Origin of the sequence: Micromonospora reichwaldensis (assembly GCF_031845925.1) — a bacterium.
Classification (GTDB): Bacteria; Actinomycetota; Actinomycetes; order Mycobacteriales; family Micromonosporaceae; genus Micromonospora; species Micromonospora reichwaldensis.
Map to the genome: position 1 here is coordinate 1 of NZ_JAVRFL010000019.1, position 115343 is coordinate 115343.

Annotated in this window: 106 protein-coding genes and 1 pseudogene (1 of these 107 running past the window's edge); 51 read left to right on the top strand and 56 right to left on the bottom strand. The window is 74.0% G+C overall.

What is annotated here, in order from left to right; all coding sequences use genetic code 11:
• Positions 1-57: 57 nt before the first annotated feature.
• Genes RM555_RS17165 through RM555_RS17175 form a run of 3 tightly spaced genes read right to left on the bottom strand, consistent with a single transcriptional unit; the run spans position 58 to position 3721 of the window.
• Positions 58-1029, bottom strand: coding sequence for a carbohydrate ABC transporter permease (locus RM555_RS17165; protein ID WP_311412703.1), 972 nt, complete (start codon positions 1027-1029; stop codon positions 58-60).
• Positions 1026-2063, bottom strand: coding sequence for an ABC transporter permease (locus tag RM555_RS17170; RefSeq protein ID WP_311412704.1), 1038 nt, complete (start codon positions 2061-2063; stop codon positions 1026-1028). Before RM555_RS17170 ends, RM555_RS17165 begins: the two co-directional genes overlap by 4 nt.
• Complete coding sequence (locus RM555_RS17175) at positions 2060-3721, bottom strand: extracellular solute-binding protein (protein WP_311412705.1); 1662 nt, start codon at positions 3719-3721, stop codon at positions 2060-2062. The genes RM555_RS17170 and RM555_RS17175 overlap by 4 nt, the downstream gene beginning before the upstream one ends.
• Positions 3722-3913: 192 nt before the next feature.
• Here RM555_RS17175 and RM555_RS17180 point away from each other — a divergent pair, with 192 nt between their 5' ends.
• The 4 genes from RM555_RS17180 to RM555_RS17195 all read left to right on the top strand — a co-directional run bounded on the left by RM555_RS17180 (position 3914) and on the right by RM555_RS17195 (position 11091).
• Positions 3914-5134: an ROK family transcriptional regulator gene (locus tag RM555_RS17180; protein WP_311412706.1), complete on the top strand. Its 1221-nt coding sequence runs from the start codon at positions 3914-3916 to the stop codon at positions 5132-5134.
• 223 nt (positions 5135-5357) lie between these two features.
• Positions 5358-7814 carry a glycoside hydrolase family 3 C-terminal domain-containing protein gene (locus tag RM555_RS17185; protein ID WP_311412707.1) on the top strand — a complete coding sequence of 819 codons (2457 nt, stop codon included), beginning with the start codon at positions 5358-5360 and terminating at the stop codon, positions 7812-7814.
• On the top strand, positions 7811-8869 hold the full coding sequence (locus tag RM555_RS17190; protein ID WP_311412708.1) for a LacI family DNA-binding transcriptional regulator: 1059 nt from the start codon (positions 7811-7813) through the stop codon (positions 8867-8869). The genes RM555_RS17185 and RM555_RS17190 overlap by 4 nt, the downstream gene beginning before the upstream one ends.
• Positions 8866-11091 (top strand): glycosyl hydrolase family 95 catalytic domain-containing protein, encoded by a 2226-nt coding sequence (locus tag RM555_RS17195; RefSeq protein WP_311412709.1) that lies wholly within the window; start codon positions 8866-8868, stop codon positions 11089-11091. The genes RM555_RS17190 and RM555_RS17195 overlap by 4 nt, the downstream gene beginning before the upstream one ends.
• 21 nt (positions 11092-11112) lie before the next feature.
• Here the strand turns inward: RM555_RS17195 and RM555_RS17200 are convergent, their stop codons facing one another.
• From RM555_RS17200 to RM555_RS17210, 3 genes are all read right to left on the bottom strand, one after another.
• On the bottom strand, positions 11113-11958 hold the full coding sequence (locus tag RM555_RS17200; protein ID WP_311412710.1) for an SDR family NAD(P)-dependent oxidoreductase: 846 nt from the start codon (positions 11956-11958) through the stop codon (positions 11113-11115).
• Entirely contained in the window at positions 11955-13274 is a 1320-nt protein-coding gene (locus RM555_RS17205) for a flavin-containing monooxygenase (RefSeq protein ID WP_311412711.1), read from the bottom strand. Before RM555_RS17205 ends, RM555_RS17200 begins: the two co-directional genes overlap by 4 nt.
• Before the next feature lie 61 nt (positions 13275-13335).
• The gene (locus RM555_RS17210) at positions 13336-13986 is read right to left on the bottom strand and encodes a TetR/AcrR family transcriptional regulator (protein ID WP_311412712.1); all 651 of its coding nucleotides are present in this window, start codon (positions 13984-13986) and stop codon (positions 13336-13338) included.
• A 71-nt stretch (positions 13987-14057) separates the two neighbouring features.
• On the opposite strand from RM555_RS17210, the gene RM555_RS17215 reads away from it, so the two are divergent.
• Positions 14058-15407 (top strand): MFS transporter, encoded by a 1350-nt coding sequence (locus RM555_RS17215; RefSeq protein ID WP_311412713.1) that lies wholly within the window; start codon positions 14058-14060, stop codon positions 15405-15407.
• 67 nt (positions 15408-15474) lie between these two features.
• Positions 15475-16599 carry a coiled-coil domain-containing protein gene (locus tag RM555_RS17220; RefSeq protein WP_311412714.1) on the top strand — a complete coding sequence of 375 codons (1125 nt, stop codon included), beginning with the start codon at positions 15475-15477 and terminating at the stop codon, positions 16597-16599.
• A gap of 9 nt (positions 16600-16608) precedes the next feature.
• Here the strand turns inward: RM555_RS17220 and RM555_RS17225 are convergent, their stop codons facing one another.
• Positions 16609-17598 carry a helix-turn-helix transcriptional regulator gene (locus RM555_RS17225; RefSeq protein ID WP_311412715.1) on the bottom strand — a complete coding sequence of 330 codons (990 nt, stop codon included), beginning with the start codon at positions 17596-17598 and terminating at the stop codon, positions 16609-16611.
• 62 nt (positions 17599-17660) lie between these two features.
• Between RM555_RS17225 and RM555_RS17230 the strand changes: the two genes are divergently transcribed.
• From RM555_RS17230 to RM555_RS17245, 4 genes are all read left to right on the top strand, one after another.
• A complete protein-coding gene (locus RM555_RS17230; RefSeq protein WP_311412716.1) occupies positions 17661-18281 on the top strand; it encodes a DinB family protein in 621 nt (206 codons plus the stop codon).
• 77 nt (positions 18282-18358) lie between these two features.
• Positions 18359-19450, top strand: coding sequence for a winged helix DNA-binding domain-containing protein (locus tag RM555_RS17235; protein WP_311412717.1), 1092 nt, complete (start codon positions 18359-18361; stop codon positions 19448-19450).
• A 60-nt stretch (positions 19451-19510) separates the two neighbouring features.
• On the top strand, positions 19511-20101 hold the full coding sequence (locus RM555_RS17240; RefSeq protein WP_311412718.1) for a pyridoxamine 5'-phosphate oxidase family protein: 591 nt from the start codon (positions 19511-19513) through the stop codon (positions 20099-20101).
• Between the two features lie 235 nt (positions 20102-20336).
• Positions 20337-20678, top strand: a complete 342-nt coding sequence (locus tag RM555_RS17245; RefSeq protein WP_007460094.1) for an RNA polymerase-binding protein RbpA — start codon at positions 20337-20339, stop codon at positions 20676-20678.
• Between the two features lie 61 nt (positions 20679-20739).
• Here RM555_RS17245 and RM555_RS17250 read toward each other — a convergent pair whose 3' ends face one another.
• The 9 genes and pseudogenes from RM555_RS17250 to kdd all read right to left on the bottom strand — a co-directional run bounded on the left by RM555_RS17250 (position 20740) and on the right by kdd (position 31063).
• Entirely contained in the window at positions 20740-21252 is a 513-nt protein-coding gene (locus RM555_RS17250) for an FxsA family protein (protein WP_311412719.1), read from the bottom strand.
• 85 nt (positions 21253-21337) lie between these two features.
• Complete coding sequence (locus RM555_RS17255; protein WP_311412720.1) at positions 21338-22144, bottom strand: polyprenol monophosphomannose synthase; 807 nt, start codon at positions 22142-22144, stop codon at positions 21338-21340.
• 8 nt (positions 22145-22152) lie between these two features.
• Positions 22153-23684: pseudogene (lnt, locus tag RM555_RS17260) on the bottom strand (apolipoprotein N-acyltransferase); the annotation flags it as partial.
• Positions 23685-24289: 605 nt separating this feature from the next.
• On the bottom strand, positions 24290-25627 hold the full coding sequence (locus RM555_RS17265) for a glutamate mutase L (RefSeq protein WP_311412722.1): 1338 nt from the start codon (positions 25625-25627) through the stop codon (positions 24290-24292).
• A complete protein-coding gene (kal, locus tag RM555_RS17270; RefSeq protein WP_311412723.1) occupies positions 25624-26016 on the bottom strand; it encodes a 3-aminobutyryl-CoA ammonia lyase in 393 nt (130 codons plus the stop codon). Before kal ends, RM555_RS17265 begins: the two co-directional genes overlap by 4 nt.
• Positions 26013-26789 (bottom strand): lysine 5,6-aminomutase subunit beta, encoded by a 777-nt coding sequence (gene kamE / locus RM555_RS17275; RefSeq protein ID WP_132237542.1) that lies wholly within the window; start codon positions 26787-26789, stop codon positions 26013-26015. Before kamE ends, kal begins: the two co-directional genes overlap by 4 nt.
• On the bottom strand, positions 26786-28369 hold the full coding sequence (kamD, locus tag RM555_RS17280; protein ID WP_311412724.1) for a lysine 5,6-aminomutase subunit alpha: 1584 nt from the start codon (positions 28367-28369) through the stop codon (positions 26786-26788). Before kamD ends, kamE begins: the two co-directional genes overlap by 4 nt.
• Before the next feature lie 58 nt (positions 28370-28427).
• Positions 28428-29996: an amidohydrolase gene (locus tag RM555_RS17285; protein WP_311412725.1), complete on the bottom strand. Its 1569-nt coding sequence runs from the start codon at positions 29994-29996 to the stop codon at positions 28428-28430.
• 5 nt (positions 29997-30001) lie between these two features.
• Positions 30002-31063, bottom strand: coding sequence for an L-erythro-3,5-diaminohexanoate dehydrogenase (kdd, locus tag RM555_RS17290; RefSeq protein ID WP_449560146.1), 1062 nt, complete (start codon positions 31061-31063; stop codon positions 30002-30004).
• A 142-nt stretch (positions 31064-31205) separates the two neighbouring features.
• Here kdd and RM555_RS17295 point away from each other — a divergent pair, with 142 nt between their 5' ends.
• The 4 genes from RM555_RS17295 to RM555_RS17310 all read left to right on the top strand — a co-directional run bounded on the left by RM555_RS17295 (position 31206) and on the right by RM555_RS17310 (position 34151).
• Positions 31206-32612, top strand: coding sequence for a KamA family radical SAM protein (locus RM555_RS17295; RefSeq protein ID WP_311412726.1), 1407 nt, complete (start codon positions 31206-31208; stop codon positions 32610-32612).
• Positions 32613-32808: 196 nt separating this feature from the next.
• Entirely contained in the window at positions 32809-33138 is a 330-nt protein-coding gene (locus tag RM555_RS17300) for an ArsR/SmtB family transcription factor (protein WP_311412727.1), read from the top strand.
• Positions 33138-33857: a cation transporter gene (locus tag RM555_RS17305; RefSeq protein ID WP_311412728.1), complete on the top strand. Its 720-nt coding sequence runs from the start codon at positions 33138-33140 to the stop codon at positions 33855-33857. The genes RM555_RS17300 and RM555_RS17305 overlap by 1 nt, the downstream gene beginning before the upstream one ends.
• Before the next feature lie 39 nt (positions 33858-33896).
• Positions 33897-34151, top strand: coding sequence for a hypothetical protein (locus RM555_RS17310; protein ID WP_311412729.1), 255 nt, complete (start codon positions 33897-33899; stop codon positions 34149-34151).
• A gap of 170 nt (positions 34152-34321) precedes the next feature.
• On the opposite strand, the gene RM555_RS17315 is transcribed toward RM555_RS17310, so the two are convergent.
• On the bottom strand, positions 34322-34516 hold the full coding sequence (locus tag RM555_RS17315; protein WP_311412730.1) for a CsbD family protein: 195 nt from the start codon (positions 34514-34516) through the stop codon (positions 34322-34324).
• 167 nt (positions 34517-34683) lie between these two features.
• Here RM555_RS17315 and RM555_RS17320 point away from each other — a divergent pair, with 167 nt between their 5' ends.
• Entirely contained in the window at positions 34684-35295 is a 612-nt protein-coding gene (locus RM555_RS17320) for a histidine phosphatase family protein (RefSeq protein ID WP_311412731.1), read from the top strand.
• On the opposite strand, the gene RM555_RS17325 is transcribed toward RM555_RS17320, so the two are convergent.
• From RM555_RS17325 to RM555_RS17335, 3 genes are all read right to left on the bottom strand, one after another.
• Positions 35225-35731: an Lrp/AsnC family transcriptional regulator gene (locus tag RM555_RS17325; RefSeq protein ID WP_151456848.1), complete on the bottom strand. Its 507-nt coding sequence runs from the start codon at positions 35729-35731 to the stop codon at positions 35225-35227. The two genes, RM555_RS17320 and RM555_RS17325, sit on opposite strands and share 71 nt — an antisense overlap.
• 82 nt (positions 35732-35813) lie before the next feature.
• Entirely contained in the window at positions 35814-36956 is a 1143-nt protein-coding gene (locus tag RM555_RS17330; protein WP_311412732.1) for an acyl-CoA dehydrogenase family protein, read from the bottom strand.
• Entirely contained in the window at positions 36953-38068 is a 1116-nt protein-coding gene (locus RM555_RS17335; RefSeq protein WP_311412733.1) for a M24 family metallopeptidase, read from the bottom strand. Before RM555_RS17335 ends, RM555_RS17330 begins: the two co-directional genes overlap by 4 nt.
• A gap of 221 nt (positions 38069-38289) precedes the next feature.
• Between RM555_RS17335 and RM555_RS17340 the strand changes: the two genes are divergently transcribed.
• Positions 38290-39669 (top strand): glycosyl hydrolase family 18 protein, encoded by a 1380-nt coding sequence (locus RM555_RS17340; protein ID WP_311412734.1) that lies wholly within the window; start codon positions 38290-38292, stop codon positions 39667-39669.
• A 223-nt stretch (positions 39670-39892) separates the two neighbouring features.
• Here RM555_RS17340 and RM555_RS17345 read toward each other — a convergent pair whose 3' ends face one another.
• Positions 39893-40981 carry a DUF4037 domain-containing protein gene (locus RM555_RS17345; RefSeq protein ID WP_311412735.1) on the bottom strand — a complete coding sequence of 363 codons (1089 nt, stop codon included), beginning with the start codon at positions 40979-40981 and terminating at the stop codon, positions 39893-39895.
• Positions 40982-41095: 114 nt separating this feature from the next.
• Between RM555_RS17345 and RM555_RS17350 the strand changes: the two genes are divergently transcribed.
• Together RM555_RS17350 and RM555_RS17355 are read left to right on the top strand one after the other, a co-directional pair.
• A complete protein-coding gene (locus RM555_RS17350; protein ID WP_311412736.1) occupies positions 41096-41323 on the top strand; it encodes a hypothetical protein in 228 nt (75 codons plus the stop codon).
• A gap of 52 nt (positions 41324-41375) precedes the next feature.
• Positions 41376-42296, top strand: coding sequence for a 5'-3' exonuclease (locus RM555_RS17355; RefSeq protein ID WP_311412737.1), 921 nt, complete (start codon positions 41376-41378; stop codon positions 42294-42296).
• A gap of 155 nt (positions 42297-42451) precedes the next feature.
• Here RM555_RS17355 and RM555_RS17360 read toward each other — a convergent pair whose 3' ends face one another.
• Together RM555_RS17360 and RM555_RS17365 are read right to left on the bottom strand one after the other, a co-directional pair.
• A complete protein-coding gene (locus RM555_RS17360) occupies positions 42452-43330 on the bottom strand; it encodes an MHYT domain-containing protein (RefSeq protein ID WP_311412738.1) in 879 nt (292 codons plus the stop codon).
• 165 nt (positions 43331-43495) lie between these two features.
• Positions 43496-46303 (bottom strand): DEAD/DEAH box helicase, encoded by a 2808-nt coding sequence (locus tag RM555_RS17365; RefSeq protein ID WP_311412739.1) that lies wholly within the window; start codon positions 46301-46303, stop codon positions 43496-43498.
• 86 nt (positions 46304-46389) lie between these two features.
• On the opposite strand from RM555_RS17365, the gene RM555_RS17370 reads away from it, so the two are divergent.
• Both RM555_RS17370 and RM555_RS17375 read left to right on the top strand, forming a co-directional pair.
• Entirely contained in the window at positions 46390-47163 is a 774-nt protein-coding gene (locus RM555_RS17370; RefSeq protein WP_396888791.1) for an HAD family hydrolase, read from the top strand.
• 60 nt (positions 47164-47223) lie between these two features.
• A complete protein-coding gene (locus tag RM555_RS17375; protein WP_311412740.1) occupies positions 47224-47934 on the top strand; it encodes a TetR/AcrR family transcriptional regulator in 711 nt (236 codons plus the stop codon).
• Here the strand turns inward: RM555_RS17375 and RM555_RS17380 are convergent.
• Complete coding sequence (locus RM555_RS17380; RefSeq protein WP_311412741.1) at positions 47915-48097, bottom strand: hypothetical protein; 183 nt, start codon at positions 48095-48097, stop codon at positions 47915-47917. The genes RM555_RS17375 and RM555_RS17380 overlap by 20 nt on opposite strands.
• Before the next feature lie 100 nt (positions 48098-48197).
• Positions 48198-49133: a diacylglycerol kinase gene (locus tag RM555_RS17385; RefSeq protein WP_311412742.1), complete on the bottom strand. Its 936-nt coding sequence runs from the start codon at positions 49131-49133 to the stop codon at positions 48198-48200.
• 245 nt (positions 49134-49378) lie between these two features.
• Between RM555_RS17385 and lanKC the strand changes: the two genes are divergently transcribed.
• The 5 genes from lanKC (at position 49379) to RM555_RS17410 (ending at position 55934) form a co-directional block, all read left to right on the top strand.
• Positions 49379-51979, top strand: a complete 2601-nt coding sequence (lanKC, locus tag RM555_RS17390) for a class III lanthionine synthetase LanKC (protein ID WP_311412743.1) — start codon at positions 49379-49381, stop codon at positions 51977-51979.
• A 6-nt stretch (positions 51980-51985) separates the two neighbouring features.
• A complete protein-coding gene (locus RM555_RS17395; protein WP_013734295.1) occupies positions 51986-52105 on the top strand; it encodes a SapB/AmfS family lanthipeptide in 120 nt (39 codons plus the stop codon).
• A gap of 71 nt (positions 52106-52176) precedes the next feature.
• Positions 52177-52296 (top strand): SapB/AmfS family lanthipeptide, encoded by a 120-nt coding sequence (locus tag RM555_RS17400; RefSeq protein ID WP_089003486.1) that lies wholly within the window; start codon positions 52177-52179, stop codon positions 52294-52296.
• Positions 52297-52368: 72 nt separating this feature from the next.
• Entirely contained in the window at positions 52369-54099 is a 1731-nt protein-coding gene (locus tag RM555_RS17405; RefSeq protein ID WP_311412744.1) for an ABC transporter ATP-binding protein, read from the top strand.
• A complete protein-coding gene (locus RM555_RS17410) occupies positions 54096-55934 on the top strand; it encodes an ABC transporter ATP-binding protein (protein WP_311412745.1) in 1839 nt (612 codons plus the stop codon). The genes RM555_RS17405 and RM555_RS17410 overlap by 4 nt, the downstream gene beginning before the upstream one ends.
• Before the next feature lie 24 nt (positions 55935-55958).
• On the opposite strand, the gene RM555_RS17415 is transcribed toward RM555_RS17410, so the two are convergent.
• The 7 genes from RM555_RS17415 to RM555_RS17445 form a co-directional block, all read right to left on the bottom strand.
• Positions 55959-56537, bottom strand: coding sequence for a response regulator transcription factor (locus tag RM555_RS17415; RefSeq protein ID WP_311412746.1), 579 nt, complete (start codon positions 56535-56537; stop codon positions 55959-55961).
• A 190-nt stretch (positions 56538-56727) separates the two neighbouring features.
• Positions 56728-57333 (bottom strand): response regulator transcription factor, encoded by a 606-nt coding sequence (locus tag RM555_RS17420; protein ID WP_311412747.1) that lies wholly within the window; start codon positions 57331-57333, stop codon positions 56728-56730.
• Between the two features lie 670 nt (positions 57334-58003).
• Positions 58004-58954: a twin-arginine translocase subunit TatC gene (gene tatC, locus RM555_RS17425; protein ID WP_311412748.1), complete on the bottom strand. Its 951-nt coding sequence runs from the start codon at positions 58952-58954 to the stop codon at positions 58004-58006.
• An 18-nt stretch (positions 58955-58972) separates the two neighbouring features.
• On the bottom strand, positions 58973-59299 hold the full coding sequence (gene tatA, locus RM555_RS17430; RefSeq protein ID WP_311412749.1) for a Sec-independent protein translocase subunit TatA: 327 nt from the start codon (positions 59297-59299) through the stop codon (positions 58973-58975).
• A gap of 207 nt (positions 59300-59506) precedes the next feature.
• Positions 59507-59755, bottom strand: coding sequence for a hypothetical protein (locus RM555_RS17435; protein WP_132237479.1), 249 nt, complete (start codon positions 59753-59755; stop codon positions 59507-59509).
• A 10-nt stretch (positions 59756-59765) separates the two neighbouring features.
• Positions 59766-60830: a helix-turn-helix transcriptional regulator gene (locus RM555_RS17440; protein WP_311412750.1), complete on the bottom strand. Its 1065-nt coding sequence runs from the start codon at positions 60828-60830 to the stop codon at positions 59766-59768.
• On the bottom strand, positions 60827-61825 hold the full coding sequence (locus RM555_RS17445) for a helix-turn-helix transcriptional regulator (RefSeq protein WP_311412751.1): 999 nt from the start codon (positions 61823-61825) through the stop codon (positions 60827-60829). Before RM555_RS17445 ends, RM555_RS17440 begins: the two co-directional genes overlap by 4 nt.
• 126 nt (positions 61826-61951) lie before the next feature.
• Between RM555_RS17445 and RM555_RS17450 the strand changes: the two genes are divergently transcribed.
• From RM555_RS17450 to RM555_RS17460, 3 genes are all read left to right on the top strand, one after another.
• Positions 61952-62326 (top strand): cation diffusion facilitator family transporter, encoded by a 375-nt coding sequence (locus RM555_RS17450; protein ID WP_311412752.1) that lies wholly within the window; start codon positions 61952-61954, stop codon positions 62324-62326.
• On the top strand, positions 62302-62523 hold the full coding sequence (locus RM555_RS17455) for a cation diffusion facilitator family transporter (protein ID WP_311412753.1): 222 nt from the start codon (positions 62302-62304) through the stop codon (positions 62521-62523). Before RM555_RS17450 ends, RM555_RS17455 begins: the two co-directional genes overlap by 25 nt.
• 63 nt (positions 62524-62586) lie before the next feature.
• A complete protein-coding gene (locus tag RM555_RS17460; protein ID WP_311412754.1) occupies positions 62587-63672 on the top strand; it encodes a DUF3866 family protein in 1086 nt (361 codons plus the stop codon).
• An 87-nt stretch (positions 63673-63759) separates the two neighbouring features.
• On the opposite strand, the gene RM555_RS17465 is transcribed toward RM555_RS17460, so the two are convergent.
• From RM555_RS17465 to arc, 9 genes are all read right to left on the bottom strand, one after another.
• Positions 63760-64308 carry a carboxymuconolactone decarboxylase family protein gene (locus RM555_RS17465; RefSeq protein WP_311412755.1) on the bottom strand — a complete coding sequence of 183 codons (549 nt, stop codon included), beginning with the start codon at positions 64306-64308 and terminating at the stop codon, positions 63760-63762.
• Between the two features lie 177 nt (positions 64309-64485).
• Positions 64486-64671, bottom strand: a complete 186-nt coding sequence (locus RM555_RS17470) for a hypothetical protein (RefSeq protein WP_311412756.1) — start codon at positions 64669-64671, stop codon at positions 64486-64488.
• Positions 64672-64741: 70 nt separating this feature from the next.
• A complete protein-coding gene (pafA, locus tag RM555_RS17475; RefSeq protein ID WP_151455849.1) occupies positions 64742-66100 on the bottom strand; it encodes a Pup--protein ligase in 1359 nt (452 codons plus the stop codon).
• Between the two features lie 427 nt (positions 66101-66527).
• Complete coding sequence (gene prcA / locus RM555_RS17480) at positions 66528-67349, bottom strand: proteasome subunit alpha (protein ID WP_132237463.1); 822 nt, start codon at positions 67347-67349, stop codon at positions 66528-66530.
• A gap of 61 nt (positions 67350-67410) precedes the next feature.
• Positions 67411-68250 carry a proteasome subunit beta gene (prcB, locus tag RM555_RS17485; RefSeq protein ID WP_192581475.1) on the bottom strand — a complete coding sequence of 280 codons (840 nt, stop codon included), beginning with the start codon at positions 68248-68250 and terminating at the stop codon, positions 67411-67413.
• Positions 68169-68414 (bottom strand): endonuclease VII domain-containing protein, encoded by a 246-nt coding sequence (locus RM555_RS17490; RefSeq protein WP_311412757.1) that lies wholly within the window; start codon positions 68412-68414, stop codon positions 68169-68171. Before RM555_RS17490 ends, prcB begins: the two co-directional genes overlap by 82 nt.
• 253 nt (positions 68415-68667) lie before the next feature.
• Positions 68668-68883 carry a ubiquitin-like protein Pup gene (locus RM555_RS17495; protein ID WP_067366797.1) on the bottom strand — a complete coding sequence of 72 codons (216 nt, stop codon included), beginning with the start codon at positions 68881-68883 and terminating at the stop codon, positions 68668-68670.
• A gap of 104 nt (positions 68884-68987) precedes the next feature.
• Entirely contained in the window at positions 68988-70505 is a 1518-nt protein-coding gene (gene dop / locus RM555_RS17500) for a depupylase/deamidase Dop (protein ID WP_151455852.1), read from the bottom strand.
• Between the two features lie 166 nt (positions 70506-70671).
• A complete protein-coding gene (arc, locus tag RM555_RS17505; RefSeq protein WP_121398236.1) occupies positions 70672-72453 on the bottom strand; it encodes a proteasome ATPase in 1782 nt (593 codons plus the stop codon).
• Positions 72454-72630: 177 nt separating this feature from the next.
• On the opposite strand from arc, the gene RM555_RS17510 reads away from it, so the two are divergent.
• The gene (locus RM555_RS17510; RefSeq protein WP_132237457.1) at positions 72631-72927 is read left to right on the top strand and encodes a ferredoxin; all 297 of its coding nucleotides are present in this window, start codon (positions 72631-72633) and stop codon (positions 72925-72927) included.
• Between the two features lie 83 nt (positions 72928-73010).
• Here the strand turns inward: RM555_RS17510 and RM555_RS17515 are convergent, their stop codons facing one another.
• The 3 genes from RM555_RS17515 to RM555_RS17525 form a co-directional block, all read right to left on the bottom strand.
• Positions 73011-73583: a hypothetical protein gene (locus tag RM555_RS17515; protein WP_132237455.1), complete on the bottom strand. Its 573-nt coding sequence runs from the start codon at positions 73581-73583 to the stop codon at positions 73011-73013.
• An 81-nt stretch (positions 73584-73664) separates the two neighbouring features.
• Positions 73665-74672 (bottom strand): tRNA (adenine-N1)-methyltransferase, encoded by a 1008-nt coding sequence (locus RM555_RS17520; protein ID WP_396888792.1) that lies wholly within the window; start codon positions 74670-74672, stop codon positions 73665-73667.
• Positions 74669-75727, bottom strand: coding sequence for a site-2 protease family protein (locus RM555_RS17525; RefSeq protein ID WP_396888793.1), 1059 nt, complete (start codon positions 75725-75727; stop codon positions 74669-74671). Before RM555_RS17525 ends, RM555_RS17520 begins: the two co-directional genes overlap by 4 nt.
• A gap of 256 nt (positions 75728-75983) precedes the next feature.
• On the opposite strand from RM555_RS17525, the gene RM555_RS17530 reads away from it, so the two are divergent.
• From RM555_RS17530 to RM555_RS17550, 5 genes are all read left to right on the top strand, one after another.
• Entirely contained in the window at positions 75984-76892 is a 909-nt protein-coding gene (locus RM555_RS17530) for a RecB family exonuclease (protein WP_311412759.1), read from the top strand.
• Positions 76893-77102: 210 nt separating this feature from the next.
• The gene (locus RM555_RS17535) at positions 77103-78299 is read left to right on the top strand and encodes a sensor histidine kinase (RefSeq protein WP_311412760.1); all 1197 of its coding nucleotides are present in this window, start codon (positions 77103-77105) and stop codon (positions 78297-78299) included.
• A gap of 25 nt (positions 78300-78324) precedes the next feature.
• The gene (locus tag RM555_RS17540) at positions 78325-79011 is read left to right on the top strand and encodes a response regulator (protein WP_132237447.1); all 687 of its coding nucleotides are present in this window, start codon (positions 78325-78327) and stop codon (positions 79009-79011) included.
• Between the two features lie 339 nt (positions 79012-79350).
• Positions 79351-80118 (top strand): ABC transporter ATP-binding protein, encoded by a 768-nt coding sequence (locus RM555_RS17545; RefSeq protein WP_311412761.1) that lies wholly within the window; start codon positions 79351-79353, stop codon positions 80116-80118.
• Positions 80118-82667, top strand: a complete 2550-nt coding sequence (locus RM555_RS17550) for an ABC transporter permease (protein WP_311412762.1) — start codon at positions 80118-80120, stop codon at positions 82665-82667. The genes RM555_RS17545 and RM555_RS17550 overlap by 1 nt, the downstream gene beginning before the upstream one ends.
• Before the next feature lie 66 nt (positions 82668-82733).
• Here the strand turns inward: RM555_RS17550 and RM555_RS17555 are convergent, their stop codons facing one another.
• Positions 82734-83387 (bottom strand): HAD family hydrolase, encoded by a 654-nt coding sequence (locus RM555_RS17555; protein ID WP_311412763.1) that lies wholly within the window; start codon positions 83385-83387, stop codon positions 82734-82736.
• Positions 83388-83571: 184 nt separating this feature from the next.
• On the opposite strand from RM555_RS17555, the gene RM555_RS17560 reads away from it, so the two are divergent.
• Positions 83572-84126 carry a hypothetical protein gene (locus RM555_RS17560; protein ID WP_311412764.1) on the top strand — a complete coding sequence of 185 codons (555 nt, stop codon included), beginning with the start codon at positions 83572-83574 and terminating at the stop codon, positions 84124-84126.
• 9 nt (positions 84127-84135) lie between these two features.
• On the opposite strand, the gene RM555_RS17565 is transcribed toward RM555_RS17560, so the two are convergent.
• The 5 genes from RM555_RS17565 to RM555_RS17585 all read right to left on the bottom strand — a co-directional run bounded on the left by RM555_RS17565 (position 84136) and on the right by RM555_RS17585 (position 88045).
• Positions 84136-84885, bottom strand: coding sequence for a neutral zinc metallopeptidase (locus tag RM555_RS17565; protein ID WP_311412765.1), 750 nt, complete (start codon positions 84883-84885; stop codon positions 84136-84138).
• A 125-nt stretch (positions 84886-85010) separates the two neighbouring features.
• Complete coding sequence (locus tag RM555_RS17570; protein WP_311412766.1) at positions 85011-86111, bottom strand: calcium:proton antiporter; 1101 nt, start codon at positions 86109-86111, stop codon at positions 85011-85013.
• Between the two features lie 43 nt (positions 86112-86154).
• The gene (locus tag RM555_RS17575) at positions 86155-86898 is read right to left on the bottom strand and encodes a VOC family protein (RefSeq protein ID WP_311412767.1); all 744 of its coding nucleotides are present in this window, start codon (positions 86896-86898) and stop codon (positions 86155-86157) included.
• 141 nt (positions 86899-87039) lie between these two features.
• The gene (locus tag RM555_RS17580) at positions 87040-87537 is read right to left on the bottom strand and encodes a DMT family transporter (RefSeq protein ID WP_311412768.1); all 498 of its coding nucleotides are present in this window, start codon (positions 87535-87537) and stop codon (positions 87040-87042) included.
• Between the two features lie 37 nt (positions 87538-87574).
• Complete coding sequence (locus RM555_RS17585) at positions 87575-88045, bottom strand: hypothetical protein (protein WP_311412769.1); 471 nt, start codon at positions 88043-88045, stop codon at positions 87575-87577.
• A 355-nt stretch (positions 88046-88400) separates the two neighbouring features.
• Between RM555_RS17585 and RM555_RS17590 the strand changes: the two genes are divergently transcribed.
• The 5 genes from RM555_RS17590 to RM555_RS17610 all read left to right on the top strand — a co-directional run bounded on the left by RM555_RS17590 (position 88401) and on the right by RM555_RS17610 (position 94088).
• Positions 88401-89219: a DUF5994 family protein gene (locus RM555_RS17590; RefSeq protein WP_311412770.1), complete on the top strand. Its 819-nt coding sequence runs from the start codon at positions 88401-88403 to the stop codon at positions 89217-89219.
• Positions 89216-90229: a glycosyltransferase family 4 protein gene (locus RM555_RS17595; RefSeq protein WP_311412771.1), complete on the top strand. Its 1014-nt coding sequence runs from the start codon at positions 89216-89218 to the stop codon at positions 90227-90229. The genes RM555_RS17590 and RM555_RS17595 overlap by 4 nt, the downstream gene beginning before the upstream one ends.
• 195 nt (positions 90230-90424) lie before the next feature.
• Positions 90425-91564, top strand: a complete 1140-nt coding sequence (locus RM555_RS17600) for a glycosyltransferase (protein WP_311412772.1) — start codon at positions 90425-90427, stop codon at positions 91562-91564.
• 44 nt (positions 91565-91608) lie between these two features.
• Positions 91609-92613, top strand: coding sequence for a glycosyltransferase (locus RM555_RS17605; protein ID WP_311412801.1), 1005 nt, complete (start codon positions 91609-91611; stop codon positions 92611-92613).
• On the top strand, positions 92610-94088 hold the full coding sequence (locus RM555_RS17610) for a glycoside hydrolase family 130 protein (protein ID WP_311412773.1): 1479 nt from the start codon (positions 92610-92612) through the stop codon (positions 94086-94088). Before RM555_RS17605 ends, RM555_RS17610 begins: the two co-directional genes overlap by 4 nt.
• Before the next feature lie 151 nt (positions 94089-94239).
• Here RM555_RS17610 and RM555_RS17615 read toward each other — a convergent pair whose 3' ends face one another.
• Both RM555_RS17615 and RM555_RS17620 read right to left on the bottom strand, forming a co-directional pair.
• Positions 94240-95322, bottom strand: coding sequence for an ice-binding family protein (locus RM555_RS17615; RefSeq protein WP_311412774.1), 1083 nt, complete (start codon positions 95320-95322; stop codon positions 94240-94242).
• A 388-nt stretch (positions 95323-95710) separates the two neighbouring features.
• Positions 95711-96091: a LapA family protein gene (locus RM555_RS17620; RefSeq protein WP_311412775.1), complete on the bottom strand. Its 381-nt coding sequence runs from the start codon at positions 96089-96091 to the stop codon at positions 95711-95713.
• A gap of 447 nt (positions 96092-96538) precedes the next feature.
• Here RM555_RS17620 and RM555_RS17625 point away from each other — a divergent pair, with 447 nt between their 5' ends.
• The 7 genes from RM555_RS17625 (at position 96539) to RM555_RS17655 (ending at position 103455) form a co-directional block, all read left to right on the top strand.
• Complete coding sequence (locus RM555_RS17625; RefSeq protein WP_311412776.1) at positions 96539-97267, top strand: GAF and ANTAR domain-containing protein; 729 nt, start codon at positions 96539-96541, stop codon at positions 97265-97267.
• 162 nt (positions 97268-97429) lie between these two features.
• A complete protein-coding gene (locus RM555_RS17630; RefSeq protein ID WP_311412777.1) occupies positions 97430-98350 on the top strand; it encodes a SigB/SigF/SigG family RNA polymerase sigma factor in 921 nt (306 codons plus the stop codon).
• Between the two features lie 72 nt (positions 98351-98422).
• Positions 98423-98638 (top strand): hypothetical protein, encoded by a 216-nt coding sequence (locus RM555_RS17635; protein WP_311412778.1) that lies wholly within the window; start codon positions 98423-98425, stop codon positions 98636-98638.
• A 174-nt stretch (positions 98639-98812) separates the two neighbouring features.
• Positions 98813-99022 (top strand): phage holin family protein, encoded by a 210-nt coding sequence (locus RM555_RS17640; protein ID WP_311412779.1) that lies wholly within the window; start codon positions 98813-98815, stop codon positions 99020-99022.
• Positions 99023-99314: 292 nt separating this feature from the next.
• On the top strand, positions 99315-100358 hold the full coding sequence (locus RM555_RS17645; protein ID WP_311412780.1) for a fatty acid desaturase family protein: 1044 nt from the start codon (positions 99315-99317) through the stop codon (positions 100356-100358).
• A gap of 261 nt (positions 100359-100619) precedes the next feature.
• Positions 100620-102080: an SDR family NAD(P)-dependent oxidoreductase gene (locus RM555_RS17650; protein WP_311412781.1), complete on the top strand. Its 1461-nt coding sequence runs from the start codon at positions 100620-100622 to the stop codon at positions 102078-102080.
• A gap of 103 nt (positions 102081-102183) precedes the next feature.
• Positions 102184-103455 carry a glycoside hydrolase domain-containing protein gene (locus RM555_RS17655; protein WP_311412782.1) on the top strand — a complete coding sequence of 424 codons (1272 nt, stop codon included), beginning with the start codon at positions 102184-102186 and terminating at the stop codon, positions 103453-103455.
• A gap of 16 nt (positions 103456-103471) precedes the next feature.
• On the opposite strand, the gene RM555_RS17660 is transcribed toward RM555_RS17655, so the two are convergent.
• Together RM555_RS17660 and RM555_RS17665 are read right to left on the bottom strand one after the other, a co-directional pair.
• Positions 103472-103765, bottom strand: a complete 294-nt coding sequence (locus RM555_RS17660; RefSeq protein WP_311412783.1) for a hypothetical protein — start codon at positions 103763-103765, stop codon at positions 103472-103474.
• Between the two features lie 19 nt (positions 103766-103784).
• Positions 103785-104867, bottom strand: coding sequence for a LacI family DNA-binding transcriptional regulator (locus tag RM555_RS17665; protein WP_311412784.1), 1083 nt, complete (start codon positions 104865-104867; stop codon positions 103785-103787).
• A gap of 163 nt (positions 104868-105030) precedes the next feature.
• On the opposite strand from RM555_RS17665, the gene RM555_RS17670 reads away from it, so the two are divergent.
• The 4 genes from RM555_RS17670 to RM555_RS17685 all read left to right on the top strand — a co-directional run bounded on the left by RM555_RS17670 (position 105031) and on the right by RM555_RS17685 (position 112206).
• Positions 105031-106737, top strand: a complete 1707-nt coding sequence (locus tag RM555_RS17670; RefSeq protein WP_311412785.1) for a DUF4127 family protein — start codon at positions 105031-105033, stop codon at positions 106735-106737.
• On the top strand, positions 106734-108326 hold the full coding sequence (locus RM555_RS17675) for a hypothetical protein (RefSeq protein WP_311412786.1): 1593 nt from the start codon (positions 106734-106736) through the stop codon (positions 108324-108326). The genes RM555_RS17670 and RM555_RS17675 overlap by 4 nt, the downstream gene beginning before the upstream one ends.
• 53 nt (positions 108327-108379) lie before the next feature.
• Positions 108380-110842 (top strand): DUF4127 family protein, encoded by a 2463-nt coding sequence (locus tag RM555_RS17680; RefSeq protein WP_311412787.1) that lies wholly within the window; start codon positions 108380-108382, stop codon positions 110840-110842.
• A 317-nt stretch (positions 110843-111159) separates the two neighbouring features.
• Entirely contained in the window at positions 111160-112206 is a 1047-nt protein-coding gene (locus tag RM555_RS17685) for a LacI family DNA-binding transcriptional regulator (RefSeq protein ID WP_311412788.1), read from the top strand.
• A gap of 25 nt (positions 112207-112231) precedes the next feature.
• On the opposite strand, the gene RM555_RS17690 is transcribed toward RM555_RS17685, so the two are convergent.
• Complete coding sequence (locus tag RM555_RS17690; RefSeq protein ID WP_311412789.1) at positions 112232-113866, bottom strand: fucose isomerase; 1635 nt, start codon at positions 113864-113866, stop codon at positions 112232-112234.
• Positions 113863-115343, bottom strand: partial view of an FGGY-family carbohydrate kinase gene (locus RM555_RS17695; protein ID WP_311412790.1) — the 3' portion only. 52 nt of this gene lie beyond the right edge of the window; 1481 of the gene's 1533 nt are visible here — the last part of the coding sequence; its start codon lies off the right edge, out of view — the gene reads right to left on this strand; the stop codon is at positions 113863-113865. The genes RM555_RS17690 and RM555_RS17695 overlap by 4 nt, the downstream gene beginning before the upstream one ends.

Genomic DNA, 115343 nt, shown 5'->3' on the forward strand with positions numbered 1-115343 from the left:
CTGGCCGGGCGCCGCCGGCTGGTGGCCGGCGGGGGGGGGGGCGCCGCTCGGGGCCGGTCAGCCCTTCACCGCGCCGGTGATCACACCCTTGGTGAAGTGCCGCTGCACGAACGGGTAGACGATCACCGCCGGCACGACGGTCACCATCACCACCGCCATCTTCACCGCCAGGGTCGGCGGATACGCGCTGATGCCCGGCAGGCTCACCGCGGCCCCGGACACGTTCGGCGACTGCCCGGCGAGGATGTAGCTCTGCAACACCCGCTGGATCGGGAACTTGTCGTTGTCGTCGATGTAGAGCACCGCGTTGAAGTAGGCGTTCCAGTAGCCGACGGCGTAGAAGAGACCGACGACGGCGATCACCGCCCTGGACAGCGGCAGCACGATGCGCCACAGGATGCGGAACTCCCCCGCGCCGTCTATGCGGGCGCTGTCGAGCAGCTCACCGGGGACGTTCATGAAGAACGCCCGGATCACCACCAGATTGAACACGCTGATCGCGCTGGGCAGGATCAGCGACCAGATGCTGTCCTTGAGCCCCAGGCCGGTGACCACGAGGTAGCTGGGCACCAGGCCGGGAAAGATCAGGAAGGTCAGCAGGAAGAAGAAGAGCAACCCCCGGTGCCCCACCGACCCGGGCCGGGACAGCCCGTACGCGGCGAGGACGGTGAGCACCAGGCTCACGGTCGTGCCGAGGACGGTGACGAGGGTGCTGATCCACACGGCCTGGGTGATCTGCCCGCCGCTGAAGATGGTGATGTACGCCGACGGGTCGATCTCGCGGGGCACCATCACCATCCCGCCGGCCTCGTCGATCGTGCTGCGCGAGGCGAGGCTGGTCACCAGCACCGCCCACATGGGCACGAGCACGGCCGCGACGAGCGCCGTGAGCACCGCGCCCTTGGCCAGCGTGCCCAGCGGCGAGGGCGGTTCCTCCCAGGCGGGTCGCTGGGACCGCCGCCGCCTGGGCAGCGGATCGGGCGTCGGGCGCGCCGGCACGGGGCCGACGCCACTGAGCTGCGCGGTCATGGCTTCGCGTACACCCCCTGCTCGCCGAAGCGGTGCGCCACCTTGTTGGCGGTGAGGATGAGGATCAGCCCCACCACTGCCTTGAACAGGCCGGCGGCGGCGCCGAGACCCCACTGCTGGGTGCTGATGGCCTGGTAGTAGACGAACGTGTCCAGCACCTCGGCGGCCTCCCGACCGACCGCCTCGCGTTGCAGGATGAACTGCTCGAAGCCGACCGACAGCGCGTCGCCCAGCCGCATGATGAGCAGCAGCACGATCACCGGACGCAGGCCCGGCAGGGTGATGTGCCACAGCCGCCGCCACCGGCCGGCCCCGTCGGCGGCCGCCGCCTCGTACAGGTTGGGGTCGATCGCGGACAGCGCGGCCAGGAACACGATCGCGCCCCAGCCGACGTCCTTCCACACCGACTCGGCGGTGACCAGGACGATGAACGTGTCCGGGTTGGTCATGACGTTCCACGGTTGCAGCCCGGCCTCGCGCATCTCCTGGGCCAGCAGCCCAGCGCCGCCGAGCATCTGCACGAAGAACGTGACCACCAGCACCCAGCTGAAGAAGTGCGGCAGGTAGACGACGCTCTGCACGAAGCCCCGCACCCGCCCCGAGACCAGGCTGTGGAGCAGGATCGCCAACATGATCGGTAGCGGGAAGAAGAAGACGAGCTGGAACGCGGTGATGGTCAGGGTGTTGCGCACCGCGTCCCAGAACAGCGGGTCGCCGAAGAGCGCCTCGAAGTTGCCGAAGCCGATCCACTCGCTGTAGAGGAACGCCTCGAGGGGGTCGTCGCCGACGAACGGGTTGTAGTCCTGGAAGGCGATGACGTTGCCCAGCGTCGGCACGTAGTGGAAGACCAGCAACAGGCACGCGGCAGGCGCCGTCATGACCAGCAGCGGCCAGTCCCGGCGCAGCCGGTCCCGCAGGGTACGCCGGGGCCGGACGGGCGGCGTACGACCGGCGTCCCGGCCCCGACGGCCGGGCCGGGCGGGGCGGGGGTCCGCCGGCGCGTCGACCGTGCCGGCGGTGCCCGGGCCGCTCATCGGCCGTTGTCGGCGAGCGCCTTCTCGTGGAATGCGCGCCCCTCCTCACCGCCGGAGGCGAGGAACTCCTTCGTCACCTGGTCGAGGTCGCTGATCGGGCGACGACCACGCAGGATGTCGCGGATCTTGTCCTCCGTCGGCTGGAGGATCTTCGACCAGTTGGCCGGCAGTTCCAGCTTGATCCCGGCGAACAGGTCCTTCTCCAGCAGGCCGATGTTCTTCCTGTAGTAGTCCAGGTACTGCTGGACGTAGTTCGGGGTGTCGCTGCTCTTCACCTTCACCGGGACCCGGCAGAAGTTGTACTGGCCGCCCAGCTCCTTGCGGCCGAGGTCGCTGGGCAGCGGGCTGCCGTCGGGGCCCCGGGTGAAGTGCTTGCCCTCCACGCCGTACTCGCGCAGCTCGAACTCGCGGCTGCCGAACGGCGCGGCGCACCAGTTGAGCACCCGCAGCAGCTCGTCGACCCGCTCCGCGCCGGCGCCCTTCTTCACGAAGGTGAAGAAGATCGGCTTCTCGCTGCCCCAGATGACCGGCTGGGCGCCGGCCACGCCGAACACCGGCAGCGGCTGCATGTCGAAGCTCGGCAGGACCTTGGACTGCTCGCCCTGCAGGCCCTGCCACGCGCCGAGCCCGTCCTGGAACATCACGATCTTGCCGGCCTTGAAGAGCTGCTTCTCGTCGGCGCCCTTGCTGGCCACCGTGTCGGGGTGCACCAGCCCCTCGGCGAAGAGCTTCGCGGTGAACTCCAGGGCCGCGCGGAAGGCCGGGTTCTCGAACTTGTGCTCCAGGCCGCCGTCGGCCTTCTTACGCCAGTACTGCTGGCAGCCGAAAAGCTGCTGCACCGAGTCGAAGATGCTGCCGAACGCCCACACCCCCTTGCCCGGGTCGGTGAGCTTCCTGCCCAGCTCGTGCAGCTCCTCCGGCGAGGTGGGCGCGGTCAGGCCGGCCTTGTCGAACAGGTCCTTGCGGTGGAACAGCGCCCACGCGAACACCCCGTCGGTGGGGTACGGCACGGCGTAGAGCCGGCCGGCCCAGACCGAGTACTCCCACGCGCCGGTGGGCAGTGCGGAGAGGTACGGGTACTTCGCGGCGCTGTCGCCCTTGAGGTGGTCGGTGAGGTCCTCGAACAGCGCCTTGACGGCGTCGGAGAACCGGGCGACCTTGTCGACCTCCCAGTTGGGGACCATGAGCAGGTCGGGCACGTCGCGGGCGCCGAGCATCGCGTTGAGCTTGTCGGCGTATGTCGTGCCGTCCTGCAGGCTCGGGTCCAGGTCCACGCCCAGCTTGGCGTTGACCGCCGCCAGGTAGGAGTTGCGGCCCAGCGTCGGCGGGGTGGGCCCCCACCACGGGCTCATGCTGCGGATCGCCGGGCCGCCCCGGCCGGGCTGCTCGGTGACGGCGTCGACCAGGCTGCGGGGGTAGCTGAGGTAGCCGTCGGGGATCGGCCCCTCCCCGACGATGTCGGGCTTGAGCAGGTCGGCCGGCTTGTGGGTGGGCAGCACCGACCGGATCGCGTCGGCCTGCGTGGCGCTGCCCTTGCTCCCGGCCTCCTTGCTGCAACCGGCCAGGGTGGCGCCGCCCATCGTCGTGGCGGCGCCGAGGCCGAGCAGGCGCAGCAGGGACCGTCGGTCGGTGGATACGCCCGGCAGGGACGGCTTCACGGCGCACTCCCTTCGTCTTCGGTGGCGGTTTCGCGGACCGCGCGGATCCGGCTAGAATTAGTTGGGGTTCTAGCCGAACAAACTAATCGACGGTGATCCGTCCCACAAGACAGCGGCACCCGCCACGTACGCGATGATGGGACGCGCGGCACCACCGGGATCGCGCACCGTCGCCCAGGGAGCGGACAAATCGTGATCAGCAGCCACAGCGAACCGCGGCCGAGCGACCTCGGCGACGTCCGTACGGCCAACCGGGCCGTCGTGCTGCGGCACGTCCGCCGCCACGCCCCCTGCTCCCGGGCCGACATCGCGGCGCACACCGGCCTGAACAAGGCCACCGTGTCCAGCCTGGTCGGCGAGCTGATCGAACGGCGGCTGCTGCGCGAGACCGGCCTGACCGAGAACCGGGTCGGGCGCCCCGCGACCATGCTCGTCCTCGACGGCGCCCCGTACGCGGCCCTGGGCATGCAGATCGCCGCCGACGAACTGGTGGTGGTGGCCGTCGACCTGGCTGGCACCCGGCTGCTCACCTGGCGGCGTGCCTTCGCCGCGCCGACCTCCTCCCCCGCCGAGACGGTCCGCGCGCTGGCGGCCCTGGCCCGGCGGGCGATCACCCGGCTGACCGGGCAGGACCGCCGCGTGCTCGGCCTGACCGTGGGCGTGCCCGGCCTCGTCGACGCCGACGGCGCCGTTCCCCGGGCCACCGCGCTCGGCTGGCGGGAGGTGCCCCTCGCCGCCGACCTGCGCGCCGCACTGCGCGAGCCCGGTCTCACCGTCGACGTCGACACCGACGCCAATCTCGCCGTCCTCGCCGAGCACCGCCACGGCGCGTACGCCGGGACCGCCCACCTGGTCCACCTCACCGGCGGGGCCTCCGTCGGCGCGGGGATCGTCGCCGGCGGCCGGCTGCTGCGCGGCGGACGGGGATTCGCGGGCGAGATCGGGCACCTGACGCTCGACCCGGCCGGCCCCGCCTGCGGGTGCGGGCGGCGCGGCTGCCTGGTCGCGTACGCCGGACTGCCGGCGGTCGTCGGCCGCCTGCTGCCCGACACCCAGCAGGACGGGCCGGTCACCGACTTCCTGCCCGAGATCGAACGGATCCAGGCGCTGGCCCGCCAGGGCGACCCCGGCGTCCTGGCTGGACTGGCCGACGTCGGCTGCCGGCTCGGGCACGCCGCGTCCGTCCTGGCCAACCTGCTCAACCCGCAGGCCGTGGTGGTCGGCGGGCACTTCGCGACCCTGGCCCCGTGGCTGCTGCCGGCAGCCCGCACGGAGTTCGCCGCGCGGACCCACGCCCCGACGTCCGGCGGCTGCCTGCTCGACGCCTCCACCCTGGACTCGGCGGCCACCGCGCTCGGTGGCGCCACCGCCTCGCTCGCCGCCGTCGAGTCGGGTCGGCTCCCCGCGGCGTGACCCTTGGGGCCAGCGGGCCTTGACCGGACCGGCGCGGGGTGCCAACCTCGAACCGCCGCCCTGTGGCTCGGGCACCCGGGGCGGCATGTCTCGCGCAGTCGTCGAAGCGCTTCAACGCTTCCGGGCCGGCGGCCGCCACTCCCACCGCGACGCCGCTCACGCCACCGTTCGTCGAAGCGCTTCGACACGGTCATGACGCGGACCCACGGAAGGCGACCCGACCATGACCGACCACCCCGCCCCCTCCCCGCAAGCCCTCGTCGACGACCTGCTGGACCGGCTCACCCTGCCGGAGAAGCTCGGCCTGCTGCACCAGTGGCAGGCGCCCGTGCCCCGCCTCGGCCTACCCCCCTTCCGCACCGGCACCGAGGCGCTGCACGGGGTGGCCTGGCTCGGCAGGGCCACCGTCTTCCCGCAGGCGGTCGGGCTCGCCAGCAGCTGGAACCCCGAGCTGGTCCGGGCCGTCGGCGCCGCCGTCGGCGACGAGGTGCGCGCCAAGCACCACGCCGACCCCGAGCGTGTCGGCCTCAACGTCTGGGCGCCGGTGGTCAACCCGCTGCGCGACCCCCGCTGGGGACGCAACGAGGAGGGCTGGTCCGAGGACCCGTGGCTGACCGGCCGGCTCGCCACCGCGTACGCCCAGGGACTGCGCGGCGACCACCCGCAGCGGCTGCGTACGGCGCCGACGGTCAAGCACTTCCTCGCCTACAACAACGAGACCGACCGGGCCACCACCTCCAGCGACCTGTCCCCCCGGGTGCTGCACGAGTACGAGCTGCCCGCCTTCCGCGCCCCCCTCGCCGCCGGCGCGGCCGTCGCCGTGATGGCCTCCTACAACCTGGTCAACGGCGTGCCCGCGCACCTGAGCCCGCTCATCGAGAACGAACTGCGCCGCTGGACGCCCGAGGAACTGCTGATCGTCGGGGACGCCGGTGCGGTGACCAACATCGCCGGGGTGCAGGGCCACCTGCCCGACCACGTCAGCGGCTTCGCCGCCGCCCTGCGCGCCGGGATCGACAGCTTCACCGAGGACGACGCCGACAGCGCCCCGACCGTCGCGCGACTGACCGAGGCGCTGGACCGGGGGCTGATCACCGGGTCCGACGTGGACCGTGCCGTCCGGCGGATCCTCACCGTCCGGGTCCGCCTCGGCGACCTGGACCCGCCGCGCGACGACCCCTTCGCCGGCGTCGCGCCGGACGCCGTCGACCGCCCCGCGCACCGGGACCTGGCCCGCGAGGCCGCCCGCCAGTCGATCGTGCTGCTGCGCAACGACGGGCTGCTCCCGCTGACCGACGCGGGCCTGCGGGTGGCCGTGCTCGGCCCGCTGGCCGACGCCGTTCACGAGGACTGGTACAGCGGCACCCTGCCGTACGCGGTGACCGCGTACCAGGGCCTGGCCGAGCGACTGTCCACGGTCACCACCCACCCCGGCACCGACCGGATCGCGCTGCGCGTCGGCGGGCGCTACGTCGGCTGCCCCGACAGCCCCGACGGCGGCCCGCTCACCGTCGGCGCCGACGCCACCGGGTTCGACGTCGTCGACTGGGGACGCGACGTGGTGGCGCTGCGCGCCGCGGGCAACGGCCGGCACGTCGGAGCCGACGAGGCCGGCGCACTCGCCAACGACCGTCCGGGACCGGGCGGCTGGGTGGTACGCGAGACCTTCCGCTTCCACGACGGCCCCGACGGCACGGTGCTGCTGCACCACCTCGCCACCGACCGGTACGTCGCCGTCGACGCGGACGGGCGGCTGCGCGCCGACGCCCCGACCCCGGGCGACGCGACCCGCTTCACGGTCGAGCTGCTGGCCGACGGGGCCGCCGAGGCCGCCGCCCTGGCCGCCGAGGCCGACGTGGCGGTGGTGGCGCTGGGCAACCACCCGATGGTCAACGGCCGGGAGACCGAGGACCGCGTCGACCTGGCCCTGCCCACCGGCCAGGAGACGCTGCTGCGGGCGGTGCACGCCGCCAACCCGCGCAGCGTGCTGGTGGTGACCAGCAGCTACCCGTACGCCGTGGGCTGGGCCGGGACGCACCTGCCGGCGGTGCTCTGGTCGGCGCACGGCGGCCAGGAGCACGGCACCGCCCTGGGCGACGTGCTGCTGGGCGACGCCGAGCCCGGCGGCCGGCTCACCCAGACCTGGTACGCCGACGCCGCCGAACTGCCCGACCTGCTCGACTACGACGTGATCGGCTCCGACGCCACCTACCTGTACCACCGGGGCGACCCGCTGTACCCGTTCGGCCACGGGCTGAGCTACACCCGCTTCGAGTACGCCGGCCTGCGGTTGAGCGTCGACGAGGCCACCGCCGGCGAGGAGGTCGAGGTGAGCGTCGAGGTCACCAACGCCGGCGACCGCCCCGGCGAGGAGGTCGTGCAGCTCTACACGCGCCAGCGCCGCTCCCGCGTCAAGCAGCCGCTGCGCCAGCTGCGGGACTTCGCCCGGATCAGCCTCGCACCGGGGCAGCGGCAGGTGGTCCGGCTGCGGCTGCGTACCGCCGAGCTGAGCTGGTGGGACGAGACCCGGGGCCGGCGGGTGGTGGAGGACGCCACCCACACCGTCCTGGTCGGGCGCTCCGCGCGCGACGTGCGGCTGGTCGGCACCCTCGCCGTACGCGGCGACGAGGCGGCCCCCGACGGCCGGGCGGCCGTGCCGGCGTCGGGGCGGGCGCGGTGAGCGGGGCGCGGGGGCGCCCGACGCCCGGGCAGCCCACCATCACCGACGTCGCCCGGCACGCCGGGGTCGCGCTGAGCACCGTGTCGTACGTGCTCAGCGGCAAGCGCGCCATCTCCGAGGTCACCCGCAACCGGGTGCTGGCCAGCATCCGGTCGCTCGGCTACCACCCGCACGCCGGGGCACGGGCCCTGGCCAGCCGGCGGGCCAACGTGATCGCCCTGGTCCTGCCGCTGCGCGCGGGGATGCAGGTGCCCGTGGTGATGCAGTTCGCCATGGCCGTGGTCACCACCGCGCGCCGCTTCGACCACGACGTGCTGCTGGTCACCTCCGACGAGGGGCCCGCCGGCCTGCGGCGCGTCGCCGCCACCGCCCTGGTCGACGGCGTCCTGGTCATGGACGTGGAGCTGGACGACCCGCGGGTGCCGCTGCTGCGGGCGCTGGCCCGGCCCAGCGTGCTCATCGGCCTGCCCGCCGACGCCACCGGCCTGACCTGCGTTGACCTGGACTTCCACCGGGCCGGGTGGGCCTGCGTCGCGCACCTGGCCGGGCTGGGGCACCGGCGCGTGGCGCTGCTCGGCGCCCCCGCCGCCGTCTACGACCGGGGCACGGGCTTCGCGCACCGCACCCGCGCCGGCGTGGTCGAGGCCGCCGCCGGGCACGGCGTCGACGCGGTGGCGCTGCCCTGCGAGGAGGGCGCGGCGGCCGTCCGCCGCACCCTCGCCGACCTGCTGGAACGCCACCCCGACGTGTCGGGGCTGATCGTGCAGAACGAGGCCGCCGTGGACCCGGTGCTGGCCACGTTGCCCGCGCTGGGCCGGCGGGTGCCGCAGGACGTGTCGGTGGTCGCCGTCTGCCCCGACCGCTTCGCCGAGCAGGCCAGCCCGATGCTCACCGCCGTGCCCGTCCCCGCCGAGGAGATCGGCACGCAGGCCGTGTCGCTGCTCATGCGAAAGCTCGACGGCGAGGCGGTGCCGGAGGTCACCCTGCTGCCGCCCCGGCTGACGGTACGCGGCAGCACCGCCGCCCCCGCCCCGGCGGCGAGGGCCGGCCGGTGACGGCCGGGCCGTCCCCCGCCGCGCACCGCATCGTCGACACCGCCCCCGCCGGGCGCTGGGAGGACGCGTTCCTCTCCGGCAACGGCGAGGCCGGAATCATGGTGTACGGCCGGCCGCACGCCGAACGCATCATCGTCAACCACCACCGTTTCGTCCTGCCCAACGGCACCCGCGACGCCCGGCCCCCGCAACTGGCCGCCCTGCTGCCCCGCATCCGTGAGCTGATCCTCGCCGGCCGGCGCGCCGAGGCCAGCCGGCTGCTCGCCGGCGACGGCGTGCTGCGCTGGACGCAGTCGTTCCATCCCGGCTTCGCCCTCACCGTCGACGCCGTGGCACCCGGCCCCGTCGACGACTACCGGCGCCGCACCGAGTTCACCACCGGGGAGGTCGTCGTCGAGTGGGCGGGCGGGCGGCGGCGCTCGTTCGTCTCCCGGGCCGACGCGCTGGTGGTCACCCACGTCGACGCCGGCACCTGCGAGGTGGGCGTCACCGGGGACCTGCCGGGCCGGCCGGATCCGGTGCGCTACACCGTCGCCGCGTACCGCCGGGGGGATCTGGTCTTCCTGCGGGTGCGGGGCCGCTACCCCGACGCGGGTGGCGCGTACGGCTTCGAGGGGCTCACCCTGCTGCGCGGCGACGTGGCGGTCCTCGGCGACGACCGGGTGGCGGTACGCGGCCCGGCGCTGCTGACCACGGCGCTCGACCGCCCCGACACGCCGCCGTGGCGCACCGGCGAGCTGGAGGAGCGGCTGGCGGCCCACGCCGACGACGACTACGACACCCTGCTGGCCCGGCACGTCGTGCTGCACGGCCGCGCCTACGGGCGGGTGAGCCTGGACCTGCGGGTGCCGGACGCGCAGCGGCAACTGCCCGTGGGCGAGTTGCTCGCGGCGCAGGACGCCGACCCGGGCACGCTGCGGCCGGCCCTGCTGGAGCGGCTGTTCCACGCCGGCCGGTACCTGCTGCTCAGCTCCAGCGGTGTCCTGCCGCCCCGGCTGACCGGGCTGTGGCTCGGCTCGTGGGACGCCGCCTGGGCGGGCGACTTCACCACCGACGCCAACCTGAACCTGCAACTGGCCGGCGCGAACGTCGGCGCCCTGCCGGAGGTGACCGCGGCCCACGCCAACCTGGTACGCGGCCAGGTCGACGACTGGCGGCGCAACGCGCGGGCGATCTACGGGGCCCGGGGGCTGCTGGCGCCCAGCCGCACCGACGGCGAGCACGGCCACCTGTTCCACCTGCACGAGGACTGGCCCTTCGCCGCGTGGCTGCCCGGCGCGGACTGGCTGCTGCACCCGCTGCACGAGCAGCATGTGGTCACCGGTGCCCCCCTCGGGGAACTGGCCGGCTGGCTGGCGGAGGTGGCGGACTTCTTCGCGGACGTTCTCACCATCACCGACGAGGCGGGCACGGTGGTCGTGGTGCCGTCGTACTCGGCGGAGACCGGCCCGCACGACGAGCGGGGGCGGGCGGTGCACGTGGCGGTGAACGCCACGATGGACGTCGCCGCCGCCCGGCACGCCCTGCGTACCGCCGCCGAGGTGACCGGCTCGGACCGGTGGGCGGGGCTGCTGGGGCGGCTGCCCGCGTACCGGGTGGACGGGCGCGGGGCGCTGGCCGAGTGGGCATGGCCCGGCTACCACGGCGACGACGACCACCGCCACGTCAGCCACCTCTATCCGGTGTGGCCGCTCGACGAGATCAACCCGGACGACACCCCCGAGCTGGCCCGGGCCGCGCACCGGGCGCTGACGCTGCGCGGCGACGAGAACCTCTCCGCGCACGGCAGCCTGCACCGGGCGCTGGCCGCCGCCCGGCTGCACGACGGGGCCCTGACCGCCGCGAACCTGCTGAAGATCCTCGGCAACGACATGTTCTTCCGGTCCCTGATGAGCGCGCACAACCCGCACCTGGTGACGTACAACGCCGACGCCGCGCACGCCCTGCCGGCGGTGCTGATCGAGTCGCTGGTGCAGTCCCGCCCGGGGCTGCTGCGGCTGCTGCCGGCCGCGCTGCCGGGACTGGACGCGGGGGTGCTGCGCGGGGTGGCCTGCCGGGGCCGCGTCGGCGTCGAGGAGCTGTCCTGGTCGCCGGGGCGGGTGCGGGCCCGCCTGCTCTCCCCCGTCGCGCAGCGGATCAGCGTGCGCAGCCCGTACGGCGAACGGGACGTGGACCTGGCCACGGCGACGCCGGTCGAGGTGGCCTTCGACGCGCCGGACTGACAGCCGCGCCGGACTGCCGGGTCAGCCGGCGCGGTGGCGGCGCCGCATCCCGGCGGCCAGCGGCGCGGCGTCCAGGTCACCGGCGGCGAGCCGGGCTGAGACGGTACGGCGCACGAGCCGGTCGGCCAGCCTCGGCGCGTGCCGGGCGAGGGCCAGCTCGAGGCGTCCGCGCCTGGTGGTGGCCACGTCCCGGGGCGCCCGCCGGGCGGTGGCGGCGTGCAGGATCGCCGCGACCACCCCCGCCACCGGTTCCGGGCGGGACACCCCGTTCAGGGACAGGCCGGCGTCGGCGGTGCTGTCGTGGATCGGCGAGGCGACCATGCTCGGGTAGACGACGCTCACCCCGACGTGGCTGCCCACCTCGTGGCGCAGCGCGTCGGCGTAGGCGACCAGGGCCCGCTTGCTGACCCCGTACGCGGCGGCCAGCGGCAGCGGCAGCAGGGCCATCCGGCTGGCGACGAAGACCACCCGCCCCCGGGCGGCCTCCAGGGCGGGCAGCGCGGCGGCGGTGGTGCGCCAGGCGGCGAGCAGGTTCACCTCCAACTGCTGGCGCACCACCTCGTCGGGCGGCAGCTCGGCCGGGGCGGGCCCACCGACGCCGGCGTTGTTGACCAGCAGGTCCAGCCCGCCGAGGCGGTCCACGGCGGCGGCGACCGTGGGCGCCACGGCGGCCGGGTCGGTCAGGTCGCAGCCGAGCACCGGCACGCCCCCGCCGTCGCCCGGGTCGCGGTCGACGGCGACGGTGCCCGGCTGGCGGTCGATGCCGACGACCCGTGCCCCGGCGGCGGTGAACGCGGCGCACAGGTGCCGGCCGAAGGTGCCGCTGGCCCCGGTGACCAGCACCCGGCGACCCGCCAGCCCGCTCATGCCGAGGCTCCGTGGGCGCGGCGGGTGCCGGCGGCCAGTTCCCGCCGCAGCTCGGCCAGGTACGCGTCGAAGTCCACCCGCATGGCGGGCCGACGCTGCCCCCACCGGGCGGTGGCGGCGCGCAGCTCGGCGCGGCAGGCGGCGCGCTGCCGGTGCGGCTCGGGCAGCGCGTAGCGGCCGGACAGCTGCGCCGCGACCAGCTTGGCCTGCGCCTCTACCAGCGGGAACGCCGCACCGGTGGACTGCATCAGCCCGACGAACGCCAGCCCGGGCGCGTCGAGGTGGAACACGTGCCGGTACAGCGGCAGGGTGTCCGCCCCGTCGCCGAGCAGCGCCGGGTCGAGGAACGGGATCTCCACCCGGTAGCCGGTGCACCAGATCACCAGGTCGACCTCGTCGACGCGGCCGTCGGTGAAGGTGACCCGGTCGCCGTCGAAGCCGGCGATGCCGGGGCGGGGCTCGACCTCGCCGTGGGTCAGCCGGGACAGCAGCCCGTCCGACAGCGTCGGGTGGTCCTGGAGGAAGCCGTGCGCGGGGGCGGGCAGGCCGTAGCGGGTGGGCGCGCCGACGGTCGCGGCGAGCAGCCGCTGGGTGATGCGCTGGCGCAGCCGCCACGGCAACCGCCGGGCCAGGGCGCCGTTGAGGGTGTCCGACGGGCGGCCCAGGAGGTGTTTCGGCACCACCCAGACGCCCCGGCGCAGCGACAGCAGGGTGCGCCGGGCCGCGTACGACGCGTCCACGGCGATGTCCATGGCGGAGTTGCCGCCGCCGACGACCAGGACCCGCCGGCCGGCGAGCTGGTCGGGGCCCCGGTAGGCGTGGCTGTGCAGCTGCTCGGCGGTGCAGTCGCCCGGCTGGGCGGGGGTGGGCGGTTTCGGCACCCGGTTGTGGCCGTTGGCGACGACGACGGCGTCGACGGTGACCTCGACGCCGCCGTCGGGTCCGTCGGCGTGCACCGTCCACCGGCCGTCGCCGCCCCGCTCGACCCGGTCGACGGTGTGCCGCAGCCGCACCGCGTCGTGCAGCCCGAACCGGTCGGCGTAGTCGGTGAGCCAGCCGGCGACCCGGGCGTGGTCGGGGTAGTCCGGCCAGTGCGCCGGCATGGGGTGGTCGACGAACTGGGTGCGGGCCTTGCTCGTGTTCAGGTGCAGGGTCCGGTACGCGGGCGAGCCGGGCGCCCCGTACACCCAGAGGCCGCCGACCCGGTCGGCCGACTCGAAGCAGACGGCGGGCACGCCGACGTCGGCGAGCGCCTTGAGGGTGGCCAGTCCGGCCGCGCCCGCGCCGATGACCGCCACCCGGGGCTGCACACCCATCGCCGGCTCCTCCCCGTTAATCCAACGTGCGTTGGATAATGGCCCGGCACGGGCCGGCACGTCAAGGCGCGGCCGGCCCGTACAGTCCGTCGAGGAAGCGGTGCACGAAGGCGCGGAACTCCCGCCGCTCGCGCGCCTGCGACCCCCCGCCGGCGGCCAGGGCCACCACGTGCCCGTGCACCGCCCACACCAGGCTGCGCACCGTCACGTGCGGCGCCGGCTCGACCAGCGCCCCGGCCGCCGCGGCGGCGGTGAGCAGGTCGGCGACGAGCCGGTACAGCGGCGCCGCGTAGCGCTCGTCGAGCTCGGCGTGCCGCTGCGGCTCCAACCAGCGGCGCAGCCACAACGCGGTGGTCTCCGGCCGGTCCTCCAGGAAGTCCACGAACACGTCCACCAGGTCGTGCAGCGCCCGCCGGACCTCGCCCGGCCCGCTGTGCAGGGCCTGCCGGGCGCGCCCGGCCGCCGCCTCGAGCGCCTCCCGCTCGGCGGCGAAGACCCGCGCGAAGCAGGCGTCGTAGAGTTGCGCCTTCGTACCCGTGTGGTGCGAGACCGTGGCGACGTCGACGCCGGCGGCGGCCGCGACCTCCCGCAGCCCGACGGCGTCGAAGCCCCGCCGGGCGAACAGCGCGGTCGCGGCGGTGAGCACCACCTCCCGGGTCGGTCGGGTCTCCTCGCGGCGGGGCCGCCCGGGTCGACGGCGGGGCATGGTCATGGCCGCCATTCTGCCCCTACAATCCAGCATCCGTTGGATTGCGGGCGGGCGTGCCCGCCGAGGAGGCCGCCATGACCGGGCTCGACCAGCAGTCGGCCGGCACGGACACCACCACCGCCCTGCCCCGCGGGCCGTTGCTCGGCTTCGCCGCCGGCTCCCTCGGCATGGGCGTCTGGGTGACGGTGCCCGGCCTGCTGCTGCTCTACTTCCTCACCGACGTGCTGGCCGTCGCCCCCTGGCTGGCCGGCCTGGCACTGCTGCTGCCGAAGATCGCCGACGTGCTGCTGCACCCCTGGATCGGGCACCGCTGCGACGTCGAACAGGCCCGCCGGGGTGACCGGCGCCGGCTGCTGCTGCTCGGCTGCGCCCTCCCGCTGGCCTTCGCCACGCTCTTCGCCGTGCCCGGCGGGCTCACCGGCGCGCCGGCCGCCGCCTGGGTGGCGCTCGCCTTCGTCGCCGGCAACCTGCTCTTCGCCGCCTACCAGGTCCCCTACCTGGCCACCCCCGCCGACCTGCGGATCGGCTACCACGAGCGCACCCGGCTGATGGCCTTCCGGATGGTGGTGCTGACCCTCGGCATCCTCGTCTCCGGGCTGCTGGCACCCCTGCTGGCCGGCGGCGAGGACGCCACCCGGGCCGGCTACCAGCGGATGGGCGTGCTGCTGGCCGTCGGGATGCTGGCCGCCATGCTCGTCGGCGTGGCCGGCATCGCCCGGCTGCGCCGGGCCGCCGCCGCGACGTCCGCACCGCACGGCGGCGGCTGGCGGGCACTGGTCGTGGCGCTGCGCGACCGGCAGTTCCGTTGGCTGGTCGCCGCGTACCTGGCCATGTCCACCACCACCCACCTGGTCCTGGCCGCGGTGCCCTACTACGCCGAGTACGAGCTGGGCCGCCCCGCCCTGACCACCGTGCTGGTGGCCGCGTTCGTCGCCCCGGCGCTGCTGGTCACCCCGGCGTGGCTGGCGCTGGCCCGCCGGATCGGCAAGCAGCGGGCGCTGCTGGGCGCCCAGGGGGCCTTCGCGGCCGGCTCGCTGGTCCTCGCCGTCGGCCGTCCCGCCGGGCTGCCCGTGCTGGTGGCCGCCGTCGCGGTGCTCGGAGTCGCCTTCGCCGGCATGCAACTGCTGCCGTTCTCGATGGTGCCCGACGTGATCCGCGCCGGCGGCGGCGCCGCCGGCACCTACACCGGGGTCTGGACGGCCACCGAGGCCACCGGCGCGGCGCTGGGCCCGTGGGCGTACTCGCTGTGCCTGGCCGCGGGCGGGTTCGTCGCCTCCACCGCCGGCGAGGGCGTCACGCAGCCCGACGGCGCGCTGACCGCGATCCGCTGGGGCTTCGGGCTGCTGCCCGCGGCGGCGATGCTCGTCGCGCTGCTGCTGCAACGGCGCTACACCCTGGACCGCACGGCCCGCACCGCCGGCTGAGCAGCCCGGCCCGCCGGCACCGGCACCGCTTCGGTGCGGCCGGGCCCGGCAGTAGACTCCGCCCTCGATGGACGCCGAGCCCACCCCCGCCGAGACCCGCCCCTGCGCCCACTGCGGACGCCAGGTGCCGCAGCGCGTCGGCGCCGGCCGGCCGTTCCGCTACTGCCGCGACAACGACGGCGCCTGCCAGCGGGCCTCGCGCAACAGCCGGATGCGGCACCGCAACGCCCCCGGCCTGCCCGGTCAGGTGGCCCGCACCTGGGAGGCGGTCGACCGGCTGGAGCAGGTCGCGGAGACCCTCGCCGACGCCCTGCACGCCGAGCTGTCCCCGGTGGGAGTGGAACGCCAGCTCGCGCAGGCCCGCGCCGACGCGGCGACGCAGGTCGCGGCGGCCCAGACCGAACGCGACGACGCCCGCCGCGACGCCGAGGACGCCGCCGCGGCCGCCGTCCGGGCCCGCGAGGAGGCCCGGTCCGCCGCCGCCGAACGCGACGCCGCCCACGACGAGGCCCGGCGCGCCGCCGAGCGGGCCACGGCCGCCGTCGACCGCGCCGACCGGGCGGAGGCCGCCCGCGACGACGCCCGCCAGCAGGCCAGCGCCGCCGAGGCCCTGCGCACCCAGGCCGAACGCGACCGCGACACGGCCCGCCACGAGCTGCGTGCGCTACGCGTCGAGATCGACGCCGAACGCCGCCGCGGCACCGAACTCACCGGTGAACGCGACGCCGCCCGCGCCGACGCCGACCGGGCGACCCGCGCCGCCACCGAGGCCCTCGACCGTGCGCAGCGCCTGCACGCCGAGGCCGAGCAGGCCCGCGAGCGCGCCGGGCAGGCCCGCGCCGAGGCCGACGCCGCCCGCACGGCCGCCGCCGAGGCCGACGCGGCCCGGCAACGCGCCGAAGCCACGCACCGGGATGCCGAGGCCGCCCGGCGGCGCGCCGAGGCCACCGCCGAGCAGGCCCGCACGGAACTGGCCGCGCTCACCGGCCGGCACGACACGCTGCGCGCCGACCTGGCCGCCGCGCGCGAGGCCGCGAGCGCCGCCGAGGGCCGCGCCGCCGAGTTGGCCGTACGGCTGCGCGCCGCCGAGACCGACCGCGACGAGGCGCAGCGGCGGGCGGCCCAGCTCGCCGAGCAGGTCAGCCACCTCGCCGCCGCCCTGGCCCACCTGGGCCCCCGCGCGGCCGGCTGAACGGTCCGGTCATCCGCGCGCGGTGGCGGTGTAGCGGCGGGCCAGCCGCGCGAAGGCGTCCCTGAGCTCGGCCGGGCCGACGACCTCGATGTCGACGTCGAAGCGGCCGATGGTGGCGGCCAGGCCCACCCACGACCACGAACCCAGGACGAGCCGGCAGCGGTGCGGGCCGAGTTCCTCGACGAGCGCGTCGTGCAGGTACCCGGACACCACGGCGGCCGGCAGGTCGAGGATCACCTCGCCGCGGCAGGGCCAGCCGTCGGCGCCCCCGGAGCCCTGGAACCGGCTGGTCACGAAGGTCGCCACGTCACCCCCGGGCAGCTCACGCGGGGTGAACCGGGGCCCGGTGGGGGTACGCGGGCTGATCCGGTCGGCGCGGAAGGTCCGCCAGTCCCCGCGCTCGAGGTCCCACGCCACGAGGTACCAGCGTCCGCCCCACGTGACGAGGTGGTGCGGCTGCACCCGGCGCGGCGCGGGCAGCCCACCGTCGCCGTCGGCCTCCGGCGCGGTCACGGGGGTGTAGTCGAAGCGCAGCACCTCGCGGGCGTGCACGGCGGCGCCGAGCGCCATGAGCACGCCGCTGTCGACCTGCCGGGCCGCCCGCGTCGGGGACCGCTCGACGGCGGTGACCTGGAGGATGTCGATGCGGTGGCGCAGCCGGGCGGGCATGACCTGCCGGACCGTGTGCAGTGCGCGCGCCGCCGCCTCCTCGATGCCGGCGCCGGCGGTGGTGGCGCTCTGCAACGCGATGGCCAGGGCCACGGCCTGCTCGTCGTCGAACAGCAGCGGCGGCAGTTGCGCACCGGCGGCGAGGCGGTAGCCGCCGTCGGGTCCCTTGACGGCCGCGATGGGATAGCCGAGCTCGCGCAGCCGCTCGACGTCGCGCCGTACGGTGCGCGCGCTCACGTCCAGCCGCGCCGCCAGCAGCCCTCCCGGCCAGTCCCGGCGTGCCTGCAGCAGCGACAGCAACGCCAGCAGGCGCGCGGAAGTTTTCGGCATTCCCCCATGGTGCCCGCAGAAGCGGACACATCCTGTCCGCTTCGGCTGCGAACGTGGTCCCCGTGCCCACCGATGACGACACGAAGGACCAGAACGCCGTGACCGACACCGCCACCGCCACGCCCCCGTCGACCCTCGACCCCGAGCGGGCCGACCTGCTCGCCGCGCTCTCGACCGCCCGATCCGCCCTGACCGGCACCGTCCGCGGCCTCACCGACGAGCAGCTCGGCCAGCGCCCGACGGCCAGCACGCTGTGCCTGGGCGGGCTGGTCAAGCACGTCGCGGCCATGGAGCAGTCGTGGCTGCGCTTCGTGGTCGAAGGCCCCTCGGCCATGTCCTTCGCCCTGCCCGAGGGGGTCACCTGGGCCGACATCACGGCCGGCACGGCCCGCGAGGTGCCGCAGTGGCTCGTCGCGCACGAGGCCGGCTTCCGGATGCTGCCCGGCGACACCCTGGACGGGATCCTCGACCACTACGCGCAGGTCGCCGCCCGCACCGAGGAGACCGTCGCCGCCGTCGCCGACCTGTCGACGACGCACCCGCTGCCGCCGGCGCCGTGGCACGACGTGACGGCGGTGCTCAGCGTACGGGGGGTGCTGATGCACGTCATCGCCGAGACCGCCCAGCACGCCGGGCACGCCGACATCCTGCGCGAGAGCCTCGACGGGCAGCGGGCCACCTGAGCGCCCGGCGGGTCCCGGCCACCTGACCGGGACCCGCCTGACCCCGCCCCGCCGATCCGCAGGGAAGACGTGCACCCATGACCGTTCTCGACATCCGGGCGCTCAACCGCGCCACGCTGGCCCGGCAGTTGCTGCTCGACCGCGCCGACCTTCCGGTCCTCGACGCCGTCGCGCACCTGTGCGGCCTGCAGGCGCAGGAGCCACAGGAGCCGTTCGTCGGGCTCTGGTCCCGGGTACGCGGGTTCGACCCGGCGGCGCTGTCGGACCTGCTGACCGGCCGGCGCGTGGTGCGGATGCACCTCATGCGCCGCACCGTGCACCTCGTCACCGCCGACGACGCGCTGGCGTGGCGGGCCCGCCACGACGGCATGCTGCGCCAGCGCGTACTCGGGGTCTACCGCCGCGAACTCGCCGGCGTGGACCTCGACGAGCTCGCCACGGCGGGCCGGGCGGTGCTGGCCGACGGCGAGCCCCGCTCGATGACCGGGCTCGCGCGGGAGCTGGCCGACCGGTGGCCGGCACCGGGACCGAGGGCGCTGGGCGAGATGCTGCTCGCCCTCGTCGCGGTGGTGCAGCTGCCGCCGCGCGGGCTGTGGCGCACGACGGCGGGCGTACGCAACGTGCCGCTCTCCTCCTGGCTGGGCCGCGAGATCGACCCGCCGGCCCCGCCCGGGCGCGACCCGGTCGGCGAGGCGCTCATGCGGCGCTACCTGGCCGCCTTCGGTCCGGCCTCGACGGCCGACCTGCGCGCCTGGTCCGGCCTCGCCGGCCTGCCGGCGGCGGTGACCGCGATCCGCGACGAGCTGGTCGTCCTGCGCGACGAGCGCGGGCGGCGGCTGTGGGACCTGCCCGACGCGCCGCGCCCCGACGCCGACACGCCCGCGCCGGTGCGGTTCCTGCCGGCGTTCGACAACGCGCTGCTCGGCTACGACGACCGCAGCCGCATCGTCGACGACGCCCACCGCAACCTGTCGGTCGCCGGCGAGCGCGTCGTCCTGGTCGACGGCCGGGTCGCCGCCACCTGGAGCGTCGCAGCCGACACCGTGACCGTCGCCCCGCTGCGCCGCCTCTCCCGGGCAGAACGCGCCGCCGTGACCGAGGAGGGTGCGGCGTTGGCGTCGTTGCTCTGCGACAGCGACCGCGTACGCGTCGCCACGGACGCGCCCTGAGCACCACACCCGCGGACCCCGGGGCAGCGGGGCGGCCCGCCGCCGGGCCATGATGCCGGGGTGGGAAAGACATACGAGCGCATCGAGGGCCGGCTGCGCAGTTTCATCGAGGACCAGCCGCTGTTCTTCACCGCCACGGCACCGCTGTCGGGCGACGGCACCATCAACCTGTCCCCGAAGGGGCTGCGTGGCTCGTGGGCGGTCGTCGACGCGCACACCGTGGCCTACCTGGACTTCGCCGGCAGCAACGCCGAGACGATCGCGCACCTGCGGGAGAACGGGCGGATCACGCTCATGTGGTGCGCGTTCGACGGGCCGCCGAACATCGTGCGGGTGCACGGGCGCGGCGAGCCGGTGTTTCGTGACGATCCCCGCTGGGCGGAGCTGATGGGCCACTTCCCGGACATCGACACCAGCGTCCACGGCCTGCGGGCCATCATCGTCGTGCGCGCCGAACTGATCCGCGACACCTGCGGCTACGCGGTGCCATTCATGTCCTACGACGCCGACCGGGACCTGCACGGCCGGCGGTTCGCCCGGGAGGACGACGCGTCGCTGAGCGACTACTTCGCCGGCAAGGACCACGTGGCAAGCAGCATCGACGGGCTGCCGGGCCTGCCGCTGCCGCTGCCACCGACCCCGGCGACCTGAGCCGGCCGGCGCGTCACCGGCCGCCGCGACCTGCGCCGCTTCGGGGCGGCTACCATCGCCGGTGGCACAGCGGAAACCCTCCACCCGCCCGACCCGGCCCGGGGCGACCCCGCCGGGCGGCTGGCGTGGCCGGCTACCCTTGTGCAGGCTCGCCCGGTGTCCGGGCGGGAATGGCCCGGCGGGAACGGACCGTTACACCGAGAAGACCAGCACCACGAACGAGGGGAAGTCGATCATGGGCGAGCGTATGCTGCGTGGCAGCCGTCTGGGCGCGGTCAGCTACGAATCCGACCGCAACACGGAGCTCGCGCCGCGTCAGACCCGCGAGTACCTCTGCGCCAAGGGCCACCAGTTCGAGGTTCCGTTCGCCGTCGACGCCGAGGTCCCCACGACCTGGGAGTGCAAGTTCGACGGCAGCGTGGCCCGGCTGGTCGACGGCAACGAGCCGGAGCAGAAGAAGGCCAAGCCGCCGCGCACCCACTGGGACATGCTGCTGGAGCGGCGTTCCATCGCCGAGCTGGAGGACATCCTCGCCGAGCGGTTGCAGGAGGTCCGCACCCGCCGCGGCCGCGCCTGAGCCGCACGTCGACGACACGGCGCCCCGGGAGCATCGCTCCCGGGGCGCCGTCGTGTGCGCGTCAGCTCCGGCCGGGCTCGACGATCTCCCCCTCGATGGCGCGGCCTGCGTCGACGACGGTGGGCTCAGCAACCGGCTGCTGCGGCGCGCCCCGGCGCACCCGCACCCGGCGCGGCCCGAACAGGTCACCGGCGACCATCGACGACACCCGCCGCTCCGCGGCCCGCTGCACCCCGTTGCGGGCCAGCCGACGCACCGGCGGCACCAGCAACGACACCCCCACCAGGCCACTGAGCAGGCCCGGCATCGCCAGCAGCAACGCCCCGAGCAGCCCCACGAGACCGTCGGTGACCTGCCGGCCCGGCGGCTGACCCGCCTGCGCGGACGCCTTGAAGCCACGCCAGGCGCGCATCCCCTCCCGACGCAGCAGCACCAGCCCCAGCAGCGACACCGCGAACACCACCAGCAGCGCCGAGCCGAACCCGATCGCCCGCCCCACCACGACGAACACCGCCAGCTCCAGCAGCGTCGCCGCCAACAGGGCCAACGGCACAAACCTCAGTCCTCGGCGCATCTCACCCCATCCGCCATCAGCGGCGCCTGCGGCGGGGCCACCCCGCGCGGGCGCCAGCGCCCCATCCAGCATGACACGCCGCCGCTCAGGGCCACCGCACCTGACCGGTGGGGGTGCCGTGCAGGCCCCGCCGCACCGCCAGCCGCCGGTCCTGCACCCCCCACGCCGTGATCCGCCACAACGCCTCCGCCACGATCAGCGGGCTCATCTTGCTGCTGCCGCGCTCCCGCTCGGCGAACGTGATCGGCACCTCCACGATGCGCGCCCCGGACCGGTGCGCCAGCCGGGACAACTCCACCTGGAACGAGTACCCCTGCGAACAGACCGACGCCAGGTCGAATGCGTCCAGGGCCGCCAGCCGGTACACCCGGTAGCCGCCGGTGGCGTCGGACAGCGGCATGCCCAGCACCAGCCGCGCGTACAGGTTGCCGCAGCGCGACAACAGCAGCCGCCGCAGCGGCCAGTTCACCACCCGCGCCCCGGCGGTCCACCGGGAACCGATCACCACGTCGGCGTCGCGGGCGGCGGACAGCAACGCGGGCAGGTCCTCCGGGGCGTGCGAACCGTCGGCGTCCATCTCCACCACCGCGTCGAAGCCACGCTCGCGGGCCCACGCGAACCCCGCCAGGTAGGCCGCGCCGAGGCCCTGCTTGCCCTCGCGGTGCAGCACGTGCACCCGACGGTCGGCGCCGGCCAGGGCGTCGGCGAGCGCACCGGTGCCGTCGGGGCTGTCGTCGTCGGCGACCAGGATGTCCACCGCCGGCGCGGCGCGCCGCACCCGCGCCACGATCCGCGCCACGTTGTCGGCCTCGTTGTAGGTCGGGATCACCACGAGCACCCGACCCACCCCCGGATGACCGGTGTCCGTCCGGGTGCCGGTCGTCTCGCCCACCGTCGCTCCCCCTTCGCCGGCGTACCGGCTGGTGTCACCCGGCGCGCGGCCGGCGGCGCAGCACGCCCGCGCCGACCAGGGCCGCCACGGCCAGGGTGGCCAGCGCCACCTCCGGCCACAACCCGACCCGGGTGGCCAGGGTGCGCCCGTCGTCCAGCCGCAGCTGCCGCACCACGACCGCTCGGGTGTTGAACCCGGTGGCGTCGCTTACCCGCCCGTCCGGGGCAACGAACCCGGACACCCCGACCGTGGAGGCCATCAACGCCGGCCGGCCGTGCTCGACCGCCCGCAGCCGCACCATCGCCAACTGCTGGCGCGCCTCGGCCACGTCGAACGTGGCGTTGTTGGTCTGCACCACCAGCAGCTGCGCGCCGCCGACGACGGTGTCGCGCACCACCTCGTCGTAGGCGACCTCGAAGCAGATCACGTCGCCGAGCACCGCCGCCCCGGTGCGCAGCACCCCCGGCTCGCTGCCCGGCACGAAGTCGGCGCGGACCCGGTCGACCTGCTTGCTGACCATCCGGGCGAGATCACGCATCGGCACGTACTCGGCGAACGGCACCGGGTGCCGCTTCGTGTACAGCTGCTCCAGGTCCGGGCCGCTGCCGGGCCGCCACAGGATCCCCGCGTTGCGCACCTGCCCCTCCCCGGGGCCACGCAGCACCGCACCGACCAGGATCGGGGCGCCGACCGCGTCGGCGGCCTGCGAGATGCGCGCCCCGGCGTCGGTGTCGCGCAGCGGGTCGATGTCGCTGGAGTTCTCCGGCCACACCACCAGGTCGGGGCGGGGCCGCACGCCCGCGGACACCTGCCCGGCCAGCTCGATCGTGGCGTCGACGTGGTTGTTCAGCACCGCCTGCCGCTGGGCGTTGAAGTCCAGCCCGAGCCGCGGCACGTTGCCCTGCACGATCGCCACCGTGACCGCGGCGCCGCCCCCCACGCCCGACACCGGCACCAGCAGCCCCACGACGGGCACCGCGACCGACGCGGCGGCCAACCCGGCCACCGGCACCCACCAGCGCTGCGGGCCGCCCCACGGCCGCCACAGCGCCGCGACCAGCAGCCCGCCCGTCAACGCCACCGCGAACGTCACCAGCGGCGCGCCACCCCACGCGGCCAGCCGCAGCAGCGGCGAGTCGTCCTGGCTGAACGCCAGGCGCCCCCACGGGAACCCGCCGAACGGGGTGCGGTCACGCAGCGCCTCCTGCCCCACCCACAACACGCCGGTCACCAGCGGCCAACTCCACCGCACCCGCTCGACCAGCGGCGACACGTACGCGCCCGCCGCGCCCAGCAGCGCCAGGTAGCCGGCCTGCAACAGCGACAGCAACGCCCACGGCAGGTAGCCGGTGTGCAGGTTCGTCCAGCTCAGCAGAGGCGCGAACAACGCCACCCCGGTCAGGAGACCCAGCCCGGCGCCGGCGCGTACCCGACGCCCGTGCGTCGCCGCGGCCAGCAACGCCACGCCCAGCGGCGCGAGCGGCCACAGCCCGTACGGCGGGAACGCCGCCAGCAACGCCAACCCGGCGAGCACCGCCATCGGCACGGCCACCCGCAGCGGCAGCGCACGCCGCGCCACCCCGGACTTCCCCGCCCCCACGGCGCCCGGCTGGCTGCTGTCCCCGGCCGGCGCCGGCACGTTGCCCACGATCACGGGCCGAAGGCTACCCGCCCACGCGTTCCCGCCCCGCCCGGCGCCGCACCCGACACCCCGTCGCGGCGCGTACGGGCGATTCCTCCCCCGCAGGGGGCCGCCGACACAAATCGGGGCGCGGCTCACGCCGCGCCCCGATGCTCCCAGGCCCTTCCCGGCCGGTGGGGCGAGAATGAGCTGCGCCGACCTTCGGACCGACCCGACGCGGACTGGCTGCCCCCGCCTGGCCGTTGTCTACTGGCCGTGCACCTCACCCTGCCCGTACACCGGTAACCGCGGCCGGTTCGCGCCGCCCCGCCGACCCCCGCCCGCTGGACCTGGCCGCCGCGACGCACTGCTCACATGTCGCTCGGCCAGCGGACGAAGGGACGAAGCGAACAACAGCCGCTTCCCGTAGTAGGACTCAAAGACGGTACGGCGTGGACCCCCGCCGCTGTCAACCCACCCGGGCCTGTCGTGTGATGCACCACGGCGTGTCGCGTCGGCGAGTCTCAATCCGTCGCGAGGTGCCGGCGCAGCAACGCCCCCGCCGCCGCCGGATGCTCGTCGGCCAGCAGCCCACCGGCGGCCAGCACGTAGTCGACGTCGACGACCGGCCGCGCCGCACGCGGCAACGGCCACCCACCGGCATGATCGGCCAGCACCGCACCCAACACACCCGCCGCGTCCGCCGGCGCGGCATGCCGCAGCACCCCACCGGAACCCACCAGCAGCCGCACGTCACGCAGGTCCCGCCCGGCCCGCTCACCCGTGGCCGCCCCCCGGGCGTGCCGACGCAACGCCACCGTCGCCGCCAGGGCCGCGATCCGGGCGTCCACCGCACGCTCCGCGTCCCCCACCGGCAGGAACCCCGGATCAGCCGCGCGCACCGCCGCCCCCGCCGCCAGGTCGTCGCCCTGCGCGTCGGTCAGCAGCCGCTCCTCGACGGCCGCCCGCACCACCCCCGGCGCGCTCCACCGCATGCCCAGGTCCCCCTCGACGGTACGGGCCCGCCACAGCGACCCCGCCACCTCCCGCCCCGGCCCGGTGGCCCGCTCGTCCGGCGTGAGCACCGAATACACGTCCGTGGTGGCGCCACCCACGTCCACCACCACCAGATCACCACCCAGGGTGTCGGCCAGCACCTCCACGCCGGTCAGCACCGCGTCGGGGGTGGCCGCCCGCACCAGCCGCGCGAACCGCGACCCCCGCGACAGCCGCTTCCCGCCGATCACGTGCCGCAGGAACACCTCCCGGATCGCCGCGCGCGCCGACACCGGCGCCAGCACCCCGATGCGCGGCAGCACGTTGTCGGCCACCGTCACCGGCACCCCCGCCGACGCCAGCACGGCGTGCAGGTCGTCGCGGACGTCGACGTTGCCGGCCAACACCACCGGCACCCGCCAGCGGGCCCTCGCCAGCCGCGTCGCGTTGTGCGTCAACGTCTCGGCGTCACCACCGTCGGTGCCACCCACCAGCAGCACCACGTCCGGGCGGGCCGCCCGCAACCCCGCCAGGTCCGCCGCACCGAGCCGACCCGCCGCCACGTGCACCACGTTCGCGCCCGCCGACAGACCCACCCGCCGGCCCGCCTGCGCGGTCACCAGCCGCTCGTAGCCGATCACCGCCAACCGCAACCCACCACCGGCCGACGAACACACGTACCACGGCGCCTGACCCGCCGGCAGGCCGGCGGTGGCCGCCGCCACCGCCGCGTCCAGGCCGTGCAGCACGTCCGTGCCCACCGTCGTCGGCGCCGACGCCCCCGCCACCAACGCGCCCGCGTCCAGGTCCACCACCGCCACCTTCGTGTACGTGGACCCGACGTCGGCGCAGACCGCGTACCTCACGCCACCGGCGGCACGACCACCGTGCCGGTCGCCGTGACCGCCACGATCGGCTCGTCGAGCACCTCCGCCGCCGACTCACCCCGATCCGGGCGCCCCCGGCACACCACGCGTGCCTCGAAGTCGATGGTGCGGCTACGCGTACCCACCCGGGTCACCGTCGCCGTCACCTCCAACACGTCACCCGCCCGCATCGCCGCCCGGAACTGCACGTCCGAGTACGACGCGAACAACCCCTCGTCACCGTCGGTGCGGATACACACCTCCGTGGCCACGTCCCCGAACAACCCCAACGCGTACGCTCCGTCGACCAGGTTGCCGGCGTAGTGGGCGTGCGAATACGGCACGTACCGCCGGTGCACGACCGTCAGACCCACCCGGGAATCACTCATGCCTTCGCCTTCTTCTCCGTGACCAACGCGTGCACCAGGAAACTCGCCACCTCACCCGGGGTGGTACCCCGGCCGAAGATCCGGTCCACGCCCAACTCGCCGGCCATCGACTCGTCGAAACGCGGCCCACCCACGATCAGCAACGGCCGGCGCCCCGCCGGCATCGCCTCCCGGAACGCCGCCGACATCTCCCGTGTGTTGTGCAGATGCGCGTCGCGCTGCGTCACCACCTGCGACACCAGCACCGCGTCCGCGCGCTCCACCCGCGCCGCCTCCACCAACTCCGGCACGCTCACCTGCGCACCCAGGTTCGTGACCTTCAACTCCCGGTAGTACTCCAGGCCCTTCTCCCCCGCGATGCCCTTGACGTTGAGGATCGCGTCGATGCCGACCGTGTGCGCGTCCGTGCCGATGCACGCCCCCACCACCGACAACTTGCGCCGCAACCGCCGCTTCACCACCGCGTTGACCTCCTTGGCGCTCAGCAGCGGGAAGTCACGCTCCACCACCTGCACCGCCGACAGGTCCACCAGATGGTTCACCCGCCCGTACACCACGAAGAACGTGAACCCGTCACTCATCGGCTTGGCGTGCACCAGCATCGCCGGATCGATGCCCATCTTGTTCGCCAACTGCACCGCCGCGCCCTCGGCCCGCTTGTCGTGCGGCACCGGCAACGTGAACGACACCTGCACCATGCCGTCGCCCGTGGTGTCCCCGTACGGCCGGACGATCTTCTTCCCGGCGTCCCCGCCGGCCTCGACGGCGCTCACGCCCGTGCCACCTCTCCACCCGCCACCGGCGCCTCCAGGATCTCCGTGGCCGGATTGAAGTAGCCGGCCTCGTGCGCGGCCACCCCCGCCAGCCCCTTGCCCCGGTCCGCCGGCCGCTTCATGATCCCGAACGTGCCCTCGGCGATCGCCGTCAACAGCGACTGCTCACCGATACGCTCCAGCAGGTCGACCGCCTCACCCAGCACCCGGTTCGCCCGCTGCTGGATGAACCCGCCCGACGCCGGCACGAAGTCCTCGTGCAACCCACCGGCCGCACCCAGCACATACCGCACGTTCTGCAGGGCGATGTCCCGGTCCGACAACCACGGCGTCACCACCGCCTCCGTCATCATCCCCACCAGCAGGATCCCCTGACCGGTCATCGTGCCCACCAGGTTGAAGAACCCGTCCAGCAGATTGCCCCGGAACACGTCACCCGTCATGTGCTTCGTCGGCGGCATCCACTTCAACGGCGCATCCGGGAACAACTCCCGCGCCAGCAACGCGTGCGCCAACTCCAACCGCAACGACTCCGGCACGTCCGGGTTGATCTCGAACGCGTGCCCCAGGCCCAACTGCCAGTCCGCCAACCCCGCCTCGTGCGCGAAGAACTCGTTGAGCAGCTGCGACACCGTCACCGTGTGCGCCTCGTCCACCGCATCCGCCGTGGTCAGGTAGTTGTCCTCACCGGTGTTGATGATGATCCCCGCCCGCGCGTGCACCTGACGCGAGAACCGCTGGTCCACGAACGTGCGGATCGGATTGATGTCCCGGAACAGGATCCCGTACATCGAATCGTTCAACATCATGTCCAGCCGCTCCAGGCCCGCGAGCGTCGCCATCTCCGGCATGCACAGACCCGACGCGTAGTTCGTCAACCGCACGTAGCGGCCCAACTCCCGCGACGACTCGTCCAACGCCGCCCGCATCAACCGGAAGTTCTCCTGCGTCGCGTACGTGCCCGCGAAACCCTCCCGCGTCGCCCCCTCCGGCACGTAGTCCAGCAACGACTGCCCCGTCGACCGGATCACCGCGATCACGTCCGCACCCGCCCGCGCCGCCGCCTGCGCCTGCGGAATGTCCTCATAGATGTCGCCCGTCGCCACAATCAGATAGATCCACGGCCGCTGCGCCGGATCCCCGAACCGCTTCACCAGCCGGTCGCGCTCCGCGCGCCGCCGGTCGATCGCCCGGATCCCCGCACCCACCGCCCGCCGCGCCGCCTTCCGCGCCGCCGTGGCCGCCTTCCCCGTCGGCACCTCGAACCGCACCGACCCCGCCGCCGCCTTCTGCGCCAGCAACGTCACGTCACCGAGCTGCTCCCGGGCGAGCGCGTCGAACACCGGCAACGCCACCCCGTGCCCCAACCCCACGTCCGCGACCACCGCGTCCACGAGCCGGTTCACCCACGGAATACCGTCCGGATCCGCGCCGGCCACCCCGGCCAGCCGCAACACCGCACGCTCCACCGACACCGTCGTGTGGCTGCGCGCCAGATCCACCACCGGCTGCCCGGCCCGACGCGCCAACTCCCGCGCCCGCGCCACCAGCCGCGGATCCAGGTCAAGCTTGCCCGTCACACCGTCACCCGACCCTGCCCCGCGACGGCGCCACACGCCGTACCGATGGTTCGCTCGCTCACGAAGACCCTTCCTCGTAGATCACGTCACCGCGCAACACCGTGCGCCGACACACCGGCAGCGGCGTCGGGTCCTGCGGACCACGCGCCTCCGGGTCCGCGGCCAACAACACCGGCAACCCCCGGTCCACCCCCGCCGGCGTCGACCACACCGCGAACGTCGCCGGTGCCCCCAACGCCAGCACACCCTCGTTGTCCAGCCGCACCGCACGCCACCCGCCCCGGGTGTGCGCCGCGAACGCCGACCGCACACTCATCCGCTGTGTCGGACTGTGGTGCCACACCGCCGCCCGCACCGAACCCCACGGATCCAGCGGCGTCACCGGCGAATCCGACCCGAACGCCAACGCCACCCCGACACCGTGCATCGCACCCATCGGATTCGACTCCAACGACCGCTCCAGGCCCAGCCGCGACTCGTACATCCGACCCGCGCCACCCCACAACCGGTCGAACGCCGGCTGCATGCTCGCCACGATCCCGTACTCCACGAACCCGGCGATCAACCGCTTGTTCATGATCTCCGCGTGCTCGATGCGGTGCCGACCCGCCCGCACCCGGTCCGTGCCCAACTTCTCCGCCGCCCCCGCGAAGCCCTCCAGCACCGTCGAGATCGCCGCGTCACCGATCGCATGGAACCCACCCTGCACACCGTGCGCCGCGCAGTCCAACAGATGCTCGCGCACCTGCTCCGCGCTCAGGTAACCGTGCCCGCAACCCCCCTCACCGTCCAGGTAGTCACGCGACACGTGCGCCGTACGCGACCCCAACGCCCCGTCGGCGAACAGATCACCCCCCGCCCCCACCGCACCCAACTCCCGGGCCCGCGCCGCCCCCAGCAGCTCACCCCAGTACCCGTACACCTCCGCCACGCCGTCACCCGACAACGCCAACAGACCCGTGAAGTCCTCCTCGCCGGAGATCTCCGGCCCGCCGCACTCGTGCACCGCCGCGATACCCAGCGACGCCGCGTGCGCCAACGCCGCCCGCTGCGCCGCCACCCGCTGCACCCGCGTCACCGACGCGAACGCCGCCGCCCGCACCACGTGGTGCGCATCCCGCCGCAACCACCCCGACGCGTCGTACCCCGCCGCCGACACCACCTGCGGACACGCCGCCAGCAACGCCGCCGACACCAACGCCGAATGGATCGACGCCTGCGACAGGTACAACCGCCGCCCCCCGGCAGCCCGGTCCAACATCGCCGCGTCCGGCAACCGCGGCACCGGCCAACTCGACTCGTCCCAGCCGTGCCCCAGCACCACCGCGTCCGACGGCAACCCCGCCGCGAACCCCGCCACCGCGTCCAGCAACTCCCCCGCCGAACGCACCCCCGACAGATCCAGCCCCGACAACGCCAACCCCGTGTCCGTGGCGTGCACGTGCGCGTCCACGAACGCCGGCGTCACCAACGCCCCATCCAGATCCACCACCCGCTCGGCGACCGGCGCGTCCGCCTCCACCCCCAACCAGGAGATCCGGCCATCGGTGACCAGCAGAGCCGTCGCGCTCGGATCGGCCGGGCAGTGCAGCGTCCCGCCGCGGTACAGAGTCGAGGGGTTCGTCATGACCATCAGTCTGCCGCCAGACGCGCCTCGAACAACGCCCGCACCCCCGACTCCGAGCGCAACAGACCCAACGCGAACTCCGCGTGCCCCGGCACGTACCCGTTGCCGACCAGCATCGTCACGTCCGCCGCCAGGCCCTCCGCCCCCAACGCCGCCGCCGCGAAACTCGTCGCCATCGAGAAGAACACCACCGTGCCGCCGTCCTCCGTCGCCAGCACCGCCCCGTGCTCACACCCCGGCACGTCCACGCAGACCACCGTCACGTCCGCCGGCGCCCCCAACGCCGTCGTCACCGCCGACGACAACGCCACCGGGTCCCGGGCGTCGGCCAACGCCACCACGTCCGCCAGACCCACCGCCGCCAGCGCGTCACGCTCCGCCACGACCGGCACCACCCCGACCGTACGGGCGGCGCCCGCCCGCCGCGCCGCGGCCAGAGACAGCGAGCCGCTCTTGCCCGCGCCACCGATCACCGCCACCCGCACCGGCGTCGGATCCTCCGCCCGCTCCCGCTCCGCCACGTACCGCGACACCACCCGCGCCGTCAGCGCCGGCGCCCCGCACACGTCCAGCACCGCCAGGGACAGCTGCGGATCGAGATCCACCGGCAGCACCGCCGCGATCGACCGGGCGAACAGGATCGCGTACCCGTCGCACGGCACCTGCTCGCTGCGCCCGTCCCAGCGGGCCAGCCCGTCGAGGATCGTCAGCGGCGTCAGCGTCAGCGACACCAGGGTCGCCACCCGCTGCCCCGCCCGCAGCCCCAGCGGGGACCGCCGCCCCGCCTCCTCCACGGTGCCGATCAGCATCCCGCCCGAGCCCGTCACCGGGTTCTGCATCTTGCCGCGCGTCGACACGATCTGAAGCACCTCGGCGCGGACCGCGTCGCCGTCCCCGCCGTGCTTCTCCCACAGCTGCCGGAAGCTCGCCGCGTCCAGGTTCAACCGCTCCACCCGGATCCGCACCTCATTCGGCGCGATCTCCGGACTCGCGTCCAGCCGCCACGCGGCCTGCGGCAGCACCCCCGCCGGTTCGACAACGCGGTGCAGACCCACCGGTGACGTCACGCCGACCTCCCCTGTCACGCCGCTCGAAGCCCCGACCAGGACTCGCGTAGCGGGAAAACTTACGGCAGACTAATTTCTTCACCGAATATTTTCCAGTAGCCTTCGGGTTCGCTGATCAACCGCACCACATCGAGGAGGGGCCGTGACCCAGACCCAACCGGTAGAGACCCCGCCTGCGCCCCACCCCGCGCCGGTCGCGGTCCCCACCGCCGGACAGCCCTACGAATACCGCCGCGCGCCCCTCGTCGAACCCGACTGGACCCGCTTCCCCGGCTGGCGCCATGTCACCCGCGACCAGTGGGAGAACGCACAGTGGCAGCGCGTCAACTGCGTCAAGAACATCAAGCAGCTGCGCACCGTCCTCGGCGACACCGTCGACGAGACCTTCTACGCCGACCTCGAGGCCGACCAGAAGGCCCTGGCCACCATGTCCATGCTGGTGCCGCCGCAGATGGTCAACACCATGGTCCCGTTCGCGCCGATGACCACCGAGGCGTTCCTCGCCGACCCCATCCGGCGCTACATGATCCCCGTCGCCTCCGACCGGCGCACCGACTGGCCCTCCCACCCGTACGCCAGCCGCGACTCCCTGCACGAACACGACATGTGGGTCGCCGAGGGCCTCACCCACCGCTACCCCACCAAGGTCCTCGCCGAGCTGCTCTCCACCTGCCCCCAGTACTGCGGGCACTGCACCCGCATGGACCTCGTCGGCAACTCCACCCCCGCTGTCGACAAGCTCAAGCTCACCCTCAAGCCCGTCGACCGCTACGACGCCCACATCGGCTACCTCAAGGCCCACCCCGGCGTCCGTGACGTCGTCGTCTCCGGCGGCGACGTGGCCAACGTCCCGTGGAAGAACCTCGAGTCCTACCTGATGCGGCTGCTGGAGATCGAGACCATCCGCGACATCCGGCTCGCCACCAAGGCCCTCATGGGCCTGCCCCAGCACTGGCTCCAGCCCGACGTCGTCGAGGGCCTCGAACGGGTCGCCCGCACCGCCGCCCGCCGCGGCGTCAACCTCGCCATCCACACCCACGTCAACCACGCCCAGTCGCTCACCCCGCTGGTCGCCAGGGCCGCCCAGACCGCCCTCGACGTCGGCGTACGTGACGTCCGCAACCAGGGCGTGCTCATGCGCGGCGTCAACGCCACCGCCCCCGACCTGCTCGACCTCTGCTTCGCCCTCCAGGGCGAGGCGGGCATCCTGCCGTACTACTTCTACATGTGCGACATGATCCCCAACGCCGAGCACTGGCGGGTCCCGGTGTGGCACGCCCAGCAGCTCCAGCACGACATCATGGGCTACCTGCCCGGCTACGCCACCCCGCGCATCGTCTGCGACGTCCCCTTCGTCGGCAAGCGCTGGGTGCACATGCTCACCGAGTACGACCGCGACCGCGGCATCTCGTACTGGACGAAGAACTACCGCACCTCCATCGAGTCCGCCGACGCCGAAGCGCTCAACAAGCGCCACGCCTACTACGACCCGATCGACACCCTGCCCGAGTCCGGGCAGCAGTGGTGGGCCGAGCACCGCAACGACTGACCAGCCGCGACACCGTCACCCCCGGAGCCGACCACCGGCCCGGGGGTGACGCGTCTCCGGCCCACGACGGCGCCGCCGCTCCTAGGTCGAGCGACCGCGAGGACACAGCGCACGCTTTACCTTAGGAACGCCATGCTGCGTGGGTGAGGCTCACCCCACCCCCGCTTAGTACATCGCCGAATGTACTATCGCTGATGTGGAGACGTTGACACACGGGCAGGTGCTAGCCCGCTTCGGTCATGCCCTGTCCGACCCGACACGGGCGCGGCTGCTGCTGGCGCTACGCGACGGACCGGGATACCCGGCGGAGTTGGCCGAACTGCTGGGCACGACCCGGCAGAACCTGTCGAACCACCTGTCGTGTCTGCGCGGCTGCGGCCTGGTGGTTGCCGTACCCCAGGGCCGCCGCACCCGGTACGAGCTGGCCGACGCCCGGCTGGCGCACGCCCTCGCAGACCTGCTCGGCCTCGTGCTGACGGTCGACCCGGCCGCGTGTCCGGATTCCGGCGAAAAGGGCTGCTGCTGATGGCCCTCCCCCTCATCGACCTGACACCGGCGGAACCGTCGCCGGCGCGCCGCGCGGTGCTCGCCCGCCGGGTGCGGCTGCTGGTCGCCGCGACGATCACCTACAACGTCACCGAAGCGGTCGTCGCGATCACCGCCGGCACGATCGCATCGTCGACCGCCCTGATCGGCTTCGGCTTGGACTCGGTGATCGAGGTATCGTCGGCAGCCGCGGTGGCGTGGCAGTTCGCCGGTCGCGATCCGCAAGCTCGGGAGAAGGCGACGCTGCGGATCATCGCGGTCTCGTTCTTCGCTCTCGCCGCCTATGTGGCGGTGGAGTCGGTGCGGGCCCTGGTCGGCGGCGCCGACGCCGAGCACTCCACTATCGGTCTCGTGCTGGCGGCACTGTCGTTGGCGATCATGCCGGGCCTGTCGTACGCGCAGCGCCGCGCCGGCCGGGAACTCGGTTCGCGGTCGGCGGTCGCGGACTCCAAGCAGACCCTGCTGTGCACCTACCTGTCCGCCGTCCTCCTCGTGGGCCTGGGTCTGAACAGCCTGTTCGGCTGGTCCTGGGCCGACCCGGTCGCCGCGCTGGTCATCGCCGTGGTGGCGGTCAAGGAAGGTCGCGAAGCGTGGCGCGGTGACGCCTGCTGCACACCCGGGCTCCCCCCGGCCGGGCCGGCGCCAGGCAGCACGGACGGGTGCGTGGACAGTTGCTGCGCTGACGGGGGTTCGCCGTGACGGCCGGCCTTGCACTCGCCCTTTGATCTGCTGGGCCTGGTGCTGGCGTTCGGGTGTCGCACCCTGGCGCAGCGGCGGGTTACCGGCGACACCGGGCTGCGGCTGGATGCCGGCCCCGCCGGATCGACCGCGGTCTTCGTCGCGTCGGTACAGGTGCAGGTCGGCGCGGTCGAGGATCCCTACCTCATCCGCACCCACGGCGCCACCTACCTCGCATACGCCGCCCGGACCGGACGGTTCTGGCCCGGCCTCGGCCACCGCACGACCCCGGTCAACGGACCGGTCATGCGGTAAGCCCTCCAGCCGGGCCCGCCCCCGCCATCGGTAGCCACCAGGCGGGCCGTGGGCCGGGCACATAGATCGAAGCCCTGATTCTCGGCCGTTCCTGCCGCGCGAAGCCGCAGCCGGGCCAGAACGGCCGGCGGTCCCCGGCACACCCGCCGGGGACCGCCGCCGCACCCGGGTCACCTGGTGAACGCGTCCTTCACGTCCCGGCCGGCGTCCGTGAGGTGCTCGCCGGCCTGTCGGGCACGCGCGTCGCTCTGCTGCGTGGCCCCCTCGCCGCGCATCCGCTCGTTGTGCGTGGCGCCGCCGAGTCGCTTCCTGGCCGCACCCGCCACCTGTTGGACCTTGTTCTTCGCCTTGCCGGTGAAGCCCATGTCGCCTCCTCCGCACAGGCCGGGCCTCCCCCGGCCCTCGTCTGGTCGGGTGCCCTCATGGCGCCGTCAGAAACCCTGCGGTGTCGTCGTGGCGGGTGCCACACCCGCTAGGGCGTCCTAGGACACTAGGTGAACGGTGGAGAGGGGCCGTCTGGTTGACTGGGCTGATGGGAGAGCTTCTGCTGATCCGGCACGGCGAGACCACCTGGAGCGCCAGCCGCCGGCACACCTCGTACACCGACCTCCAGCTCACCCCCGACGGCGAGCGGCAGGCCCGCGCCGTCGGCCGCTTCCTCACCGGCCGCCGCTGCGCTGCGGTCCTGACCAGCCCCCGCGCCCGGGCGCGGCACACCGCGCGCCTCGCCGGCCTCACGGTCACCGGCACGCTCGACGACCTGGCCGAGTGGAACTACGGGGAGTACGAGGGGCGCACCACCGCCGACATCCGCGACGACCACCCGAACTGGTCCATCTGGGCCGACGGCTGCCCCGGCGGGGAGTCCCCGAACCAGGTCGGCGAACGCCTCGACCGGGTGCTCGCCCGGATCCATCCGCTGCTCGACCGGGGCACCGTCGCCCTCGTCGGGCACGCCCACAGCCTGCGCGTGCTCGGCGCCCGCTGGGTCGGCCTGCCCCCGTCGGCCGGCGGGCTGCTGCGCCTGGACACCGCCACGGTCAGCGTGCTCGGCCACGAGCACGGCCGGCGGGTCATCCTGCGCTGGAACCAGCCGGTTCCCCCGACCCCCGCGAGCGCACCCGAAGCTGGGGCTCGGCACTGATCTTCGGCGACCGGTTCTCGTACGGCGTCGACAGCACCACCGTCGTACGGGTGGTCACGTTCGCCGCCGTCCGGATCTCCTGGAGCAGCCGCTCCAGGTCGGCCGGGCTGGCCACCCGCACCAGCAGGAGGTAGAAGTCCTCCCCCGCCACCGAGTAGCACGAGTCGATCTCGGGCAGGTGGGCCAGCCGCTCCGGCGCGTCGTCGGGCTGCGACGGGTCGAAGGGCCGGATCGCCACGAACGCGGTCAGCGGCAGGTCCAGGGCCTCGAAGGAGACCCGGGCGGCGTACCCCTTGATCACGCCGCGCTGCTCCAGGCGGCGCACCCGCTGGTGCACGGCGGAGACCGACAGGCCCACCCGCTCCGCCAGATCGGTGTACGACAGCCGACCGTCAGCGGTCAGCGCGGCGATGATGGCGCGGTCGATCTCCTCCACGGCGTGCAACCTACCGGGTAAACCGCGTCGCGGCGACGAGGCGGCCCGCCGGCGCGACGCGGCGCCGGCGGGGCGACGCCCGTCAGCCCTTCGCCAGCGCCCGGGAGATGACCAGCCGCTGGATCTGGTTGGTGCCCTCGACGATCTGGAGCACCTTGGCCTCGCGCATGTAGCGCTCCACCGGGTGGTCGGCCACGTAGCCGGCCCCGCCGAGCACCTGCACCGCGTCGGTGGTCACCCGCATCGCCACGTCGGTGGCGAAGAGCTTCGCCTTCGCCGCCTCGATCGAGTACGGCCGGCCGGCGTCGCGCAGCCGGGCCGCGGCCAGCGTCAACGCCCGGGCCGCGGAGATCTGGGTGGCCAGGTCGGCGAGCGTGAACCCCAGCCCCTGGAAGTCGATGATCGCCTTGCCGAACTGCTGGCGCTCCCGGGCGTAGCCGACCGCGTAGTCCAGCGCCGCCTGGGCCAGCCCGACCGCGCAGGCGGCGATGCCGAGCCGACCCGAGTCGAGGGCGGACATGGCGATGGTGAAGCCCGCCCCCTCCCCGCCGATCAGCCGCTCCGCCGGCACCCGGGCCGAGTCGAAGGCGATCTGCGCCACCGGGGAGGCGCGCAGCCCCATCGTGCGCTCGGCCGCCTGCGGCGCGATGCCGGGCGTGGCGCGGTCGGCCAGCAGGCAGGAGATGCCCTTCGGGCCGGGCCCGCCGGTGCGGCAGAAGATGTTGTAGAAGTCCGCCACCTGCGCGTGCGTGATCCACGCCTTGGTGCCGTCGACCACGTAGTCGTCGCCGTCGCGCACGGCCTTCGTGGTCAGCGCGGCGGCGTCCGACCCGCCCTGCGGCTCCGACAGGCAGTACGCCCCGAGCAGTTCCCCGCCGATCATGTCGGGCAGCAGCTTGCGCTGCTCGTTCGTGCCGAACTGCGCCAGGGGGTAGCAGGACAGCGTGTGCACGCTGACCGCCTCGGCGACCGCCAGCCAGCGGCTGGCCAGGATCTCCAGCACCTGGAGGTAGACCTCGTAGGGCTGGGCGGCGCCGCCGTGCTCCTCGGCGTAGGGCAGGCCGAGCAGGCCGGCCCGCCCGAGGGTGCGCAGCACCTCGCGGGGGAACTCCGCGCGCTCCTCGAACCCGGCGGCCCGCGGCGCGAGCTCCCGGTCGGCGAGTTCGGTGGCGAGGTCGAGCAGGTCGTGGGCCTCGTCGGTGGGGAGGATCCGGTCGACAGTCATAGCGCGATGAGCTCCGTGGGGGTGGTGTTGAGCCGTTGCACGCCGTCCGTGGCGCAGACGACGATGTCCTCGATGCGGGCGCCGTGGCGGCCCGCCAGATAGATGCCCGGTTCGACGGAGAACGCCATCCCCGGTTCCAGGGGGCGGGCGTTGCCGGCCACCACGTAGGGCTCCTCGTGGCCGTCCAGGCCGATGCCGTGGCCGGTGCGGTGCAGGAACGCCGCGCCGAACCCGGCGGCCGCGATCGGCTCCCGGGCCGCCGCGTCGACGTCCCCGGCGGTGATCCCGGGGCGGACCGCGGCCACCGCGGCCCGCTGGGCGGCGTGCAGCACCGCGTAGTAGTCGACGAACTCGGCCGGCGCCGGGGCGCCCGCGACGTAGGTGCGGGTGCAGTCGGAGCGGTAGCCCGACGGCATCGTCCCGCCGATGTCCACGACGACCGGCTCGCCGGCGCCGATCGGGCGGTCGGAGGTGTCGTGGTGCGGGCTGGCGGCGTTCGGGCCGGCGGCGACGATCACGAAGTCCACGCTCACATGGCCGGTGGCCCGGATCGCCGCGGCGATGTCGGCGCCCACCTCCGCCTCGGTGCGCCCCGGCCGCAGCCACTCCCCCATGCGCGCGTGCACGGCGTCGATCGCCGCGCCCGCCTCGGCCAGCGCGGCGACCTCGGCCGGGGACTTGCGCAGGCGTATCTCGCGCAGCACCTCGGAGGCCAGCCGCTGGGTGGCGCCGGGCAGCGCCGCGCGCAGGGCCAGGACCTGCTCGGCCCACATCCGGTCGGCCAGGCCGACCGTCGCCACCGGTCCGCCGAGGGCGGCGACGAGCAGCGGGTACGGGTCGGTGCCGTCGGCGTGGTCGACGATGCGTACGCCGGTGGCCGGCGCGGGGGACGCCTCGGCGGCCGGCCGCTCCAGGGTGGGCACGATCAGCGTCGGCTCGCCCTGCGCGGGCAGCACCAGGCAGGTGAGCCGCTCCCCCTCGTGGGCGTCGTAGCCGGTCAGGTAGCGCAGGTCGGAGCCCGGGGTCAGCAGTAGCGCGTCCAGGCCCGCGGCGGCGGTGGCGCGCCGGGCATCGTCCAGCCGCCCTGGCGGATACAGCTCGTCGGATCCCACGCGCTCAGCTTAACGGTCGTTCGGGGCCGGGCCCCAGCCCACCCGAGGTCGGGCGGCGCCCGTATCCATCGAAGATTATCGTTGACGTGACAGTTAACAATCCTTAGGATTTGGCTGCCTCGAGGATGTCCACCCCGTCCCCCACCCGTACGCCCGCACCCGGCGCCCGCCGCCGACGCGGGCGGCACGGCCGCCACGACCCGCCCACGGGAAGGCCCCCGATGCCCTCATCGCTCTCCCGCCTCAGGTCGGCCCTCGCCGCCGGCCTGCTCACCCTGGCCACCGCCGCCACCACCCTCACCCTGGCCCCCGCCGCCGCGCAGGCCGCCGTGCTGCCCAACGGCTTCCGCAGCGTCGGCTACCTGCCGTCCTGGACCGGCGACGTCAACGCGGTGCAGTACGCCAAGCTGACCCACGTCAACTACGCGTTCGTGCTGCCCAACGGCGACGGCAGCCTCCGCCCGGTGGAGAACCCCGCCAAGCTCTCCCAGCTGGTGTCGCGCGGCCACGCCAGCAACGTCAAGGTGTCGATCGCGATCGGCGGCTGGAACAACGGCGACGACTCCGCCTTCGAGGCGCTCGCCGCCAACGCCGGCACCCGCACGACGTTCGTCAACAACGTCGTCAACTTCGTCAACCAGTACGACCTCGACGGCGTCGACATGGACTGGGAGTACCCGGACCCGGGCGCCTCGGCCACCAACTACACGGCGCTGATGCAGCAGCTGGCCGGCGCCCTGCACAGCCGGGGCAAGCTGCTCACCGCCGCCGTCGTCTCCGAGGGCTGGTACGCCGAGGGCGTGCAGCCGGCCGTGTTCGGCCACGTGGACTGGCTCAACATCATGGCGTACGACGGCGGCAGCCCGCACGCCAACTACGACTGGTCGATCAACGCCGTCAACTACTGGAAGTCCCGGGGCCTGCCCGCCCGCAAGGCGGTGCTCGGCGTGCCGTTCTACAGCCGGCCCGGCTACCACACGTACGCCGCACTGGTCGCCATGGACCCCGCCAACGCCAACCGCGACTGCACCACGGTCAACGGCACCCAGCAGTGCTACAACGGCATCCCGACGGTCAAGCGCAAGACCCAGTGGGCCATGGCGAACGCCGGCGGCATGATGAACTGGGAACTGAGCCAGGACACCACCGGGTCCACCTCCCTGGTCAGCGCCATCTACGACACCGCCACCGGCGGCACCACCCCGCCGCCCGTCGGGCGCACCGGCCCGATCACCGGCATCGGCGGCAAGTGCGTCGACGTGGCCGCCGCGAACACCGCCAACGGCACCGCCGTGCAGCTCTACGCCTGCAACGGCACCAACGCCCAGAACTGGACGGTGGGCACCGACGGCACCCTGCGCGCCCTCGGCAAGTGCGCCGACGTGACCAGCGCCTCCACCGCCAACGGCGCCAAGGTGCAGCTGTGGGACTGCAACGGCACCGGCGCGCAGGTCTGGCAGGCCCAGTCCAACGGCACGCTGCGCAACCCGGCGTCCAACAGGTGCCTCGACGCCACCGGCAACAGCTCCGCCGACGGCACCCGGCTGCAGATCTGGGACTGCTTCGGCGGCGCCAACCAGGTCTGGCGGCTGCCCGCCTGAGCCCTTCCGGGGCCCGCCGTCGGCGCGGGCCCCGGAGGGGTGCGGGCGCCAGGAAGGACGACGAGGGGCCTGACCGAGGCGAAACACCGTAAGCCTCCGGCCGCCGTAATGCGGCTTCCGCAGGCCCTGGGAGGAATTGCGGGCGCTTCGGCCGGTCCCGTGCGGGGTGCGGCTTTCACCTGGTGGGCCGGCCGTCACCCGGCACGACCAGAGCGCGACGATCTCAGTCCGGCCCGTCGGCCGCGACCGGCAGCGCGGCGGCGAGCCGGCGGACCCGGTGCGCGTGGGTCAGCACGTCGACGCTGTCGACGTACTGGTCCACCGCGCCGAGCGGCGCCCGCGCGCGCAGGGCCGGGTCGGTGATGGCGGCGCGCAGCGCGGCGGCGAGGCGACCCGCGTCCAGGACCAGGAACGGCCGGGCGTGAAACGGTCGGGGCCGGGCGCGCACCGGCGCCGCCAGGCCAGTGCCGTCGGTCCACGCGGCGACCGCCGCCAACGCCCGGACCAGCCCGTCCTCCCGCCCCCGCCAGTCGGCCGGGCCGAGCGCGTCGGCCAGGGCCGCGACGACGGGCGCCGCGTCCGGCAGCCGGGCGAACACCGTGCCCAGCCACTTGTCGTACGGGGGCCAGCGGCGGTGCAGCAGCAGGCCGAGGCGCATCAGGTCCCGGGCCAGCCCGGCGGCGACCACCCGGCTGCCCAGGTCGTCGCCGCTCTCCGCGCAGCGGCCGGGCAGGTGCTCGGCCTGCGCGACGCGGGTCCACGCGGCGGCGAGCACGTGCCGCCACACGTCGTCCGGGTACCACGCCAGCGCCGCCCGGGCCCCGGTCAGCGCGCCGTCGAGGCCGTCGTGGAACACCTCGCCGCCGGTCACCTCGGCCAGCCGCTGTGTCGGCGTGGCCAGCCAGTCGGCCGTGCCGACGCCGCCGGCCGGGTCGAAGCCCAGCCGGTCGTGCCACCAGCCGCCCAGTTCGTGGACCGTGACGCCGTGGCGGCTGCCCGCCGGGTCGGCAACCCCCAGCCTGCCGTGCCCGGTGAACCGGGTCGGCCAGCCGAGGAACTCCGCCGGCAGCGCCGCGTCCAGCGCCGCGCGCAGGGCCGGGATGCGCGCCGCGTCCGGCGCTGCGACGAAGAGCTGCCCCCGCGGGCCCCAGTCGTGGTCGGTGGAGCGCGGCGTGTCCAGGCCGAGCAGTTCCGAGCCGCCGTCGAGCAGCCCGGCCGCGTACGGCAGGTCGGGAAGGCGGCGACGCAGGATCGGCGCCAGCACCTCGTCGTGGAACCGGCGGCCCAGCGTCAGGCCGGCAACGAAGGTCACACCGGCAAGTCTGCGCCCGGGGACGGCGCTTCCGCAGCCCGGTTCCGCCGCCGCCGGCCGTACCCGCCGATAGGCTGGGCGCGGACGGGTCGCCGACGGGAAGGAGCGACCGCCGTGGCAGCGACGGACTCCGAGCGCGCCGCGACCCGACGCCGCCGGCTGCTCTGGGCGGGCCTCCTCGCGGTGGTGGGCCTGGTGCTGCTGGTCGTCGGGCTGACCGTCGCCGACGGCACGGCGGCCTGGCTCGAGGTGGCGGTCGCGATCGTGCTGCTGCTCGCCAGCTACGGCCTGCAGTACGTGGCCCGCCGCGAGACCCTGTACCGCGACCACGAACGTCCCTGACCCGCCGCGCCGCGCCCCCTGATCGTCGGTGGGGTGTGCCAGGCTGTCGGGCGTGGCACAGCGACCCCCGATCCTGCTCATCGACGCGCCCAGTCTCTACTTCCGGGCCTACTTCGGCATTCCCGAGTCGGCGGCCCGGGCCGCCGACGGCAGCCCCGTCAACGCGGTGCGCGGCTTCCTCGACATGCTGGCGAGCCTGATCCGCACCCGCCGGCCCGACCGGATGGTCTGCGCGATGGACCACGACTGGCGGCCCGACTGGCGGGTGGCGTTGCTGCCGTCCTACAAGGCGCACCGGGTGGCCCCCGAGGGCGGCGAGGTGGTGCCCGACACGCTCAGCCCGCAGGTCCCGCTGATCCTGGAGGTGCTCGACGCCGTCGGCATCGCCCACGTCGGCGCGACCGGCTACGAGGCCGACGACGTGCTCGGCACCCTCTCGGTGACCCAGCCGGCGCCGGTCGAGGTGGTCTCCGGCGACCGGGACCTGTTCCAGCTCGTCGACGACGCACGCCCCGTGCGGCTGCTCTACGTCGGGCGGGGCGTGGCCAAGCTCGACGACTGCGACGACGCCGCGGTGCGCGCCCGCTACGGGGTGCCGGCCGACCGCTACGCCGACTTCGCCGCCCTGCGGGGCGACCCCAGCGACGGGCTGCCCGGGGTGGCGGGCGTGGGCGAGAAAACGGCCGCCCGGCTCGTCGAGCGCTACGGCGACATCGCCGGCATCCTGGCCGCCCTGGACGAGCCCAACTCCGGCTTCGCCCCCGGGCTGCGCACCAAGCTCGCCGCCGCGCGGGACTACCTGGCCGTCGCGCCGCAGGTGGTCCGGGTCGCCCTCGACGTGCCGCTGCCCGAGCTGGCCACCGAGCTGCCGACCGCGCCGGCCGACCCCGACCGGCTGCTGGAGCTGGCCGCCGAGTGGAACCTCGCGGGCTCGGCACGCCGCCTGGTCGACGCCCTCGCGCAGCGGTCCTGACCTGCTCACGGGCACGGCCAGTCGCGCGCACGGCCCGGCCCGGCCGCGGGCATGGCCATGCGCGCGCACGGCCGACAGCGGGCCGGCACCGGGGCGGACGGGACCGCAGGTCCGTGCCGGCATCTTTCCGGCGGCCGTGTTGGCCCGCCGGCCGGTCAGCGCGGCGGGTTGTCCCGACGGGACGGGAACGGGGTGCCCGGCCGGCCGAGCGTGGACCGGGCCCGCAGCCCCACCGGGTCCGGCGGCGGCGAGGCCTCGGCCGGCTCCGGGCCTCGCAGGGTGTCGAAGTACGCGGCGGCGGCCCGGTCCTCGGCGGTGGGGGCGGCGAGCAGCGCGTAGACCAGCCCGACCACGCCGAACACCACGGCGAGGATGATCGGCACGAGCAGGGTGCTGACGCCGGCGCCCACCACCTCGCCCTGCCCGGAGTGCGGATGCACCGACATGGCGCTCATCCCGGTGAAGTGCATGCCGTTGACGGCGACACCCATCAGCAGCGCCGAGCCGACGATCGCCAGCCCCCGGCGGACGGTCATCGCGAGCCAGAGCGCCACCGTGGCCGCGACCACCGCGATCACGACCGACAGCACGACCCGGGTGGTGTCGTAGTCGATCCGGCCGTTGAGCCGCATGGCCGCCATGCCGGTGTAGTGCATCGCGGCGACCCCCGCGCCCGTGAACAGCCCGCCGGCGAGCAGCCGCACGGCGGAGAACCGCCCGGTGCCCACGATGGCCAGGCCGATGCCGACCGCGATCACCGCGATCATCGCGCTGGCCGCGGTGATCGGCACGTCGTACCGGATCCGGGTGCCCTCGACGGCGAAGCCGAGCATCGCCATGAAGTGCATGGTCCAGATGGCGGTGCCACCGATGGCCCAGGCCGCCAGGGTTCCCCACCAGGCCCGCTGGCCCGCGCTGCCCGCCGTGCGGATCCGGCCCGCGCAGATCAGCCCCAGGGCCGAGCCCAGCACCGACAGCGCGTAGCTGAGCGCGGGGGTGATCCACCCGTACTCGAAGTGATTGATCTCCGCCACGGCGGCCTTCTCCCAGATCGTTCCACCGACGCGCGATCCCGCGCCCGAGCAATGATCAGGGATGCCGTGACCAGGCACAACGGCACCCCCCGGACAATTCGGGGGGTGCCGTCGCGGTGACTAAGCGATGCGTCGATTTCGATATCCGGTGACAGAAAGTGACGGTCAGGCCGGGGCGTGGTAGGCCAGCACACCCCGGTTCACGGCACCGATCGCCTGCCGGGCGGTGGACCTGAGCTCCGCCGAGGCGCCGCCGGAGTCGGCGAGCTGGCCGAGCAGGTCGACCACCTGCCGCGCCCAGCGGACGAAGTCGCCGGCCGGCATCTCGCCGTCGATCTCGTGGCCGCTGCCGAGGACCTTCGCGAGCGCCTCGCCCCGCGCCCAGCGGTAGACCGGCCAGGCGAAGCCGAGGTCGGGCTCGCGGGTGACGGTGAGGCCCCGGGCCGCCTCGTCGGCCTCGATCTCGCTCCACAGCTTGAGCGTCTCGTCGACCGCCTCGGCCACGGGGCCACGCGGCAGCGACGCCCGCTCGTCGACGTCGCGGCGCGCCTCGAAGACCACCACGGAGACCGCCGCCGCCAGTTCGGCCGGGGAGAGCCCGTCCCACACCCCGCGCCGCAGGCACTCGGCGACCAGCAGGTCCGCCTCGGTCCAGATCCGGCCGAGCATCCGGCCGGCGTCGGTCACCGCGCCGTCGGGCGCCAGATAGCCCCGGGCGGTGAGCAGCGCCACGATCCGGTCGAACGTGCGGGCCAGCGAGCCGGTCCGGCCGGCCACCCGCTGCCGCAGTTCCTCGGTGTCGTTCTCCAGGCGGCGGCGCCGCTCCGCCCAGCGGGCGTGCTCCTCGCGGTCGGGGCAGGCGTGGCAGGGATGCCGGCGCAGCTCGGTGCGGAGCTGGCTGAGCCGGTGGTCCTCGCCGACGGCCTGCCGGGACCGGCCGCCGCGGCGGCCGCCGTGCCGGTCCAGCCCGGTGCCGCTGACCTCGGCGGCCAAATCGCGCCGGGCCGCCGGGGACCGGTGGTTGAAGTGCTTCGGCACCCGGATCCGCGCCAGCACCTCGGCCGGGGTGGTGAAGTCCCCCGGACTGACCCGGCCCGCCCAGCGGTCCTGGGTCAGCACCAGCGGCCGGGGCTCGCCGAAGCCGCCGGTGGCCGGGTCGAGCACGACGGCCAGGCCGGCCCGCCGGCCCGACGGCACCCGGATCACGTCGCCGATCCGCAGCCGCTCCAGCGAGGCCACTGCGGCGGCCTTGCGCTGGCTCTGCCCCTGCCGGGCGATGGCCCGCTCCCGCTCGCCGATCGCCACCCGCAGCGCGAAGTACTCGTCGAAGTCGCCGTGGTGGCAGGCCGCCTCCGCGCCGTACGCCTCGATGGTCTCGGTGTTGCGCTGCACCTGGCGGGCCAGGCCGACCACCGACCGGTCCGCCTGGAACTGGGCGAACGAGGACTCCAGCAGCGCGCGGGCTGGCTCGGCACCGACCGTGCCGACCAGGTTGACCGCCATGTTGTAGGACGGCCGGAAGCTGGACCGCAGCGGGTACGTGCGGGTGGAGGCGAGACCGGCCACGTGCCGGGGGTCGGTCTCCGGGGACCAGACGACGACGGCGTGCCCCTCGACGTCGATGCCCCGCCGGCCGGCACGGCCCGTGAGCTGGGTGTACTCCCCCGGCGTCAGGTCGACGTGCGCCTCGCCGTTGTATTTCACCAGGCGTTCCAGCACGACGCAGCGGGCCGGCATGTTGATGCCCAGGGCGAGCGTCTCGGTGGCGAAGACCGCCTTGACCAGGCCCCGGACGAAGAGCTCCTCGACGACCTCCTTGAACACCGGCAGCATGCCGGCGTGGTGGGCGGCCAGGCCGCGCTCGAGGCCGTCGAGCCACTCCCAGTAGCCGAGGACGGTCAGGTCCTCGCCGGGGATGGCGGTGACCCGCGACTCGACGACGCGGCGGATCTCGGCCCGCTCCTCGGGGGAGGTGAGCCGCAGGCCCGCCGCGAGGCACTGCTGCACTGCGGCGGCGCAGCCGGCGCGGCTGAAGATGAACAGGATCGCCGGCAGCAGCCCCTCCCGGTCGAGCCGGTCGACGATGTCGGGGCGCATCGGGCCGCGCCAGCGGGGCCCGCGCCAGCGGGGCCCGCGCCGGCCGCCGCCGGGACCGGCGCTACGCCCCTCGCCGAGCTCCAGCCGGCGCATGGTGTCGCGGGTGTAGCGCAGCAGCTCGGGGTGTACGTCGTGCTTGCGGGCGGCGTCAGCGTCGTGGAACAGGTCGAACATCCGCTTGCCGACCAGCATGTGCTGCCACAGCGGCACCGGGCGGTGCTCGCTGACCACCACGGCCGTCTCGCCGCGCACGGTGACCAGCCAGTCGGCGAACTCCTCGGCGTTGGACACGGTGGCCGACAGGGAGACCAGGGTGACCGAGGCGGGCAGGTGGATGATCACCTCTTCCCACACCCCGCCGCGGAACCGGTCGGCGAGGTAGTGCACCTCGTCCATCACCACGTACGCCAGGCCGTCGAGGGTGGCCGAGCCGGCGTAGAGCATGTTGCGCAGCACCTCGGTGGTCATCACCACCACCGGGGCGTCGCCGTTGATGGCGTTGTCGCCGGTGAGCAGCCCGACCTGCTCGGCGCCGTAGCGGTCGACCAGGTCGTGGTACTTCTGGTTCGACAGGGCCTTGATCGGGGTGGTGTAGAAGCACTTGCGCCGGCGGGGCGGGGCCCCGTCGCCGGCAGCGGGCGCCGGCGTGCCGCGCAGCGCCAGGTGTACGGCGAACTCGCCGACCACCGTCTTGCCGGCGCCGGTCGGGGCGCAGACCAGGACGCCGCTGCCCCGTTCCAGCGCCTGGCACGCCTCCCGCTGGAAGTCGTCGAGGTCGAACCCCAGATCGAGGGCGAACTCGTCAAGTGCCGGGAACTGTGAGGCCTGCGCGGCCCGGCGGCGCGCCGCGGCGTACCGCTCGGCGGGGCTCGACATGCCTCCAAGATTAATGCGTGCCGCCGACAGCCACCGGACAAGGCCAACCGGCAGGGGGGTCGGCGGCGGTCGGTAGGGTGCACGACGTGCCGGATCATGCCGAACCGCCCCACGCCTCGCGCGGCGCCGACGACGCCGTCCGCCCGGGTCCGTCCCGCCGGCCGGTGGAGGCGGTCCTGCTCGACTTCCACGGCACCCTCGCCCAGGTGGAGGAGCCCCGGGACTGGGTGCTCGCGGCCGCCGCCGCCTGCGGGGTGAGCCTGGAGCGGATGCGGGCCACCGCGCTGGCCGACCGGCTGCTGACCGCCGGCCGGGCGGGCGGGCCGCTGCCCACCCGGGTACCGCCCCGGCTGGCCGAGCTCTGGGCCGACCGGGACCTCTACCCGCACGCCCACCGGGGCGCCTACACCGGGCTGGCCGAGACCGTGGACGCGGGCATCGAGGGCTTCGCGGAGGCGCTCTACGAGCGGGTGCTGGTGCCCGAGGGCTGGGTGCCCTACCCGGACACCGCGGCGACCCTGGGGGCGCTGCGGGCCGGGGGCGTCCGGGTGGCCGTCGTCAGCAACATCGGCTTCGACATCCGGCCGCACTTCGAGGCCTGGGGGCTGGCCGGGCTGGTCGACGCGTTCGTGCTCTCGTACGAGGTGGGGCGCTGCAAGCCGGACCCGGGGATCTTCCTGCGTGCCTGCGGGATGCTCGGCGTCGATCCGGAGCGGACGCTGATGGTGGGCGACACCCCGGCCGACGCGGGGGCCGTCAAGGCCGGGTGCGCGGTGCTGGTGCTGCCGGCCGCCGAGGCGGGCCGGGCCAACGGGCTGGGCGCCGTCCTGGACCTGGCCGGCGTCGAGCAGCAGCGCTAACGGCACGCCGACAGCACCGTTAACATCTGGCGCTAACGCGAAGGCGTTATCGTCGCTGCCATGATCACCGAGACGTCGCCCCGGGACCGGATCGTCCGGGCCGCCGCCGCACTGCTCGCCGAGGGCGGCCGGGAGGCCGTCTCCACCCGCGCGGTCACCCGGGCGGCGGGGGTGCAGGCGCCCACCATCTACCGCCAGTTCGGCGACATGCGCGGCCTGCTGGACGCGGCGGCCAGCTACGGGTTCGCCGCGTACCTGCACGCCCAGGCGGCCGGGGACCTCGCCGACGACCCGGTCGACGACCTGCGCCGGGGCTGGGACCTGCACGTCGGCTTCGGCGTGGCCAACCCGGCGTTCCACGCCCTCATGTACGGCGACCCGCGCCCCGGCGAGACCCCGACCGCGGCCCGGGTCGCGGCCGACATCCTGCGCCAGCTCGTGCACCGGGTGGCCGAGGCGGGTCGACTGCGCACGAGCGTCGACCAGGCGACCGAGATGCTGCACGCCACCGCGTGCGGGGTCACCCTCACCCTGATCCGGACGCCGCCGCCGGGGCGCGACCCGGCCCTGTCGACCCGGACCCGGGAGGCGGTGCTCGCCGCCCTGGTCACCGACTCCCCCGCCGCCCGGGCGACCTCCCGGGCCGACCGTCCGGTCCGGCACGCGGTGGCGCTGCGCGCCGCCCTCGACACCCTCACCACGGATTTCACCCCCGCGGAACGCGCCCTGCTGACCGAATGGCTAGACCGCATCACCCGCACAACCCCCTGACGCACTCCCCCACTCCCTCGACGCCCTCGACGCCCTCGACGCCCTCGACGCCCTCGACGCCCTCGACGCCCTCGACGCCCTCGACGCCCTCGACGCCCTCGACGCCCTCGACGCCCTCGACGCCCTCGACGCCCTCGACGCCCTCGACGAGTCGATCATGCACTTCTGGTGCCGGTTTTGCGTGCATACGCGGCTTGCGCTGGACACCACGACTGCATGATCGGCGCGGGGCGGGCGGGGAGGAGCGGGCGGGGCGGGAGGGGTCAGCGGAGGAGGTGGAGGGCGGCGGGGGTGGCCGTGACGGTCAGGGGGAGGGCCAGGGCGCGCTCGCCGTCGGCGTACGTGGTGATGCCCTCGGCGCTCAGCTCGACCGTACGGGCGCGGTAGCTGCGCACCAGCGGGTGCGTCACGTGGGTGCCCCGGTAGATGCGCGGCTTGACCCGCATCAGGGTGCGCCGGTGGAACCGGCCGCCCACCACCACGTCGAGCAGTCCGTCGGTCGGGTCCGCGTCCGGGCAGATCCGCATGCCGCCGCCGTAGCTGGCGCAGTTGCCCACCGCCACCAGCACGGCGTCGACCTCGTGCGGCACCCCGTCGAGGCGCAGGGTGTAGCGGCGCGGGCGCAGCCGGGCCAGTTCGACCAGGATCGCCAGGTCGTAGCGGCGCGGGCCGCTCGGCCAGCGCATCCGGTTGGCGCGCTCGTTGACGATCGCGTCGAAACCGGCCGCGAGCACCGCGCCGTACCACCGGTCCGTACCGTCGGCCCCCGTCATCCGGGCCAGGTCCACCGGGCGGGTGCGGCCGTCGCGCAGCGCCGCCGCGATCACGTCGACGGCGGCGAGCGGGTCGGCCGGGAAGCCGGTGTCGGCGGCGAAGTCGTTGCCGGTCCCGGCCGGCACCGGGCCGAACGGGACCCCTGTCCCGGCGACCGCCTGCACCGCGCGGTGCACGGTCCCGTCGCCGCCGACCGCGACCAGGGCCGACGCCCCGTCGCGCACCGCCGCCCGGCAGGCCGCCTCGGCCTCGTCGGCGGTCTGCGCGTGCAGCGGGCGTACCGGCCGGCCGGCAGCCGCGAGCCGGTGCAGGACCTGCGGCAGCAGCCCTCGGTGCCGACCCCGGCCAGCGGTCGGGTTGGCCAGCACGGCGACGGGCCCGGCGCCGGCGACGGAGGGGTGATCGTCTGCGGTCACGGCGAGCACCGTACCGCCCCGGGACGGGCGGGGGCACCGTCCACCGTGCGGTCGGCGACCCGCCGGCGGAGCACCGCGCACCTCGGGCGCAACTGACTTTTGTCACGGCCGACCCGTGCGGCACGCATTCGTCGTCATGACTGAACGCACTGGAACCGCCATGGCCCGAACGGACAGACTCAGATCCGTCAGCAGGGCGATGGCATCGGCCGAACGACGCAGGCACCGACCGAACAGCGGAGGGAGTGGCCAGGGTGGACGAGCGCTACGACAGCTACTGCGCCGCCGACCGGCTCTTCTACGACTCCCTCGGCAGCGCGGTCGAGCAGCCCACCTTCGCGGCGGCGCAGCGGCCCGTCCCCGACGGCTGGCGCTCCGAGCCGCTCGACGACTGGCTTATCTACGCCCTCGAGGGCGGCACGCTGCCCCAGCAGGGCTGGAAGATCCACGTGTCGGCGACGCTGGACAACGCCGAGCGGGTGCTGGACGCCGTCTGGGACTACTGCGTCCCGCGCGGACTGTCCTTCAAGTTCCTGCGGGGCCCGCGCACCCTGCTGCTGCGCAACTCCAAGTACGCCTCCCGGGCGGCCAGCGGCAAGTTCGTCACCGTGTACCCCCGCGACGACGCGGAGCTGGAGCTGGTCTGCAAGGAGCTCGACGAGCTGCTCGCCGGCGAGGCCGGCCCGTACATCCTCAGCGACCTGCGTTACGGCGCCGGCCCGGTGCACGTACGCTACGGCGGCTTCGCCGCGCGGTACTGCCACTCCCCCGACGGCCAGGTGGTCCCGGCGATCGAGGACGACACGGGCACGCTGGTGCCCGACCGCCGCGACCCGGTGTTCCACGTGCCGTCCTGGGTGACGCTGCCCGACTTCCTCGGCCCGCACCTGGCCGCCCGCAACGCCACCAGCACCAACGAGGTGCCGTACCGGATCGAGAAGGTCATCCACTTCTCCAACGGCGGCGGCCTCTACGTCGGCCGGGACGTGCGGACCGACGACCAGCTGGTGCTGAAGGAGGCCCGGCCGCACGCCGGTCTCGACGCCGACGGCGCCGACGCGGTCGCCCGTCTGGCCCGGGAGGCCGACGCGCTGCGCCGGCTGGCCGACCTGCCGCAGGTGCCTCGGGTGCACGACGAGTTCGCCCTCGGCGAGCACCGGTTCCTCGCGCTGGAGTTCATCGAGGGCCGCCCGCTCAACAAGGTCCTGGTCGACCGGTACCCGCTGATCGACGCCGACGCCACGGACGCCGACCGCGCCGACTACACCCGCTGGGCGCTGGACGTGCACCGGCAGGTCGAGGAGGTCGTCACGGCGATCCACGACCGCGGCCTGGTCTACGGCGACCTGCACCTGTTCAACGTCATGGTCCGCCCGGACGACCGGATCGCGCTTGTCGACTTCGAGGTCGCCGCGCCGATCGACGGACACCGCCGGCCGGGACTGCGCAACCAGGGCTTCGCCGCGCCCCGGGACCGCACCGGTCCCGCCGTCGACCGGTACGCCCTGGCCTGCCTGCGGCTGGCGCTGTTCCTGCCGCTGACCCAGCTCGTCAGGCTCGGGCCGGACAAGGCCGCGCACCTCGCCGACGTGATCGCCGCGCACTTCCCGGTGCCAAGGGAACTCCTCGACGACGCCGTACGGGAGATCACCGGCGCCGCCCCGGCGGACGCCGGAGAGGCACCCGACCTCACCGTCGACGTCGGGCCGGCCCACCGGGACCGGCTCACCCGGGCGATCCTCGCCAGCGCGACACCCGACCGGGACGACCGGCTCTTCCCCGGCGACATCGAGCAGTTCCGCAGCGGCGGGCTCAACCTCGCCCACGGCGCCGCCGGCGTCCTGTACGCCCTGCACGTCAGCGGCGCCGGACGGTGGCCGGAACACGAGCAGTGGCTGGTCCGCCACGCCACGGCACCCGCCTCCGGCACCCGGTGCGGCTTCTACGACGGCCTGCACGGCGTCGCGTACGCCCTGGAGGCGCTCGGCCGCCGGCAGGACGCCCTCGACGTGCTCGACATCTGCCTGCGCCAGCCGCTGGACGGCCTGGACCACAGCCTCTCGGGCGGCCTCGCCGGCATCGCGCTCAACCTGGCCGAGCTGGCCGGACGCACCGGCGAGACGGCCCTGCGCGACGCGGCCTGGCGGGCTGCCGAGCGGGTGGTCGACCAGCTCGCCGACGACCCGGGGCCGGACATCAGCGGTGGGCGCAACCCGTACGCCGGGCTGCTGCGAGGCCGCACCGGACCGGCGCTGCTGCTGGTGCGGCTGCACGAGCTGACCGGCGACGAGGCCCTGCTGGACCACGCCGCCACGGCCCTGCGCCAGGACCTGCGCCGCTGCGTGGTGCGCCCCGACGGCGCGCTGGAGGTCAACGAGGGCTGGCGCACCATGCCCTACCTCGGGCAGGGCAGCGTCGGCATCGGGCTGGTGCTCGACGAGTACCTGCGGCACCGCGCCGACGAGCGGTTCGCCGAGGCCAGCGCCGGCGTACGCCGCGCCGCCCGGTCACCGTTCTACGCGCAGTCCGGCCTCTTCGCCGGACGAGCCGGCATCATCGCCTACCTGGCGGCGTACCCCGACGATCCGGGGCTCTGCCGCGAACGCGACGCCCAGGTGGCCCGGCTGGCCTGGCACGCCCTGCCCTACCGCGACGGCACCGCCTTCCCGGGCGAGCAGTTGCTGCGGCTGTCCATGGACCTTGGCACCGGCACCGCCGGCGTGCTGCTGGCGCTGGCCGCCGCACGGCCCGACGACCCGGTGCGCCTGCCGTTCCTCGCGCCCCTGGCGGGCGCCCCCGACTCCCTCGCCTCGGCGAGGGCGACCGATCCGTCCGACCAGCACGGAAGGAGGTGACACGACATGGCGCTTCTGGACCTCCAGGGCCTCGAGATGGCCCCCGCCGACCGCACCGGCGGTGGCAGCCGGGCGAGCCTGCTGCTCTGCGGCGACAGCTCGCTGTCCGTCACGACCTGCAACTGAGCCGGACGCCCTCACGGGCGACATCCAGCACAGGACCATCCGACCGAACAGCACAGAAGGAGATGATCGACATGGCGCTTCTCGACCTTCAGGGCATGGAGATGGCCCCCGCCGACCGCACCGGCGGTGGAAGCCGCGCGAGCCTGCTGCTCTGCGGCGACAGCTCGCTGTCCGTCACGACCTGCAACTGACCAGGTCATCACGCGAGGCCCTGGGCGGACGCCGTGTCCGCCCAGGGCCGCACGTCTTTCGCGGGAGAAGCCATGGGGACGCCGACCGGCTCCGACCGGCTGCTGCGGCGGGTGGTCCGCGACGGCGGCGGGTGGACGGTCCTGCTCGGCACGGTCTCGCTCACCGGCGCCGCCGCCGAACTCGCCCTGCCCGCCGCGCTCGGGCTCGCGGTCGACGCCGCCGTCGGCGGCGACCGCGGCGTCTGGTGGCCGGCCGCCGCCTGCGGCCTGATCGCCGTCCTCATGGTCACCGACGTCCTCGCCGACGTGGCCAGCGGGTACGGCGCGGCCCGGGCCACGGCGCGGCTGCGCCGGCGCCTGCTGCGGCACCTGTTCGCCTGCGACGTCCGCACCGTCCGCCGCCACCCCGTGGGCGACCTGGTCGGTCGGCTCGTCGGGCAGGCCGCCGAGGCCGGGCAGGCCGGCACCGCCGTGGTGTTCGGCGTCGTCGCGCTGCTCCCCCCGGTCGGCAGCGTCGTGGCGCTCACCCTGCTCGAACCGCTGCTCGGCGTCACCCTCCTCGGCGGGCTGGCCCTGCTCACGCTGCTCATGCGCGCCTTCGTCACCGACGCCTCCGCCGCCGTCGCCGGCTACCAGCGGGTGCTGGGGGACATCGCCGGGCGCCTGCTGGAGGCCCTCGGCGGCGCCCGCACCATCGCCGCCGCCGCGACCGTCGACCGGGAACGCGACCGGGTGCTCGCGGCCCTGCCGGAACTGCGCGGGTACGGGCTGCTCAGCTGGCGGCTGCTGGCCAGGGCGAGCGCCCGCACCGCCGCCGTGGGGCCGCTGCTTCAGGTGGCCGTCGTGGCCGTCGGCGGGTACGCGCTGACCGTCGGCTGGCTCTCCCCCGGCCAACTGGTCGCCGCCGTGCAGTACGCGGCCCTCGGCGCCGGACTGGGCGCGGTGCTGGCCACCTTGAACCGCCTCGTCCGCGCCCGCGCGGCGGCCGGCCGGATCGCCGAGCCGCTGGCCCACCCCGTACGCCCCGACGGCACCGAGCCGCTGCCGCCCGGCCGGGGGGAACTGCGGCTGCGCGGGGTGGGCGTACGCGCCGAGGACGGGCGGGCGGTCCTCGACGGGATCGACCTGACCGTCCCGGCGGGCGCCACGGTGGCCGTCGTCGGCCGCTCCGGCGCCGGCAAGTCGACCCTCGCCGCGGTTGCCGGCCGCCTGCACGACCCGGAGACCGGCGAGGTGCTGCTGGACGGGGTGCCGCTGCGCCGGCTCGACCCGTCCGCGCTGCGCCGGGCCGTCGGCCACGCCTTCGACCGGCCCGTGCTGGTCGGCGAGACGGTGCACGACGCGATCGGGCTCTCGCTGCCCGCCGGCTCGGCGCGACCGCCCGCCGGCACCGCCCCGGCCACCCCGGCGGTGCTGGCCGCGGCGCGGGCGGCGCAGGTCGCCGACGTCGTCGCCCGGCTGCCCGAGGGCTTCCGCACCCGGCTGGCGAACGCGCCGCTCTCCGGCGGTGAGGCGCAGCGCCTCGGGCTGGCCCGCGCGTTCCCCGCCGAACGGCTGCTCGTCCTCGACGACGCCACGTCCAGCCTGGACACCGCGACCGAACACCGGATCGCCCGGGCGGTGGCGGCCGGTGCCGGTGGGCGTACCCGACTCGTGGTGACCCACCGCGCGACGACGGCGGCGGCGGCCGACCTGGTGGCGTGGCTCGACGGCGGGCGGCTACGGGCCGTGGCGCCGCACCGGCAGCTCTGGGCCGACCCGGCCTACCGGGCGGTCTTCACGCCCGGCGGAGACGCCCGATGAGCGGCCCCGGCGTACGCCGCAGCACCTGGGCGGCACTGCGGGCCCGCCGGCGGGCCCTGGGCCGGTTGGCCGCCTGGTCGGCGGTGGAGGCCCTGCCGGCGCTGCTCGGCGGGGTGCTCGTGGCCCGCGCCGTCGACCGGGGTTTCCTGGCGGGTGAGTTCCGCACCGGCCTGGCCTGGCTGGCCGGGCTCGCCGCGGCCGTGCTGGTGGGCGCGGCGGCCACCGGGCAGGTGTACCGCAGCCTCGGGGCCGTGGTGGAACCGTTCCGCGACGAGTTGGCCGCCCGGGTGGTGCGGGGGGCCCTGCACGACGCCACCCGGGCCGGCGGCCGGGCGGACAGCGCCACCGTGGCCCGGCTGACCCACCAGGTCGAGGTGGTCCGGGACACCTTCGGCGGGCTGCTGCTGGTGGTCCGCGGGTTCCTGTTCACCGCCGGCGCGGCGCTGCTCGGCCTGCTCGCGCTGGCCCCGCCGCTGGCCGGTGCGGTGGCCGCCCCGCTGGTGGTGGGGCTGGCCGTGTTCGGGGCGTCGCTGCCGGCCATGGTGGCGCACCAGCGGGCCCAGGTGACCGCCGGCGAGCGGCTCGGCCGCTCGGCGGCGTCGGCGCTGGCCGGGCACCGCGACGTCGTCGCCTGCGGCGCGCAGGAGCGCGTGGTGTCCGACGTGGACCGGCGGGTCACGGCGCAGGCCGACGCGGAGCGGACGCTGGCCCGGATGGCGGCACTGCGCAGCCTCAGCCTCGGCGTCGGCGGCTGGCTGCCCGTGGCGGTGCTGGTGCTGGCCGCGCCGTGGCTGGTCCGGCAAGGTCTGAGCGCCGGCGCCGTGCTGGGCGCGCTGGTCTACGTCACCACCGGGCTGCAACCCGCCCTGCACGCGGTCGTGCAGGGCGTCGGCGGCGGCGGCCTGCGCTACGCCGTCACCCTGGGCCGCATCCTGCGCACCAGCCCGCCCCCGGGGCCCGCCCTTCCGCCGCCCAGCACGCCGCCGTCCCGCCCCGCCGCCGCCCCGCCGTCCCGCCCCGCCGCCGTCCCGGCCGGTCCTTCACCGGCCGCCGCCGGCCCGGCGCCGTGGGCCGCCGCCGTCGGCGACCCGCCGGCGGTCGCGCTGCGGGGGCTGACCTTCCGGTACGGCCCGCACGCCCGCCCCGTCCTGGCGGACCTCACCCTGACGGTGGCGGCCGGCGACCACCTGGCCGTGGTGGGGCCGAGCGGCGCCGGCAAGTCCACCCTGGCCGCGCTCGTCGCCGGGCTGGCGTCACCGGAGTCGGGCACGGTCCACCTGGCCGGCGTACCCGTCGACGGCACACCGCCGGAGGCGCTGGCCCGGCTGCGGGTGCTGGTGCCGCAGGAGGCGTACGTGCGTACCGGTTCCGTCGGCGACAACCTCCGCTACCTGCACGCCGACGCCGACGACGCGACGGTCCTGGCCGCCGTGCGCACCCTCGGCGCCGGTCCCCTGGTGGCCCGCCTCGGTGGCCTGGACGCCGAACTCGATCCCGCCGCCCTCTCCGCCGGGGAGCGTCAGCTCGTCGCCGCGGTCCGGGCCTACCTCGCCCCGGCGCCGCTGGTGATCCTCGACGAGGCGACGTGTCACCTGGACCCGACCCTGGAGGCGACCGTCGAGCACGCCTTCGCCCGCCGGGGCGGCACCCTGGTGGTGATCGCGCACCGGATCAGCTCGGCGACCCGGGCCCGGCGGGTGCTGGTGTTCGACGGCGACCGGCCGCTCGTCGGCAGCCACGACGACCTGCTGACCCGCTCGACCACCTACCGCGAGCTGGTCGGGCACTGGGAGGACGTGACGCCGCCGGACCGCGTGCCGCTCGGCCGGCCCTGACGGTCCCGGGGCCGGCGCCCGTCGTCAGATCCAGCCGGCCTCGCGGGCGACCCGCACCGCCTCCACCCTCGTGCGCGCGCCCGCCTTGCGGGCGATCCGGCCGAGGTGGTTGCGCACGGTCCCCGGGGCGAGCCCGAGCGCCCGGGCGACCTCCACGACCGGTGCCCCGGCCGCGGTCAGGTCGAGGATCTCCGTCTCCCGCGAGGTGAGCGGGCTGTCCCGGCCCAGTGCCGCCACCACCAGGTCGGCGTCGACCACCGACTCGCGGCGGGCGAGCCGCCGGATGCCGTCCAGCACCCGGTGCGGGGAGACGTCGGCGCCGAGGATCCCGACGGTGCGCCCCGGGACGAAGACCCGGTGCAGGCTGCGCGCCCGCCGACGGTCGGCCAGCACCAGCAACGGGCAGTGCCCCGCCACGCCCGCGTCGCCGATGAGGTCGAGGTCCACGACCGCCACGTCGGGACGCTGCGTCCGGACCGCCGGGGGCAGGGCCTCGCCCCGGTCCAGTTCCGCCACCACGCTGATGTCCGCCTCGGCGGCGAGCACGAGCGACAGGGCGCCACGGACCAGGGCGCCGTCGAGAGCGAGCAGGGTACGGATCACCGTTGGCCTTCCGGAGCGTCGTCAGACAGATCACGGACCGTCAGAATTCAAACACGTCCCGCCAGATTCCGCTCGGCGGGCGACCCGCCGCCGTCCAGGCCGTATCCGGCGGGCGACCCGCCGCCGTCCAGGCCGGACGAGGGGCGGGACGGCGTTGGCACGCCCCGGCCCGGGTGGGCGGGGCCGCCCGCTACATCCAGCCGTCGCGGCGGGCGCGCCACACCGCCTCCATCCGGTTGCGGGCACCGGTCTTGCGCATGATCGCCGACAGGTGGTTGCGTACGGTCCCGTGCGCCAGGTAGAGCCGGCGGGCGATCTCCTTGAGCGGCAGGCCCTCCGCGGCCACCCGCAGCACCTCCGCCTCCCGGCGCGTCAGCGGGCTCGACGCGGGACGCAGCGCCGTCACGGCGGCGGCGGCGTCGATGACCTTCCCGCCGGCGGCGAGTTCCCGGACGGCGTCGACGAGCGCCTCCAGGGACGCGTCCTTGCCCACCAGGCCCCTTACGCCGGCGGCCAGCAGGTCCCCGACGATCCGCTGGCTCCACCGGCGGCCCATGGCAAGCACGGCGGTGTCGGGCATCGCCCCGGTGATCTCGGCGACGACCTCGACCGGGTGCGGGGCGTCCGGCGCCAGGTCCACCAGCACCACGTCCGGCCGGTGCCGGCGCACCAGGGCGGGCAGCTCCGCCACCCCGGTCACCTCGGCGACGACCTCGATGTCCTCCTCGCTCGACAGTGCCGCGCACAGCGCGGTACGCAGCAGGCCCATCTCCTCGACAACGACGACGCGGATCAACGGGTGGCTCCGATCTGGGGGGTGCGGGGGCGGCGGGCGGTCCCGTTGACGGGACTACGCGGGCCGGCCGGACGGAACGACGGGATCATCAAGCGCGACAACGACGACCGACGGTCAGGGGCATCCGGGTGGCCCGGCGCGGCGCGGAACGGCCGGAGGGGCCGGACGAACGCGCGGGCGGGCCCGCCGGGATTCAGCCCGGGCGGGCACTCACCCCGGGAGACCGGTCGCCCGGGGCGGCCGGCGCGGGTGGCGGCCCGCCGTCGGCCGCCGTCGAAAGGGCCGCGTCGGCGCGGTGCCCGGCCGGTGCCGGGGCGCGGCCGTGCGTGGCGGCCGGGACGGCGCTCCGCCGCACGACGGGCCGGGCGACGGGCACCCTGGGCCGTGGCGGGGAGGCGGCCTCCGGCCCGGGGACGGGTGGACGACCAAACGTCGGGCGACGCACTGGACAGCGACCTCCCTCGTCGGATACGTCGACACATCGTAAAGATCTGCTTACCCGATTGCAGCTCGCGGATGTCTCGTGACGGATTGCCGACTGGGTGCTGACGGCTGACACGCCGTGCGTTAGGGGCCCGCCCGCGGTGCCGTACGCACCGGGCGGCAACGGAACAAGCCCCCCGGCGAGGGAGGGCTTGTGTCCGTTTGTGATCGGGGAACGACCGGCCGGTCAGGTCATGTCGTCGTAGCGGCGCTCGATCGGCGCCGGCGCGGCGACCGGCTCGGGGGCCGAGATCGGGGCGCTGGCGTCCACCCGCTGCCCGGCTTCCACCGGCTCGGGGTCGAACTCCAGCGGCGACACCTCGTCGTCGCCGACGCCCGCGTAGACCTCCTTGCCGCGTCCCCTGCGCTTGTCGTTGAGGAACGCCACCCCGACGGCGACGAAGTAGAGCAGCGACAGGCAGAGCGCCAGCAGGGTCATGCCGAACGGCCCGGGGTCGGGGGTGGCGATGGCCGCGAACGCGAAGCAGATGAAGACCACGGCCCGCCACCAGCTGAGCAGCCGGCGGGCGCTCACCACCCCGGTGAAGTTGAGCATCAGCAGGGTGAGTGGGAACTCGAACGCGACCCCGAAGAGCAGGATCATGTTGGTGACGAACGAGATGTACCGGGTCACCTCGAGCTGCGAGTCGGTGCCGGTGACGCCGGCCTCCAGCAGGAAGGCCAGGCCCTTGTCCACCACGAAGAAGGCCAGCACCGCGCCGGCGGCGAACAGGGGCGCCGCGATCGCCACGAAGACGTACGCCCACTTGCGCTCGTGCCGGTGCAGGCCCGGCGCGATGAACGCCCAGAGCTGGTAGAGCCAGACCGGCGCTCCGATGATCAACCCGATCCAGAGCGCCAGCTTCAGCTTGAGGACGAAGCCGTCGGTCGGTGCGAGTTGCAGGAAGTTCTGGCACTCACCGTCGACGATCATGCCGGGAAGCCGGCAGTACGGCTGCTTGAGCAGGTCGAACGCCGGCTGGGCGAGCAGGAAGCCGATGATCAGCCCGAACGCGATAGCCAGGGAGGCGCGGAACAACCGGGTACGCAGCTCGCGGATGTGCTCGATGAGCGTCATCGAGCCGTCGGCGGCCCGCTCGAAGTTGCTCGGGCCGCGCTTCTTGAGGGCGAAGGCCACGGGTCTCGGGCCCTTCGGTCAGTTGTCGCGGACGCGCTGCACCGGGTCGTTGACCGGGGGTGCGTACGGCTGCTGCTGCGGGGCGACGTGCGGCTGCTGCCCGGCGGGCGGCGGCGCGTACGGCTGACCCTGGACGGTCTGCGGCGGGAGCGGCTGGTAGCCGGACTGCGCGTCGGCCTTCTCGGCGAGGTCCCGGTCGTCGTCGTGCAGGCTCTTGGTCTCGGCCTTGATGATCCGCAGCGAACGGCCCAGCGAACGGGCCGCGTCCGGGAGCCGCTTCGCGCCGAAGAGCAGGATCAGCACGACCACGAGTATGGCGATGTGCCACGGCTTGAGGGCACCCATGGGAAGCTCCAGTCGCTCTGTGTCGTCGTGAGGGGTGTACCGCAGCCCATCGTACGTCCGTCGACGGCCGCTGCCACCCGCCGGGTGGTGGTGGTTCGTCCCGGCCGGTGAAGTCTTGACCAACGCGGGACGTCCCGTCAACCATCTGCCGCAGGATCGTTCCTGCGTGAACCGGAGCGGTTCGCGCAGCAACCGGGCACCGATCGATCAGTCGCCGCGTTTCGCCTTGATCACGGCCAGCCGCCGCTGGGTCGTGTCGAGCTGCCCCTGGAGAGCCTCCGCCCGCGCCTGGAGGGTCTCGGCGGTCTCCCGCAGCGCCTCCGCCTCGGTCGCCCGGCGTTGCAGGGCAACGGCGGCGCGACGCAGCCGGGGCAGCCGCGCCAGCACCGGCCGCAGGGCCAGGGCGAACACGACGAGCGCGAACAGCACCACCGCGAGCACGATCCACTTCACCACGGCGCTCAGCCTACTGCGTGCCGGCGGTGACCGCCGGGTCGGCCGGGGAGACCGCCCGCGCCGGGTCCGGCCCGCCGACGGGCACGGGTGGCGCGGCCGGCACCGGCGACGCGTACGCGTCGAGGGCGGCGACCGCAGCGGCCCGGACCTGCTCGGCCAGCTCGACCGGGGCGACCACCGCCACGTCCGGGCCCAGGCCCAGCACGAACCGGCGGGCCCAGCCCAGGTCGGTGACCCGCAGCGACACCAGCCACTGGTCGCCGCCGCCGGCCTCGACCCGCTCGCACGGGTAGTACTCGGTCAGCCACCGCTCGCCCCGACCGATCCGCAGGGTGATCAGCGGCAGGTCCGGCGACGGGCGGAACACGCCCTCGGTGAGGTCGTGCGGGCGGGCCTGCGGCGGCACCACCGCCCGCTCCTCCAACTCGGCGACGGCGTCGATGCGGTCGGCCCGGAACAGCCGCACCGCCTCCGCCCGGCGGCACCACGCCTCCACGTAGGCCCGCCCGCCGACCATCAGCATCCGCAGCGGGTCGACGACGCGGTCGGTGGTCTCGTCCCGCGCGGCCGTGTAGTAGGTGATGCGCAGCGCCCGGCCGCTCTCGACGGCCGTCCGCAGCTCCGCCACCCGCCGGGTGTCGGCGGGCAGCCGGACCTCGACCGGCGCCGCCACCAGGTCACCGGCAGCATTCTCGATCTTCGCGAGGGCCCGCTCGACGGCCTCCCGGTTGGTCACCCCGGGCGTCTCGGCGAGCATCCGCAGCGCCACCACCAACGCGAGGGCCTCGTCCGGGGTGAGCCGCAGCGGCCGGTCGATGCCGGCGTCGTAGGTGATCGTCACCCGGTCGCCGTCGAAGGCCATGTCGATCAGGTCACCGGGGCCGTAACCGGGCAACCCGCAGACCCACAGCAGTTCCAGGTCCTCGCGCAGCTGCCGCTCGGTGACGCCCAGGTCCCCGGCCGCCTCGGCGAGCTCGATGCCGGGCCGGGCCAGCAGGTAGGGCACCAGGTTCAGCAGCCGGGCCAGCCGGTCGGCCGACGCGCGGGAGCCGCCCCGGGCGGCCGGCCGGGTCACCGGACACCCCCGGCGACCGCGAGGTCGTCGTGCCGGGCGGCGATCTCCTTGAGCCGCTGGATCACCGCGTCGCGCACCTCCGGCGGATCGAGCACCCGCACGTCCGGGCCGTAGCCGACGAGCTGGCCCGCGAGGACGTCCGCGTCGGCGTAGGGCAGGACGAGCCGGTCGCCCTCCGGGCAGGCGGTGACGTCGACGGCCCAGCGGCGCAGCCCGGCGGCGCGTCCGTCGGCGACCAGCACGGTGGCCCGCCCGGTGCGTTCCGCCGGCCCCGACCAGCGGGCCACGTGGCTGATCAGGTCGACCCCGGCCGGGGGCTCGTAGCCTCCCGGAGCGCCGGTCGCCCGGACCGTGCCGACCACCCGGGACAGCCGGAAGCAGCGGGTCGCCTCGCGGTCGAGGTCGTGCCCGACCACGTACCAGCGGCCCCGCCAGCAGACCACGCCCCACGGCTGGAGGCGGCGGCGGGTCGAGTCGTCGCGGTCGGGCACCCGGTAGTCGAAGCTGACCTCGCGCCGGTCCCGGGCCGCGGCGGTGAGCGGCGCGAACGCCGGGTCCACCGTGACCATCGGCTCCAGGCCCAGCGTGGCCTGCGGGTCCACGTCGACGCCGGCGGCGCGCAGCTTCGCCAGCCCGGAGGAGGCGGCGGCGGCCAGGCCGGCGTGCTGCCACAGCCGGGCGGCGATGCCGACGGCGGCGGCCTCGTCCGGTTCGAGGGGGATGTCGGGCAGCGCGTACTCCCGGTGGGCGATCCGGTAGCCGGGCTCCGCGTCGAAGACGCTCGCCGTCCCGGTCTCCAGTGGCACGCCCAGCTCGCGCAGCTCGGCCTTATCCCGCTCGAACTTGCGCTGGAAGGCCTCGTGGTCACGCGCGTCGTCCGGATCGTGCTCGTAGCCGGGCACGGTCGCGGCGATCTGCGCGGCGGTCAGGAACCGCCGCGTGGACAGCAGGCAGATAACCAGGTTGACCAGGCGTTCGGTGCGGGTCCGCGACACGCGGTAGACGCTAGCAGCCCACCCGCCGCGCCCGTGCACCCACGCGGGCAGGACGTGCCCCGCGTCGCGCCCGGCCGGTTCACCGGTCGCCGGACGGCCCGCCACCGACGACCCTACAGTGACGTGGTGGCCCAGCCGGAGGTCAGGACCGGGAGCGTCGCCACCGTCGTGGTGGCGGGGGCCGCCAACCTCGCCATCGCGGTGGCCAAGCTCGTCGCCGGGGTGATCTCCGGGTCGGCGGCGATGCTCTCCGAGGCCGTGCACTCCGTCGCCGACACCACCACCGAGGTGCTGCTGTACCTCGCGTTGCGCCGCGGGGCGCGGCCCGCCGACGCCCGGCACCCGTTCGGGTACGGCAAGGAGAGCTACGTCTGGGCGTTCCTCGCGGCGCTGTTCACGTTCGTCGCCGGCGCCGGCTTCGCGATCACCCACGGCGTCACCACCAGATCACCGAGGAACTGGCCGTCCTGCCCGCCGTGCGGCGCATCGACACGCTGCTGACGATGCAGCTCGGCCCGAGCGACGTCCTGGTCGCCGCGAAGGTGGACTTCGACGACGACGCGAGCGGCGCGACCATCGAGGACGCCGCCGACCAGGCCGAGCGGCGGCTCACCGCCCGTTACCCACAGATCCGGTACGTCTTCCTCGACCCCACCCGCACCGGCGACGCCCCGGAACCCGGCGGCCCCGGCGACTGACCGCCGACCCGCCGCGCCGCCCCGGGCGCGCCCGCCGCGGACGGCGACGCTAGCGTGCCGGGCATGGTGCGATGGCGGTCGGGAACGGTGACGGCGCTGCGGCGGCAGTGGACCGGGGCGGTGGAACTGGACGTCGAGCTCCCCGACGGCGGCACCGTACGCGCCCTGGCCTACCCCGCGCTCGTCGGGCGGCCCGAGCCCGGCGACCGGGTGCTGCTCAACGCCGGCGCGCTGCTGATGGGCCTCGGCACCGGCGGATACGCCCTGGTCGTGGCGCTGCCCGACCGGCTGCCCCCGGACCCGCCGCAGGCCCTCGACAGCCGCGACGCCGGGCACCTCGTCAAGGCCCGCTACACCCCGCTGCAGCCGATCCTGCTCGGTGTCGACGAGGAGGCGTCCCCGCACCGGGAGGTCATGGAGGCCGCCGACGACCTGGCCGGCCTGCCCGTCGTCACCGCCGACCTGCACTCCGCGCTGCCGGCCGTCCTGGCGGGCATCCACGCCGACGCCCCCGCCGCCCGGGTCGCGTACCTGCTGACCGACGGCGGGGCGCTGCCGGCCTGGTTCTCCCGCACCCTCGCCGCGCTGGGCGACCACCTCGTCGGCACGGTCACCGTCGGCCAGGCGTTCGGTGGGGACCTGGAGGCGAGCACCGTGCACAGCGGGTTGCTGGCCGCCCGGCACGTGCTGCGCGCCGACGTGGCGATCGTCGCCCAGGGACCGGGCAACCTGGGCACCGGCACCCGGTGGGGATTCTCCGGGGTGGCCGTCGGGGAGGCCGTCAACGCCGTCGCCACGCTGGGCGGGCGCCCGATCGGATCGCTGCGGATCTCCGACGCCGACCCCCGGCCCCGCCACCGGGGCGTGTCGCACCACAGCCTCACCGCGTACGGCCGGGTGGCCCTCGCCCCCGCCGAGCTGGTCGTGCCCGACGGCCTGCCTTCGGCGCTGGCCGGCGAGGTGGAGGCGGCGCTGGCGCCCCTCACGGCGCGACACACCGTCGTCCGGGTCCCGACCGACGGGCTGGACGCCGCGCTGCGGGACACCCCGGTGACGCTGTCCACCATGGGTCGGGGCCTCGACGCCGACCACGCCTACTTCCTGGCCGCCGCCGCGGCCGGCCGGCACGCCGCGCGCCTGCTGTCCTGACCCGCGGCCACCACCGGGCCCTGGCACCCTGCGGGTGCGGCGGTCGCCTGCCCCGAACGGCAGGTGCCGGGACCCGGTGGTGGTCGGTCAGCTCGCCCCGTAGCCGTACCGCACGATGCGCTCGGCGGCCATCTCGTACACCGCCGGATCCTCCGGGGCCAGCGTGCCCAGCCCGTCCACGTACCGGTTGAACATGCAGAACGCCGCCGCGATCAGGACCGTGTCGTGAATCTCCAGATCCGTCGCGCCTGCGCCCCGGGCGACCTTGACCAGGTCCGCCGTCACCTCCCGGCCACTGCGCTGCACGGCACCGGCGATGTCCAGCAACGCCCGCAGCTTCTCGCTGACCTCGGCGGCCGCCGGATCGGCACGGACCTGGTCCACCAGCCGCATGCCCGAGGGCAGCTGCGCCGCCGCGAAGGCCGAGTGCGAGGCACAGCAGAAATTGCACTCGTTGAGCCCCGACACGTACGCCGCGATCAGCTCCCGCTCCCCCGCCGTCAGCGTCGGATGCGGGGCGCGCAACAGCGCCTCCGCCAGCTCGCCGAGCGGCTTGGCCGTCTCGGGACGGAACCGCAGCGGGCCGTTGATGCCCGGATGCTCCCGCTCGTCGAGGCCGAGGTCGATGTGTGCCATACGGTCACCCTCCCTGCCGCGACCACGCAGCGTGCGTGGCCCGTCACCGACAATGCCGAACGGGCACGACGGTTCCAGCTCAGCCGGGACCGGCACAACTTCCAGAATGCGGCGTCACCCCGGCCGGGGTGCCGGGTCGGACCGGTCCGTGGCGCCCGTCCGCGCTGCCGGCCGGGGTCAGACCAGGAAGATGAGGGCGAGCCAGGCGCCCACGATCAGCACCAGCGCGAGCGCCAGCACCCAGGTGGGCACCGTGTACTCGCCGCGCCGGTTGCGCTCGATCTCGGCGCGGATCTTCTCGCGGCGGCGCTCGGCCCAGTTCTGTCGCTGGTGGCCGCGCTCGGGGGGTTCGGAAGTCGTCATGGCGCGGTCAGCCTACCGGCCCGGCCGGCCCGGACGGTGATCGCCACCGCACCGGGCCGGCCGGCCGCCGTCACATGCTGGCGATCAACCGTTCCACCCGCTCGTCGTACGCCCGGAACGGATCCTTGCAGAGCACCGTGCGCTGCGCCTGGTCGTTGAGCTTGAGGTGCACCCAGTCGACGGTGAAGTCGCGCCGCTTCTCCTGGGCGTGCCGGATGAACTCCCCGCGCAGCCGGGCGCGGGTCGTCTGCGGCGGGGTCTCCTTGGCCTCGAAGATCTCCGGATCGGTCGCCACCCGGTCCACCTCGCCGCGCCGCTCCAGCAGCCCGTAGAGGCCCCGGCCCCGGCGCAGGTCGTGGTAGGCCAGATCCATCTGGGCCACCCGTGGGTGCGACAGCGGCAGGTCGTGCTTGCGCTGGTAGCGCTCGATGAGCCGCAGCTTGGTCACCCAGTCGATCTCCCGCGACACCGGTTCCAGGTCGCCGGTCTCCACCGCGCTGAGCACCCGGCCCCACAGCTCCACCACCCGCTTCGCGGTCTGGTCGCCGCCGCGCCGCTCCACGAACTCCGTCGCCTTGGCCAGGTATTCCTGCTGGATCTCCAGCGCGCTGACCTCCTTGCCGGAGGAGAGCCGCACCTTGCGGCGGCCGGTGATGTCGTGCGACACCTCGCGGATCGCCCGGATCGGGTTCTCCAGCGTCAGGTCGCGCATCACCACCCCGGCCTCGATCATCCGCAGCACGATGTCGGCGGTGCCGACCTTCAGCAGCGTGGTGACCTCGTTCATGTTGGAGTCGCCGACGATGACGTGCAGCCGCCGGTAGCGCTCCGCGTCCGCGTGCGGCTCGTCGCGGGTGTTGATGATGGGCCGGCTCCGGGTCGTCGCCGACGAGACGCCCTCCCAGATGTGCTCGGCCCGCTGCGAGAGGCAGTAGACCGCCCCGCGCGGCGTCTGCAGCACCTTGCCCGCCCCGCAGATCAATTGCCGGGTGACCAGGAACGGGATCAGCACGTCGGCCAGCCGGCCGAACTCCCCGTGCCGCGACACCAGGTAGTTCTCGTGGCAGCCGTACGAGTTGCCGGCCGAGTCGGTGTTGTTCTTGAACAGGTAGATCTCGCCCGCGATGCCCTCGTCGTGCAGCCGCTTCTCCGCGTCGACGAGCAGGCCCTCCAGGATCCGCTCGCCGGCCCGGTCGTGCGCGACCAGGTCCACCACCGAGTCGCACTCCGGGGTGGCGTACTCCGGGTGCGAGCCGACGTCCAGGTAGAGCCGGGCGCCGTTGCGCAGGAAAACGTTGCTCGACCGGCCCCACGACACCACACGGCGGAAGAGGTACCGGGCTACCTCGTCAGGGGACAGCCGCCGCTGCCCGCGGTAGGTGCAGGTGACGCCGTACTCGGTCTCGAGGCCGAAGATTCGCCGCTCCATGATGAGACATTAGCCGCCCGAGGCCCCAGATGGGCAGCGCACACCGTGCCGGTCTCACACGGGATCGGTGACGGTCGGTCCCGGGCACCGCAGCGCCGGTCCCGGCGGGCGCGCGGCGGCCACGGCCGCTCGTCCGTACGCCCGCCGGGTGCGGTGTGCCGCCGACGCCGCCCTTCCGCGCGGGGCGTCCCGGTTGGACGCTCCGCGCCAAGGATCCGCGACGGGCAGGCGGGTCCCGTACGGCGGCGTCGGAAGGCCTCTGAGAGGACCGGAAGCGGCGGGCGACCCTTGACACGCCCGGGAACGGCGGGCGGCGTGGGGTTGCACGACGGCGCGCGGGTCGCACTCGACCCGCGCGCCGTCGTCGCAGCCTGGGATGGGCGGCCGGGCGTGTCCACGCCCGACGGCCCACCCGGGACGTGCTCTGCTACGCCTCGGGGGTGTCCCGGCCCTCCAGGTCCGCCGAGCCGGCCGACGTGGTGGGCTTCTTCGCCTCCTCGGTCGGCGAGGTCGGCGTCTCCGGGCGGGCCGACACCGGCTCCTCGGCCTTGTCGCCGTCGAGCAGCGCGGTCAACGCGGCCCCGGTGATCCGGCGGAACGTCCGCCCCACCCGGCGGCGGTCCAGGACCGCCACCTCCAGCTGGTTGGCGGCGATGGTCCGGGCGGCGCCGCCCTCTCCCCCGACGCTGCTCAGGGCCTGCACGGCGACCTTCACCGCCTCGCCCAGCGACATGTCCGGACGGTGGTGGGACTTCAGCACGCCGGTGATGGCCTCGGCCTGCCCGCCCATCGCCATCCGGCCCGGCTCGTCGTTGACGGATCCGTCGTAGGTGAGCCGGTAGAGCTCGTCGTCCTCGGCGGTGGTGCCGACCTCGGCCACGCAGATCTCCACCTCGAACGGCTTCGACTGCTCGGTGAAGATGGCACCCAGGGTCTGCGCGAAGGCGTTCGCCAGGGCCCGGCCGGTGACGTCACGCCGGTCGTAGCTGAGGCCGTTCAGGTCGGCCATCCGCACGCCGGCGCGGCGCAGGTTCTCGAACTCGTTGTAGCGGCCGACGGCGGCGAAGCCGATCCGGTCGTAGATCTCACTGACCTTGTGCAGGGCGCTGGAGAGGTTCTCGGCGACGAAGAGCACCCCGCCCTCGTAGCTCAGGACCACCGCGCTGCGGCCCCGGGCGATGCCCTTGCGGGCCAGCTCGGAGCGGTCGCGCATGATCTGCTCGGGCGAGGCGTAGAACTGCATGGCCACGGCGGCGGTTCTCCTTAGGGCGCTGTGCTGACGGCTGCTGACTGGTACGGGCGGGAGCGGATCAACCGCCCGGGTTCTCCATCCGGCCGGAGACCACGCTCTCGGCGATCGCCGACATCTCCTCGTCGGTGAGCCGGTGGGTGCCCTCCGCCGTCGCCGTCATCACCACCGGGTAGATCCGCCGGATCAGGTCCGGGCCGCCGGTCGCGGTGTCGTCGTCGGCCGCGTCGTAGAGCGCCTCGACCGCGAGCCGGACCGCCTCGTCGATGGAGAGCCCCGGCTGGAAGCGCTTCTTCAGCGCCGACCGGGCGAAGAGCGAGCCGGAGCCGATCGCGTCGTAGCCGGTCTCCTCGTAGGGGCCGCCGGTGACGTCGAAGCTGAAGATGCGGCCGGCCCGCGCCGGGTCCTTCGCGGCCAGGTCGTAGCCGGCGAAGAGCGGGATCACCGCGAGACCCTGCATCGCGGCGCCCAGGTTGCCACGGATCATGGAGGCGAGCCGGTTGGCCTTGCCGTCGAGCGAGAGCATCGCGCCCTCGATCTTCTCGTAGTGTTCCAGCTCCACCTGGAACAGTCGCATCAGCTCGATGCCGATCCCCGCCGTGCCGGCGATGCCGACCAGGGAGTACGCGTCGGCCGGGTGGACCTTCTCGATGTCGCGCTGGGCGATCAGGTTGCCCATGGTGGCCCGCCGGTCGCCGGCCATCACGACACCGCCGGCGGCCGAGATGGCCACGATGGTGGTCGCGTGCGGCGCCATGTCGGCGGCCATACCCGGCGGCAGCGGCCGGCGGCCGGGCAACATCTCGGGGGCCACCTTGCTCAGGAACGAGGTGAAGGAGGACGTCCCCGCGTTGGTGAACACATCTGGTAGACGCCCGGATGGATCAAAACCCGCTGCCACGTGGTTCCTCTCAGATATGTGATCGCCCCGGCCAGCCGCGACCGATCGTCACGGAACTGGCCAAGGCCACCGTTGCAGTTGAAGCACAATATCCCGCGCACCCACCCGGTGCGATGATCGTGGTCGAGATGTTGGGGATCCGGCGTGCCACAGATCGCGCACACCCCGCCCTGCTCGGCCAGGAGCTCCTTCTCGCCGATGCCGTAGCGCCGCCGCAGGTGGCACTCGCGGGTACCGCGACAGAGCCGCTCAACCGTCGACGACAGCTCGCCATGGAACGGGCCGCCACGCAGGTTTTGCGGTGGTAGGCAAGCCCGTCAGCCCGCCGCCGATTGCGATGGAACTCGGCGACGGGCAGCAAGCGGCTGCGTTGGGGGCACACCTTGTCCGACGCCAGAAGCGAATCGGACATAAGTGCTATTGCCCCCCTTTCTGGACATATCCGCGCACGAACTCCTCGGCGTTCTCCTCGAGGACGGAGTCGATCTCGTCGAGCAGGTCGTCGACGTCCTCGGTGATCTCGGCGTGCCGCTCGGCGACCTCCGGGTTCGCCTCCGTGGTGACGTCCTCGATTTCCTCGCCCTGACGCGACTTGCCCGACTGCGACTGCCCGCCGCTGTCACGAGTGGCCATTGCTGCCTCCTCCACGATCGCCCTGCGATCAACTTACCTCGCGGAGGCGACGAAAAGCCCGCCGCGCGCCGCGTTCGGCACCCGACGGGCAATCGTCGACCCGGTCAGCCGCCGGTGAGGGTCTCCAGCAGGTCCTTGGCGCTCGCACAGCGGTCGAAGAGCGCCCCCACGTGCTTGCGGGTGCCGCGCTCCGGCTCCATCATCGGCACCCGCACCAGCGACTCCCGGCCGACGTCGAAGATGACCGAGTCCCAGCTGGCCGCGACGACCTCGGAGGCGTACTGGGCCAGGCAGCGGCCGCGGAAGTAGGCCCGGGTGTCCTCCGGCGGTTCGGTCATCGCCGTACGCGTCTGCTCGTCGTCGAGCAGCGTCTTCATCGCGCCCCGGGAGACCAGCCGGTGGTAGAGGCCCTTCTCCGGGCGGACGTCGGAGTACTGGAGGTCGACCAGTTGCAGCTTGTGCGAGCCCCAGCCGAGCTGCTCGCGCTCCCGGTAGCCCTCCAGCAGCCGCAGCTTGGCCACCCAGTCCAGCTCGTCGGCGCAGAGCATGACGTCACGGCCCAGCCTGTCCAGCACGCGCTCCCAGCGGGCGAGCACGTCGAGGGTCTGCTCGTCGGCGTCGGTGCCGTAGCGGTCGTCCACGAAGGACCGGACCCGCTCGTAGTAGGCCCACTGGAGGTCCAGGGCCGTCAGCCGTCGCCCGTCGCGCAGCCGCATCCGGTGCGTCAGGGACGGGTCGTGGCTGACGGCACGCAGCTCGCTGACCGGGTCGGCGATGCCGAGGTCGGGGCCGAGCGCCTTCTCCTCGATCATCGTGAGGATCAGCGCCGTGGTGCCGACCTTGAGGTACGTGGAGATCTCCGACAGGTTCGCGTCGCCGATGATGACGTGCAGCCGGCGGTACTTGTCGGCGTCGGCGTGCGGCTCGTCGCGGGTGTTGATGATCGGCCGCTTGAGGGTGGTCTCCAGGCCGACCTCGACCTCGAAGAAGTCCGCACGTTGGGAGATCTGGAAGCCGCTCTGGCCGCCGTCCTGGCCGATGCCGACCCGGCCGGCGCCGCAGACGATCTGCCGGGTCACGAAGAACGGCGTCAGGTACGCGACGATGTCGGCGAACGGCGTCTGCCGGCGCATCAGGTAGTTCTCGTGCGAGCCGTAGCTGGCGCCCTTGTTGTCGGTGTTGTTCTTGTAGAGGTGGATCGGCTGGGTGCCGGGGATGGTGGCGGCGCGCCGGGCCGCCTCGGCCATCACCCGCTCCCCCGCCTTGTCCCAGCGCACCACGTCCAGCGGGTTGGTCACCTCTGGTGTGGAGTATTCCGGGTGGGCGTGGTCGACGTAGAGGCGTGCGCCGTTGGTGAGTATCACGTTGGCCAGCCCGAGGTCCTCGTCGGCCAGCGCCTCGGCCGGGTCGTACGCGGCACCGGAGTAGGTGAAGCCCCGCGCGTCCCGCAGCGGCGACTCCTCCTCGTAGTCCCAGCGGGCGCGGCCGCCCCGGTTGAGTTCCGGGCGCGCCCCGTAGGCGTTGACCACCTGGGAGGAGGTGACCATGGGGTTGGCCCCGGCCTGGCCGGGAACGGAGATGCCGTACTCGACCTCGGTGCCCATGATCCGTCTTACGCTCATCGACCTACCCGCTTCGCTCGCCCGACCCGGTCCCCCGTCACGTCGAGCGTAGTCGGCCGCGCGGCGGATGGGGGCGTGGCGGACCGGGGCGGCGGGGGCGGAGAGGCGGGTACGGACGGGACGGGGCCCGTGGCGCGTCGCGCCACGGGCCCCGTGCGGGTGTCCGTCAGAGGTACTGGCCGGTGTTGCTGGCGGTCTCGATGGACCGGCCGGCCTCCGCGCCCTTGCCGCCGGAGACGAGCGTGCGGATGTAGACGATCCGCTCGCCCTTCTTGCCGGAGATCCGGGCCCAGTCGTCGGGGTTGGTGGTGTTCGGCAGGTCCTCGTTCTCCCGGAACTCGTCGACGCAGGCGTCGAGGAGGTGCTGCAGGCGCAGGCCCTTGCGTCCGGAGGTGAGGAACTCCTTGATGGCCATCTTCTTGCCCCGGTCGACGATGTTCTGGATCATCGCGCCGGAGTTGAAGTCCTTGAAGTAGAGGACTTCCTTGTCGCCGTTGGCGTAGGTGACCTCGAGGAAGCGGTTCTCCTCGGTCTCCGAGTACATCCGCAGCACGACCGCGTCGATCATCGCCGCGACGGTGGCCTGGGGGTCGCCGCCGTGCTCGGCCAGGTCGTCCGGGTGCAGCGGCAGCCCGGAGAGGATGTACTTGGAGAAGATGTCCTTGGCCGCCTCGGCGTCCGGCCGCTCAATCTTGATCTTGACGTCGAGTCGGCCCGGCCGGAGGATCGCCGGGTCGATCATGTCCTCCCGGTTGGAGGCGCCGATGACGATGACGTTCTCCAGCCCCTCCACGCCGTCGATCTCGCTGAGCAGCTGCGGGACGATGGTGTTCTCCACGTCGGAGGAGACGCCGGAGCCGCGGGTCCGGAAGATCGAGTCCATCTCGTCGAAGAACACGATCACCGGGGTGCCCTCGCCGGCCTTCTCGCGGGCCCGCTGGAAGATCAGCCGGATGTGCCGCTCGGTCTCGCCGACGTACTTGTTGAGCAGCTCCGGGCCCTTGATGTTGAGGAAGAAGCTGGTGTGCTTCTCCTTGCCCTCCCGCTCGGCGATCTTCTTCGCGAGCGAGTTGGCCACCGCCTTGGCAATCAGCGTCTTGCCGCAGCCGGGCGGGCCGTAGAGCAGGATGCCCTTCGGCGGGCGGAGCTGGTGCTCGCGGAACAGGTCGGCGTGCAGGAAGGGCAGTTCCACCGCGTCGCGGATCTGCTCGATCTGCGAGTGGAGGCCACCGATGTCGGTGTAGTCGACGTCGGGCACCTCCTCCAGGACCAGTTCCTCGACCTCGCTCTTCGGGATCCGCTCGTACGCGTACGCCGAGCGGGGCTCGATCATGAGCGAGTCGCCGGCCCGGATCGGCGAACCGATCAGGGTGTCGGCGAGGTGCACGATGCGCTCCTCGTCGGAGTGCGAGACCACCAGGGCCCGGTCGCCCGGGCTGCCGTCGGGACCCGCGAGGATCTCCTTGAGCATCGCCACCTCGCCGACCCGCTCGAAACCGAACGCGTCGACGATGTTGAGCGCGTCGTTGAGCAGGACCTCCTGGCCGCGCCGCAGCTCGGCGACGTCCAGCGAGGGCGAGACGGCGACCCGGAGCTTGCGTCCGCCGGTGAAGACGTCCACCGTGCCGTCGTCGTGCCGCGCAAGGAAGACGCCGTAACCACTCGGCGGTTGCGCGAGGCGGTCGATCTCCTCCTTGAGCGTCACGATCTGCGCGCGAGCCTCCTTGAGGGTGCTCACGAGCCGGTCGTTGTTCTCGGTCAGCCGCGCCAACTGTGCCTGGGTGGCCGCCAGCCGCTCTTCGAGCTGCCGGACGTGTCGGGGGCTTTCGGTCAACTTGCGCCGCACCAGAGCGAGTTCCTCTTGAAGGAACGCGACCTGCGTGGAGAGATCGTGGGCCTCCTTCTCCCACCGTGCGGCGCGCGAGTCCGCGTCGTCGCTGCGTGCCACGTCCCACCTCCCCGGGGGGCTTGAACGTTCTGCCCTAACACTAGCCGCTATGAGGCCGATTCGGTCCCACGCAACGCGCTCGTCACCGAACCTTGATCGCGAAGGGTGGCCCGGGGGGCCGGTACGGGCGTTCGGGTACCGTCGGGGCGTGGGACGGGAGAACATGGGGGGTGCGCCGTGGCGCAGGTCGTGACGGACGAGTTGCAGGTCTGGGTTGACCAGGATCTCTGCACGGGCGACGGGCTCTGCGTGCAGTACGCGCCCGAGGTCTTCGAGTTCGACGTCGACGGGCTGGCGTACGTCAAGGGCCCCGACGGCGAGCTGCGGATGGCGCCGGGCAGCCGGGTCGACGTGCCGGAGCACCTGCGCCTCGAGGTGATCGACTCGGCGAAGGAGTGCCCGGGCGAGTGCATCCACGTGGTGCGCGGCAGCGACGGCGTCGAGGTGGCCGGCCCGGAGGCCGAGGAGGACTGACGGCCCCGGCCCTCCCGCGCCGTGGCGCGGGAGGATCGAGACGTCCGGGAACGCCGCCTGCGCGGCCCACCCGGGCGTACGGCTCAGAGCATCGGTCGGCCGACCACCGAGGCGACCAGGCGGGCGAACTCCTCCAGGCGGGCGATCTGTCCGGCACCGCCGTCGTCGAGGGTCTTGCCGAAGCGCAGCGCGTCGTGCCGGGGCGCGCCCACCGCCTCGTCGCTGGGCGGCGCCTCGTCCAGCGAGGTGAGCAGCAGGTAGACGTCGATGCTGTCGACCCGGATCCCGCCGTCCTCGGCACGGGTGAGCCGGCGCCGGCAGCCGACCTCGGTCACCGTGGAGACCGGCACCACCCGCAACGACGAGGTCATCGAGCCCGGCGGCCCGTCCTCCGGCGGCACGTCCTCGCCGTGCCAGAGGACGAGGCGGCTGCCGTCGCAGACCACGACCTCCTGCCACACCCCGTTGACCTCGTTGACGAAGCGTTCCAGGGTGAAGCCGAGCACCGAAGCGCCGCGCAGCACCCCACCGAGCGCCTCGAGCGCGACGTCGGGGTCGCGCAGGTACGCCCGGGCCGCCGATTCGAGGTCCTGGTAGGGCGACCAGTCCGGGAACACCGCCGGCAGGTCACCCCCGCCGAAGCCGGGCCGGCTCATGCCACCTCCCCGTGCCCGGCCCGCCGGCACGCGCCGACGGGCGGGATCCGTCCGTTCACTCCTCGTCGCCCCGCTGCGCCGTCACGGCCGTTCCGTGTCCTCGGCCGCCTGCTGCGTCGAGGCAGCCGCCGCCTGCCTGGCGGCCTCGGCCTCGCGCAGCGCCTGGCGGCGTTCGGCGTACGCCTCGGCGCCCTTGCTGGGCTTGCGGCGCCGCGGCGGTGCGGTGACGCCGGGGGCGAGCTTACGCGCGGAGACGAGGAACGCGGTGTGCGCGATCATGCGGTGGTCCGGGCGCACGGCCAGACCCTCGGCGTGCCAGTCGCGCACCAGCGACTCCCAGGCCCGCGGCTCGGTCCAGCCGCCGCGCTCACGCAGCGCCTCGACCAGCTCGGACAGCTGCGGGGTGGTGGCGACGTAGCCGATGAACACGCCACCGGGCACCAGCGCCCGCTCGACCATGTCGAGGGTCTCCCACGGGGTGAGCATGTCGAGGATGATCCGGTCGAAGCCGGTCTCGGCGCACCCGGCGACGTCGCCCACGTGCAGGTGCCACGCCGGGTGCGGCCCGTTGAAGAACGCCTCGACGTTGCGCCGGGCGATCTGGGCGAAGTCGTCGCGCACCTCGAACGAGTGCAGCTCGCCCCCGGTGCCGACCGCGCGCAGCAGGGAGCAGGACAGCGCGCCGGAGCCGGCGCCGGCCTCCAGGACCTTGGCGCCGGGGAAGATGTCGCCCATGGCGACGATCTGGGCGGAGTCCTTCGGGTAGATCACCTGGGCGCCGCGCGGCATGGAGAGCACGTAGTCCGACAGCAGCGGTCGCAGGGCCAGGAACGCGGTGCCGCCGCCGGTGGTGGTGACCACGCTGCCGTCGGGCAGGCCGATCAGCGCGTCGTGCTCCAGGATGCCGCGGTGGGTGTGGAACGCCTTGCCCGGCTCCAGGGTGACCGTGTGCATCCGCCCCTTGGGATCGGTCAGCTGCACCCGGTCGCCGATCCGGAACGGGCCGCGGTGCACGGGGGGCAGCGCCGGGGTGTCGGCGGGCACCGGGGTGCCCGGGTCTGCCGGGGCGGCGGGGGGAGTTGCGGTCACGTGTTCATCTTCCGTTGAGGTTCGAGGAGCTGAGCCAGATCCGCGATGTGCAGAATGCCCACGACATCTTCGCCTGAGGTCACCACGTACTGCGCGCCCGGGTGGGTCTGCACGGTCTCCATCACGCGTTCCCCGTCGAGTCCCACCGGCATCGTGGGCAGGTCGGGCAGGGATCGGGCGACCGCGTCGACGGCCAGCCAGGGGCGGCGTTCCGCGGGCACGGCGTCCGCCGCCGCCGGGTCGACCAGGGCGACCGGCCGGCCGGCGGTGTCGGTGACCACGAGGGCGGCGCCCGGGGTGCTCCCGTCGGCGCGCCGGCGCTGCGCCTCGGCCAGCGGCGTGCCGGTGGGCACGGCGAGCACGGGCCGGGCCAGTCGGGCCAGGTCGATCAGCGGGAAGCGGCGGCTGATCCGGGCCATCCGGATCGACTGCCCGGCGCCGCGCCACAGGGTGAACGCGACGAGCAGCATCAGCGGCAGCGCCAGCGGCGCCAGGTCGCGGGTGAGGGTGAGCAGGGCGACCAGCGCGGCGGTGCCGACGGCCACGACGCGTCCCACCCAGCCGGCGACCTCGGTGCCGCGGTGCCGGTCGTGGGTCACCGCCCAGACCGCCGCCCGCAGCGCCCGGCCGCCGTCGAGCGGCAGGCCGGGCAACATGTTGAACAGCGCGACGATGACGTTGCTCACGGCAAGTTGGAAGGCGAGCTGGTTGGCCAGGGTGCGGTCGGGCAGGGCGAGGGTGGCGGCGACCGCGAGCACGCCGAGCACGGCGGAGACGGCCGGGCCGGCGAGCGACACCAGCAGGTCGATCCGGGGCGTCGGGGCGTCGCGGTCCATCTCGGTGTAGCCGCCGAGCAGCTCCAGGGTGATCCCGCGCACACCGATGCCGTAGCGGCGGGCGGTGAGGGCGTGCCCGAGCTCGTGCAGGAGCACCGAGCCGAGCAGGGAGACCACGAAGCCGAAGCCGATCAGGTAGCCGGCGAGCTGGGACAGGTCGAGCTGGCGGCGGGCGAACTCGGCGTACAGCACGGTCACCAGCAGGGTGAGCAGCACCATCGAGCCGTTGAGGTGCAGCGGCACCCCGAACACCCGGCCCACGGTCAGGCCGCCCCGCGCGTCGGGCCGGCGGCGCGGTCGCCTCGTCTGCTCCATCGGATCGATGCTACGCGGCGGAGATCATGCGCCGGCGTGACGACGGGACCGGACGCCGGCGCGGCGCGGCGCGGCGCAATCGTGCACCGTCCGGGCGACGCGATCATGCACCGGTGCGGCGACGGCGGTGGTGTCACACCGGTGCCCTAACCTTCCGGGCATGACGGCGGAACCGGTGACCACGCAGCATTCCCCGACCCCGGCCGATGTCCCGGCGACGGTGCGGGCCTCGCTGTCGCCGTCACGGGCGGCGGATTTCAAGACCTGCCCGTTGCTCTACCGGTTCCGCAGCATCGACCGGCTGCCCGAGCGGCCGACCGTCGAGCAGGCCCGGGGCACGCTCGTGCACGCGGTGCTGGAGCGGCTGTTCGACCTGCCGGCCGCCGGGCGCACCCCGACGGCCGCCGGCGACCTGGTGGCCCCGCAGTGGGACCGGCTCGTCACCGAGCAGCCGGAGCTGGCGGCGCTGTTCGCCGACGGCGACCCGGCGGCGGCCGAGTTCCTCCGCTCCGCCGCCGGGCTGCTGGAGGGCTACTTCGCGGTGGAGGACCCGCGCCGGCTGGAGCCGGCCGAGCGGGAGAGCCTGATCTCGGCGGTGGTCGACGAGGAGCTGCTGATCCGGGGCTACGTCGACCGGCTCGACGTGGCGCCCGACGGGGCGCTGCGGGTGGTCGACTACAAGACCGGCGGCGCGCCGCGCGAGGCGTTCGAGGCCCGGGCGTTGTTCCAGCTCAAGTTCTACGCGCTGGTGCTCTGGCGCACCCGGGGCGTGGTCCCCCGGGTGCTGCGGCTGCTCTACCTCAAGGACTCGGAGGTCTGCGACTACGCCCCGGACGCCGACGAGTTGCTGCGCTTCGAGCGCACCGTGGTGGCGTTGTGGCGGGCGATCGAGCAGGCGACCGCCCAGCAGGATTTCCGTCCCCGTCCGAGCCGGCTCTGCGACTGGTGCAGCCACCAGGCGCTCTGCCCGACCTTCGGGGGCACCCCGCCGCCGTTCCCGACGCAGGCGGCGCCGGATCCGCTGCGCGACGCCCGGTCCCGCCCGACACCTCCCGGCGCCGACGAGTGACCGGCTGACCGGCGCACCGCCATCCGGTCAGGTTCGCCGCCGCTCGGCGACGGGTTCCAGCCGCCGCACGGCCGGTCGTCTGGCGCCCCGGCGGCGGGTGACACCGCGTCGGCCGCCCCGACGGGGACGAGCTGCTCTCCTCCTGAGGGATGAGGCCGGGCTCACCGCCGGCGACGATCAATCGGCCGCCACGGCGGATAGCGTCGCGGTATGACTTCGGGCCCCCGGGAGTGGCTGCGCCGGCACCCCCTCGCCGCGGACGTGCTCCTCGCCGGCGGGCTCGTCGTGGCGGAGGTGGTGCTCATTGCGCTAACTCCCCGCGACTACTGGCCGGGGCGCCTGCTGCCGGCGCTGGGCTGGAGCGTGGTCTGCGCCGTGCCGGTGGCGTGGCGGCGGGTGGCGCCGTGGGCGGCGGTCGCGATGGCGGTGGCGACGCTGGCGGTGCCCCTCCTGCTCGGCCCCGCGCCGACCACGCAGGGCATGACCTTCATGGTGCTCACCTACACGGCGGCCGCCGCCGGGCCACCGCGTACGGCGGTCGTGGCGGCGCTGGTGCTGTGGATACCGGTCGCCGCCACCAGCGCCCTCGCGCCGCCGCCCGACGAGCTGCTGGCGAACGTCAGTCCCGCCTACCTCGTGCTCAACAACCTGCTGGTGGGCGTGGTGTCGTACTCGGTGGGACGCGCGGTGCACGCCCGTCGAGCCTCCACCCAGGCGCTGCGGGAGCGGGCCCGGGCGGCCGAGGAGAACCAGCGGTCGCTGGCCGAGCGGGCGGTCGCCGACGAACGCCGCCGCATCGCCCGCGAGCTGCACGACGTGGTCGCGCACCACGTCAGCGTGATGGGGGTGCTGGCCACGGGGGCCCGCCGCGTACTGCCGAAGGATCCGGGCGCGGCCGACGGGGCGATCGCCACCATCGAGGAGACCAGCCGGGCGACGCTGCGGGAGATGCGCCGGCTGCTCGACGTGCTGCGTACCGACGCCGAGCCGGCCGCCGAGCTGGCTCCGCAGCCGGGGCTCGCCGGCATCGAGGCGCTGGTGGAGCAGGTGCGCGACGCCGGCCTGCCGGTGACCCTGCGGGTCGAGGGCACCCCGGCGACACTGGAGGAGGGGGTGGCGTTGACCCTCTACCGGATCACCCAGGAGGCGCTGACCAACGCGCTCAAGCACGCCGGCGCGGCCACCGCCCAGGTGCTGCTGCGCTTCGACGGGGACACGGTCGACGTGGAGATCGCCGACACCGGGCGCGGCCCCGGGCCCGACGGCGACCGGATCGGGCACGGCCTCGTCGGGATGCGGGAGCGGGTCGCCCTCTACGGTGGTGTCCTGCGTACCGGGGCGCGCCCGGGCGGGGGCTTCCGGGTGTCGGCGAGGATCCCGGTGGAACCCCGGGACGCGGCGGCGTGACCGGGGATCGGAACGGGGGAATCAGGTGACCGACGCGACGGTGCCGGCACGGCCGGTACGCATCCTGCTCGCCGACGACCAGCCACTGCTGCGTACCGGCTTCCGGATGGTGCTGGGCACGGAGGACGACCTGGACATCGTCGCCGAGGCCGCCGACGGCCTGGAGGCGGTGGAGCTGTCCCGCCGGCTGCTGCCCGACGTGGTGCTGATGGACATCCGGATGCCGCGGATGGACGGGGTCGCCGCGACCCGGGCGATCGTCGACGCCCGGCTGCCGGTGCGGGTGCTGATCCTGACCACCTTCGACCTGGACGAGTACGTGGTGGGGGCGCTGCGGGCCGGGGCGAGCGGCTTCCTGGCCAAGGACGTGCCGGCCGACGACCTGGTGGCGGCGATCCGCACGGTGGCCGCCGGGGACGCGGTGGTCGCGCCGCGGATCCTGCGGCGCCTGCTGGACCGCTTCGCCGACGCACTGCCCGATCCCGCGGCCGCGCCGCCCCGCACGCTGAGCGCGCTGACCGAGCGGGAGCGGGAGGTGCTCGTGCACGTGGCCCGGGGGCTGTCCAACGCCGAGATCGCCCGGGCGTTGTCGGTCAGCGAGACCACCATCAAGACCCACGTCGGGCACGTACTGACGAAGCTGGGGCTGCGCGACCGGGTGCAGGCCGTGGTGCTGGCGTACGAGTCGGGCCTGGTCCGCCCGCGGGCGTAGCGCCTCGTCGCCGGCCGGCGCGGGCGGCGTACCCGGGGATGCGCCACGGCACGCGGCGCGGTTGCCGCCGTCACCTACCGTGACCGGAGACGACGCCGCGCGGTTGACCCTGACGCGGCGTCACTGTGCAGGATCGGTCCCGGCCGGCGGAACGCGTCCGACCGGCCGCCCACTCAGGGGCAACCCTGAGTCGGCATTGGGGGGCACCCGCAGCGCGAAATCCGCCACGGCTCCGACCGGAGTCGGACGGATCGGGGCCGGCGGGCACAGATGATGGGACTGCCGCGCCGGACCAGCGGGGGCGGCGCGGACCGAAGACAGACGGAAGAGGTAGATGACGTGACCGCGACGGTAGGCCAGCAGGCGCAGGCCGCGGCCCGGGCGAGCGACGTGTGGAAGGTGTACGGCAGCGGCGAGGCGCAGGTCATCGCGCTGCGGGGGGTCAGCGCGGAGTTCGAGCGGGGCCGGTTCACGGCGATCATGGGGCCGTCGGGCTCGGGCAAGTCGACGTTGATGCACTGCCTCGCGGGCCTGGACTCGGTGACCCGGGGCACGGTGTCGATCGGCGACACGAAGGTCACCGGCCTGGGCGACGCGGGCCTGACGAAGCTGCGCCGCGACAAGGTCGGCTTCATCTTCCAGCAGTTCAACCTGCTGCCGACGTTGACGGCGAAGGAGAACATCCTGCTGCCCCTGTCGATCGCCGGGCGCAAGCCGGATCCGGCCTGGTACGACACGGTGATCGCCACGGTCGGGCTACGGGACCGGCTGGACCACCGGCCGGCGCAGCTCTCCGGCGGCCAGCAGCAGCGGGTGGCGTGCGCCCGGGCGCTGGTCGCCCGGCCCGAGGTGATCTTCGCCGACGAGCCGACCGGCAACCTGGACTCGCGGGCCGGCGCGGAGGTGCTGAACTTCCTGCGCAACTCGGTGCGCGAGCACGGGCAGACCATCGTGATGGTCACCCACGACCCGACCGCCGCCGCGTACGCCGACCGGGTGGTCTTCCTCGCCGACGGGCAGATCGTCTCCGAGCTGATCGAGCCGACCGCCGACACGGTGCTGGACACCATGAAGAAGCTGGACACCCCCGCCGAGGTGGCGCGCTGATGTTCCGCGCGACCCTGAAGAGCCTGCTGGCCCGCAAGGTCCGGCTGATCCTCTCCGGCCTGGCCGTGGTGCTGGGCGTCATGTTCGTCTCCGGCGCGTTCGTGCTCACCGACACCCTCGGCCGCTCGTTCGACGCGATCTTCGCCGACGCGTACGAGGGCGTGGACGTCAACGTGGCCGCCAAGCCGAAGATCGACGTCGGCGAGGCGGAGGGCATGCCGGTGGCCGCGCCCGTGCCGGCGGCCACCCTCGACAAGGTCCGGGCGGTGCCCGGCGTGGCCGAGGCCACCGGCATCGTCGGCGTCGACGGGGCGCGGCTGATCGGCGGCAACGGCAAGGTCGTCGCCTCGTTCGGCCCGCCGCAGCTGGGCGAGAACTGGACCGGCGAGAGCGACCTGGTGCGGTTGCGTGAGGGGCGGGCCCCGCAGGCCGACGACGAGATCGTCATCAACAAGGCGCTCGCGGTGGCCGGCAAGGTGAAGGTCGGCGACCGGGTCGGCGTGCTGACCCTCCAGCCGAAGCAGGAGTTCACCATCGTCGGCGTGTTCGGCTACAGCGGCGGCCGGGACTCCATCGGTGGCGCCAACGAGATCATGTTCACCACGCCGGTCGCGCAGAAGCTGATGCTCGGCGCGCCGGACACCTTCAGCAACCTCTCGGTCACCGCCGCCGACGGCGTGTCCGACGAGGCGCTGCGCGACGCCGTGGCCGCCGCGCTGGGCGCCGACTTCGAGGTCAAGACCGGTACGCAGCTGTCCGAGGACGCGGCGGCCGGCATGAAGGAGGCGCTGTCCTTCTTCAACCGGATCCTGCTCGGCTTCGCCGCGGTGGCGCTGCTGGTGGGCACCTTCCTGATCCTCAACACCTTCTCGATCATCGTGGCGCAGCGCACCCGCGAACTGGCGCTGATGCGCGCCGTGGGTGCCAGCGGCCGGCAGATCATCGGCTCGGTGGTGCTGGAGGCCATCGCGGTGGGGCTGGTCGCCTCGGTGCTGGGCCTCGGCGCGGGCATCGGCATCGGCGCGCTGCTGGCGTACCTGTTCAGCACGTTCGCCGGCGGGCTGACCCTGGCCGGGATCGGCGTGCCGCTCTCCGCCGTGGTCGGCGCGTTCTCCGTCGGTCTCGTGATCACCGTGGTGGCGGCGCTGCTGCCGGCGCTGCGGGCGTCGCGGATCCCGCCGATCGCGGCGATGCAGGACGTGGCCACCCCCGACCGCCCGCTGACCAAGGTCACCGTGGCCGGCGCGATCGTCACGGCCGTGGGCGGCGCGCTGCTGGCGCTGGGGCTCACCGGCAACGCCGGGGGCAACACCCTCGCCACCATCCTCGGCGGGGTGCTGTTCGCCTTCATCGGCGTGGCACTGCTGACGCCGCTGATCAGCCGGCCGGTGGTGAGCCTGCTCGGCGCGCTCTTCGCCTGGTCGGTGCCGGGCAAGCTGGGCCGGCTCAACTCGGGGCGCAACCCGCGCCGCACCGCCATCACCGCCGCCGCGCTGATGGTCGGCATCGCACTCGTCACCGGCGTGACGGTGATCCTGGACTCGGCGAAGAGCAGCATCGGCGGGCTCGCCCAGGACAGCCTGAAGGCGGAGCTGGTGATCGCCGGGGCGCAGAGCGGCCCCCGGCCGCCGAGCTTCGACCCGGCGGTGCTGGAGAAGGCCGCCGCGATCCCGGGGGTGCGCCTGGCCGACGGCGAGTACGGCGACCTGGCGATGGTCGGCGGCGAGCGCACCTGGGTGGCGGCGAGCAGCGACGTCGCCGCGCTGCGGCAGATCTTCGGGGCCGAGCCGACCGCCGGCGACATCGACCGGTTGGCGCCGGACGGGATGCTGGTCAGCTCCGACACCGCGACGGCGCGCGGCCTCTCCGTGGGGTCGAAGGTGCCGGTGCAGACGTCCCGGGGCGAGGCGCGGACGTACACCGTGACCGGCATCTACGCCAGTTCCCAGCTGACCAACCCGGTGGTGCTGCCGGCGGAGGCGGCGAGCGGCTTCGCCATCCCGCAGCCCATCCAGGGCTTCATCCAGTTGGCGCCGGGCACCCGGGTGGCCGACGTGCAGCCGCAGATCGAGGCGCTGCTGGCCGACTCCCCCGAGGTGTCGGTGGCCGACCGGGAGGCGTTCATCGAGCAGCAGACCGGTCAGCTCGACGGGCTGCTCATGATGATCCAGATCCTGCTGGCGTTGGCCATCGTGATCGCCGTGCTCGGCATCATCAACACCCTGGCGCTGTCGGTGCTGGAGCGCACCCGGGAGCTGGGGCTGCTGCGGGCCATCGGCCTGCGTCGGGCGCAGACCATGCGGATGATCACCGTAGAGGCGGTGGTGATCTCGGTGTTCGGCGCGCTGCTCGGCGTCGTCGTCGGCGCCGGCCTCGGCGCGGCCGTGGTCGAGGCGCTGCGCGACGAGGGCATCACCGACCTGGTGCTGCCCTGGACCCAGATGGGGATCTTCCTCGGGCTCGCCGCGATCGTCGGGGTCGTCGCCGCGGCGCTCCCGGCGGTGCGGGCCGCCCGGATCAACGTGCTCGGCGCCATCGCCCACGACTGATCCCGACGCACGACGAGGGCCCCGCCGACCGGCGGGGCCCTCGTCCGTCAGGCATCGCTCGTCGTGTCAGGCGCCGGGCGGCGGCGCGCCGAGCAGGGCGGCCAGCAGCTCCAGGTCCGCGCCGGTCAGGCTCTCCAGCTGGTGTACGCCGTCCAGCGGCCCGATCGGCACCTCCGCCGGTACGGCCAGCACCGCCGCGCCGGCGGCGAGCGCGCTGGCCACCCCCGTGGGCGAGTCCTCGATCGCCACGCAGCGGGCGATCGGCACGCCGAGCAGCCGGGCGGCGGTCAGGTACGGCTCCGGGTGCGGCTTGGCCGCCTCGACCTCGTCGCCGCAGACGACCGCGTCGAAACTGTCGCGCCCGAGGGTGTCCAGCGCCACCTCCACCAGGGGCCGGCCGCTGGAGGTCACCAGCGCCGTCGGGATGCCCGCCGCCCGGACGGCCCGCAGCAGGTTCAGCGCGCCGGGGCGCCAGCGCAGCCCGGTGCGGAACAGCTCCAGGATCCGGGCGTTGATCCACGCCGCGCTGGCCTGCGGGTCGCGCCCCGGCTGGCCCAGGTCGTCGTGCAGGAGGCGCATCGACGCGGCCATGCTGGAGCCGATCATCGCCTTGCGGGCCGGATCGGAGAGGGTCCCGCCGTACTCCGCCGCCAGCTCGTGCAGCGCGACGTCCCACAGCTTCTCACTGTCGACCAGGGTGCCGTCCATGTCGAAGAGCACGGCGGCGGGGTGGTGGCTGTTCAGGGGGTCCTCCCTCGGGTGCGTACCCCGGGATCCTCTCAGCCGCCATGCCGCCGGCGCGCGCCCAGGTGCCGCGGGGTGACGTGACCGACGGGTTGCGCGCGGGCGCGAGACTCGGGACAACCGGCCGCCATCCACGGCGGTCCCTCGCCCGGAGGTCGCCATGCGCGTCCGATCCCTGGTCTCCCGGTGCACCCTGATCCTGCTGGCCGCCGCCGCCGCGATCTGGCCGGCGGGGCCGGCCGCCGCGGCAAGCCTGCCGCTGGAGCGGTGCTACGGCCTGGAGACCCCCCAGCACGAGGATGAGCGGGACTGGTTCGCCCCGGGCAACGTGCACACCACGTGGCCCTCCCCGGTGGGCATGGTCGACCGGGACGTGTTCCGGGTGTCCGCCCTGGGCAAGGTCCGCATCGACCACTGGGGCACCCAGAAGTCGATCGCCGGCGAGCTGCCGCTGGCCGGCAGCGGCTGGCCCGCGCCGGACGCCCCCCGGTACGCGCTGATCGCGAAGGTGACCTCGGGTTCCATGCTGGTGCTCAGCACCGGGCTGTTCTACGGCTCGGGCCGGTGGTTCCCCGTCGGCGCCGACAGCGGCTGCATGCTCTACTACAACGCCGGTGCGCCGTCGCGGCTGGTCTTCTCCTTCAACGACCCGAACCTCGGCGACAACGGCGGCGGGGCCTCGGTGTGGGTGCGGCAGTGGTGGGGCGAGTTCTGACCGGCCCGCTCAGGTGAGGCCGCAGGCGGCCAGGGACCGTTCGTAGCCGCGGAAGAACGACTCGGTGCGCTGCTCGGCGGTGCCGTGCGAGCCCTCGGCGAACCAGGGCTGGTCGGGTGCGTCGCCGACGGCCAGCAGCCCCTCGCGGAACTCCTCCAGGTCGCCGTCGTCGAGCCCTAGCGCCTTCGAGCGCACCGAGTCGCCGAGGTACGCCCCGGCCATGCAGTCGGCCTGCAACTCCTGCTGGATGGTGTAGGAGTGGCGGATGCCGAGCCGGGCCTGGATGCCGTGCGCGTACTCGTGGCCGAGCAGGTAGAACACGAACGCGTCGCCGACCTGGCGGAACGCGCCCACCGACCATCTCACGTCGTAGGCGATGAAGTCGCCGGCCGGGCAGTAGACGGCGTTGTTGCGCGGCAGCGGCTGCCCGCCGCAGGACACCTCGCCGGCCCGCTGGTAGGGGATGACGCGGCTGATCGGGCGGAAGCGCTGCCCCGAGGCACGGAACTGGGCAGCCCAGTACTGCTCGGCGATGCTCTGCGCGTCGGCGACGTCCTGCCGGAACTCCGCGACGCTGGTGGTGCCGTCTGCCCGGTCCTGCCCGGCACCCGGCGAGGCCGGGGTGCCGGGCCGCTGCGGCGCGGGCTCCTGCCCCTCGGGGTCGGACACCCCGCCGACCACGCACCCGGCCCCCGCGACGAGGGCCACCAGCAGGCCGGCCAGCGCGCTTCGCGGTCGGCGTCCCACGCGCGTCGTCACGATGCCCTCCCCGGCGTCGGCGTCGCGGCGTCCAGTACCCCGGCGGTGGGCCCGTCATGCCCGGGCACGATCCGGGGCGGCCCGAGCCGTCCCAGGCAGGGGCGGTGGGGGCGGCCGGCGGGCGGTCAGGGGCTGGCGGCGAGGAAGACGAAGGCGGCGAGCAGCACCAGGTGCACGCCGCCCTGGAGCACGGTGGCCCGCCCCGGCACCACGGTCAGTACGCCGGTGACGACGGTGAGGGCGAGCAGGGTCACCTGGGTGCCGCCGAGGCCGAGCAGCAGCGGGCCCTCCAACCAGATGGAGGCGAGCGCTATCGCCGGGATGGTCAGCCCGATGCTGGCCATGGCCGAGCCAAGGGCCAGGTTCAGGCTGATCTGCACCCGGTCGCGGCGGGCGGCCCGGGCGGCGGCGATCGTCTCGGGCAACAGCACCAGCAGCGCGATGATCACGCCGACGAACGACGGGGGCAGGTTCGCCCCGGCGACGGCGGACTCGATCGCCGGGGACACCGACTTGGCGTCGCCCACCACGGCGACCAGTGCCACCAGCAGCAGGCCGAGGCTGAGCAGGGCGGCCCGGTCCGACGGCGGCTCGGCGTGGCCCTCCGCGTCGAGCACCCGGCCCTGGCTGTTGACGGGCAGGAAGTAGTCGCGGTGGCGGCCGGTCTGCACCATGACGAAGAGGCCGTAGAGGGCGAGCGAGACCACGGCGGCGAAGGCGAGCTGCGCCGGGGTGAACTGCGGGCCCGGGCGGCTGGTGGTGAAGGTCGGCACGACGAGGCTCAGGGCGGCGAGGGTGGTCACGGTCGCCAGCGCGCCGCCGGTGCCCTCGGAGTTGAAGACCGCCACCCGGCGGCGCAGCGCCCCGAGCAGCAGCGACAACCCGAGGATCCCGTTGCAGGTGATCATGACGGCGGCGAAGACGGTGTCGCGGGCGAGGGACTGCGTCTTCTCGCCGCCGCTGATCATGAGCGTGACGATCAGGGCGACCTCGATGACCGTGACGGCCACGGCGAGCACGAGCGAGCCGTACGGCTCCCCCACCCTGTGGGCCACCACCTCGGCGTGGTGCACGGCGGCCAGCACCGCGCCGGCCAGCAACACGGCCACCACGACCACGACGGGGCCGGACAGGTCGCGCCCCCAGGTCAGGATCAACACCAGGATCGCCAGCAGCGGCGTGACGACGGTCCAGTCGGTCAGACGGGTGCGGAACAGCGCGGCCATGCCCCCACCTTCGCAGAGGCGACGATCATCCGGCCCCGGTCCGTCAGTCCGGGTCCGGCAACCACGGCCCGAGCACGGCGGGATCGGCGACCGCCTGGCGTACCCGCGCACGCTCCGGTGTGGTCAACGGGAGGGTCGCGAGCCGGCCGCCCCAGTCGGGCACCAGCTCCGGCTTCCCGAGCGCGAGTGACAGCTCGATCAACCCGGCCAGCGCCAACGCCCGTTCGACGGCCGGGGCTGCCCCGCCGTGCCGGCGCAGCCCCGAGTTGAGCGCCCGGAAGGCGGCCAGGTCGTCGGTCTTGAACTCGCGCAGGATCCGCGCGTTGTCGAGGACCCGGGCCAGCCCCTGCAACCGCTTCGAACCGCCGTACTCCAGTTCCGCCGGCTCGTCGCGTCGGATGAAGATGATGGTGTTTCCCGACGGATCGACGACGCTGAACCGCGACGCACCGGCACGGTAGCGGGTGATCCGGGGGCGTCCCTTGGCGAGCACCCTGCCGTAGGTGCGGCGCATCGCCTCGCTGAACGCCGCGTGGTAGGGCGCGACCGCGTCGACCATCACCAGGCAACCGCCGGTGTTCTCGGCCGCCGGGTCCACGCCGCTCGGCGCGCCGCCGTAGTGCAGCTCGAACCCGCTCCACCGCAACGCCAGGTAGACGTACGGCTTCGTCTGCTCGTAGGTGACCTCGAAATCGAGCGCGCGCCAGAACGCCAGGGTCTCCGCCGCCGACACACAGTGCAGCAGCGGCACCGTGGTCTCGTTCGGCTGGACGTGGTTCTCGGTCATCGTCGGCACCCACTCCCCGTCCGGGTCGACAGCCCGGCCATTGTGCCAACGTGCGAGGCGCCACGCACGCCCCCCGGCGGGGCGAGGACGGGCGTGACCGGCCTCGCCCGACGGATGACGCCGGAGGGTCGGGGTGCGGGCTCAGTGCGCCGACGTGGCGCCGAGTTCGACGAGGAGCACACCGCCGGCGATGAGACCGATGCCGAGCATCATGACCTTGGTGAGCGGGTCGTTGAAGGCGAGCCGCGCGATGATGGCGGTCAGTGCGATGCCGGCCGCGGCCCAGACGCCGTAGGCGACGCCCACGGCCATGCCGGCACGGAGGGCCAGGCTGAGGAAGACGAAGCACGTCACGTAGCCGCCGACGACGACGGGCGCCCATGCCTTCCTGCGCAGCCCCTCGGAGGCGCGCAGTGCCATGGTGGCGGTGACCTCGAAGGCGATCGCGGCGGCCAGGAAGACCCAGCTCATCGTGCCCCCTCGGGCTCGTGGTGGACGTCGCGCGGCGCGGTGCGTCCCGGTGCCGACCTCGCGCAGGACCAGCGAGATGAGGACGAAGGAGAGGGTGTAGCCGACGACGACCGGCGCGATCCACCCGGGATGGTCGTTGGCCGCACGCAGCGCGAGGGTCCCGCTCACCTCCAGACCGATGGCTCCGGCGAGTACAGCCACTGCTTCACGAGTCGTCGCCTTCCGCGGTCAGGTCTTCGATGAGCGCGACGAGGGCGTCGCGGTCCTGCGGTTCGGGTGGGAACAGGCCGGTGGCGAACGCGCTCCAGAGGCCGTCGGCGGCCAGCCGGGCCAGGGTGAGCCGGGCGCGCGTGGCCGGTGGCAGGTCCGGTGGCAGGTCGAACCACTTGGCGAGCCGCCCGATCCAGGGCCCCGACAGCGCCGGCCGGTAGGCGGCTTCCGCGGCGACCGCGTACTCCGCGCGGCTGGCGTCACCGCCGTACGCCACGCGGGCGTAGGCCCGGATCCGCGCGGCGGGGGTCGCCTCGTCGAACGGCACCGCGAGCGTGGCGAGCATCGCGTCCTCGACCCGTCCCGCAGCATGGCCACCCTGGCGGATTTTCACCACCGGAACGGCGACGAAGCGCAGACCGGCCCGAACAGGCGTACGCTGGGCCCATCCCGGAAACGACGACATCCCACTCCTGAGGTGCCCGCCACGCCGGCTCCCGCCGAAGGCATGCGACGTCGGCACCCGATCCGCGGTGGCACGACCGACCGCCCGGGACACAGTTCTCACCATCCGACGGCCCACGGTGCCGTCGACCCGCGACACGGTACGGCGCCCGGGTCGGCATCACAGTGACCCGCACTGCCCGCACCCGGCCACAGCCGCAGGCAACCCGCAGCGACGGGGCCCCGCAGCGCCGCCCCTGAGCGGGGCGGGCGAACCGGCCGGACGGGTCGACGAACCAGGCGCCCCGCCCGGCGCACGACGCGACTTGACGCACGACCCCACCGCTACGCCGCGGTCACGGCGATGAGGATCCAACATGACGCCATCGCCCCACGCCCTCGCTCCTCCGTCGACGCCGCGCCTGCTGATCGAACCGACCCGGTCCACGCGTACGCTGCTCGACGGCGGCTGGTGGCCCCGATCGACAGACCCCCTCGCGGAACTGCCCGGCCTCGTCCTCGCCATCGACCTGCTGCACGGGCCGATCGTCCGGCTGGTCCTCAACGCCGACGCCTGGGACGGCAACCCGCGCCACCTGGCCGTCGACGGCAGGGTGCTGCGGCTGGGCTACTTCACCAGCCAGCCCGCCACCCTGCTGACCGCGATCTGCCGCAACGACGACCGGGTCGACCTGCTGGTCGTACCGCCGCAGACCCCGGCGGGACTGGCCGAGGCGGCGATGGCGCTCGCCGCCACCGCCGGCAACCTGGTCCACTCCCCGCAGCTACTCGTCGCCGCGGGCACGACGTCCGACGCGAGGACCGACAGCGCGGGCAGGCACAGCTGGGAGAGCGAGGGCGGCCGACTGCGCAGCGTCCCCCACGCCCCTGCCGCCGTCGCCGCCCGCCCGGCCGGCACCGAGCCGGCCGGAATGTCCGCGCCGGCGCCCGCACCGACAGCGCCCCCGCCGAGGCAGCGGCGCACCGGAGACCTTCCGACCATCACCACCGAGGAGCAGACCATGACGATCTCCCGGAACACGATCGTGGCCGCGCTGCGTCGACGCGGCCAGCACACCAGGGCCGACTGGGTCGAGCGGGAACTACCGGCGCAGGTCGACACCACCCGGCACTCCGGGCTGCTCGCGACCCTGCGTCTCGACCTCACCGAACTGGGCGGGTCGACCGCGCGGTGAGAGTGGCCCTGCTGGGCCCGGTGGCCTGGCGGACGCCGCCGCGCCACTACGGCCCGTGGGAACAGGTGACCGGCCTCCTCGCCGAGGGCCTCGTCGCGCGGGGCGTGGACGTGACGCTCTTCGCCACGTTGGACTCGATCACCTCCGCCACCCTGGACGGGGTCTGCCCGCGCGGCTACGCCGAGGATCAGGGCATGGACGGGCGGGTCTGGGAGGCGATGCACGTCTCTCACGCGTTGGCCCGCTCCGCCGAGTTCGACCTCGTGCACAGTCACCTGGACTGGTTGCCGCTGGCCTTCGCCGCGCACTGCGACGCCCCGCTGCTGACCACCGTGCACGGCTTCTCCGGGGCGGGGATCCTGCCGGCGTACGAGAAGGGCCGCTCGGCCTACGTCTCCATCTCCGACGCCGACCGGGTCCGCGGGCTCGACTACCTCGCCACCGTGTACCACGGGGTCGACCTGGACGGACTACCGTTCACCCAGGATCCCGGTCCCGGGCTGGTGGCCTTCGGCCGGATCCACCCCGACAAGGGCACCCACACCGCCATCGAGATCGCCCGGCGGGCCGGCCGGCCGCTGACCATCTGCGGCATCGTGCAGGACGAGCGGTACTTCCGCGAGCAGGTGGAACCGCACGTCGACGGCGAGCGGGTCACGTTCCTCGGCGCCGTGGGCCCGCGCCGCCGCGGCGAGGTCCTGGGCGGCGCCGCCGCACTGCTGCACCCCGTCGCCTTCGACGAACCGTTCGGCCTGTCCGTGGTGGAGTCGATGGCCTGCGGAACACCGGTCGTGGCGTACGCCCGCGGGTCGATGCCCGAGGTGGTCGACGTGGGAGTGACGGGGTTGCTCGTGCAGACCGTCGCGCAGGCCGTCGAGGCCGTCGGCCGGGTGGTGGCGATCGACCGCGCCGCCTGCCGGGCCCGTGCCCGGCAGCGCTTCGGCGCCGACCGGATGGTCGCCGACTACCTGGCCGTCTACGACGACCTCATCGGTCGACCGGAACGCTGACACTGTCCAGATGCCGATGATTCGCTCCGAATCCGGCTCCACTCGATCCAGGTTCACCGCCGGCCCCACCCCCGCTGACGCGGCGGCCCCTGAACCCGTTCCGTCGGCCGTCCACGTCGGCCGACGCGCGCCGTTACCTCGTGAGGCCCGCCCCGTCCCTCGGTGGCGGCCGACAACCGGAAGGCACGGCACCCGATGTCCACCCGTTACGGCTTCCTGAGCACCCACCCGCCGACCCGCTGCGGACTGGCCACCTTCAACTCGGCCCTCGCCGCCCATCTCACCGTCGGCGGCCCGCCCGGCGGCGTCGTGCGGGTCACCGCCCCCGGCGACGGCCAGCGCCCGGACCCCTCCGTGGTGCACACCTGGTCGACGCGGAACGCGGCCGGCTGGCGGGGCGCGGCCACCGCGCTCAACGCCTTCGACCTGGCCGTGGTGCAGCACGAGTACGGCATCTACCCCGGGACCGACGGCGAGGACGTCCTGCCGCTGCTGCGCCGGCTCACCGTGCCGAGCATCGTGGTCCTGCACACCGTGCTCCGTCAGCCCTCGGCCCGGCAGAAGACCCTGCTGGAGCAGATCGTGGCCGCCGCCGGCGCGGTCGTCACGATGACCGGCACCGCCCACGACCGGCTGCTCGTCGGCTACGCGGTGGACCCGGCGAAGGTGTCGGTGATCCCGCACGGCGCCGCCGACGCCGTGGGCGCGCCCACCCCGCGGCGGACCCGACCGCACCTGCTCACGTGGGGACTACTCGGGCCCGGCAAGGGGATCGAGTGGGCGTTGCGGGCGCTGGCCCGGTTGCAGGACCTGGACCCGACCCCCACGTTCACCGTCGCCGGCCGGACCCATCCGAAGGTGATCGAGCACCAGGGCGAGGCGTACCGGGCCGGCCTGCACCGCCTCGGCGCCGAGCTCGGCGTCGCGCACGCCGTGGACTACCAGGCCGCGTACCACGACCAGGCCACCCTCGGGGCGCTGGTGCGCTCCGCCGACGTGGTGCTGCTGCCCTACGACTCGGCCGAACAGGTGACCTCCGGTGTCCTGATCGAAGCGGTGGCCGCCGGCGTCCCCGTCGTCGCCACGCCCTTCCCGCACGCCGTCGAGCTGCTCACCGGCGGCCCGGGTCTGGTCGTACCCCATCGGGACCCGACGGCCCTGGCGGCCGCGATCCGGCGGATCCTCACCGAACCCGGCCTGTCCGCCGACCTCGCCGGCCGCTCCCGACCGATCGCGGCGGACCTGCGCTGGCCGGCGGTGGCGGCGCGGTACGAGGCCCTCGCCGGACGGCTCATCGCCGGCCGGTCGCCCACGGTCACCCCGGCAGCGGCGTGACCACGTCGCGCGACCGGGCCGGCGACGGCGGCCACCGCACCGGGATGCCGGCACCCGCGCCGAGCTTCACCCACCTGGCCCGGCTCAGTGACGACACCGGCCTCTTCGAGCACGCCCGGCACGCCATCGTTCGTCGGGAACACGGCTACTGCACCGACGACGTCGCCCGGGGTCTGCTGGTCGTCAGCCGCGAGCCGGAGCCGTCGGCGCAGGTGCTCGGGCTGGCCGAGCGCTACCTGGCCTTCCTGACCCACGCCCAGGACGGTCGCGGCGCCTTCCACAACCGCCTCGGCCACGACCGGCGCTGGACCGACCAGCCCGGTCTCGGTGACTGGTGGGGGCGGGCGCTGTGGGGGCTCGGGACGGCCGCCGCCCGCAACCCCGCCGACTGGATCCGCACCGAGGCGCTCGTGGCCTTCAGCCGCGGCGCCGCCCGGCGGTCGGCGGCGCCGCACGCCATGGCCTTCGCCGGCCTGGGCGCCGCCGAGGTGCTGCGCCGTCATCCCGGGCACGCCGCGGCGGGGGCGCTGCTCGACGACGCCGCCAGCGCCGTCGGCCCCGGCGGCCCTGATCCGCGCTGGCCGTGGCCGCAGGAGCGGCTCAGCTACGCCAGCGCCGCCCTCGCGGAGGTCGTCATCGCCGCCGGCCAGCTACGCGGAGACGCTCCACTGCTCGCCGACGGGCTGCGGATGCTGACCTGGCTGTACGAAATGCAGGTGCGCGACGGGCGGCTCTCGGTCGTGCCCGTCGGCGGCTGGCGACGCGACGGCGCTCGTCCGCGCCACGACCAGCAACCGATCGAGGTCGCCGCCCTCGCCGACGCGTGCGCGACCGCCGCCGCGATCACCAGCGACCCGGCCTGGCGGGCCGGGCTCGGGCGGGCCGTCACCTGGTTCCTGGGGAACAACGACCTCGGCATGGCCATGTGGGACCCCGCGACCGGCGGCGGCTACGACGGGCTCACCCCGCACGGCCCCAACTTCAACCAGGGCGCCGAGTCGACCTTGGCGCTGATCTCCACCATGCAGCACGCCCGGCAGTGGTCGTGACCGGGATCCTGGCCACCCGCCAGAACCTCACCCTCACTCCCGACCCTCGGCGGGTCGTCGTCAAGCTCTTCGTCCCGGGTGAGGACGCCGCGGTGGCGCACACCCGCGCGCACGACCTCGTCGACCGGATCGCGGGCCTCGACGACGACGAGACGCAGGTCCTGCTCCGCCGGACGCTGCACGACTTCGGCGGCCGGCACCGCGATCTGGAGGGCACCTTCCGGCACCACTACGAACTCGTCCGGCACCGGGTCGCCCGCACCCGGCAGCTCTCGCCCACCGCGCGGCTGCTCGTGGGCGCCTACTTCAGCCACGAGTACGCCGTCGAGGCCGCGGCGCTGTGCAACCCGTCCATGGTGGCCCACCCCGACCAGTCGGCGCTGCGCCCGGGGCAGCTGCGGGTGGCGGTCAGCCTGCGCCAGATCGGTGAGGGCCACCTCTCCTCCGTCGGGTTCGCCAGCGCAGTGCTGGGACCCGGGAGCCGCCTCGCCGTGCAGGGGCGGTCCGGACCGCTGGTGAGCGGCCGGCGCGGCCACGTCCGACACCGACGGGACCTGCTGGCTGCCGGGCTACGCGAGGAGGGCTGGGACAACGAGGTCTGCGCCACCGTGCTGGCCGCCCTGCCGGAGCAGTACGACGAGGCAGGTTTCGAACGGGTACTGGCCGCCCTGCCGCCCGATCTGTTCTACCGCCACACCACCCCGGACACCCTGGAACAGCTGCGCCGGATATCGGCGGCCAGCTACGCCGTCGCCTTCCCGGCCGACACCCTCCTGCACGAGCGGGTGCTCTGGCCGGCCACGGCGGCGGAGAGCAACGGCATGGAGGACGCCCGGTTCGTCAGGTTCGTCGACGACACCGGCGTCGCGACCTACCAGGCGACGTACACCGCCTACGACGGTCGACGCATCGCCGCCCGGAGGTTGGCCAGCGACGATCTGAGCCGGTTCCGGATCGACCCGATGCGCGGACCGGGCGCCCGGAACAAGGGCATGGCGCTCTTTCCCCGGACCGTCCACGGCCGGCACCTGGCCCTCTGCCGCTCCGACGGCGAGACCATCGGACTGTCCGTCCTGGCCGACGACGGGACCTGGCAGGCCCCCGTGCCGCTGCACGGGCCGCGCCGCAGCTGGGAGTTGATCCAGGTCGGCAACTGCGGATCGCCCGTCGAGACCGCGGTGGGCTGGTTGGTGCTCACCCACGGCGTCGGCCCGATGCGCCGCTACGCCATCGGGGCGCTGCTGCTCGACCTGCACCGCCCGGAGCGGGTGATCGCGGAGCTGCCCGGGGCGCTGCTGGCCCCCGACGACACCGAGCGCGAGGGGTACGTGCCCAACGTCGTCTACTCCTGCGGCGGTCTGCTCCACGACGAACTGCTCTGGCTGCCGTACGGGGCCAGCGACGCCCGGGTCGGCTTCGCCACCGTGCCCCTGGACGCGCTCGTCGCGGCGATGGTCGGGCAGCGGTCCGGCTGAGTGCCGAGCGGCCGGCGCGCACCGCCGGCCGGCCGGTCTCACACCTTTTGTCGAGAGGGGCGGGTCAGGACGGTGCGCGTCGGTGTCGGACCCGTCTTGTTGAGCCGTGCGGACCCCGGCGGCCGGTGAGCGGCCGCCGGGGTCTGCCCGGTCAGGACTCGGAGGTCCTGCGGCGGTAGAGGAGGAGCAGGCTCGCGCCGGTGGCGACGGCGAGGCTGCCGAGGCCGGTCAGGACGGGTACGAGCGCACCACCGCCGCTACCACCGGTCACCGGCAGCTGCGTGCGGCTCGGGGTCGGGACCCCGGTCGGCGTTCGCGTGGGCTGTCCCGTCGGCGAGCCGGTGGGGCTTCCGGTGGGCTGACCGGTCGGAGTGCCCGTGGGGGTGCCCGTCGGAGTACCGGTCGGGGTGCCCGTGGGAGTCCCCGTCGGCGTGCCGGTGGGCTGGCCGGTCGGGGTGCCCGTGGGAGTCCCCGTCGGCGTGCCGGTGGGCTGGCCGGTCGGAGTGCCCGTGGGGGTCGTGGTCGGGCTTCCTGTCGGCTGGAGGCAGACGGGGGTGTTGATGGTGTTGGTGTCGAGGGTGACGGCGCCGGTCTGGGCCAGGGCCCGGCCCTGCAGGGTCGCGCCGGTGTTCATGGTGATCGAGGTCTGGGCCAGGATGTTGCCCACGAACCGGGTGCCGGTGCCGAGCGTCGCCGAGCTGCCCACCTGCCAGTAGACGTTGCAGGGCGAGGCGCCGTTGATGAACACCACGCTGCTGTTCGCGGCGGTGATGAGGGTGGAGGCGATCTGGAAGATGAACACCGCCGCCGGGTCGTTCTGACTGTTGAGCGTCAACTGGCCGGTCAGTTGCGCGGCGCCGATCCGGTACACCCCGGGGGTCAACGTGGCGCCGCCGAGTTCCGCCGGACGGTTGGTGAAGGGAGTCCGGCCTGCGGCGTCGTTGTACGCGGTGGTCAGGTCGTCCTTGGCCTGCAGGGCGACGTCGTCGGCGAGGTGGATCTCGCCGGCGACGGTGCCCGGCGGGAAGCCTGTCGCTTGGCTGCCGGGGTGGACACCGAGGCTCTGCGCCAGGAAGCTGTCACCGGTGTTGGTTACCTCCGAGCCGGCCAGTACGGAGAAGTTCGCCGCGGTCCCCAGGCCGACCGGGGCCTCGGCCGCGCTGGCACCGGTGCCACTGACGATCAGCACGGCGGCGGCCGCGCTGGCGGCGGCGACGGCTGCGAGCGCCGGCATGGCCGCGCGCCGAAGATGACGGATTCGGGTGACTGTCACGATGTGGCCCTCTCATGGTGCGTCTCCGGCCGGCGCTGTCGCGACAGCGGGCCGGAGTCACACAAGTACAAATATGGGTATATCGGACTTTTACACATCCACAGCCACGATGTTCTGACAACTAGCAAATTTGCCGCCCCCGCCGGCCGCCGAATTCCGGCCCGGTTCGAGCGCTGCCGGAGCCGAGCATTCAGAACGGTCCTCACGTCGGTCGGACGCGTGCCCGACACCCGGTTGCCGAGGGAGCCCGATCCCCAGCCGCCCGCGCTCCCTTCAGGACGACGCCCCGCACGGACCGTGGTGGCCCTGGCGACAGGCGCACGACGTGACGCGGCGGTACGGGTCACCGTCAGGAGTGCGGACCAGGCGGGGGGCCGGCGTCGAGGCGTCCGGCCGTGCGACGTTGGCGCAGCCGGAGTTGCATGATGCGCGCGGTGCCGGGGAGGGCGACGAGCAGGATGCCGAAGACCGCGGACAGCAGCAGGGCAACGCCGATGGGCAACGTCCCGTGCGCGCCGAGGAACGACACCTCGGCGCGCTGACCGTTCTGCAGTACGAAGATCAGGAGCAACAGGAGCACGCACGCGAACAGGACGCTGGCGACCCACAGGCCGCCCATCCGTGAGCGCTGCACCCTCGGCAGCTCGCTCACCAGCCGGGAGGCGGAGTCGGGGCGCGGGTTCCCGTTGACCGGAGGAGTCGGGTGGGAATGGTTCTGCGGTGCGGTCATCACGAACCGCCACCTTCCGAGGTGCGGTCGGCATGCCTGGAAGCCGTAGGAGCCACCGCAGGCATGGGCGGTGGCGGGCGGTTGAGGCGGTGCCCCGGTCCGCAGACGTCGGCGCGCCGGCACGGACGGCCCTCCGGGGGTGCAGCAGCACGCGAGCGGCTCGGGTGATGCGACCTGGACGCGGCCGGCACGGAGGCAGATCGGGTGAGGGTGCGTCCGCACGCGGCGAACCGCCGGCCACCGGGGTCTCGAGCGACAACTGTCATCGTACGCGCCTCGATGCTGCCGGCGGTCGTGCCGCCAGCTGCCGCGTCGCGCGCGGCAGCCGGACCGGGAGTACGGTGTGCCCGGCCCGGCCCGGCCCGTCGCGGCCGGAAGGCGATGGCACGGACCAGGATCGGGGGCCGTCGAATCCGGCGGGACAGCCATACGACGAGGGTGAGTGACATGGCCGACATCCGGTTGTCCGATGTGTTCGTGGAAATGGCCGACACGCTCGTCGACGAGTTCGACGTGCTGGAATTCCTGCACGTGTTGACCGAACGATGCGTCCAGGTGCTGGGCGTCTCGGCGGCCGGCCTGCTGTTGACCGACCAGCGGGACGCCCTCCAGGTGGTGGCCGCCTCCTCCGAACGCACCCGGCTGCTGGAGTTGTTCCAGTTGCAGACCGATCAGGGTCCCTGCGTGGACTGCTTCCGTACAGGGCGCCCCGTGTCGGTGGTCGACCTGTCCACCGCCGGCCGGTGGCCCCGGTTCACCGCCGCCGCGGCGGAGGTCGGGTTCGCCGCGGTCCACGCCCTGCCCATGCGCCTGCGCTCCGAGGTGATCGGGACGCTGAACCTCTTCGACATCCACCCTGGCGCGCTCGACGACGGCAGGCTCCGGCTCGGACAGGCCCTGGCCGACGTGGCCACCATCGGACTGCTCCAGCAGCGCGCCATCCATCGGCGCGACATCCTCGCCGAGCAGTTGCAGACCGCGCTGCACAGTCGGGTCCTGATCGAACAGGCCAAGGGTGTCCTCGCCGAGCGCCTCGGGGTGGACGTGGGAGAGGCCTTCTCGTTGTTGCGCGACAGCGCCCGCAGCCGCAACCGGTCACTGTCCGACCTGGCCCGGGCGGTCGTCGACGGGTCCGAGCAGCTCTCACCGGAACGGCCGACCCGACGGCCCGCCTGAGCACCGGCCCAGCCGCCGGCGGTGCGGCCGTCCTCTTCCTCGTGGGGTTCCGCCGGCCTCCTTGCGGTGGTGCCCGACCGCCGGCAGGGCGTACGGTGAGGCTGTCGCCCGGGTCCCCGGTGGCCGCCGAGTCGCCGCCACCTGCCCGAAGGGGCGTTCACAATGGCCGATCCCACCCCGACCGTTTCCCGTCCTCAGCTGTTCGACGTACCGGACAGCCGCGAACAGTCGCTGCGCCGGCTCGCCGCGTTGGACCGCGACGATCCCGGTCGCGCGAGGCTACGGGCCCGGATCATCGAGAATGGCCTGCCGATGGCCGGCCGGCTGGCCCGCCGATACGTCGGACGCGGCGAGCCGTACGACGACCTGGCGCAGGTCGCGGCGCTGGCCCTGGTCAGAGCGGTCGACGGGTTCGACGTCGAGCGAGGGGTGCCCTTCTCCGGCTACGCGGTTCCGAGCATCCTCGGTGCCCTCCGTCGGCACTTCCGTGACACCACGTGGGCGATGCGGGTACCGCGCCGGGCCCAGGAGCTGAACGGCAGGATGCGCGCTGTCACGGCGGAGTTGACGCAGTCGCAGAGCCACCACCCGAGTGCCGCGGAACTCGCCGACCACCTGGAAGTGGGCGTCGAGGAGATCCAGGCCGCCGTCCTCGCGGCGCAGGCCTACCGGCTGGTGTCTCTCGACGCGCCACGGCACGACACCGACGACCTCGGGACGCTGGCGCTCATCGGTGCCGTCGATCCCGCTTTCGCCCGGGTCGACGATCACCTCGTACTCCGGTCGCTCCTGGCCGACCTCCCACCGCGGGAGCGCAGGATCCTCACGATGCGCTTCCACGGCGAGCTGACCCAGAAGCTGATCGCCGAGCGATGCGGCCTGTCGCAGATGCACGTGTCGCGGCTGCTGAAGCAGTCCCTCGCCCGGCTCCGGGCCGGCATCACCAGCGCGAACCCCGCCGAAGCTCCGCTCGTGGCCGTGCCCGCAGCGCGGATGCACCGGCAGCGGATCGCGGTCGAATGCCCCAACCGTGTCGAATGCGCCGATTCGCCACCCATTGCCCCTGCGCTGTCTCCACGATGAGGACAAGGTCGGATTCGGAACTGAGAGGGGTAGTGCGGCATGAGGCGTCGACGTAGCAGGAGGGCGCCGCTGATGCAGGCGGCAGCGATGTCCCTGGCAGCGGTGCTGGCGGCGGCGGCCGTCGTACGGGCTCGGCGCCGTCGCGCCGCGGGTGACACGACGGCCCGCGATCTTCCCGCCCTGCGGGACAGCGCGTTCGCCGACGCGGGCACGGGCGGAATGCCGGTCCCCGGCGGCGCGGGCAGCCGGGACAAGCAGACGGCGTCACCGGCAGCAGCGGCGCGGTGAGGACGGGGCGCCGCCTCACGATCGGGCAGGCCCGGTGTGACCAGGCGGCGCCCGCCCGACGCCCCTGACGCACGCACCCTGGCGCGACGTGCCGGACTGTCACTGGAGGTGAGGGCGGATGAGTGACCCGCCCAGCGGGGCCCGGACGGCCGACGGGCCACGGCGCTGGCCCGGTTGGAGCTGACCGCCAAGGGTAGGCGCGCCAGCTCCGGCGCCGCGCTGGTCGTCGCGGTGGCTCTCTTCGCGGTGGCCTGGCTGCTCGCGCTGTTCGGAAGAAAGCAGGTGAAGCAGACGATGCCCGTCAAGCCGGAGTCGACGCTGCACAGCGTGCGCGCGGACGCGAAGTCGGTGCGGCAGGCGACCAGGGAGGGACGAGGGCGATGACCCCGAACGCGAGCAGCGACCCGAAGGCTCGGGGTCGGGACAGGGCCCTCGACATCGGAGAACGGGCCCGGCGGCGCCTGACCGACTCGGCTGAGGTGCTGCGCGAGAGGACCGCGAAGGCGGCTCGGACAGCCCGGCCTGAGGCTGGCGGGACGGGGCTCGACGAAACGGCCCGCGCGCTGCCCGACCGACTGGTCGGGATTCGATCGGCCGCCCGCCGACACCCCGTCCTGGTCGTCGCCGCTGCCACCGTAGGCCTCGTCGTGACGATGCGTCAGCACGAGCGGCGACCATGAGCGATGCGACCCTCGACACCCGACGTCACGGTGGCAGTCAGTACGCGGAACTGTCGCGCCTGATCCGGCGGGCGGGACTCCTCGATCCGCGGCGCGGCTACTACGCACTGCGCATCGGTGCCCTCGGCGGGTGCTACGTCGGCGCCTGGGCGCTGTTCGGGTGGCTCGGTGAGTCGTGGTGGCAACTGGGCGTCGCGGCCGTCCTCGCGGTGGTCTTCGCGCAGGCCGGCTTCATCGGTCACGACGCCGGTCACCGCCAGGTCTTCCGTACCCGTCGCGCCAACGACCTGGTCGGCCTGGTCCACGGCAACCTCCTGATCGGCCTCAGTTACGGCTGGTGGGTCGACAAGCACAACCGCCATCACGCGCACCCGAACACCGAGGGCCACGACCCGGACATCGTCGTGCGGCCGTTGTCGTTCACCCCGAGGCAGGCGCGGGAGCAGCGCGGGCCCGGCGCGCTGGTGGTCCGTCACCAGGCGTACCTGTTCTTCCCGCTGCTGCTGCTGGAGGGCCTGCACCTGCACGCCAACAGCGTCAAGGCCCTCGTCGGCCCGAGTCGGATCAGGCGGCGCCCCGTGGAGGCCGCGCTGCTGGCCGTGCACACCGTCGGATACCTCGGGGCCGTGATCCTCGTGCTGAGCCCGGCGCAGGCCGTCGCGTTCGTCCTCGTCAACCAGGGCCTGCTCGGCCTCTACCTCGGCAGCGCCTTCGCCCCCAACCACAAGGGCATGCCGATCCTCGCCGCCGACGACCGGCTCGACTACCTGCGGCGCCAGGTGCTCACCTCCCGCAACGTGCGCGGCAACTGGTTCATCGACGCCCTGCTCGGCGGCCTGAACTACCAGATCGAGCATCACCTCTTTCCCAGCATGCCGCGGCCCAACCTCCGTCGCGCCCGGCCACTGGTACGCCAGTTCTGCGCCGACCACGACGTTGCCTACCACGAGACCAGCCTGACGCGTTCGTGGCGTCAGGTGCTGGGGCACCTGCACGCGGTCGGATCGGGCCGACCGGCTGACGACGCCGGCCCGGGCTGAGGCTCAGACCGCTCGCCGGGTCCCGTCGCGCCGGACGCCGGCGACGGCCCCGCCTCCCCCGGCGGGTCGGCGACGCCGATCACGTACGCGCGTCAATCGGGTCCACCGCCGCGTTCTCCCGGGCGGTGTTCCGAGGGTGCGCGCCGGGCCGGTCGGCGGGCGCGGGATGCGCCGGCACCCGTGCGGTGACGTACAGTTCCGGGTCGGACTTGGCGTGGGCCGGGAAGACACGGCGCGGAAACGGGACGAGACAGCGACGGCATGACGGCGGACAAAACTACGGAAACCGGCCACGGCGGCATCGACCGGAGCCAGCTGGAGACCTGTCTCAGCGTCTTCGAGGCGTTGGAGGACCTGCCTCCCGACCACCCCGACGTGGTACGCGTGCAGCGGGCCACCGCGCGGCTCTACAAGGTGATCAAGCAGCGCCGGCGCGAGGAGCGGCGGGACGCGATCGCGGCGGCCGACCGCGCGGTGACGGCGGCCACCGCCACCGGCGCGCCGGGCCGGATCGACGACGAGACCCAGGGGATCCCGCTCGCCTCCCCCACCGAGGGCACGACGGCCGGCTTCCTGCACAACCCGCGCGGCTGCTACGTCTGCAAGCAGCGCTACCGCGAGGTGGACGCCTTCTACCACCAGCTCTGCCCGTCCTGCGCGGCGCTGAACCGGGAGCGCCGCGACGCCCGTACCGACCTGACCGGCCGGCGCGCGCTGCTCACCGGCGGCCGGGCGAAGATCGGCATGTACATCGCGTTGCGGCTGCTGCGCGACGGCGCGCACACCACGGTGACCACGCGGTTCCCGCACGACGCGGTACGCCGGTTCGCGGCGATGCCCGACAGCGGGGAGTGGCTGCACCGCCTGCGGATCGTCGGGATCGACCTACGCGACCCCGCCCAGGTGATCGCGCTCGCCGACTCGGTCAGCGACCAGGGCCCCCTCGACATCCTGATCAACAACGCGGCGCAGACCGTGCGGCGCAGCCCCGGGGCGTACGCCCAACTCGTCGCCGCGGAGGCGGCGGCCCTGCCGGAGGGCCCCCTGCCGGAGATCGTCACCTTCGCCAAGCCGGCCGGGCGGGGCGAGACGGCGGGCGACCTTACCGCCTCGCCGCAGTCGACCCCGCTCACCCCGCACGCGCTCACCGCCCTCGCGCTGACCAGCGGCTCCGCCTCGCCGGAACGGATCGCGGCGGCCACCGCCATCGACGCCGGCGGCCTGGTGCCGGACCTCGACCCGGTCAACAGCTGGGTGCAGCGGGTGCAGGAGGTCGACCCGGTCGAGCTGCTGGAAGTGCAACTGTGCAACGTGACGGCGCCGTTCGTACTGGTCAGTCGGCTCCGGCCGGCGATGGCCGCGGCGAAGGCCCGCCGCAAGTACGTGGTGAACGTGTCAGCGATGGAGGGCCAGTTCGGCCGCGGCTACAAGGGGCCGGGGCACCCGCACACCAACATGGCCAAGGCCGCGCTGAACATGCTGACGCGCACCAGCGCCCAGGAGATGCTGACCGACGGCATCCTGATGACCAGCGTGGACACCGGCTGGATCACCGACGAGCGGCCCCACCCGACGAAGATGCGGCTGGCGGATGCCGGTTTCCACGCCCCGCTGGACCTGGTCGACGGCGCGGCCCGGGTGTACGACCCGATCGTCCGCGGCGAGCAGGGCGAGGACCTGTACGGCTGCTTCCTCAAGGACTACGCGCCCTGCGCCTGGTAACCGACGCGTCACCAATCTGACACTATTGCCAACCTTCGATGGGTGTGTAAAAGTTCTTCACTGACTTCAACCTCGTGCAAGGAAACCTTCGAGGGAGACCGGGATGAGAAGGACCACCACCTGGCTGCTGGGCCTCGCCACCGCGGCGGGGCTCACCGTCACGCTCGGCTCGGCGGCCGTGGCCGAGTCGACGCCGGCCCCGCAGCCGCAGCCGCAGTCCGTGGCGGTGTCCGCCGTCGGTCCGCAGCCCGGCACCTTCGTCGGTAAGGGCTTCGACACCTGCACCGCCCCGTCGCAGTCCGCGATGAACGCCTGGCGGGCCAGCTCGCCGTACCGCGCGGTGGGCATCTACATCAGCGGGGCCAGCCGCACCTGTGCGCAGCCCAACCTGACGGCGACCTGGGTCACCAACCAGGTCGCCAATGGCTGGCGGCTCATCCCCATCGAACTCGGCTACCAGGCGCCCTGCGGCAGCCGCGCGCCGAAGATGTCCGCCGACCCCGCCACCGCGCGCTCGCAGGGCCGCACCGCCGCCGACAGCGCCGCCAGCGCCGCGCAGGCGCTGGGCATCGGCGCCGGCAGCACCATCTACAACGACATCGAGCACTACCCGACGACCGCGTCGTGCCGCGCCGCCGTGCTGTCGTTCCTGTCCGGCTGGGTCGAGCGGTTGCACACCAAGGGCTACCTGGCCGGCATGTACTCCAGCGGATCCTCCGGCATCAGGGACGTCTGCCTGGAGTACAACAACGCGAGCTACACCAGGCTGGACCAGATCTGGATCGCCTGGTGGAACGGCGTGGCCGACACCGACGCCGGAAGCTACTGTTCCGACGCCTACTACGCGAACCACCAGCGGTTGCACCAGTACGCCGGGGACGTGACGGAGACCTGGGGCGGCGTGACGATGAAGATCGACCGCAACTACCTGGACGTGAGCACGTCGCAGCAGCCGCCCCCGCAGCAGTGGACCACCACTGTCGACAACACCACGTCCGGCCGGTTCACGGCGGGCGCCAACTGGAGCACGTCGTCGTACTCCGGGCAGCGCTTCGGCACCGACTACCGGTTCGCGAACCCGACCTCGGCCAGCGACGTCGCCTGGTACCGGGCGAACATCCCCGAGACGGGGACCTACGAGATCTCGGTCTGGTACCCCGCCGACCCCGGATACAACGCCCAGACGCCGTACGTCGTCGCCACCGCCTCGGGCAACCGGTCGGTGTCGGTCGACCAGCGCGTCAACGGTGGACGGTGGGTGTCGATCGGCGTCTTCACGCTCGCGGCCGGCGACGGCAACAAGGTCGGGGTGAGCCGCTGGACCAGCGGCAGCGGCTACGTGGTCGCCGACGCGGTACGCATCACCCGCGCCTGACCGTACGGCTCCCGGGTCAGCGTCGATCCGGGTAGTTCTCGCCCAGTTCGATCTCGGCCCGTACGGCGAACTCGCGCAGCCTGGTGATCGCCTCGGCGGGCCCGCCGGTGGCCTGCACCATCGCCGACTGGGCCAGGATGATCAGCGCCTCGACCGCCTCCTGCGGCCGGGGGTTGACCAGGGCGGCGACCTGGCCCATGTCGTCGTCGAAGTAGGCGAGCAGGATCCGGCTCGCCAGCCCGATGGTCCGGGCGGTGTCCCCCGCGAGGTCGTCCGCGCCGCTCGGCGTCACGTCCCGCGCCCCGCCCACGGCGTCCTCCGGTGGTCGGTCACGTCCGGCCGGTCACCGGGGGCCCGAGGGTCTCGCCCTCGACCAGGGTGCAGGGCAGCAGCCGCTGGTGGTCGCTGTCGCGGCCGTGCAGGATGTCGTCGAGCACCTCGATGGCCTGCCAGCCCATCTCCCTGCGGGCGATGTGGAAGCCCGTGAAGTCGAGGTCGGTCTCGGCCTGTCGGGTGGGATCGCCGAGGGCCACCAGGGACAGGTCGCCGGGCACGGACATGCCCCGGGCCCGGGCCGCCTCGGCCACCGCCACCGCCTCGACCAGTTCCTCGCAGAAGACGGCGGTGACCCGGGCCGCGCGCAGTGCGTCGAGCAGCTCCGCCGTGGTCCTGTCGCCGACCGGTTCGTGCCGACCGTCCACACCGGTCTCCCGGACCGCGGCGGTGAAGCCGGCGAGGCGGTCGGTGGCGGACTCGGCCCCGGTGCCGGCGCCCACGTACGCCAGCGCCCGGTGCCCGAGGTCGACGGCGCGGTGGACGAGGGCGGCGGTGGCCCGGGCGTAGTCCGCGCCGACGTAGGGCACCGGACCGCCCGCCCCGGACGGCAGGTGGGCGTCGTCGCGTCGACCGACGGAGACGAAGGGCATGTCCCCGGCGACCATCCGGGCCAGCTCGTCGCGGGGGATCTCCCGACCGAGCAGCACGCAACCGTCGGCGAGCCGGATGCGGTTGTTGTCGTGGAAGATCCGGCGGCTGCCGCCGCTCACGGGGGCGCTGGTGAACAGCAGCAGGTCGCACCCGATGTTCTCCGCACACGCCTCGATGCCGGACATGAACGGGTGGTAGAAGTTCGCGCTGGTGCTCGGGAACACCGACTCGTAGGTGAACACGCCCAGGATCTGGTTGTGCTGTTGCAGCAGCCGCCGGGCGAGCGGGTCGGCGACGTAGCCAGTCTCGCGGATGACGCGCAGCACCCGTTCCCGGGTCTCCGGGGCGATCCGCCAGGCCGCCTCAGTCCGGTCGTTGAGCACGAGCGACACGGTCGTCTGGCTCACTCCGGCCATCCGCGCGATCTCGTGCTGCGTCAGCCTGCCCCGCCCTGCGGACACGGATATCGGCCACCTTCTGAGCATCACGTATCGCCGATGGTTGTCGCGGAGGATGCTGCCCGGCCCGCAGAACCGGTGTCAAGGGCCGCCGGACGCAGTAATACGTATTACTGTCTCCGGCGGTATTGACCCGGGCCTCTCACTGATCCAAGACTCAGCGCATCCCCCGGCAACGCGAGGAGCCGACATGCCTGATCACCCCCTGTCCCGCCGCAGCCTTCTCCGGGCCGCCGGCCTCACCGGCCTCGCCGGCGCCGGCCTCACCGCACTCGGCCCGCCGGCGCACGCCCGACCGAAGACCCCACGGCTCGGCACGATCGCCCTGGTCCCGCTCGACGACCGGCCCTACACCTGGTACGCCCCGCAACAGATCGCCACCGGCGCCGGCTACGACACCCTTCTGCCACCTCGGGAGACCCTGGGGCGGCACTTCACCCCCGGCGACGGCCGCGCCGTCGGCCAGTGGCTCACCTCGTCCACCACGCAGGCGGACGCGCTGGTCGTCGCCCTACCGATGCTCGCCTACGGTGGACTGCTCAACTCCCGCAACAGCTCCGTGGCGGAGGCCGAGGCGTTCGCCCGGCTGGCGGCGGTACGGACCGTCCGGCAGCGCCGCCCACACCGGCGGCTCTACGCCTTCGACACCATCATGCGGCTCACCCCCGAGGGGCCGTGGCGCAACGAGCTGCGGGCCTGGGCCACGGTGAAGGACGAGGTCGACAACCTCGGGATGGTGGAGAAGCGCCCGCAGCTCGACGCGCTGGAGTCCCAGATCCCGGCCGACGTGCGCGACGACTACCTGGCCACCCGGGCGCGCAACCACCGGATCAACCTGACGATGATCGAATGGGCGGCCGAAGGGATCTTCGACTTCCTCGTGGTGGGCCAGGACGACGCCACCGGCCACGGCCTGCACCGGCCCGAGTCCCAGGCGCTCGCCGCCCGCATCGCCGAACTCGGCGTCGGCGACCGGGTGGTGATCTACCCGGGCGCCGACGTGGTGGCCGCCCTGCTCATCGCCAAGATCGCCGTCCGGGACGCCGACGTGCGCCCCCGGGTCAGCGTCGAGTACTCCCGGGTGTCGGGCGAGGAGTGGACCGCGCCCTACCAGAACATCCCGTACGCCCAGCTCGTCAAGGGCTACGTCGACATCCTCGGCGGGACGGTCGTGGACCGGCCGGAGCAGGCCGACCTGGTCCTGATGGCCAACACGGGCGGCAGTTCCGCGTCGGTGGCGCCGTTCGCCGACCGCCTGGTGGCCCACGTCCGGGCCGGACGCCTCGTGGCGCTCGGCGACGACGCCATCGCCGGGCACTCCGACCGGCGTCTGCTGTCCCTGCTCAACGGCCGGATCCGGTACGTCGAGCTGGCCGGCTACTCCGGCTGGAACGTCGGCATCAGCCTCGCCCAGGCGACGTCCCGCTGGGCGCTGCGGCAACGCTCGCTCCGCGGTGACCTGCCGCCCGGCGCGCCCGGCACCGTCGGTGAGCCGGTCCTGGCCGCCCGGCGGGCACTCCTGCACGACGCGGCCCGAGCCACCATCGAGTTGTCCGTCTCGGAACTGGTGCAGACCGACTCGTACCGCGCCTCGAACGTCCGCACCGCCACCACCGCCTACGCGTCCGCGCTGGGTGAGCCGGACCCGCAGAACATCGCCACCCACTTCGCCGAGATCAACGCCTACGCGGTCGACAACACCGTCCCGCACGCGGAGAAGCTGTTCGCCGACGAGTTCGCCGGGGCCACGCTCGCCCTCGGCAGCGACGGACGGGCGCCGGTGACCGCCCGCGTGGACAGGCTCGACGCCTGGCACCTCCACCTGCCCTGGAACCGCACCGGTGAGATCGCCGCCGAGCCCCGGATCGTGCTGACCCCGGATCGGGGGACGCGGTGAGGGCGCGGGCGGCCGCGCTGCTGGCCGCACTCGTCGTCGCCGCCGCGACGCCGGTCCCGACCGCCCCGGCCGTCGCCGCCACCCCGGTCCCGCTCGTCGACAGCTACTTCGACTGGCTGGTGGCCTCGCACGACGGGGTCCGCAACGGGTTGCGCCGGGACATCGAGCACGTCCACGGTGACCAGCTCGTGATCGCCGGCAGGACCTGCACCACGGCGAGCCCGTGCACGATCGGCGGGCCGCGGCAGAGCACCGCGGCCTGCACCTCGCTCCAGTTCATCTCGGTCTACCTCGACCAGCGGGCGGCGTACGAGCAGCGGTCCCTGTCGAGCGTGGAGACCGGGCTCATCGACGAGTTCGCCGGCGCGGTGCTCGCCCACCGGCTCGCCAAGGACCCGAACGCGCCGAAGATCTTCGACGATGCGGTAGCGAGCACCCCTGACGGCCAGATCCGCTACTTCACCTCGTTCGGCAACGCGGCGTGCGGAGAGGCGCTGCTGGCCGCCCACCAGGCGACCGGCACCGTCGGGTACCTCGACGCGGCCGTCGGCATCGGCGAGTTCCTGCTCCGGATGCAGGACCCCCGCGCCTACTACCTGATCTACGGCGTGCATCCGTTCGTCGACGCACTCGGCCAGCCCACCACCCCGCCGGGCGGCTACGTCGACCAGATCTCCAGCTGGAGCAACCTCTACTCGACGATCTCCACCTGGAACCTCACCGCGATCGCGTTCATGCAGCGGTTGCAGACGGCCGTCGCGCCGCCGGACAACCGGTACGGCCAGTCGGCCGCCACCGCCCGGCAGTTCCTCGCCACGGGACTACAGCTCGGCGCGGACTGGTACACCTTCGACTTCGACTCCCCCGCCACCAGCCAGAACCGCGTGGTAGCGCAGAGCGCGTACCGCGCCGACTGCCGGGACAACCGGTGGCACCGCAAGGGCTCCTGCACCTACACCGACGGCCAGATCGCCGGCGGAACCCTCGGCACCGACATGATCGAGTACGGGCTGGCCGGACTCTACGACCACGAACGCCAGCTCAACGGCGCCAGTTCCGCGGCTGCCGCCGTGACGACCCTCTACACCACGTACACCAGCCTCCCGGGCTGGCACACCGCCTCGGCCAGCGACCCGCTCGACTGCGTCGACGACACCGCGGCCGGGGCCGTGGACCCGTACTACCCACCGGACAACCAGGGCCCGACGCCGACGGGTGACGCGCGCGACTACGACCCGCACCTGTCCTTCGGCGGCTTCTTCCGCCTCACCCCGCCCAACGAGAACGCCGAGGCGAAGTACTACGACATCGTCGGCTTCGGCATCCTCGCCGAGCTGCGCGAGGAGCTGGTGCCGGCCAAGTTCGCCGCGGGCTACCAACGGTTGCAGCAGGCCGACCGGCAGGACGCGCTCTACGCCCTGCTCGACCGGTCGCTGGCCGCGATGTTCCTACCCGCCCGCGACGCCGACGACCTCGACGGTGACAGCGACACCACCGAACACCTGTGCAAGGGCACCCGGGGCACCCTCCCGGTCGCCCACAACGGCCTCGGCATCCTCAAGGCCGTCGGGTACGCCGGCACCCGGTGACCGCGCCACCGATCCCCGATGACCTCGTCCACCACCATGACGAAAGTGAACCGATGCGTCGCACCAGACGACTGACACCCCGCACCCTCAGCGTGGTCGCCACCGCCGCGGTGGCCCTCACCTTCGCGGTCGCCCCGTCGGGGGCCCCGGCCGCAGCCGCCGCGCCGCCGGCCAACCTGGGCCGGCTCGCCGTCGTACCGCTGGACGACCGGCCGTTCACCGCGCACACGCCCGTCGCGGTCGCCGAGGCCGGCGGACACGAGGCGCTCACACCCCCGGAGGACCTGCTCGGCGAGTACTTCACCTACGGCCAGGCCGACGCGGTCGGCGCCTGGTGGCGCAAGGCAGCCGCCGACGCGGACGGCTCGGTCGTCGCGGCCCCGATGCTCGCCTACGGCGGCCTGGTCGCCTCCCGGACCTGCCAGACCAGCCTGGCCGACGCCCGGCGGCGGCTCGCCGTGCTGGACGAGGTGAAGCGGAGCAACCCCGACAAGCCGCTGTACGCGTTCGACGTGATCATGCGCCTCACCATCGAGCCGACCAGCAGCTACCCGGGCATCCACTCCGGACCCATCCGCCGCTGGGCCGTCCTGATGGACCAGGTGGAGAACCTCGGGCAGGAGGAGCGCCGGGCCGAGTACGAGCAGGTCGCCAGCGAGATCCCCGAGGAGATCAAGGCGGACTTCCTCTGCGCCCGGGCCCGGGACCACCAGATCAACCGGGACATGATCGAACGGGTCGCCAAGGGCACCATCGACTACCTGATCCTCGGCCAGGACGACGCCACCGAGCACGGCCCGCACCGCCTGGAGAAGGCGAGCCTGGCCGCGCTCACGGCCCAGCTCGGGGTCCAGGACCGGGTCAGGATCTACCCGGGCGCCGACATCCTCGGCGCGCTGCTGGTGGCCAAGCACGTCACCGAACGGCTCGGCGCCGCCCCGACGGTCGACGTCGAGTGGTCCCGCACCCCGGGCGAGCAGTGGGTGGCGCCCTACCAGGACGTCCCCTACGCCACCCTGGTCGACGAGTACGTGCGTACCCTCGGCGCCCGCCCCTCGGACGGTCCCGACGCCGACATCCTGCTGATGGCCAACACCGCCGGGGGCGGAAACCTGGAGCCCTTCGCCGACCGGATCCACGACGCGGTGGCCCGGGGCCGGCTCGTCGCGGTCGGTGACGACGCGCTGGCCGGCAAGGTGGACGCCGAGCTGCGGTCGCTGCTCGCTCCCCGGATCCGGTTCGGGGAACTCGCCGGCTGGTCCGGCTGGAACATCGGTCTGTCGATCTCCCAGTCGGTGGTCCGCGCGGCGCTGTTGCAGGCGAGCCGGACCGGGCGCCTGCCCAATTTCCCGGGCCGGGCGAAGGGGATCCCCTTCCAGCAGGCGCGCCAGACCATCCTGCTGAACGCCGCCACCGCGCACGTCGAGTTGACGCTGCAGGAGCTGGCCCACACCGACGTCTACCGCAACCAGGTGCTCAGCCAGGTCCAGGCGTACGCCCGGGACAACGGCGACGATCCGCAGTACATGACGAAGGTGTTCGAGGGCGCCAACCAGCTCGCGGTGCAGCGGACCAGGGCGCTGGCCGATCAGCTCTTCGCCGACGAGTTCGCCGGCATCCCCCTGCGCGCCGGCAACGACGGCCGGCACGAGGTGACGGCGGTCGTGCACCGGCTGACGTCCTGGCAGATGACGCTGGCCTGGTCGCGCTACCAGGAGCTGGAGGCCTTCCCCACGCTCGCCCTGAGCACGGCCCCCACCGATCGCGGTGCGCTGCTCACCGTCTCGGCCCTGCCCCTGCGCACCACGGTCCGGCCGGAATCGGAGGTGGACACCCGGATCACCGCGGTGCTCCGCAACGACGTCGGCACGCCGGTGACGGCACAGCTCAGCGCCGTCGTACCCGAGGGGTGGGTGGCCCCGGCGCCGACCGAGGTGCGCCTCGCGCCGTTCGCGGTGGTGGAGGTGCCGTTGACCGTGGGGGTACGCGGGCTCGCGGCCGAGCAGAGCGCCACCGTCAGGGTCGACGCCCCGCACGGCGTGCTGCCGGACCAGCCCCGACAGTTCACCGCGAGCGCCACCACGACCGTCGGCGCGGTGTGGCGCAACGTGGCGTTGGCCGCTGAGGGCGCGAAGGCCAGCGCGTCGGGCTGGTGGCGGCAGTACGTGCCGGCGCACGTGATCGACGGCAACCGGGTCAGCTCCGGTAGCCGCTGGATCACCGATCCCGCCGACAGCCACTGGCTGCGGGTCGACTTCGCCGGTGCGGAACTGGTCGACACCGTGCGGCTGCACCAGTACGGCGGGTACGAGCTGACGTCGTACCGGATCTCCGGCCTGGTCGACGGCACCTGGCGGGTGCTCGACGAGGTCACCGGGAACACGACCCAGGTCACCACGCACACCTTCACGCCGGTCCGCGCGACCGCCGTGCGCCTCGACGTCCTCGCCAGCCGGGACCGGCAGGCCCGGCTCTACGAGATCGAGGTGACCTGCCGCGCCGCCTCCTGCGGCTGACGCCGACACCGCCGAGGCGGCGTCGACACACCGCCGCGTCCGGGTCCGGTCACCGGGCGGTTTCCCGCCCCCGGCGACCGGACCGGCCGGCGGTACGCGTGCCGCCGGCCGGCGCGGCGCAGCGCCGTACCCGGCAGGCGGACGACACGGTGTCGCGGCGGGTGCACGACGCCCAGAAGAAATCGATTCCCTGCCATATAGGATCTCAGGGCCGACCACTCTCGGGCGACGGGCCGCAACGGACGGTGCTGCTCGTGCGGTCGCATCCGGGGGTCCGGTGTGGGACCGGGCGCGAGACACCGACAGGGGACGACCGCATGACGACCATCTATGACGTGGCCCGGGTGGCCGAGGTCTCGGCGTCGACGGTGTCCCGGGTGCTCAACGGGCACTCGTCGGTGGATCCGGACCTGGCCGCCCGGGTACGCCAGGTGGTGCTCGACCTGGACTACCGGCCCAACGCGGTGGCCCGCAGCCTGCGCCGGCAACGCACCAGCCTCTGGGCGGTGATCATCTCCGACATCGGCAACCCGTTCTTCACCTCGCTGGTGCGCGGCATCGAGGACGTGGCGCAGGAGGCGGGCTTCTCCGTGGTCCTGTGCAACGGTGACGAGGATCCCGAGAAGGAGACCCGCTACGTGACGGCGGCCCTGGCCGAGCGGATGGCCGGCGTGATCATCTCGCCGTCGGGACGACCGGCCCTGATCAACCGGCTGACCGAGGCCGGGATGCCGGTCGTGGCCATCGATCGGCAGCCGCACGGGGTGGCCGTGGACACCGTGCTCGTGGACAACGTCCACGGCGCCGAGACGGCCACCGCCCACCTGATCGACAGCGGCTACCGCCGGATCGCCTGCGTCACGGGACCGCGGCGGATCTCCACCGCCGTCCAGCGGCTACGCGGATACCAGCAGGCCCTGCGCGCCGCCGGCCGGAGCGCGCCGGAGGACCTGGTCCGGTACGCCGACTTCCGGGAGGACGGCGGCTACCGGGCCATGGCGTCCCTGCTGAACGCGGCCGAGCCGCCGGACGCGGTCTTCGTCACCAACAACCTGATGACGGTGGGCGCGGTGGAGTGCCTGGTCGACCGGGGCATCGCCGTGCCCACCCGGTGCGGCGTGGTCGGGTTTGACGACATTCCCTGGGCCCACCTGGTGCGACCCTCGCTGAGCACCGTCGCGCAGCCCACGTACGACCTGGGGCGGGCCGCGGCGTCGCTGCTCACCGAGCGGATCGCCAACCCCGCGAAGGCGTCCTCGACCGTCACCCTGCGGACGACCCTGCGGATCCGCGAGAGTTCGGTCCGGTCCCTGCCGGACGGACAGCCCGCGGCCGGCGCGGGTGGGCCCGCCCGGGCCCGGTGACCCGGCGGCGGGACACCCGCCCGGGTCACAGCGCCACGTCGCCGCACAGGTGCACCCGCACCCCCATCGCGTCGAGCATCGCGGCCTTGACCCGCAGGGCACGGTCGGCGGCGGGGGCGTCGTCGGCGTAGACCACGTTGACGTGGTTGGCCTTGTGCCGGGCCATCAACTGGTCGCGGCCCACGCCGTGCAGGACGGCGTGCATGATCGGCCACTGCGGCGTGGTGGCCCGCAGCCGACGCCGCGTCTCGGCGGCCGGCAGCTCGACCACGGTGCCCCGGCCCAGGTCGGCGTGCAGCACCCCGTCCATGATGAAGATCCGTGACCAGACGATCTCGCCCGGCCGGGAGACGCCGCTCAGGGTGCCGCCGCCCAGCGGGAAGTACATCGGCGGCTGCCGCATGCTGTACGACCGGTCGTAGCCGCCGTTGTGCGAGGCGGGCACCGAGCCGGAGATCTCGAACACCCAGACGAAGTCCGTCCCGTACGACTCCCCCCAGCGGATGTCGTGCAGGGTCGTGGCCGGGTCCATCCCCATCGCGGTCCAGATCCGGTTGGTGACCAGCGAGTCCACCGCGACGCCCTCGTCGACCTCGTTGAAGTGCGGCAGGGCCCGCCCCGCGTAGAGCTCGCGCGTGCCGTCCCGGCTGGTGACCGGCGGCCGGGACACGTCGTTGAGCAGCCCCTCGGCCAGGTCGCTCGCCGGCACCGTGTCCTTGAGTCCCTGCTGGTACTGGATGCCGACCGCGTCCAGGCCGAAGTCGTCGGCGATGCGCAGCGCGGCGACGTACATCTTGAACTGGCTGTGCAGTTGGGCGTCGGTCAGTTCGGTGGCCTCGTCCGTGCCGGTGTGGAAGGTCATCCCGGCGGCGTCGAGCCACGCCCGCACCGCGTGCGCCTCCGCGTCGGACACCCGCGACATCTCGGCCACCAACGCGCTCTGCGACAGCCGCTCCTTGTAGATGCCGAGCGGGTTGAGCAGCTCGTCGTCGATGATCGCGTTGTACATGCCCATGCAACCCTCGTCGAAGACGCCGACGACGGCCGGCCGGCGTCGCAGCTGGCGGGCCAGCGCCACGCCGAGCGCCACCTCGGGGTCGGGCGGCAACGGCGGCAGGTCCCGCACGTGGCTCTCGTCGTGGACCACCTCGCCGGTCTCCAGCCAGGCCTTCAGCCCGTCGCGCGCCCACTCGTCGGTGAAGTCCTCGCTCCACAGCGCCGAGTACCGCACGCCCGCCTTGGTGAGGCTGCCGGCGAGGTTCAGCAGGCCCACCAGGCCGGGGAACTCCCCGCTCCAGTTCGCCACGAGCAGGATCGGGCCCCGGTGGGCGCGCAGCCCGGCCAGCACGTGGTGGCTGTACTGCCACACCGCCTCCACGACGACGAGCGGGGCGTCGACCGGGATCCCCTGGAAGACCTCGATGCCGGCGCGCTGGCTGTCGATGAAGCCGTGGCCCGCGCCAGCGTCCACCGGATGGGCCCGCCGGGTCCGCCAGCCCAGGGCGGTCACCGCGTCGGCGAGGTCCGCCTCCAGGCGTTGCTGGGTCGGCCAACCGGTGACGTTGGCGGCCGGCCGCAGGTCGCCGCTGGCGACCGTGTAGACCGTCCGGGGGGCGGCGGCCGGCGGGTCGACCAGCACCGGCATGGTGTAGTTGCTCACGGGTTGACTTCCTCCACTGGCTCGTCGGTACCTGGCTGGGGCGGGGTCGCGAAACGCGTCTGCCGGGCGGCCAACGCGTGGGCGACGGATTTCGAGCCGGCGTAGAGCTGCCGGTACAGCCCGTACAGCTCCGCGTAGTCGGCGGCGAGCGCCGGGCACGGCTCACGGACCTCCCGGACCGGGTTCCACCGGTGGATGTCGACCCGCTGCACCGCGCCGGCGGCGAGGAACGCGGCGCCGTAGCTCGCGCCGATGGTGACCGACGGGATGTGCTGCGCCCGGCCGGTGACGTCCGAGACGATCTGCGTCCAGAGGTCGCCCCGGGTGCCGCCGCCCACCGCCACGACGCGGCGGATGTCGCCGCCGGCCGCCTCGATCGTCTCGATGTTGTGGCGTACGGCCAGCCCGGTCGCCTCCAGCGCCGCGCGGTAGATGTCGCCGCGCCCGTGGGAGAGCGTCAGGCCGGCGATGACGCCCCGGGCGTCGGGATCGAGGATGGGGGTCCGCTCGCCGGCGAAGAACGGCAGCATGAGCAGGCCCCGCGCGCCCGGCCCGGACCGCTCGGCCAGGCGCAGCAGCTCGGGGTAGTCGGCGGCGTCGAACAGCTCCCGCAGCCACCCCGTGATCGCCCCGGAAGTCGCCATGCCGCCGGCCAGGTTGCGGGTGCCCGGCAGCGCGCCGACCGTGCCCCACAGCGACGGGCTGGTCAGCGGGTGCGGGACCGTGTGCACGAGGAACATCGTGGTGCCGTACATGAGCATCAGGTCGCCGACGCCCTGGGCGCCCACGCTGACCGCCTCCGACCAGGCGTCGATCGTCCCGGTCACGACCGGGGTGCCCGGCGGCAGCCCGGTGGTCGCGGCGGCCCCGGCGGTGACCGTCCCCGCCACGTCGCCGGGCCACCGCAGCTCGGGCAGCTCCAGCCCCGGGGCGATCTCGTCGGCCCAGGGGCGGTACCAGGTCTGCGCCGCGCTGTCGTACAGCGGCGTGCACTGGCTGGCCGAGTGCTGGTCCAGCAGGTACCGGCCGGTCAGCTGCCAGACCAGCCAGGAGCTCGGCATGAACAGCTGCCGGGCCCGGGCGAACAGCTCCGGCTCGGCGTCGGCGACCCAGGCGACCTTCGCCCCCGCCGCCTGGGTCGACAGCGTCGAGCCGCACCGGCGCAGGATCTCGTCCGCGCCGAAGCGCTCGGTCAGCCGGGCGATCTGCGGCGTGGACCGGGTGTCGACGCCGTAGAGGACGGCCGGGCGCAGGGGCGTGCCGGCGGCGTCGGTGAGCAGCACGCACGGCCCCATCCCGCTGGCCCCGACCGCCACGACGTGGGCGTCGCCGGGGGCGAGCAGCTCACGGGTGAGGGCGACGAACTCCTCCCACCAGACGCGGCCGTCCATCTCCACCCAGCCGGGGCGCGGCCGGTCCACCCGGTGCTCCCGGACGCGGGAGCGCAGCACGCGCCCGGACAGGTCGACGAGGACGC

Coding starts and splice junctions, on each gene's coding strand:
- RM555_RS17225 (WP_311412715.1), bottom strand. CDS start 17,598: ATGCCGAAAACTTCCGCGCGCCTGCTGGCGTTGCTGTCGCTGCTGCAG.
- RM555_RS17630 (WP_311412777.1), top strand. CDS start 97,430: ATGGCCGATCCCACCCCGACCGTTTCCCGTCCTCAGCTGTTCGACGTA.
- RM555_RS17645 (WP_311412780.1), top strand. CDS start 99,315: ATGAGCGATGCGACCCTCGACACCCGACGTCACGGTGGCAGTCAGTAC.
- RM555_RS17405 (WP_311412744.1), top strand. CDS start 52,369: ATGGGGACGCCGACCGGCTCCGACCGGCTGCTGCGGCGGGTGGTCCGC.
- RM555_RS17685 (WP_311412788.1), top strand. CDS start 111,160: ATGACGACCATCTATGACGTGGCCCGGGTGGCCGAGGTCTCGGCGTCG.
- RM555_RS17250 (WP_311412719.1), bottom strand. CDS start 21,252: ATGCGCCGAGGACTGAGGTTTGTGCCGTTGGCCCTGTTGGCGGCGACG.
- RM555_RS17625 (WP_311412776.1), top strand. CDS start 96,539: ATGGCCGACATCCGGTTGTCCGATGTGTTCGTGGAAATGGCCGACACG.
- RM555_RS17535 (WP_311412760.1), top strand. CDS start 77,103: ATGACTTCGGGCCCCCGGGAGTGGCTGCGCCGGCACCCCCTCGCCGCG.
- RM555_RS17365 (WP_311412739.1), bottom strand. CDS start 46,303: ATGTCGAGCCCCGCCGAGCGGTACGCCGCGGCGCGCCGCCGGGCCGCG.
- RM555_RS17315 (WP_311412730.1), bottom strand. CDS start 34,516: ATGGGCTTCACCGGCAAGGCGAAGAACAAGGTCCAACAGGTGGCGGGT.
- RM555_RS17525 (WP_396888793.1), bottom strand. CDS start 75,727: ATGGTGCTGCTCACCCTGCTGGTGACCGTGCTGTACGCCGAGTTCGCC.
- RM555_RS17305 (WP_311412728.1), top strand. CDS start 33,138: ATGGCCCTCCCCCTCATCGACCTGACACCGGCGGAACCGTCGCCGGCG.
- RM555_RS17235 (WP_311412717.1), top strand. CDS start 18,359: ATGACCGTTCTCGACATCCGGGCGCTCAACCGCGCCACGCTGGCCCGG.
- RM555_RS17340 (WP_311412734.1), top strand. CDS start 38,290: ATGCCCTCATCGCTCTCCCGCCTCAGGTCGGCCCTCGCCGCCGGCCTG.
- RM555_RS17330 (WP_311412732.1), bottom strand. CDS start 36,956: ATGACTGTCGACCGGATCCTCCCCACCGACGAGGCCCACGACCTGCTC.
- RM555_RS17680 (WP_311412787.1), top strand. CDS start 108,380: ATGCGTCGCACCAGACGACTGACACCCCGCACCCTCAGCGTGGTCGCC.
- RM555_RS17410 (WP_311412745.1), top strand. CDS start 54,096: ATGAGCGGCCCCGGCGTACGCCGCAGCACCTGGGCGGCACTGCGGGCC.
- RM555_RS17575 (WP_311412767.1), bottom strand. CDS start 86,898: ATGACCGAGAACCACGTCCAGCCGAACGAGACCACGGTGCCGCTGCTG.
- RM555_RS17400 (WP_089003486.1), top strand. CDS start 52,177: ATGGCGCTTCTCGACCTTCAGGGCATGGAGATGGCCCCCGCCGACCGC.
- tatA (WP_311412749.1), bottom strand. CDS start 59,299: ATGGGTGCCCTCAAGCCGTGGCACATCGCCATACTCGTGGTCGTGCTG.
- RM555_RS17530 (WP_311412759.1), top strand. CDS start 75,984: ATGACGGCGGAACCGGTGACCACGCAGCATTCCCCGACCCCGGCCGAT.
- RM555_RS17615 (WP_311412774.1), bottom strand. CDS start 95,322: ATGCCGGCGCTCGCAGCCGTCGCCGCCGCCAGCGCGGCCGCCGCCGTG.
- RM555_RS17495 (WP_067366797.1), bottom strand. CDS start 68,883: ATGGCCACTCGTGACAGCGGCGGGCAGTCGCAGTCGGGCAAGTCGCGT.
- RM555_RS17320 (WP_311412731.1), top strand. CDS start 34,684: ATGGGAGAGCTTCTGCTGATCCGGCACGGCGAGACCACCTGGAGCGCC.
- RM555_RS17465 (WP_311412755.1), bottom strand. CDS start 64,308: ATGGCACACATCGACCTCGGCCTCGACGAGCGGGAGCATCCGGGCATC.
- RM555_RS17650 (WP_311412781.1), top strand. CDS start 100,620: ATGACGGCGGACAAAACTACGGAAACCGGCCACGGCGGCATCGACCGG.
- RM555_RS17515 (WP_132237455.1), bottom strand. CDS start 73,583: ATGAGCCGGCCCGGCTTCGGCGGGGGTGACCTGCCGGCGGTGTTCCCG.
- RM555_RS17165 (WP_311412703.1), bottom strand. CDS start 1,029: ATGACCGCGCAGCTCAGTGGCGTCGGCCCCGTGCCGGCGCGCCCGACG.
- RM555_RS17170 (WP_311412704.1), bottom strand. CDS start 2,063: ATGAGCGGCCCGGGCACCGCCGGCACGGTCGACGCGCCGGCGGACCCC.
- RM555_RS17585 (WP_311412769.1), bottom strand. CDS start 88,045: ATGTCGTCGTTTCCGGGATGGGCCCAGCGTACGCCTGTTCGGGCCGGT.
- RM555_RS17185 (WP_311412707.1), top strand. CDS start 5,358: ATGACCGACCACCCCGCCCCCTCCCCGCAAGCCCTCGTCGACGACCTG.
- RM555_RS17570 (WP_311412766.1), bottom strand. CDS start 86,111: ATGGCCGCGCTGTTCCGCACCCGTCTGACCGACTGGACCGTCGTCACG.
- RM555_RS17605 (WP_311412801.1), top strand. CDS start 91,609: ATGCCGGCACCCGCGCCGAGCTTCACCCACCTGGCCCGGCTCAGTGAC.
- RM555_RS17635 (WP_311412778.1), top strand. CDS start 98,423: ATGCAGGCGGCAGCGATGTCCCTGGCAGCGGTGCTGGCGGCGGCGGCC.
- RM555_RS17550 (WP_311412762.1), top strand. CDS start 80,118: ATGTTCCGCGCGACCCTGAAGAGCCTGCTGGCCCGCAAGGTCCGGCTG.
- RM555_RS17590 (WP_311412770.1), top strand. CDS start 88,401: ATGACGCCATCGCCCCACGCCCTCGCTCCTCCGTCGACGCCGCGCCTG.
- RM555_RS17395 (WP_013734295.1), top strand. CDS start 51,986: ATGGCGCTTCTGGACCTCCAGGGCCTCGAGATGGCCCCCGCCGACCGC.
- RM555_RS17620 (WP_311412775.1), bottom strand. CDS start 96,091: ATGACCGCACCGCAGAACCATTCCCACCCGACTCCTCCGGTCAACGGG.
- RM555_RS17560 (WP_311412764.1), top strand. CDS start 83,572: ATGCGCGTCCGATCCCTGGTCTCCCGGTGCACCCTGATCCTGCTGGCC.
- RM555_RS17210 (WP_311412712.1), bottom strand. CDS start 13,986: ATGACCATGCCCCGCCGTCGACCCGGGCGGCCCCGCCGCGAGGAGACC.
- RM555_RS17665 (WP_311412784.1), bottom strand. CDS start 104,867: ATGCTCAGAAGGTGGCCGATATCCGTGTCCGCAGGGCGGGGCAGGCTG.
- RM555_RS17460 (WP_311412754.1), top strand. CDS start 62,587: ATGGTGCGATGGCGGTCGGGAACGGTGACGGCGCTGCGGCGGCAGTGG.
- RM555_RS17205 (WP_311412711.1), bottom strand. CDS start 13,274: ATGGGTGTGCAGCCCCGGGTGGCGGTCATCGGCGCGGGCGCGGCCGGA.
- RM555_RS17215 (WP_311412713.1), top strand. CDS start 14,058: ATGACCGGGCTCGACCAGCAGTCGGCCGGCACGGACACCACCACCGCC.
- kal (WP_311412723.1), bottom strand. CDS start 26,016: ATGAGTGATTCCCGGGTGGGTCTGACGGTCGTGCACCGGCGGTACGTG.
- RM555_RS17200 (WP_311412710.1), bottom strand. CDS start 11,958: ATGAGCGGGCTGGCGGGTCGCCGGGTGCTGGTCACCGGGGCCAGCGGC.
- dop (WP_151455852.1), bottom strand. CDS start 70,505: ATGAGCGTAAGACGGATCATGGGCACCGAGGTCGAGTACGGCATCTCC.
- RM555_RS17245 (WP_007460094.1), top strand. CDS start 20,337: ATGGGCGAGCGTATGCTGCGTGGCAGCCGTCTGGGCGCGGTCAGCTAC.
- RM555_RS17220 (WP_311412714.1), top strand. CDS start 15,475: ATGGACGCCGAGCCCACCCCCGCCGAGACCCGCCCCTGCGCCCACTGC.
- RM555_RS17655 (WP_311412782.1), top strand. CDS start 102,184: ATGAGAAGGACCACCACCTGGCTGCTGGGCCTCGCCACCGCGGCGGGG.
- pafA (WP_151455849.1), bottom strand. CDS start 66,100: ATGGAGCGGCGAATCTTCGGCCTCGAGACCGAGTACGGCGTCACCTGC.
- RM555_RS17670 (WP_311412785.1), top strand. CDS start 105,031: ATGCCTGATCACCCCCTGTCCCGCCGCAGCCTTCTCCGGGCCGCCGGC.
- RM555_RS17470 (WP_311412756.1), bottom strand. CDS start 64,671: ATGACGACTTCCGAACCCCCCGAGCGCGGCCACCAGCGACAGAACTGG.
- RM555_RS17375 (WP_311412740.1), top strand. CDS start 47,224: ATGATCACCGAGACGTCGCCCCGGGACCGGATCGTCCGGGCCGCCGCC.
- RM555_RS17285 (WP_311412725.1), bottom strand. CDS start 29,996: ATGACGAACCCCTCGACTCTGTACCGCGGCGGGACGCTGCACTGCCCG.
- RM555_RS17600 (WP_311412772.1), top strand. CDS start 90,425: ATGTCCACCCGTTACGGCTTCCTGAGCACCCACCCGCCGACCCGCTGC.